The sequence below is a fragment of the Saccharothrix sp. genome (genome assembly GCF_031180885.1).
Taxonomy (GTDB): domain Bacteria; phylum Actinomycetota; class Actinomycetes; order Mycobacteriales; family Pseudonocardiaceae; genus Actinosynnema.
On sequence record NZ_JAPSLK010000026.1, the window covers coordinates 15,103 to 103,523 of the forward strand.

Here is an 88,421-nt window from a genome sequence, read left to right on the forward strand (position 1 = left end):
GCCGGTGAGCGGGTCGCCGACCTGCGTTCCGGTGGCCGGGTCCCACAACCGCACGGTCGTGTCGCTGCTGCCGGTGGCGATCAGGGTGTGGCCGTCGGGCATCGGCACCGCCGCCACCGCGTTCACCCAGTCGGTGTGGCCGGTGAGCGGGTCACCGACCTGCGTTCCGGTGGCCGGGTCCCACAACCGCACGGTGCGCAGCCCCGACCCGACACCACCTCCCGGGAACGGCGGCGACTACACAGAGATCTTGGTCAGCGTCGCCCGGTGGCACGCTCGTCCTCCTCGTCGTCCGAGGCGACGACCGTACCGGGTGTCTCGCGAGAGCCCTTGGCGTTCCTTGCGCCGGGTACTGCTGCTTGCGTTTCCGGCGCGGGTTGGCACACGGCGGGTGGAGGTTTGAGGTCTTACCGGGTCGAACACCGAGATCGGGCCATCAGGCGTTGCCTCCCCCGGGGGGTGTCGGTGAGTGACGGGATGCTCAGCTCTGCTGGTTCGCATCCGTCCTCGGCGATGGCTATCGGTGCACGCCGCCGACAGCACGGTCACCGGGCAGCCACCACCGACCTCCCACAACCGCAAGCGCGGACCCGGTGTGCGTACTGCGGCCGTCTGGTGGGAGAACCCACCAGACGGCTCGCGCAGGTGGGCAGGTCGACAGACACGGAGGCGAGATGACGTTCCACGACCCCGGACATCACGACCCGGTGGTGAACCACGAGTTGGTCCTGGTCCCCACCGCTGGCCTGAGCAGGCTGGTCGCGCAGATGGTCGACCAGCGCGGCCGGACCCGCCGCGCCCGTGACCGCGGGGACACGATGGCCGGCCTCGCCCGCACGATCGGCGCGGCGGGCGCCGGCGCGGAGATCTCGGTGGTGGACGACGACGGGGCGAAGTGGTCGATGACCCTCACCCCGCACCCCGCCGCCGGCACGGACGAGCTGCGGGACAACGCCCGGTGACCGGCGGCGCGCACGCGGACCTGGAGCACCCCGACGGCCGAGAACCCGACGGCCCGCTCGACAATGCCCCGGATGACGCTGGCGACGACGCGGAGTTCACCGCGATCCTGCACCGACTGTGGGACGAGCTGCTCGCCTACATCGGGCGCCGGGTGCGGCCCGACGAACAGCACCTGGTGCAGGACTTGGCCAACCAGGCGGCGGAAGACCTGTACGTGCAGTGGCGCAAACGCCGCGGCGCGATCGAGGACGACCTCGCCGCGGCGATGGTCCGCCAGTCGGTGAAGGGAGACCTGGCCAACCACCGTGCCAAACAGACCCGCCGGCGCACGGATCCCGTCGCGGTGGATGACCAGGCGTTGGCCGACCACGCCGACCCCGCCGCCGAGTCCGAACTCTCGGCCGTGCTCGGCCGCGTCGACCACGAACGCCTGCTCGCCGAGCTGCCTCGGCTGCTCACCCAACGTCAACGCCAGGTCGTGCTGGCCGTCGACGTCGACGGGCTCACCCAGGCCCGCGCCGCCCGGCAGCTGGGACTCAGCGTCCGGGGCTTGCAGGAGCAGCGCAAAGCCGCGTTGCGCAGGCTACATCGTCACCTGACCTCACCACCTGCCGACACCACACCCGCCGGAGCCACGCCCACGCCGACCACCAGCAGGGACACCCGATGACCCACAACCCGCCCACCCTGGCCGACCTCCGCCGCCGCCTCGCCGACCGCGACCCGCACACCGCCGCCGACCGCGAGCAGCGCATCGACTCGTGGCTGCTCGGCCGCGACGCGCAGGCCGTGGCCGAAGGGCACCTGGCCGCCGGCGACCTCGACGCCGCCCGCGACGCGTACACGATCGCCGCCCGCCACGGCGCGCCCGACGCCCAGGCCATGCTCGACGCCGTGGCCGCACTCACCGAAGCCGCCGACAGCCCCGAGATCCGCGCTGCCGCCGCCGAACACGCACTCACCGGCGGCAGCGACACCGGCGGGCGGATCGAGCCCGACCTGCTCGCCCACCGCGCGCTGACCGGTACCGCCTTGCTGCACAGCATCCGGACCGCGCAGCAGGCCGCCGAACACGACCGCACTCGCGCCGCTGACACCCTCACCGCCGCGCTACTCGCCACCTCCGCCGTCCTAGCCGACGCCCACACCCGCGCCGAAACCATCACCGCGCGGGCCCGTGCCGATGCAGCCCGCACTTCCCTCACTGCCCCCGCCACCGACGTCGTCATCGACGGCCAGAGCCGTGTGCACGCCGCCCTCGCCCTCGCCCTCGACCGGTTGCATCGACGCGACCGGCACCGGGACGCCTTCGCGAACCTCGTCCAAGGGGTTGCCGCACACCGGGCCACCACCGGCTCGGTCGAGCGGGCAGCCGAGATCGCCCGCTCCTGCGCCATCCCCGGCCACCCTGACCATCCCGTCGCGTCCGTGCTGTCCCCCTCCGGGGGGTTGATCGTGGAGGCGAAATTCGTCCACCCGTCCGCGGATGTCCTGGCTGCGCTCGACCGTTTCGAGGCCCAATTGTTCGTCTCCGGCGCACGGACCAGAGGACTGTGGCTGCCCAACTCGGACCTGCATCGGCACGACCCCACCACCCGACCACGACAAGCGCTCGATCGCGACCAACTCGTCCTCGCCCTCACCGAACTCGCCGACCACGACCCCGACCTGCTCCACGCCGCCGCACGCCACGCCCGCCACACCCACCCAGACCGCCGCGACCACGCCCACACCGACGCCCAACCCCTGCCCGCCTGACCGCTCGGCGAACCCGCCACCAACCTCGTCGCCACCCAACCCAACAGGCCGGGCCCGGCCGCAGCAGCCGCCGGGCCCGGCGGGAGCCGTGTCCGTGCCAGGTCCTGCACCGGTGACGCATCCGGGAGTTGATCGGGCGGCGGTCGAGCTGGCTCACTGACGCGGCCCGCGTCGAGTGCGGGCGAGGCGGCCGACGGTGGAGCGGCAGAACCTCGTGAGCCCGCGCAGATGTCCTCCACCATCGTGGCCAGCACGCCGGTCAAATCCCAACCTGACATATACGTCGTCCGCTGTGCAGTACACGTCGTCGCACGGGTCGGGAACGTGATCGTGGCGTTGCACCGGGATTGCTTTTAGCCCGCCCGACGGCCAGGCCGAACAGTGGGAGCGCGCCACCGTAGAGGCGATGGAACATACCGTCCGGCACTACTGCGACTAGGGATGGTGGTGCGGCGGATAGTCCATGCAAGCGACGTGGTGCGCTCTGCACCGTGGGCAGGCTTCGGGCGTAGTCCGGCCGTCCTCATTGGACCGGGCGGTCCCACCCGGCAACACGTCCGGGTGACTCCGACCGCTGGCACTGCGGCAGCCTCGCCGTGGGGCCGATGAAGGTGCATGGACGTCGGATCGACGCCCTCACTCGGGGACCGCGTGTTGTTCACCGCCTTGGTGTCGCTCGCTGCCCTAGCCGAGCGGGCCGAGGCGGTCACGGCGCGACTCGCCGCCGAAAGCGACGCTGCACGCGCCCGGCGGGAGGCGCAGCACGCCAACGACAGCGCCAGCGCCGCCCTGGCCGGCGTCGACGCCCTTACCGACCAGCTCCGGGACGCCACCAGCAGGGCGGAGACCGCCACGACCGAGCTGGCCACCCGCACCGTAGAGCTGGCCACCTCCCGGAACCGGACCGCGGAGTTGGTCACCGAACTGGTCACGATCCGCCGGGAGCACGAGCGGCAAATGGCGTCGATCGCTCACGAAGCACGCTCGCGGGAAGCCGCCCTGCGACAGAACCTCGAATGCACCCACGAGGTCAGGCTGGGCGGACAGCAGGCCGAGGCGCGCGTCGAACGTGACCGCCGTGACCAAGCCGCCGAGGACAAGGTCGACCGGCTTACCGGAGCGTTGGGCGCTGCCCGTGTCCAAGTTGGTCAGACCGCCGCGTTGCAGGCCGAACTCGACCGGCTCTGGATGCGTCTTGCCCGGTTGGCCGCCGCACCCGAGGCGTCCGGATCGCTGCTTCAGGCTGTGGTGCTGGTGCTGCTGGAAGCCTCTCCCGACGATTCCGACGGAGAGCGCGGTGCAGGCGACGTCGAGGAGGGGCGGGCGTGAGTGCACCGTGGACCTCCGCCGTCCGACTGGCTCACGGCCTGGACCGGCGATTGTCCGAATTGTGGCGCACCTGCGCGGCCGACGACTGCGGCGCCGTCCCGGCCGGCCGGCGCGATGAGGGGATCCACTGCCTGCGTCACCTCCCCGAACCGCAGGCGCGCAAGGACGCGGTCAAGGCGATGCTGCGCACGCGGACCGCGACACGGACCGGCGGCTCGATCGTCGTGGTGGACCTGCGGGGCACGACCTTCGACTCGCGCCTGCTCCAGGAGACCCTCCAGACGGTGCGCCGCGTTCAACCCGCCGAGGACGCGCCGGCGTTGAGCTGGTCGTTCCGAGGGTGCGTCTTCACCGGTCCCGCGAGGTTCACCGACATGCAGTTCGGAGGCACGAGCCACCCCGAGGAGGACTACGCCGACTTCAGCGATGCCCGCTTTCACGACGAGGCGGAGTTCACGGCCGCGCGCTTCCACGGAAGGGTGTACTTCCAGGGCACGGGATTCACCACCGTCCACTTCGACGAGGCAGTGTTCGGTCGGGACGCCTGGTTCCTGGGCACGCGCTGCGACACAGCGATCTTCAGCGACACGACGTTCTACGGGCCAGCCAACTTCCTTGACGTGACGGCCGACTCGGCGTTGGTCCTCACCAGCACGACCTTCGACGGGCCCGCGCACCTGGACCGGATCACCGCCCCGGTCGTGGACGTGGGGCAGGCGGTGTTCGCCAAGCGTGCCACGCTACACGTCGCGGGTGACTGCGTGGCCGACCACGCCCGCTTCGACGACGGTGTCGCCGTGCGGCTTCAGCCTCGACCGACCGGCGTGTCGACCCTGAGCCTGACCGGTGTCAGTCTGGGGGCCCAGTCCACCATCACCGGCGAGGTCCCACACCCCGAGCAGGACGACGCGGCGCCCGCCGAACACGGTGAACCCGTCCCTGCAACGCCGCCAACCGGCAGCTTTTTCCGACGAGGGCGCGGACTTGGAGGTGTCCGCGATCCGCCCAACTCGGTCGACCTTCATGCACACCTCAGGGTCCGGCGCGTTCTCCGGGTTGCGACGTTCAGGCGAGAGCGCTTCCTGCCACGTTGCCGTGATGGTTCGATCACGCACCGTGAGGAAGCTGGCTGCGTTAGTCGTCGTTGGACTCGCCCTCTACTACGTCTTCCTCTCCGGAGACGACAGGAAGTTCGAGTGCGTCCAAGCCGCCGCGTTCGGACTGGGCGTGGCAGGCGCCCAGGACGAGGAACGCGCCTGCACGATCGAGATCGAGCAGGCCGCGGTGGACCGGCAGTGGGCCTCGGCCACGTGGGACCAGCTCAAGGCCAGCAAGCGGATCGTGACCACGGCCTGGTACTACTACGCGGACGGTGAGCGGCGGGAGGTCCAGAGCGGCGTTTCCGGTTCGGATGCGGCGCTTGAGGCGATGCTGGACGCCGGGATCGACGAGCCGACGGCCGCGCGGCTCAAGACGCACGTCGAGATGAAGATCGCCGCCGAGATGATCGAGAAGGACGAACCCGACGTGGTGATCGTGATCAATCATCCGGGCGGCATGTGCGCCCCTGTGGACCGCGATGGGTGTTACGACGTCATGCCCAGGCTGCTGTCCGCCGAGAACCGGCTGGCAGTGTGGTGGAAGGACAGAGACGGCGTCCTGCAGCGCAGGCCGTTCGCGGGGACGAGGTGAGCGACGGGATGGGCAGCATGCGTAGCTGGGCCGAACACGGAGTGACCGAGCACGACTGGACGATCTCGGGCACCCTCCAGGTCCACGGCGCGACCTATGGACTCGGCTTCACAGCCAGAGCGGAGCTGGCGAGGTTCCTCGACTTCGCCGCCGGAGCGGACGGGCAGCCCTACGCCGCACGCCTCACACGACACCGGGCCGTCAGGCCGGTCACCGAGCAGGACCGGCTCTCGGAACTGGATTTCCACTTCGACCCGGCCCACGGCGTCGGTGCCGCGCTGCTCCGTGTCGCCGACGGCCCCGACCGGGCAAGCTCGTACTGGTTCACCGGCGGCTCACCCGATGGCGCCCGCCTGGCCGCGACCGTGCCCGCCGACATCGAACTGGTCTACGACACGTGGAACCCGGCCGAAACCAGGTTTCCCCGCTCCTCGTGGATCACCCTGCCCGAGCTGTGGTCAGCGGTGCTGGAGTGGGCCTTCGGCGAGCACTACCCGCCCGACGTCGTTTCCTGGACCGCCGTCCCGCCCCCGACAGGCCGTCTCTAGATGTTCAGATCGCGTACGTGCCGGCATCGCGCAGGGCGGTGGCCGGCGTCGTGGGACTTCGCCCTGGATCAGGGCGAAGCCGACGGTGCCAGCCGGTCTTGGCTGCCTGCGACTGCGCCGCGCACCTGACCGACGGGCCGGCTGCTGGACGACACCCTGTTGACCACGAAGACCAGCGCGGCGGACAGTCCTGAGTATCGCTCGATTAGTCGGACGCGACAGCGAAGTTTCGAAACCATGCGAATGGCCGTGTGTCGTAACACAGGAGCTGCCGGCTCTCTGCCAGCATGAGCTGCAATTGTCGTCGAGGGCAGTCGATCGTTCGACGCAGGGTGGGCCGGATGTACGCCAAGATCGATCCGAAGCAATGGCCCGGTCGGGTCGTGCCGGAGGACGAGAGCCACGTCGCCTCGGCCGTTGAGTCGTTGTGTCTGCGCGCCCAGTGGCACGACGCCGACCGCGACAAGATCACCTCGGTGGTGCAGCGATGGTTCGACCGCGGCTGGTGTGTCGACGCCATCCTGCGGGCCGTGGACCTGATGCCCGACGGCAGGTTGCAGCGCCGCAAGAGCGAGAAGCAGGACCCGCATTCCTTCCTCAAGGACCGGCTGCGGTTCTGGTTCGCCGACGAGGGCGCCGACAGCGCCACGGAGCCGAGAGACCCGCCAGTCCAGGGCATGACGTTCGCGATGTGGTGGGCGATCAACCGCCGCAACGAGCGGATCAACCGGCTCCGGCGGCGCAAGCCGACGCTCGGCGCCGAAGGTGAGCAGGCACGGCGTTTCGCGACGGGGTACGCCCGAGGTCTGCGTCGCGACTCCATCGCCAACGCTCGGGAGAAGGGCAAGCGGCGGGAACAGGCGCTGGATGATCTTCTGTCCGAGGGGGCATCACCGCCTCCGCTGGAACAGTCACGCCGCCGTGCCCGCCGCAAGGTCGTGAACAAGCTGGTGTGCGGCTGGGTTGCCCGGCAAGAGGTCATCGCCAACGATCCGGCGGTTCTACGGGCGCTGCACGTCGTGCTCGCTTCCACGAACCACCCGACTCCGGAGTCTGTCCGGTGTCTGCACAACGCCGTCCGCGCGGCGCGGTGGAAGGCGCAGATGGCGCACCTGGAAGCGCTGGTGACCTCGGCAGGAGACAAGTCTGCGCCGCATCTGAGCCGGGAGGCCCTGCGCGTCCTGCGCTACGTCGACCAGGCCGTCGAGGAAAACCTTCCGTTCAACGTGCTGGTATTCCTGCTCCGCAACGACGTTCCACTCAGCACCAACAAGGCGGCCGCCGACAGCCGTGAACATGCTTCGTGATGCACTCCTTCAGGGCTCGGCCGTCGCCTCAGGGCCCTTACGGACCGCCGGGTTCGCGGCCTGGCACTCACGCCTCCGGGTGACCCTGCGAAGCCGCTCTGCCGATGGCTTGCGGACACCTCGGCAGCTTGAGCAAGGTGGGCGGCAGCCTGCACGGCCATGAGGACTCCTGGCACTGGCGGGAAGGTGCGAGGCTGCCAGATCACCGGGTCGGCTGGCCGCCGCTCGGCAACATTGTGACCTGACCGGGGGAGCACCGGTCCGGGGAGGCGCTGTTCCCGACGGTACGGCTGCTCCCGCGGCGTAGTCGTCGCCGGCGTCAGCGCGAGTGCGCAACTCGTTCGACTCGCCCCGCCTCAACAGCAGTTCGGCCAACCGCCCGGCGGCGTTGACGCTGCCGGCGTCGGAGCAAGGGCGTAGAAGCGACAGCCGATGTCACGGCTTCCCGGCCCTCCGCCACGCCGCCGGACGCCGACACGGATAGGGCGTCCTTCGTCCTCATCACCCCGAACGACGCGCTGACCACCGCGTCGCCGACATCCGCAGCGCGCACGGGCTGTGGGCGCGCGTCGCCGGCGTCTCCCGGTCGCCGCCGCGAGCATGCGCGACCCAGCGGCGCCACTTACTTGACGACCGGCCCCACACCCACGCGTCCACCTGTCCCGCTTGGACGGTTCGGACGGGCATGCCATTCGTGATGTGATCACTCAGTCGTCAGCAGGATTTGGCCTGGCAGCTTCGGGTCACTAGTCCAGATGGTCACCACGGAGATCACCTGGGTGACTGCCACGACAGTGTCTGCGGTCGACAGGAGGAGATCGCCGAGGCCGCGCGGATGACCGCCGACGAGGTCGCACGCCCCCCAGTGGCCCGCCGCGGGCCGCGTGGGCGATACGCTCCCGGCCGTGTTCCCCGCGCCAGCGGGGGTGAAGAACTCGGCGCTGTCGCGCCGTTCTGCGCACCGACCCCACGACGCGCCCCCGCTGCCGACGACGGCAAGGCCGCCACGGACTGGAACGAACGGTTGGCAGGCGCCGAACACGCGGCGCTCCAGCTCCTCGCCTACGGCATCGACACCCAGCGTGTCCGGCTGCAATGGCGGACCCCGTTCTGGGAGTGGCTGAACCGGATCGCCGACACCGACTCCCACGACAAGGCCCCGGACAACTGGGAGCCGGGCATGGCCAACCACGGCGGCGCGGACGCCATCAGCGTCGAGAGCATCGCGGAGTGGGCCCACGAGGGCCAAAAGGCGCTCGCTGGCGCGGTCATGATGCTCGCCGAGGCGATTCGGTGGGGCCGCCAACTCGAAGCCGAGGACGACGCCAAGACCGCGGCAGAGGTCGTGGTCAACGCGGTTGCCCAGTTCCCCTACCGGGTCGCGGAGGCGTTCGCCGACACCGCGCAGATGCACCAGGGCGCCATCGTGCAACGGGTCGTCGCCGAGACGACGGCCATGCAGACCGAGTCGACGATCAGCCGGGCCGCAGGCGACCGGATCCGCAGCGTCCTGAGGGGCTGAGGTGAGCCTGAAGACGCCGATCCCGCGCGGCACGGTCTCGGGCTGACGCGCGGGCTGCCGGTGCGACGATGCCGTACCGCGCACAGCCAGGACATCGCCGCGCACCGCAGCGCACGCAATCGGCGGCGGCTCCCGGACCCGGTGCGGCGGCACATCGTGCGGGAACTGCGCGACGGCAGGCCGCTGGCCGAGGTCGCCTCCGCCTTCGGCCTGTCGCCCCGAGCGATCACCGCGCCCGCCTCGCCGCCGCCGGGGCCGCCGCAGAGGTCGACCAGGTCCGCGTCGACCCGGCCGACCGGTTCCGGTCGGCCGCCGGGCATCCGGGTGGTGCGCCCAGCACGACCTCGCCGCCGCAGACATCCGGGCCGAGCCCCACGTCGGTCGTTAAGGCCCGCATCAAGACCAAGTCGAGGTGGACTCTCGATAGAAGGTGATGTGGTCCAACCCCAGTTCGACCCTGTAGAGGATCTGTTGGCCGAAGTGCGGCGGGGATACACCCGTGGCGCTGGCGGGCATCGCCATGTCATGTCGTTCGGGCCGGACGGGCGTTCGCGGGGCCAGCGGGCCGCTAGTCGTTCGTCTGCGGGTAGTTGCCCTTGAGGACTGCCAGCAGATTGCGCAGGTACGCGTCGGGTCCGAGTTGACCGATCAGCTCGATGTTGGACGCGACCCACTCGTCCTCGCTGATCATCGGCTGATGCGGCTGGGCCAACATCGGGTCGATCTCGATGGCGTAGAACGGGTTGGCGATCATCGCCGCCACATCGCCGGGGGTCCACTCCTCGTGTGCGTGCTCGTTCATAGCGGCGAGGCTAGCTGTTCCTGCGGTGATCGATCGGGTGATACCGCCTCGTCGCAGCACACCACCTACCCAGATGCAGCGCGCGGGCCGCTGGGCAGGATGACGAGTCGCATTACCGACCGAAGGGCTGGCGGCGTGGAACAGCGTGCAGTGGCGCCTGGGGATAGGCACGCGACCATTTGAATACCGAACCTGCGCCGATGAACCACGGTTCTACCGACCGGACGGGCGCGTTCCGCGTCATTTGACGCTCCGGTCGCTCGTTCGGTCGTGCGAGTCGACCCGACCGGGCGGCACGCCGCCACCCCACGTGCGAGCTCTCAAGAGCCAAGTCAGCTCGAACAGGCGTGTCAGGAAACACCGTCAGTGACGAGCCATCTGTTCAGCCCAGGAACACAGGCCACTTGAACAACGGCTCCGACCAGTCCGGAAGGCCAACGTCGGCCGCCCGGCGGTTGTTGATCGACATGCGCAGCGTCTGCTCCACCGGATAGCTGCTGCGTCGAGTGCGGCGTCCCCCTGTTCGAGCGACACGGGGGTGTGATCACCCGCAATGACGAGAAATCCGTACGCCACCAGGTCCTCATTCGCAGCGCCGCCATCGCCTCTGGCTTCGCCACCTCTGGCACATGGCCTGGTCAGTGTCGGCGGGTCTGGCACTGCCTCCAAGTGATGGGCGGGCATGTCATCCACGATGTGATCAGTCAGTCGTCAGCAGGATCTGGCCTGGCAGGCTTGGATCACCGGTCCAGATGCTCACAACGGAGATCACCTGGGTGACTGCCACGACAGTGTCCGCTGTCGACAGATCGTCGAGCAGGTCGCCTGTGGCGGTGTTCCGGTCAGCGAGATAGCGCAGGAGTGCACTTCCAGGCTCGGGGCAACTGGGAATCTCGTCGACTGCGCCGATAGTGGTGTGGAGGTAGTGCAAGTAGTTCGTGGTGGCGTTCCACCAGTTGGTTGCCTCGTTGCGGAGGGCCGGTTCGTCGCGGGGATCGTCACTGTGGAGGGCTGGGAGGTCCGCCGCGATCGCGGCTACCAGTTCGGGCCCGACGGCTGCGGCGGCAGCGAGGATGCGGAGCGTGAGAGCGTGGTCGGCAGCTCGGCCATCAGGGAACTCGAATGCGATCCCAGCCGCTTCAGCTGGTTCGGTGATCAAGTCGCGGGCGAGGGTGAATGCGAGGTTTGGGGTCTCATGGTGCGCCCGGATCAGGGGGCCTAGCAGAGCGTTGATGTCGCGTCGTCGACTGTGGGCTGGCGCGTTCTCCTCGGGCAGCATGTCTTCGATGGTCTCGAACAAGTCGCTGAGCAGGTCGATCTCATCCTGTGTGTCCTGGGGGCGGTCACGGGCTGTCTCGATCGCGCGCAGGATGGGCGCCAAGGCTGCCGCTGTGTGGCTAGCGCGAGCGTCGCCAGTCGTGGCGGCACGCTCGATGACGTCTGCACCCAGGGCAAGAGCGCTGTAGTGGATCAGGTGGTTTAGCGGGTCGGCCGTGACATTTGGGTCGTCGATGGCGGCAGTCGCGGGTGCGGCCGCCAGCAGGTGTGGTGCCCGTAGCGCGATCTGCACAAGCATGTGAGCCTTTGCAGACGCGTCGTGGTCCAGTTCGGCGTCGTGAGCTGCTTGGGCATTGTCGTCGAGGTCGCGCGTGGCGAACCAACGCGCGGTGTCGTCGATCGAGTCGCTACCCAGGGATGCAAGCCATACCCAGGGCGTTGGTGCGCTTCCGAGTGCCGGGCCGCCCATCGTGGCGAGTGCACGGAGTCCTGCCCAGAGCACTGCCCGCACTTGCTCGTGTCGGTGGCGCAGCGCGGTTTCCGGGGAGCGGAATCGGTCGGGCGGTTCCCGTCGGAGGTCGTGGGCGTCCATGAATGTGTGGACGAGGGCGTGGCCGCGCATCTGGTCGTCGTCGAACCCGGATAGAGGGTGATCATGTTCGTGACGCGTTGCGTCGAGCAATGCTTGGGCTAGTGCGCGGTCGCCTTCTCCGCGGCCGGTGAGCGGCCTGCGGTCGCCCGTGGCTTGTTCGGCGCGGCAGGCGGCGATCAGCAGCGTGCCGAGTTCCTCGGTCAGGTCTCCGTCCCAGGGGCGTTCGACTGCCTCGGCCACAAGGTCGGCCGCGTTGACGAGGCTCTCTCGGTCCGGGGCGGCGAGATCGGCCGCGGCGCCAGCGAGGAGGTACTGGGCGATCAATCGGCGGATCGGCCACGGCAAGTGCCCAGCCAAAGACTGGCGGGCATTCAGATGCTCCTCGCGCGGCAACCATCTCCCAGACTTCAGCGGGGTGTCCAGGCTGTGGACGCTGAACGATGTCATGCGATAGCCGGACAACTCAGGGATGTCGGGTAGCGCTCGTGCCAGGCTCGGGCCCACAGTCAATGCCTGGTTGAGATCACTGTCGAGGGCCAGCCCGATCCGAACTCCGGAAGGGAGGGACTGGAGTTGCAGGTCGAGAATGGCGATTCCGCGACCGTCAACCTGCAGCACCGGTGGGGCTCCCTCAGGCCCTTCGGCGATGTGAGATTCCAGCACTGCGAGAAAAAGTTGGTACGCCACGTCGCCGGGCGACCCAATCGGCGCCGGGTCGGAACCGACCAGATCCAGCCACAGGGCGTGAGGCACGCGTCTCCTAGTCGGTGAACAGCGGGCAGGCCCGGCTGAAGATACCGCTTCGCCGTCGCGACCGTGTATCGCGATGGCATTGTCGGCCTCCGTGTCGTCTGCGGTGGGCGGTGTTCAGCACGCCGATGTCTGTAGGCACCGGTGGGAAACGCAGCCGGATGGGTCCGTTGAGCGGACGGTGCTCCACAGCGGACCGGTGTCGCTGAGGGACGTGTTCGAAGCCGGTCATCAGACCGGGGGAGAACCTCGGCTGAGCGGGCTTGGACCTGCTCGGATTACCCGTTAACTCTGACGGTCGCAAGGGGTGTGGCTCTATCAGTCCGACAGCGAGGTCGGCTGCGCGGCCCGCTCGATTGCTACTCGCGGGGCAAGTTCGCGCAACTGGCCGTAGGAGTTTGCTGCGTCGAGTGCCGTAGCCAGGGCGGTGACGACGAGGTCGGCGCGGATGGCGGCGGCTAGCAGGCTGTCTACGCTGGGGCGACCTCACCAGTAGTCTGCTGCATCGCGGCCGTGGAGGCCTCGCCGCCGGCGCGTGATCGTCAGGTCGCCGACAGGGGCACTACCGGACAGTGCCCACGAAGGCTCACGCTGGCTGATCAAATGAGATTTTTCAGACGCCGTCGAGGCCCGGATCGTGGAGGAAATCACCGCGTTGAGGCGGGCCCGGTCAGGCTAATGCGGATTGCGCAAGCAGCGGGGACTTCGCTGGAGCCAGCCACCACACGGAGGTGCTGTCCGCATGGGAGCCGCTTTCGGTCTCGGCAGTTGGGCCGGACGGTCACTTCGTCGCGGAGCCGCACCGCCTCGCGAACCAGGGCTGACCCGGATCACGGCGGCGGACGCTAGCCTTGTCGTGTTCCTCTTCGCGGAGGGCACCGCCCCCGGTTGGCCCCCGGGGGCACCCGCGAACCAAGGGGAACAACTCCGCGACGAGGGGCAGGTTTGGCGTGGAACAGGCGCACATCGGACGGCGGGTCCGGGAGATCCGCGCGTCCCGCGGCATGGAGCAGCAGGTCGTGGCCCAGTTGGCGGGCATCACCCCCGCCTACCTGAGCATGATCGAGCGCGGCTTGAGACCGGTGAACTCGCGGAAGCTTCTGGAATCCCTGGCCAGAGCCCTGCGGACCTCGCCGGAGGAGTTGACTCGCAGGCCCGAGTCGCCGATCGATCCAGCTGCGGAGGCGGCCCTGGCCCACGTCGCGGCGATCGAGGACGTGCTGAACGCGTGGCGGGTGGGCGAGACACCCGACGTCGAGGCACGTCCGTGGCGGCTGGTGCTGGCCGAGTTGGACAAACTGAACCTGACACTGCGGCCCAACGCCGACTACGACGCCGAGGGCGGACTGCTGCCCACGCTGATCCAAGACCTGCTGCTCGGCGTGAACGGGGCGGGACAGCGGCGCCAGGCGCTGATCGGGCTGATCGCGGCGTACAAGGCGGTGGCCTACTTCGCCCACGACCTGAGGGTGGCGGGTCTGCCGGCGCTGGCGGTGCAGCGGATGCAGGAGGCCGCCGAACGCCTGGAGGACCCGGTGTGGCTGTCCTACGCCAACTACCAGCGCGCGCAGTTGATCAGCGGGCGCAACCGGCAGCGCCAGTATGACCTGGCGGTGCAGGTCGCGCAGACCCCCGGAGCCCGGACCGAGGTGCTGGGCATGGCGCACCTGACCGCCGCCTTGGCCAAGGCCGCCCAGGGCGACGGCGACGCCGCCCGCACCCACCTGGACGAGGCGACCGACCTGGCCGAGCGAATCGAGCCGGACGTCAGCCCGTGGATGCAGACCAACTATGGCCGCGTCAACGTCCGCATCTGGAAGGTCTCCATCGGCGTCGAACTCGGTGCCGGGGCGAAGGTCCGCGAGGTTGCCGCTGGCCTCCGCCTCGACGGCGTGTCCGTGTCGCGGCAGGCCGCGTTCTGGACCGACCTCGGGCGCGGCCTGGTCACCGACCGCAAGCACCGCGACGCCGGGCTGTCGGCCCTGCTGCGCGCGGAACAGTTGGCGCCGGTGAAGGTGCGCCACAACCCGTTCTTCCGCGAGTCGGTCACCACGCTGCTCAACGCGGCCATGCGCGACGCCGGCGGGCCGGCTTTGCGCGGCCTGGCGCGCAGGATCGGTGTGCCCCCGACCGGGTGATTCCGCCTGTTGCTTAACAACCTGTGAAATAGCGCTCCACGGTCCCACCTAGCGTCAGATCCCGGACACGGGAGGTGACGCCAGGTGGGATCTTCGTTGTTCAGCAGGGTTCGTCGTCGCATCGTCCCGGCGCTCGCCGGCCCGGCCACCCAGTCTGCGGCGGCCCTGCCGACGCCCCGACCCGGCAGGGCCGCCGCGACCACCCCACTGCCGGAACCCGCCGGGCCGGACACCGAGCCCATCCGGCCTGGCGACGCGCCCACACCCCGACCGGACACCTCGTCGTCCCGGCCGGGAGCGCTGCGGGTCGCGCCGTATCTCCAGGGAGACGCCGATCATGTCCTCGCAACCCGACGCGCCCGTGCCCTCGCCGGATGGCAGCACGGCACCCGAGCAGCCCGCGACCGATCCGGGCTGGACCGCGGCCCGCGACCGGCTGGCCGCGGCGCTGGCGGCCACGAGCCTGCCGACCTACGGCGGATCGGCGCACCTGCACCACGCCGCCCGGCGGCACCACCGGTCGTGAGCGGCCACCACTGGCTGATCGGCCGTGACGGGCAGGGCCACGCCATCCCGAGGGGCCGGCCCGCCGAGGACGGGATGGTCGACGCGGTGTGCGGCGCGGTCATCCTCACCGACGAGGCCACCACACCCGACGGCCTCCTGCACGCCCTCTGCCTGGAGCTGGTGGGTGCCAGCACGCCGGACGCCGGTTCCTGGCGGGACTAGCCGTGGGCCTCCCGCAGCACGTCCTCCGGCAGGGCAACCAGTGGGGCGTCACCGTCGCGGAGCTGATCGAAGCCGCCGTCGCCGAGGGCCGCCCGCTGCGACTGAACTGGCCGTCGGGCGACACCGCCGACTGGCCGGGCGACGAGTACCCCACCGCCGTCCTGCCCGTGATCATTGACGACACCCCCGACCCCAGGAGGCGGACGTGACCAGCCCACGGCTGCTGCCTGGCGTGTTCACCGCCCAACAGCACCTCGTCGCGGCCGACGCAACCGCCCACGGCTCCGCCCACCTGGGCAGCCGCTACCGTGCCCTGTGCCGGGCACTGTGTCTGCCCGCACCCGCGAACCCGCGCTACACCTGGCGCCGGTGGCCGATCTGCCCCGCCTGCACTGCCCTCCGCGTAGCGGCACAACCGCACCGACCCGCCTCGACCCCGCACATCCGCCGTGAACAGGGGCTACACCGCATTGTGCGGACCCCGCTCGCGTGCTGACCACAGAACCGGGTCCGCACCGCACCGCCGACACGGCCCTGCCCGCCCGCTGGCACTCATCGAGCCTGCGTGCGGGGTCGTTCACGCTGCTGCGGTGGCGAGGTGTCCGCAGCACGGCGGGAAGTGAGGTGCGGCGTCGGCTGCCACACGTTCGGCCGAAGATCACCGGGCACCACCGTGCACCGGCGGCACTCTCCGAGTTCTGGATCCGGACCGGTCCGCAGTCGGCCGCAGGTGCGGGGGCGTATGCGACGGTAAGGTGGCCAGGCTCGCGCACGCCCTCGCACGTAGTTCCTCTGTCGTGGCGAACCCCGCGCCGATGCCGCGGGCGAAGCGGAAACCGGATCGAGTCCGCAGGGATGGCGGGCGGGTCGTGGTGCCTAGGGGAACGCTTCCGTCCGGGCCGTGTTCGGAAGGGCTGGCACGGCTGTACAGCACCGTCCACTGTGGAACGGAGCGCACGAGCGTATTCCAGGTCAGCAGACCGTCCTTCAGGTCGTCGTTGTTGGTGCAACGGAATGATCGCGTCCAGCCGTCTCCACGTGACGGTCGTACCATGCTCGACGTCAACAACGGTGCCGCGGCGGGTCACGGCCAGCACCAGCTCCCTGTACGACGTCGCGTCGCAGGAGACCGGGCGCGGCTGGCGCCAATGGTGGGCGGTCGACATCAGCCAGACGAAGCGCGCCCGACGCCCATCAGGGCGGCAGCCCAACACGGAATGCTCGCCCAGGGCAGGTGGAGCAAGAGTAGTAGCGCCAGCGGCACGGTCAAACACAGGTGCCAGGCCGTAGTGGCAGCCATCGGTGGTCAAGCGCGGTCCCCGCTAGCTGGCCACCACAAATTGATGGCAGGTGCGGTGACGTCCCAAAGCTCGGTTAGGTGCTCTCCGTAATCAATCACTACTCCATTCGAGTGAAGAAAGGGTTCGTTGCCCGCCTAATGGTGACTGTGTGTCAGATTTCTGCCTAGGGTGCAGAAGCCGAGTCCAGGGTCCACACGGGACCGCAGGGACCGCGCGTGGGTGGCCGGGAGGCTTGCCCGCGTTCGGTCCGGCGGCGGTGCGGGGCCGTGGAGGACGCGGCGGCAGAGTCGTGTCGGCGGGGCCCTGGGGAGGGATCCGCCCGCCGAGTACCGCCCTGCCGGGACGTCCAGACAGACGGCCCGCAGGGCGGGTGCACGGCGATGGGGGGCGTGCCAGTCCGTCGTCGCCGACCTGTGGTCGACCGGCTCCTGGGCCGGGACGATGTCGACATCGGGGGGTGTCAGGTGGTTGTTGGCGCGCACAGCGCCGCGGGCTCGGAAACGGAGATCCCTGACGGGACTTCCGCCGCGTCCGACGAGCAGGCAGGGCGGCTGGTCTTCCAGCCGCCACCGGGCTGGTGCGGTTGGCGGTTGGACCCCGCTCAGGTCGAGGTTCCCGAGTGGTTGGCGGACATGGTCGACGGGCACGTGTGGCCCTCGGCCTCGCCCGACGAGTTGTCACGGAACGCACGGACGCACTGCGGCCACATCGACTACGAGGTGGTCTGGCAGCGCGCGCCGGAGTTGTTCGAGCGGCGCATCCACGTCGGCGCTCCGCCGCCGGAGGAGCTGTGGGCCGCGCGGCGGACCCTGGCCAGGCATGGGTTCGAGCTGATTCTCGACGTGCAGTTCGAGGTCGTGGCGGAGGGGTTGGCGTTGGCCGTCTACGGCGCCGGTGTCGTGGGACGCTTGACCGAGGCGGCCTGGCGCGACGTCGCGCCCCTGCTGACCACGTGCACGTGCTCGGTGCGCGAGCCGCGTGAGGACGTCGACGTGTCGCGGGGCGTGATGCGGCCGGGCCGACCGCCGGTGCGCGGGGCGTTCGCGATGCCCTTGTCGGTGCGGCCGGAGCTGTGGGAGGCCTCGGACGTGTCCCACACGTGGTGGGCCTACCCCTTCTTCGGCACGCTGCGCGAGGGCTGCACGTGCGTGGCACACACCTCGACCGCGAGCGGGATCCGCTTCGGGCCACCGATTCCGGGCCTGGATTCCGTCGCAGCGGTCACGGCGCATGCCGCGCTGGAGGCAGACGTCGGGTCTCCGCCCGACAACGAGGACGCAGCGTCGCCCTGAAGGTGCGGCGGCCGTCCAGCGTGGACGCTGGACGGCGCGAGAACTTCCGTCGGCGTCGGCCGGACTGGGTCCTCACCCGGGTCCAGGCACCCATTGCCCACGATGTCATCCCCGCGCCGGGAGCGCGGAGACGACGGCGCCGGGTGGTCGGTCGTGCCAGCGGATCACTGGGGGGCGTGCACGAACAGGTCGTCGTCCCGTCGCGGGCAGTGGCACCCCAGCACTGTCGATTGCTCGGGGCGGCGGCCGTCGAGCCGGTTCCGCCGCTGCGGTCTCCCGGGTGGGCCAGGAGGCCGCAGGCGGAACCGGCGTCAAGACGTGAAGGGGGAGGACGCGATGGCGTCCGACGACAGGTCTGCCGGGCGGCCCGTTGTGATCAGGCCGGTCACGATCGTGCTGGGCCTCGCGGTCGGGGTGCTCGGCTGTTCCGCAGGCGGTCCCGCCGCGGTACGACCGTCGCCGTCCGCGACGGCGTCGACGGGGCCACCGGTGGTGGCCTCGGTGGAGCTTCCCCCACCCGAGCGGGAAGGGCCGGTGGTCGTGGTCGAGGGACGGACGTGGTGGAACTCGCCCAGGCCGGGATGCGCGGTGCTCCGGTTGGACGGCGGCCAGGTGCTGCGCCTGACCGGTTCCGCGGTCGAGCTGCGCCTGGCTGAGGCGGGGGAAGGCCGTGCGGACGTGCCGCAACGGACGCGGATAACCGGGCATGTCGCCCGCTCGGGTGCCTCCGTGTGCGGGCCGCACCCTGCGTTCGTGGTGCAGAAGGTGGACGTCACGGCCGCTGGGTAACACGCCACATGCACGTCGACACTCTGGGGAATCAAATTTCCCGGAGCGCTTTCCCCTGTTCAAATCAGTGTCCTGACTACCTTTTCAAATAGGCCGCAAAATGTGGGCGTGAATGGTTGACGCGACGCTGATCCGTGAGGCAGGGTTGTCCGCAGATCGGCGGTTACCGCAGGTCAGGCCGACAGGGGGACGTCGGTCGCAATGGAACGGCGTGTCGCCGCGCGGGGGACTCACCGCAGGTTCGTCTCATTTTCGGGGCGTTGTGCAGGTTCGTCGCGTGTCAGCCGTTCATTGTCCGCAGCACAGTGATGAGCGAAGAGGAATCGGGGGCTTTTCATGGCGCTTCGACCAGCCCGTGTCGCGGGCGTGGTAGTCGGGTGCGCGGTACTGGCGGTGGTCTCGGCCGCGCCGACGTCGGCCCAGATGGCGTTGTCGCAGCCGAGTGGCGACCGGGCGGTCGTCGAGGGTAGCGCGCCGGTGTGGGCCACACCGCAGGCCAAGGTCGGCGGGGTCGACGACCGCGAACGCCGGCGCGTCCAGGTAGCGCTGGCGCTGCGCGACCCGCGCGGCGCGCAGCAGCTCGCCCAGGCGGTGTCGGACCCTGACTCGCCGCAGTACCGCCAGTTCCTGGACAACAGGGCGTTCACCGAGCGGTTCGCCGCGAGTCCGGCCACCGTGGACAAGGTCACCTCGTGGCTGCGCTCGGCGGGCCTGACGGTGGAGGGTGTCAGCGACAACCGGGCTTTCGTGCAGGTCAGCGGCGACGTCGGGCGGCTGCGCGCCGCGTTCGGCGTCACCCTGGCCAAGTTCCGCACGACCCTGCGCGACGGACGCACCGTCACGCTGACCGCGCCCGAGCAGCAGGTCAGCCTGCCGCGTGGCCTGCGCGGCGCGGTCGAGGCGGTGCTCGGCCTGGACGACGCGTCCAAAACCATCACCACGCAGCAGATCGCGCGCACCGCGCCGGCCGACCGGAACGCCCGCGGCGCGGCGCGTCCCGGCGACGTCGCCGCCGCGGGGGAGGAGGACGAGTGGTGCGCGCTGCACTGGGCGGAGACCAACAACTCCACCGTGCCGCAGCAGCACCCCGCCGGGCGGCAGTCGAACTTCCTGTGCGGCTACGACACACCGCAGATGCGGGCGATCTACGGCCTGGGCGGCGGTAACACCGGCGCGGGCCAGACCGTGGCGATCGTAGGTGCCTACAACTTGGCCACCGTCGAGTCCGACACCAACCAGGCCGCCGCGCAGTACGGCTCGCCGGCGTTGACGCCGGGCCAGTACAGCGCCGTGCTCCCGCCGGCCTACGACAACCACGACCAGTGCAACCCCGAGGCGTGGGCCAGCGAGCAGGCGTTGGACGTGCAAGCGGTCCACACCCTCGCCCCGGCAGCCAAGATCGTCTACTACGGGGCTTCGTCCTGCTTCGACCTCTACAACGCCCTGATCCGCGCGGTGGTCGAGAACAAGGCGAGCATTATCTCCAACTCCTGGCTCTACCCCGGCGAGCGCCTGGTGCCGGCCGCCGAGCGCGAGCAGATGGGCCGCATCGCCATCCAGGCGGCGATCCAGGGCCAGTCGATCGTGTTCTGCTCCGGCGACACCGGCGACAACAGCGGCGTGCAGGGCCAGGCCGAGGCCACCTTCCCGGCCAGCCACCCGTGGGTCACCGCCGCCGGCGGCACCAGCGTCGCCCTCGGCGGCGACAACAAGATCGCGTTCACCGCGGGCTGGGCGAACTCCGGCTACACCCAGAACGGCGGCTCGTGGGTCGCGCAGTCCGACGACGACGGCCGCTTCGCGGGCGGCGCCGGGGGCGGCGTCTCGATGTACTACAAGACGCCGGCCTACCAGCAGGGAGTCGTGCCGACCCAGCTCGCGGGCGGCAAGCGCGCCATTCCCGACGTCAGCGCCCTGGCCGACTCCATGACCGGCATGGCCATCGCCTACACGAACTCCCACGGCCAGTTCGTGCAGTTGGCCAGCGGCGGCACCTCGCTGGCCGCACCGCTGATCGCCGCCCTGGTCGCCGACGCCGCCCAAGCCCAGGGCGTGAGCCGGTTCGGGTTCCTCAACGACGCGCTCTACGACCTGATCGGCTCGCCGCAGATCACCGACGTCAAGCCCGTCGCCGCCGGGATCTGGTCGCCGTTCATGCACAGCTTTGGCGGCGTGCACGTCCCGGACGGCCTGGGCAGCTACCTGCTCGACATCGACAGCCGGCCGCAGAGCCTTCAGTCCGGGCAGGGCTGGGACACCCTGACCGGCATCGGCACGCCCACCACGGGGTTCGTCACCGCGCTGGGCAAGTGACCCGGTGGGGTGGCGCGGCAACGGGTGCCCGCCGCCACCCCACCGCTTCCACCGCACCCGACGACGCGCGCTTGCCTCGCACCCTCCCACCTGAACTCGTCCCGTACTGGCTCGCTCATCGCGAACCCGTGGCGACCCACTGCACGAAGGGAACGGACATGACCGACCAGCACGACCACGACCGCGACCACCCCGGCCGGGACAGGCCCGGCGGTACGCCGCGGCACCGCCTGGTCGTCCTGGCCGCCGTGCTCGCACTGGCCACCGCGGCCACGGTCACCACGCTGATCACCACGGTCGCGAGTCCGACCGTGGTCGCGGGTCCGGTGTCGCCGGCCGACGGACGCGCCATCGACCCGGCGCTCACCGCGGTGATCGTGCCCATGCCGGTGACCGACGCCGAGCTGGCCGCGCTGCCCGAGGCAACCACCTTCACCACGCTCCCCGAGACCCCTCCCGACCCCGACCCCGCCGGGGTGCCTTCCGGTCGGGTGCTGCACCCCACCACGGCCATCCCGGTCTACATGGACCCCGGCGCACGGGCATTCGCCGCGCTGCCGCCACTGCAACTGGGCAGCGACACCTGGGTGCCCGTCGTCGAGGAGCGTCCCGGCTGGGCGCGCGTGCTGCTGCCCACCCGCCCACAGCACTCCACCGGCTGGGTGTTCACCGACGACCCGCGCGTCACCTCTGCGCGCACCCCCTACCGGATCGTGGTCGACCGCGCGACCTTCAGCCTCACCCTCCTACAGGACGAGGTACAGGTCGGACGCTGGAGCGTCGGGGTCGGCAAGCCCGAGGCGGTCACCCCGACCGGCCGCACGTTCCTCCTGGCCTCCATCCGCGAGACCCAGCCGATCTACAGCGACATCGTGCTGCCGCTGGGCACGCACAGCCAGACCCACACCAGCTACGGCGGCGGCCCCGGCACGGTGGGCATCCACACCTGGCCCACCCCCGAGGTCTACGGCACCGCCTCCAGCGACGGCTGCGTCCGCGTCCCGCGCGACGCGCTCGACGCGATCAGCACCCGCGTCCCGCTCGGCACGCCCGTGCTCATCGCATGAACAACCCATCAGGCCCACACGGGGCAACACCACACCAAGGGGGACCAGTGGTCCGCACCACCTCCAGCACCACCCGCCGAGTGCTCGCCGCCAGCGCGCTGGGCGCACTCGCCGTCGCCGGCGTCGCCTTCCTCGCCGGAGCGCCCGCCACCGCCGCGGCGCAGGAGTCCACCGCCTACGGTGTCTCGGCCACCGGCGTCGACCCGGTCGGCGCCACACCCGCGGTCGCCTCCGCCGGCGAAATCAAGACCGCCTCCGGCTCGGTCGCCAGCGAGGCCGGGACGTTCACCGCCACCGGCATGACCGTCAAGGCCGGAGCCGGCATCGCCGAGGCCACCGTCGCCTCGGTCACCGTCGGCGGCGTCACCGTCGGCCCCGTCAACGCCAAGTGCGACAACGGCACCATCACCTACGGCGGCGGCGGACCCACCAACCCCTCCCCGAACCTGAAGGTGGCCTACGGGCAGGGCGCGGGCGCGACGATCACGATCCTCGGTGCGAACGGCAAGGCATCCCAGACGATCACCGTCGCCGTCGTCAGCTGCGCGAAGTCCGACGGCCCCGGCCCCACCACCACGCCGAGCACCACCGCGCCCACGACCACCAAGCCCGGCACGACCGCGCCCACGACCACTAAGCCGAGCACCACTTCGGCGCCGACCGGCAGTTCCACGACCCGGCCCGCGCCGACATCCACTGGCAACCCGCCCACCAGGACCGAGCAGCCGGCACCCGTCCAGCCGCCGCGTGACGGCCACCACGCCGTCACCGGCTGACGACGGGGTCGGACTGCTCGAACCGTGTGGCCTGCCGACTCGGCTCCCCCCGAGCGCAGGCCACGCACCCATCCGTCGAACCCGGCGGGTGGACATCACCCCACATGGTCGTGACACGACCACCCCGAGGTGGTGCCGCCACCGCACGGTGGCGGCACCACCTCCCTTACACACCAAGGAAAGGCGACGCCGATGAACACCATCCGCACGACCTCGGCCCGCAAGACACTGACCCGGATCGCGGCCGCGGCGGTGCTCACCGCCGGACTGGGCGTGGCCCTGGGCGGCACCGCCTCCGCCCAGATCGCCCTCGGCGGCCCGTTCACCCCGCCCTACTCCGCGTCCGCGCAGGGCGGGACCGACTCGGTCCGGATCTGGTCGCAGATCCAGGGCGGCGACACGGACTCACAGATCCAGGGAGTGTTCCTGGGCATGCAGGTCCGCTGATCGTCGGCACCCGCGTGAACCGGCGGCGTCGGGGGACGCCCGGCACACGCGCACCAACCAGGGCAGTCGCCGCACCGCCCCGACACCGGTGATCTCAACCTCCCGTCACCGGCTCCGGTGCAGGCGCACTGCCCTCCCACGCGGCCCGCCTGTGGATACGCCCCCCGCAGGCGGGCCGCGCCCTCACCTCCACGGAGACAGAAATGCGGGCCGACACGCTCACCGCCGCACCCGCCGGCGGCACCACCGTTTCGACGGCACCCCCGGCGCGGCACCGGCGACCACCCACCGACCACCACTCCCGCCGGCGCGCACGGAACCGTCGCCCGCGCGGCGCGCACCGCCGCCGACCGCGCCGCCCGGTCCTGCGCACGATGCGCGTGGTCACCGGCGCCGCGCTGATGGGCGGCGGCGTCGCCCTGGTCCTCAAAGCCCGGCTGGGTCTCGTCCCGCTCGACGTGCTGCACGCCGCCGTAGCCGACCGCGCCGGACTCACCCTCGGCTGCGGCATCGTCGCTGTCCAAGCCGTGCTGCTGCTGCTCTGGTGGCCGTTGCGCATCCGCCCGGGGCTGGCCACCGTCGTCACCGCGGTCCTGCCCGGCGTGGCGTGCGACGCCGTCCTCGCTGTGCTGCCCACCGCGGGCACCCCGGCTCAGCGGGTCACCGCACTCGCCACCGGCGGCCTGCTCTTCGCCCTCGGCGTCGCGCTCTACCTCGGCGCACGACTGGGCGCCAACCCCCGCGACGGCATCATCGGCCACCTCGCGCAACGCGGACACCACCCGGCCGCCGTCCGGGTTGCCCTCGACCTGGGCTGCCTGACCGGCGGATGGCTGCTGATCGGACCGGTCCACGCGATCGAGACTGGGATCGTCGGCGCGGGCAGCGTCGTGCTCGCCCTCGCCTTCGGCCCGCTGATCAGCCGCCTGCGCCGCCTGATCGACCCAGGCCTGGCAGGCGCGCACACCCACTCTGGCGCACCACAGTCGGCTTCCGGCGGACAGGCCCGCCGATGACCTCCGTCCATGAACCCGTCGGCACGGTCTGGCAGTCGTTGGTTCCTACCGCGTCGGTCCTGGTGCCCCGCACCCGCTCCTACCTCGGACTACTCACCCTCATAACCGAACTGCGGGTGCTCCAGCGCGCCCACGTGCGCCCCGACGGCCTGTACGCCACCGCCGACGCCGCCCACCGCGTGGTGACCGCACTGCGCGAGCACACCGCCGCCGCATCCGACCGGGGCGCAGCCCTCCTGGCCGGCTGGGCACGCCAGTCCCTGTTCGCCCATCCCGCGGTGCTGCGCGACACCCACACCCGCTGGAGCCGAGGCATCCCTGAAGCCCTGCTCGACCAGTGCGTCCAGGCCACCGGCCGCGCCCTAGCCGAACTCGAAGGGCCCTGGACGCTCGACGCGTTCCTCGACGACCCGATCGGCAAGGCACCGCACCTGGTCACCGGTTCGCCGTTGACCGCTCCCGTTCGACTCGACCTCGCCCTGGGACGCCCGTCGTACCCCGTCACTCCCGACCGAATCGACCGCGCACACCGAACCGTCGCCGACCTGGTCGACCAGTCGTCATCGTCCGCCCGGTCTGGCGACGCCGCCGCGCTGCCGCCAGGCGTGCGGCGCGCCCTGGGCGAAGTCGACGAGGCGTACCCCATGTTCCTGACCGACGCGCTGGCGCTGGTCGGCCTGGCCGCCGACCGGCTCGCCCGGGTCGACGGCCGTCCCGTGGCACCCGAGCTGACCGCCCATGTGCTCAGCCTGCACCACCGCGCCGCTGCCGCCCGCCACCCCGACGCGATCCCCACCACCACTGTCACCGTCGCCGGGCTGGCCATCACCCACCTGCCCGCCGCGCCGGGACGCGAGGTCCAGGTGGAGATCGATGCCGCCGGCAGCACCGCGGTGCTCACCTCCGCCCAGCTCGTCCCAGTGCTGCGCACCCTGCTGCGGCCGCCGGACGAGCTGGTCACCGCCCTCGGCCTACTCCACGCCGCACGCCCCGCCGGGGTCCGTGACCGTGAAGTAGGTCCCGCAGGGGACGGCGTGGCCGGATCAGACGCCGAGACGGGCGATCCGGGACCCGACACGGCCTCCCTGGTCCTCGGCGAGCAGCGCGAGCACCACCATCCGACGCCCGCGACGACCCCGGAGAGCTGATGGAACACGACCTCGCCACCGTACCGATGATCGAAGTGGTCCCTGCCGCCCTCTTGGCCGACGCCAACCCGTACCAGGACGAGATCCGGCGCCGGTGGGAACTCGCCACCCGCACTCCGGACGGCAGCCTGCGCCCACAACTCGGGCCGAACAACGCCTGGTGGCCCGAGTCCGGCGCTCCCGATCCCGACCCGGTCGCCGTCGAACACGCCCGCAGCTACCTCGGCGTCCTCACACTCATCCACAACCTGTGGACACTCCAGGAAGCCGACATCGCCCCCAACCGGATCTTCGCCTCGCCCGACGGGCCGCAACGGGTCGTCGAAGTCCTGCGGCGCGAGTATGCCCGCGGAGAACGGCAGCAGGCGCTCGAAGCCAATACCGAACCCGAGCCACACGCCGAGATCCCCGGCCAGTTGGCCATGAACGTCGCCGACGACGACCCGCTGGGCGCCGCGGCGGCGTTCCTGGCCATGCGCACCGAGGAGGCGCTGCTGCACCAGCCGCGCGTGCTGGACATCAGCCTCAACCGCCTCGCCGGACGCGCGCACCCACAGTTCCTGGCCGACATCGCCGAGGTGTGCAAGGGAATCCTGCGCCGACTTCACGGACCCTGGACGCTGGAGCGGTTCCTGGTCGACCCGGTCGGCGAGGACTTCTATCTCTTCCACGACCCGGAGGAGTTCGTCCCCGCCACTGGACTGGACGTCGCTCTCGGCCGGCTGGGCGAACCGGTCTCCCACAAGGAGATCCGCAGCATCCGCGACGAACTTCGGACCGCCGTCAACGAACGCGCCGCGACGCTGACCGACCTACCGGCGCTCGACCCGGCCACAGTGGACGGACCACGGCTGCAACGTATGCACGCCACGATGCGCGAGCATCTGGACTTTTTCCTCGACGCGCTCGCCGTGGTCGACCTCGCCGCCGACCACCACGCCCGCGTCGACGGCCGGCCCATCGCGCCCGAACTGCGCGGGCACTTTCTCGCCATGCACCAAAGTGCTGCCCATCACGGCCGCGGTGCCGTACCCACCACCCACATCACCGTCGCAGGATTGATCATCAGCCACCGCCACGACCACGCGATCGGCGAGACCGTGGTCGACATCGCCGCTGCGAACTCCGAGCGGACCCTGCCCGTCGACGAACTGCCCCAGGTGCTGGCGATGTTGCTGCAACCACGGACCGACGCCATCACCTCCTTGGACAGTATCGAGGCTGCCCTGCGACGCGTGGAACTCGACTTCGGCCGCCGCTTACACCGCTTCGGCGTTCGACTCGATCGACTTCAGTTGCTGTACGGCGTCGAGTCCGATCACAACACGCCCCAGCGCCCCCACCTCGCGAGTCCGCTTGCCCCGCCCAACCTCCGCGGCCAGACGCAATGGCCCAAGCCGCACGGCACGACAACGAGGTAACCATGTCCGAACCCACCATCGGCCTCGACGCCGGAACCGACGACGACCGCCACACCGACGCCGGTGACACGGCGGCGAGCACAGCACCGGACTATCGCGCGGCCGCGGCACCGAGAACCCTGGGCCAGGTGCTCGGCGAGAACGTGCGGCGCCTGCGCTACGAACGCGGCCTGGACATGCTCCAAGCGGTGGCTTGGTTCAGGCAGCGAGGCATGAACGTCTCGATCCGGAACCTCCAGGACCTCGAACGCGGCACCCAGGGACGTCTGACGTTCGGCACCATCGTGCGCGTCGCCCTGGACTGGCAGGTCCCGGTCCGGGAACTGTTCGCCGGGGACGGTGACGTCGCCGTCGCCAGCGGGATCCGGCTCTCCCGCGAACAGCTGCGTGAGCTGCTGCGCGACACCGGTCACGACGACCCGCCGCCCGCCACCGATCCGGGCGCACCGGCCCCGCAGGGCAGAACCTCCGCTGGATCCGCCTGTGCGACGAGGTCCACCGGCACCACCCAAACCTGCGGCTGTGGCCTGGTCTGCTGGAGGGCGGCCCGGTCCAGACCTTCACCACCCCTACCGGGGACCAGCCCCAGTCCATGCGGCAGTTCCTCGCCGCCGCGGCCGACCTGGGCGTCGCGGTCGTCTACGGCAGGTTCCTCGACCTGCCCTCGCCGCACCATCACGCCCTGATCCAACCCGCTCCCGGCGACACCGTGCTGGTGCTCCAGTACCCGGCATCCGGCGGTGTCGTCCACAACTGGACCGGTCCGCCGGCCGCCCTGGGTGAACCGGTCCCGCGTACCACCCCGTCCACCTCCGGCCGCTGATCCGCCCAAGGAGACCTTGTCATGGCCGACCACCTCGCCGACACCGGGATGATCGAACTGGCCCTCGCCGCCCTGCGATCCCCCACCGCCGGACCGGGCGCCGACGCGATCGGCGAGATCCGCCGCCGCTGGGACGCCGCCACGGTCCACCAGGACCTGGCCTGGTCCGTGGCGGTCGACGGCCACGTCGACTACAGCGTCGCCCACCCCGATTTCGACCCGATGGTCATCGAGCGGGCCCGCTGCCTGCTCGGCGCGTTCACGCTGGTGTTCGAGCTGTGGGAGCTGCAACGCGCAGGCGTCGAGCCGGACGCCCTCTACCTCGACCCCGACGCCACCACCCGTCTGAGCACCCTGCTCACCCGCGACCTGCACCCCCGCGGCGGCACCGACCTTGCCCTCGTGCTGGACCGCCACGGCCGCTACACCGCGCGCACCGACCCACGCCGCACCGCGCGCCGCTACCTCGCCCACTGGGCGCAGCTGGCGCTGTTCGCCCATCCCGCCGACCTCTATGACCACCAGTACCGGCTCACCGGCCTGCTGCACCCTGATTTTCTGGAACACCAGCATGTGCTGTGCTCCCACGCCCTGGCGCGCCTGCACGGCCCGTGGTCCCCGGACGCCGTGCTGTCCGGTCCCTCCCCGGCCAAGCCCTACTGGCTGCCCCGCCCGACCACCGCACCCCGGTCCGACGAACCACTGCTCGGTCTCGACATCGCACTGGGCCGCCCCGGCGACCGGGTCACCACCGACGAAGTCCGCATCTCCCAGGCCGTGGCCGAAGCCGAGGTCGCTGCGGAAATCCACCGCCTCGGCGACGCGCCAAACCGGATGCTCTCCACCCTGGTTCCCGCGCCACATCAGGACCCGGGCGGCCTGTCGCTGCATCTGCGCCTGACCGCCGAATTCCTCGCCGCTGCCCTCGGTGTCACCCGCCTGGCCGCCGACCACGTCCTGCGGATCGATGGGCGCACCGTCGCCGCGCACGACGAGGAACGCGTCCTGATGCAGCACGCGGTCGCCGCCGCGGACGACACCGGCACCAGCCTGCCCACCACCGTGCTCACCGCCGCAGGCCTTTACTTCGCCTTCCACCTCGATCCCGAGCTGGACAGGGTGCTCGGACAGGTCGACGCCGTCGGCATCGCCCACCACGTCGAGCACGTCGAGGATGTCCGCGACATGCTGGCGCTGCTGCGCCGCCCCGACGCACCCAGCGTCATCGCCGCGATGTGGCTACTCGGCACGCCCGACCGGCAGGACCACGCCACCCGCATGTCCACCGCGTGGTGGCCACCCCGACACACTCCTCGACACCGATGACCTTCCTCGTACTGCTCGCCCTCGGCCACCTAGCCAGCCGCGCACTTGCAGGCCAGTTGCGCGCCCGCGGCACCGGCCGCCGCGCACCGGCCGTCGCCGAGTTTGGCACCACCGCCATCGGCGGCACCGCCGGACTACTGACCCTCGCCCTCGCCGGCGACCTCACCCCCAAAGCGATCACAACCCTCGACGAGGCACTGCGACTGGTGGTGGGTGACCTCGCCGAACCGCTGACCGTGCTGCTGCTGCTCGCCGCGATTCTCACCGCGCTGTACGGGTTCTGCGTTGCGACCGGCCACCTCGTGCTGCTGCTCGAACTCGGCCTGCAAGCCCTGCGCCACACCGAACCTCACGACACGGCCGAACCGGTCCGGCACCCCGATCCCGTCGACGAGTCCACTCGCCTGCGCCGCGCGGCGCTGCGCGCGTACGGCCGCGCCGTGGCACGGCTGGCCGACAACCGCGACGGCGACACACCGACACTCGACGTCGCCATCGCTGGCGACCGGCTGCGCCTGAACACCCACGCCATCGCCGCCCGGTGGACCGCGACCGAAGGCTGGAGCGCGGTCACCCACAGGGGCCGGCGCTGGTACCCGCACGTCCGGGTGCCGCCCCCGGCCGCAGTCCTCGACTGGCTGCGCATCGTCGGCACCCGGCCTCACCTCGGTGCCCTGCGCGCGCCGCTCTGGCCCGCCATGCCGCCCGACCACGCAAAACCCGACCACGCCGCCGACTCGGACACGCTGCTCGTGCTGCTGGCCGCCGCCGCCGCGACAGCGCCCGCTGGCCTCGCACAGCGGCCTGCTGACTGCGCCGAACACGACCCCGCGCCACCCCGGCGGGATCGCTTCCCGCCCCGTCGCCGCACCGGAACCGGAGTGGACCTCATCCCCGCGCAGCGGACCGGTCAGGAGGACCCGGCACCATGATCAAAGCCACACCGCAGTCATCCCGCCGACCGCCGCGACGACCGGTCCCATTCCGCCTTTGCCCCGCAGCACCGACAGCGTGGGACTCTTCGGGGCGGGGTGACGAGCGGACGGGTACCGGCGTGCCTCGCGAACCGGATTTCGTGACAACCACAGCCCGGAAAACACAACGCCGGCACCCACACGCAGAATCCCCGACCCGACTCCTCGCGCCAACCACCACCCGGAGGCTCCCTGCCACAACCCGGACAACCGTCGGCGCGAGACGACACGGGTGCGCGGGAGGTCAGCGCGGGACCGCGGTGTCTCTCGGCATGCCACTCAAAGTAGGTCACCCTGAGTGGGATCATGCGTGCGCACCTGGCAGTCGACGGTGCGAGCACCGGTCAACGAGCCAAGGTGGTGCGCGGTGTCGTCGGCCCACTCCAGGTGCGACCACAGTCGGCGAGCCGGACCGTCGAGTGCGCGGACGCCGGGCGCAGGTTGTCCACCTGGGGACCAGCGCGCGCACCGCGGCGAGCAGGGATTGCGGGAAGGCCCGGTAGCTGGTCGACGCGATCCGCGCTGCACGAGAGCACCGATGGCGGACCGCGCCCATGACCATGCAGGCGGCAGAAGGCACCAGCACCCAACCGGTTCTGAGCCCGGCACCACTGGGCACCGCGAACGGTGTTGCCGACTGGGGCGTCACCGGAACCGGCACCAGTACGGTCAGCGCCGGGCACAGCACTTACCTCGGGAAGTGCCCCGTGACTGGCTGTACGACGTCGGTCTACCACCGGGCCGATGCCCCCGACGAGACCCAGGCCTGCGAGGAGGGCCCGCGTTCATGCCACTCAGGCCCGCTGCGGCGCGGCCACGTTCGCGCGGTGTCGTGCCGCTGGTGTCAGGTCGTCGTTGTGGCGCCCGCCCTACCTCGACGACCCGAGAGGGCGGAGGACCACCGGGCCAAGTGGATCCGCAGCCGATAGCCGGCCGTCGCACCGGGCTCGTAGCGTCATTCCTGGGGATTGTCCTGGTTTGGGGCGGGTGTCGATTCGACGGCGAGGAAGCTTTCGACCACCTCCGACAAGGTCTTCTTGTGAGCGGGATCTGCGATCTCCGCGGCGCGCAAAGCCAGCTCCAGCACGCCGGCGTCCCGGAGGACGCGCAGCATCGCCAACTGCTCCTCGACCTGGCGTCCTGTCGCTGAGTCCACGCCTACCAGGTAAGTGACCGGCACGCCGAAAAACTTGGACACCTCGCGCAGGGTGTCCACTCCCAGTTCGTCGGCTCGTCCTTCTCGCAGGCGCCTGATTTCGTCGATTTCGCAGTGCACCGCGGCGGCGACGTCGCTCTCGCAGCACTCCGCTGCGGCACCGCCGGTCTGATCGGCGCGCGGGGTGGGCGTGCCGAAGCGGAGCAGCATGGCCACGCGCGTGGCCACGACCTCCCGGTGGCCGACTTCGTCCTGGGTCACCGCCACGCCGGGCGTCTCTTGCGGCAGGCCGGGGTTCTGCTCGGCGAGCAGGGCGACGCTGATGCCGAAGAAGTCCGCGATGCCCCGCAGGTAGGAGATGCCCGGGTTGTCCCTGTCGCCCTTAACGAGGTAACCGACGTACTCCGGCGTGGAGCCGATCGCCGCCGCGACCTCCTTGTAGGTGTGCCTGCGCAAGCGGCGTTCGACTGGCGCTCCGCCCGCGGCCGCGACGTCGCGGTCGTGTTCGGCATCGTCGACCGGCACCGTAACGGTCCGGAAGAGCAGGTCCAGCTTCGCGGCCAGGGTCGGCAGGCGCTCCAGGGCTGCGGCCAGATCCTTGTAAGAAGGCCCTCTTATTCCATTCGCCGAGGCACGCATGCGGCTCCCCCCGTTGCACACCGTCGCTTCCTCAAGCCTAACCGGCTATCGCACAGCCAAACACGACCGTTACCCCCAACAGGCCCAGTCGAAGGCATCGACGCTTCACTCAAGGTCACATCGCTGGTTCTTTCGGGTTATGAGTACTGCTAGGCGGATGTGAGATGTCGGACTGACCTAGCCTGCGTCGTTGGGGTGTGAGAAATCAGTTCGGCGTTGGCCGAGACTGCCCGGTGGCGAGTTCCGCGCGTTGAGGACCGCCGAGGCGATGTAGGTGCTACCCGGTCGTCACCGCCCCAGTGCTCGCCCGGTTCGTCGACCGGGTGCCACGACGCGAGCTGATGATCATCTGCTGTCTAATGCAGGGGTTGTTCGTGGGCCTCACGGCGACCCCGGGCGCGCGGCCGCGTAGTCGTCGGGGCTCAGCGCACGGCGGACGCGCGTCGGCGTCGGGTCGGGACTGGGCTAAGGGCCGGGGGCCCGCCGGGTCCGCCGCCACAGTCCGGCGCGTCTTGTCGGCCGCGCCCATGACGCGGGCTGCGGATCGGGGCCGGTCGAGTCGGGCGGGCTTTCCAGGCACCCTCTGGAGGCGCCCGACCTTGCTCACAGAGCAAACCAGCTCTGATCACTAAGGGTCACATTGCGAGTTTATGCGCTACTCCATTCGAGTGATAACCAAACTGAAGTCCCCCACTCGATGGCGCTTACGGTCAGCGACAAGGTAGACCTGTAGAGCCCCCGAAAGGGGGGTCGCGGTAACATTGAGTAGCCAAACGGTCGCTTTCGCCCCTGGGTGAACTGATCGACACACGGCGAAGCGGAGTCGACACCCGGTGCCGCCGAACTCGTTTCGGACACCGAGAGTCACCGACTGGGGGATGTCCTGCGGGCAGGCTGGGGGGCTGCGCCCGCCGATCGACACCTCGACGTCACCGCCGCCGGGCGCTCGGTGAACCCGCGGTCCGGGGGTGACCGGAGCGGCCGGACGGACTTCGTGACGTCCACACCGGACGGCGGAGCCGTCCGGCCGTCGGCCGGCGACGCCCCGCAGGAGGGTCCCACGCCGTTGACGGTGTGGTGAGCCGCACGACCCCGGTCTCCCCGGACCGGGCCGAGGACGACAACGACGACCGTCGGACTGGCCCACCCGGCCGACGGTGACGCCGCCGTATGCGGCGTCGCGACCTGTGTCGGGGGGACACGGTGACGGGTGGGCAGATTTCGGCACTTCGCGTGGCCGGGGTCGTCGGCGGAGCGGGCACCAGCACGCTGGTGCGCCTTCTGCGTTTGGCGTTTCCCCGCCACCCCGTCGTGGACCTCGGCCGCTACCAGGGCGGCGAGGTCGACGTCCTGGTCACCAACAACACCGTCGACTCCGTCCGCGTGGTCGGCGACGCGCTCGCCGCCAATCCCCGCCGTCCGGTCCTGGTGATGATGCGCACCGTGCCCGGCGTGGTCCACAACACCAAGCCGCACATGATCAACATCAGTCCGAACATCTCGGCCTTGTTCGAGGTCAACCACAGGCGTGCCTGGGTCGAGATGGCCGGCGCGCCGGGGACGAGGCTTCCCCGGGGCAAGGGGGCACGCGACCTCGCCAACCTGGTGACGAACCTCCCCGGCGCGATCGCCGCGATGTTCGCCCAACCGCCGAGGTTCGGTCCTGCATCCCGCACCGCGCCCGTTCGCGCCCTTCCGCCGCGTTCCGCATTGCCCGGGGTAGGCATGCCCGCGATGCCGGGAGCGCATGGTGTTCCCGCCGTGGGAGCCCGCGCTGGCCCTGACACCCGTAAGTGGCCAACGCCCAACGGCGCGCCACACCACGCGTTCCGCGGCAGCCAGGGGGGCTGACCGTTTCTTTCTCGCAGCGTAGTCGGGGGATTCCGTGCGATGACTTTGTATGCATATCTGACGGAACTGACGGGCGTATTGGCCCAAATCGAAATCCCGGATCCGCCACCTCAGGCACCCGAGGGCCCTTTGGCGGAAGCAACCAACACGATGTTGGGCTTCATGAAGTGGGGCGGACTCGTCGGCGGTGTCGGCGCCGGGATCGCGGCCGGGATCATGATGGTTATCGGTCGCCGCAACCGCAACAACATGGCGATCGAAGGGGCGATCTCGATTCCGTGGATCGTCGGCGGTCTGGCGCTGGTCCTCGGGGCCGCGTCCCTTGTCGGGTTCTTCGTCGAATGAGCGGCCACCTGCACCCGCCCGTGCGCCGCGGTTCGGCGCACGATGTGCCCGCGGTCCTGCGGGCGGCCGTGATGATCCTGATGCTGGGCGTACTCAGCCTGGTCACCGGCTTCGGCACGGGGAGTACGGCATCCGCTGTTCCCGCTGCAGAGACGGCGGCACCGGACCTCGCGGACCTTCCCGCCGAACTGAAGAAATACGATCCGCACTCCGCGGCGTGGAAGACCGCGCCGTGGAACGCCATCCCCGCCTGCACCGACCGTGGAGGGGACTTCTCCCTCTGGGTGATCAGTGTCATCAAGGACGCGCCCGCGTTGCTGGAGTTCTTCCAGCCGAGCGCGTTCGGGCCGGACGTCGCGGACGGTGACCGGAGGGACGCCATCCTCGCTGGTTACCGGAAACTTGGGGAATCCGCTTTCGACATCGTCCCAGCCGGACTGTGTGTTGACGACGTCAAACGGTGGGCGAAAGCCGATCCCGACATGAAGCCGTTCGGTTTCGTCTGGGGTGTCGGCGGTCAGCAAACTTCTTTCTACTGCACCGACCGCGACCCCTCTGCGCCCCGCGCAGGGGAGATCAACCGCTATCTGGGCGCCGAACGCGCGGCGTGTGACGGATTCACAATCCCCTGCGACAACGCGCGGGGCGGCGACCAGGCGCGGTGCGCCGCGTGGAACGCCTTCGCCGAGAACCACGCGCGGCAGGTCGAGGAGCTGCGCCGCGAAGCCGTGGCCCAGCACCCGGCGAACACGCGGGCCCAGGTGCGGAGCCGCGTCGGTTCGGGGCCGATCGCCGGTGCGATCGGCGTCGGGGTCACCGCCGTCGCCGTCCTGGTCGTGATGCTGCTGGTGTCGCGCCGCGGGCGGCGCCCGGCTTCCGGGCGGCGGTGACCGATGACCGGGGCAAGGCACCGCACTTCCGTGCACACGGTCCGCGGATTCCGGATGGCCGTACTCGGGCTGCTGCTGGGCGTGCTCGGGCTGGTGACCGGCTCGGCCACGGCCGCAGCGGCCCCGGTGGCCAGCCTCGACAACGTACCGAGCACGTTGCACAAGTACGTGCCGGGCAGCGATGCCTGGAACGCCTCGCCGTGGATGAGCTCGTCGACCTGCCGCGATCGCGGCGGCGACTTCGGCCTGTGGGTGACCAGCGTCGTCATGGACACTCCCGAGTTGCTGAAATTCTTCCAGGCCAGTCTTTTCGGGCCGGAGGCCAAGGCCGCGGACAAGCCGCGCAGCGACGCGATCATGGCGGGGTACCAGACGCTTCGCGGCCAGGTTGCGACCACCGTCCCGCGCGGGTACTGCGTGGACGACCTGCGGCGCTGGACCGGGTCCGTAAGCAACCTGCGCCCGTTCGACTTCAGGTGGGGCGTCACCTCCGGAGACGGGCACCAGACCTCCTACTACTGCACGGACCGTGCCACCACCGACTCGACCCGCGAGCAGGAGAACAACCGGTACTTCGGGGCCGAGAGAGTGCCGTGCGACGGTGTCTACATCGCCTGTGACGGTGCCCGGGAGAACGAGAAGGAGCGCTGCCAGTCGTGGAATGCCTGGTCGGACGACTACGTGCGGCGGATCGAGGCGTTCCGGGCCAAGGCGATCACCGACTTCCCGGCGACCGGAGCCGCCGACACCGACGTGGTGCTGAAGTCGCCGTCGGAAATCGCCGAGGACCTCGGCATGAGCTGGTTCGCCAGCCTGACCAAGTCCATCGTCGAGGGCTCCTCACGCCTGATGGCCGAGTCGATGACGTGGTGGACGCGCGACGACCGCTCGGTGATGTTGGAGAGCCCCGCGATCGGCAAGGTCCAGGACATGCTGCGCGACGTCGGGATCGCGCTGCTGGTCGCCGGCGTCATCTGGCAGGGCATCCTGATGATGTACCGGCGCAAGGCAGACCCGCTGGTTAACACGGGCATGGGCCTGCTGACTTACGTCGCCTGGTCCAGCCTCGGCGGCACCATCGCGGTGCTGTTCCACCAGGGTGGCATCGCCCTGGCCGACCAAGTGCTCGACGAGAGCATCCAAGGCTTCAGCCAGAGCATGACGGCCACGATGCTCGTGCTCACCCCGAGCATGCCCGGCGCGATCTTCTTCCTTGCGATCATCCTGCTGCTGGTCTCGGCGATCCAGTGGGTGCTCGGGTTCTTCCGCATGGCGGCGCTGGTGATCCTGCTCGCCCTGCTGCCGACCGCCGCCGCAGGTCAGATGACCGACCGTACCAAGCCGTGGCTGCCCAAGGTGTTGGGGTGGGGCCTGGCCTTGGAGATGTACGCGCCCGCGAGCGGGGTGATGTACTCCATCGCCTTCGTCTTCATGAGCGACGGCACGATCGGCGTGGTGCTGGTCGGCGTCACAGCGGCGGTCATGTCGGTGGCCTCAATGCCGGTGCTGCTGCGGTTCTTCGACTGGGGCGGCCAGAAGTTCGTCGGCTCGGGCGGTGGTGGCGGCGCGATGGCCGCCGGCGCGGCCGCGTCGATGCTCGGCGGCGGTACGGGCGCCGGCGCCTGGAGCCGGTTCATGGACCGCAGCGGCCCCGGCGGCGGCCAAGGCGGCGGCGACGTCAGCGGTGCCATGCAGGTGTCCTCGGCGCACGGCGGCGACGGCCCGGCAGGCGAGCTGCCCACCGGTGGTGAGGCGCAGGCCTCCTCGACGTCCGGCACGAACCCAGCGGCGTCCACCAGCCCGACCCCCACAGGGACCGGATCGGCCGGCAGCGCTGCGCAGGCCGGTGTGGACACCGGCGTTACCTCCGCGACCGGCGCGTCGACCGGCAGCGCGAGCACCGCAAGCGCCTCGACCGCCGCTGCGGCGGCAAGTCCGGCGGGTGCAGTCGCCGCAGGCGCAGGACAGGCAGTCGGCCACGCCTCACAGACCGCCGCCGGTGCGATGACCGAGGGCTCGGACAACGGGAGTGGGCGATGAGCATGCGCACATACGGAGGCTGGCGTCCGCGCAGGGGCTTCGGGGTCGGCCGTCTCTCCGAGGCGCAGACCGCAGTGGTGGGCGTATGCGTGTTCGCGCCGTTGGGCACCTGGATGGCGATCTCCGCCTTCGGCCTGCCGCTGCTTATCCTGCCTGTCGTGCTTGCCGTCGCGGCGGTGACGGCACTGCTGACGCTGATCCCGCACCGCACGCACGGCACGTCGCTGGGCGGCGCATTGGTGGTCTGGGCCCGTACCCGCACCGCGATCAGGAAAGGCTGGTCCGATTGGGAATCTGGGATCTTCACCACTCACCCGCGAAAGCACGAACTGCCCGGCGTCCTCGCACCGATCGTCCCTCTGTCCACAAAGGACGGGCTCGGTCAGCCGTACGGGCTGCTGTGGGACCGTCGGACCGGGCGGCTGACCGCCGGGGTCAGGGTCGCCCCGGTCGGCACGGTGCTGGCCGACCAGGAGCGCACCGACCTGTGGATCGGAAATTTCGCGGCGTGGCAGGCGAGTCTGGGCTACGAGCCGACCATCGAGCACGTCGCGATCGTGGTGGAGTCCGCGCCGTCCACGGGTACCGAGCTGGCGGACTACGTCGCCGAGCGGCTCGATCCGGCCGCGCCGGCGATCGCGCGCGAGACGATGATCGAGGTCGCCGAGGCGCACCGCGGCTCGACGGCGGACATCTCGGTGCGGGTGAACTTCACCTTCCAGCCGCAACGGGCCCGCCCGGCCCCGGCCGACGACGCCGAACGGGTGGCCGAGGTCAGCCGGGCGTTGGCCGGACTGGAGGGCGACCTGCCGCTGACTGGCGTGGCGACACTCGGCCGCGTGACGGCGGCGCAGTGGACGCATTGGCTGCGCGGGGCCTACGACCCCGACGCGCGTGGCGAGCTGGCCCGTCTCAGCGAGCAGGGACACCTGTTGGCCTGGGCCGACGCCGGACCCGTCCGTGCGCAGACTCTCAACGACCACTACTGGCACGACTCCGGCTGGAGCGTGTCGTGGGCGATGAGCGGGCTGCCGACCCAGAACGTCACCTCGAACGTTCTGGCGCCATTGGTCACACCCGGCCGCTACCACCGGCGCGTCTGCATTACCTACCAGCCGATCCCAGCCGACCAGGCCGGGGATCTGGTCACCCGGGAGGCCTCCGGTTCGGCATTCCGCCGGCAACTACGCCGCCGTCGCGGCGTCGACGACACCGCCCGTGACCGCGCCGACGAGCAACGCGCGGTCCAAGCAGCCGAAGAAGAGGCACAGGGGGCCGGTGTCGGTCTGTGGGCAATGTACGTGACCACCACCGTGTCCGACCCGCGCCAACTGCCCGACGCGATCGCGGATGTCGAGGCGCGCGCCCGGAACGCCAAGCTGCGGCTGCGGCGCGCCTGGGGCTGGCAGCACGCCGCGTTCGCCGCATCGCAAGGCGTCGGGATCAACCCGCCGGACCTGGCCCGACGGGGGCGGTGGGCCCGATGACGCCGCCGGCACGGCTCCCTCGGCGGGGCCAACGCCCGAACCGTCGCACGCCGGAAGTCCCGCTCGGGTCGACGCCGCAGCTCTTCGCCGGGCGTCGCGGTACGGGCGCACCGGGCGGACGGCCATGGCGGGGCCTAGCCGCCGCGCACTACTAGCGGAACCGGTTAGGGCCGGTCCGGTGACCAGGGGATTCCAGTCGTTGGGGGACGACATGAAGCTGACAGGCCGTCGACGTCGCCAGCGCGACACAGCACCGAACAACACCACAACCTCGCACACCGCCGCACCGGCGGATCGCCGCGCGAAGTCTGACATCAGCGATCAGGTGCCGCAGACGGTCGCCGATGCCGCCGCGCGGGTCGTGGCGACCCGGACCGATCCGCTGGCCGACCTGCGGGCGCTGCCCGTCCCACCGGCCCGGGGTTGGGCCACCGCCGGTGGCGGACGCGACCACCACGTGGGGTCCGCGACGCTGTGGCAGGGCACGAGCACCCAGCTGGCCGGCCTGTACCCGTTCGTGGGCGGTTCGGGCAGCCGGGTCCGCGGCGTGCCCATCGGGCACGACCTGCACACCCACGAGCCCGTCGGGCTGCATCCGGGCGACTGGCTGAAATCGGGCCTGATCACCAACACCGGCATGTGGATCCAGGCTCAGCCCGGCGTCGGGAAGAGCGCGTTCGCGAAGAGGTTGGGTACCGGGCTGGTGTCGATGGGGTGGATGCTGTTCGTCCCGGCCGATGTCAAGGGCGAGTACTCCCCGTTGATCTCCCGCCTCGGCGGCACCGTGATCAAAGTCGGCCGAGGCCACGACGCGATCAACCCCCTCGACCCCGGGCCGCTGGGTGCGGTGCTGGCACGCGAACCCGCCGGGCGGCGACGCGAGGCGCTGGCCGAGTCGATCCGGGCCCGGCAGACCGCGCTGCTGGAAGGGCTGCTGCTGCTGGAACTCGACCGCCAGCCCAGCCCCATCGAGCGCAACATCGTCTCGCGCGCGCTGGATGTGGCCACCGACGCCACACTGGACGGGCAGCCCACCATCCCGGAGGTCCGCGAAGTCCTCGACCAGGCACCGCGCAAGCTGCTGGACGCCGCGCGGGTGGAGGGACGCGTCGAGCGGTACTTCGACCTGATGCGCCCGGTGCTCTCGGCGCTGGACCTGTTGTGCGACGGGCCGTTGCGCGGGCTGTTCGACCAACGCTCCACCGCGACCCTGGACCCGTCCTCACCGGCGACCAGCCTGGACATCAGCGCCTTGGACGAGGAGACCGACGAGGTGGTCGCCGCCGCCATGCTGTGCAGCTGGGCCTGGGGCAGCGGCATGATCGAGGCCCGTCAGGCCGGTGCCGGCCGCAACATCCTCTGGGTCCAGGACGAGGCGTGGCGGGCGTTGCGGACCGGGCCGGGGCTGGTCGAGAAAAGCGACCGGATGACCCGGCTCAACCGCCACAAAGGTGTCGCCTCGGTCTACCTGACCCACTCGATGGACGACCTGGAGGCGCTGCCCTCGGCCGAGGACCGCGCCAAAGCACGCGGCATCGCAAGCCGGTGCGCGATCCACGTCTACGGCGGACTGCCCGCCTCCGAGCTGGACTCGCTGGCGGTGACCCTGTCCGGGCGCGAGGCGGAGATGCTCGCGTCTTGGCAGAGCGCGGGCACATGGGTGCCCGGCCAACGCCACCCCGGCCGCGGCCTCTACCTGATCAAGGCGGGGGAGAGGGCCGGATTGCCGGTCCGGATGCACCTGCACCGACGCGAACTCGACCTCTACAACACCGACGCCGCCTTCCAGACCAGGCGCGCCGCATGAACCGGCATGCCCGCCCGTGTCCGCGACGCCGGACCACAGAGGCCTGATCGCACACCGCAGATCAAGACCACGCGGCGGTCCCGACCGGATCGACACCACGGGATCACCGCACCACCACTGTTCGGGGGGACAGGGGAGATGAACGACAGCACGACCACCACGACCAGCACCATCGGATCCGACCGACTCCGACCGTGCCCGGCGGGCCGCTTCGCGTCCGACGCCGCCCGGCGGGCGTGAGCGGGGACCGACATGACGAGTCCGACCTCACGCCAGCACGCCAGTGGATCCTCACCGGTGGCACCCTGGGTAATCACCGGCCTGATCGGCGCGGTGTTCGCCGCCCTGGGCGCGGTCTGGATAGCCGCCCGCCTGGCCGCAGCCAGCGACTTCACCGTGCCCGATTACGGCGACATTCCTGGAGCGCTGAAGAAGAACGGCGTGGCCGGAGTGATCGGCCCGAACGGGTCGGTGCCGCTGTTCACCGCCGTCCTGGGCCTTCAAGGCGCCGTGGTGCTGGGGATCGCGATCACGGTGGCCGTCTCTGTATCGCGCCACGGCATCCCCCGCGACGGAATGCGGTGGATGACCTCGCCGAAGGCTTTCCGCGACCTCCAGCACAAGGCGATAGCCAAGCGCGCGCTGGGACTGCGCCCCTCCCTCGCAGGGCAGAAGCCCAAGAACCTGCTCCCACGCGACGTCGGCGTCGCCCTAGGTGACGTCAGCGGCGTCAACCTCTACAAGAGCTGGGAGGACGTCGAGCTCGTCATCTGCGGCCCGCGCAGCAACAAGACCTCGGCCAAGGTGGTGCCCGACATCATCGCCGCACCGGGCCCGGTGGTCGCCACCAGCAACAAGCCCGACGTGTGGATGCTGACCGCCGGCGTCCGGGCGAAGAGGGGCCGGATCTGGCTGTTCGACCCACAGCGGATCACCTACCAGGGTCAGGCGTTCTGGTGGGATCCGCTCTCCGCGGTGCGCGACGTGGAGAGCGCCTCCCGCATGGCGTCCTACTTCATGCGCGAGGTCGGCGGCGGCGCCGGCTCCTCCGGCCGGGCCGACCCGTTCTTCACCCCGGCCAGTACCAAGACGCTCCGACAGCTCATCCTCGCGGCCGCATGCAGCGGACGCACCCTGCGCGACGTGGTGATGTGGGTGTCCACCCGCTCGGAGGAACCCGCCACCTATCTGGAGCGGGCCGGGCACGGGGCGCAGGCCGTCAGCCTGCGCTCCACCCTGGAGCTTCCTCCCGAGACCAAGGGCGGCATCTTCGAAGGCGTGTCCACGGCGCTGGCCTGCCTGGACTCCGAAGCGTTGCTGCGCTGGGTGACCCCGCCGTCCACTTGGAAGGAACCTCCCACCGATCCGCGCACAGTGGCGCAGTTGGACCTGTGGTCGCTGATCACCAAGGTCGGCGACCAGCACCCGACTCTGTACCTGCTCTCCCGCGAGGGTGAGGGCAGCGGCCGGCCGATCGTCGCCGCGATCGTCGGCGAGCTGATCGACGTCGCAGTCCAGGCCGCCAGCGCCCGCGGCGGTCGGCTGGACCCACCGATCACGCTCCAGCTCGACGAAGCGGCCAACATCGTGCGCCTGCCCGAGTTGCCGTCGTGGATGTCGTGGTTCGGCAGCATGGGGTTGCTGGTCACCGTCGTGTTGCAGTCGCGCGAGCAGGGCCGCAGCGTGTGGGGCCGCGAGGGCTTCGATTCGCTATGGAGCGCCGCGACCATCAAGACCGTGGGCGCCGGTGTCGCCGACGCCGATTTCGCCGAGGAGGTCTCCCGCCTGGTCGGCGACCACAAGATCGAGGAGACCTCCACCTCCTACTCCTCAGGCGGCCGGTCGACCTCACGGTCGTTGCGCACCGAGCGGATCCTCAGCGCCGCCGACGTCGCGGCCATGAACCGCACCAACGCCATCCTGCTCACCTCCGGGCGGCGGCCGGCGCTGCTGAACCTGCATCCCTGGTACGCCGAGGACGACGCCGAGAAGCAGCAGATCACCGCGTTCTCCCGACAGGCCACCGACGAGGTCCAGCAGGCCGCGATCGCCTACCTCGGGCCCGACAACCCGGTCGCCGCGGCGCTGATGGCCGAACGCGAGCAGGCCGAGCAGGCACGCGCCCGAACCGCACCCGTGGGCGGAGGCCGGCGATGACCGCGCCCGACGTGGTGGAACGGCTGCAACGACTGGAACGGCGGTTGGGGGCGCTGGAGACCGAGCACTTCGCGCTCACCGAGCAGGTGCGTCGGGTAGGCGAGACCGCCGACCGCGCCGCCGGTGGCCTGGACGAACTGGAGGAGATCCTCACCGACGTCACGGTGGACAACGCCGAGCGGGCGGACGCGATGGACCGCGCGATGGCGCAACGCCAAACCCAACTAGACGCCGAAGTCGAAGTCGTGCCCGCGCCTGGCAGTGAACTCGCGCCCCTGCTAGGCGTCACCGGCGTGCCGGCGGTGTCCGCTGGCGGCGACAGCGGGCAGGCGGCAGACGGCGGGATCGACGCGCCCGACATCGCCGTGTTGCACGCCTGGGTGCAAACCCACATCGCCCCGCTGGTGCGCAAGACCACCACCTCGGGCGAGGGCGCGGGCATCCGCTGGTGCCGGCGGTGGTGGGAACACGTGGACGCGGTAGAGCGGTTCATCGCCCTCTACCTGGCCTACCACGCGCTGGCGGAGGAGGAGTCGCCGACCTGGCTCAGCGTCTACCTGCGCGACCACCTCGATCCCCACCTCGCCACCCTCACCAGCCCGTACGGACCGTTCTACCTCTGCCACCCCCGGCACCACAGCGACGCCTCCGAAGCCCTCGGTCAGGCCGAACTGCACGCCGCACAGCCGAGGGAGACCACGCCGTGACCACTGCCCGCCCGCACCAGGGCACCGAACCGGACAGCCTGTCCGACAGCGCTGCCGAGACAGTGACCGACCAGCCGGTCGCGCACCCCGGCGGCCAGGCCGGATCGCAAGTCACGACGCAGGAGACCTTGCTGGAACTGCGCGTGCGGGCACTGGAAGAGGAGACCGAGCACACCACCGAGGCCGTCGACGACGTGCGTTACGCGGTCGAAGTGCTGGCCGGAGTGGACGGACGGCTTCGCGCCGACCTCGCCCAGGGCTTGGCCGAGATCGGCCGGTGGGCGACCTGGTTGTCCCTCCGCGTCGCCCACGAAGACGCGCTGGCCGACGGCGAACGACCCGAACCCGCCCCTGACGGCGGTCCCCCCGCCGATCCCGACGGCGATCCGGACGGGGACGGGAGATGAATCGCACCACCCGGACCGGGACGTGGCCCCCGACCACGTCCACCACCGTGCCGACGCCCTTCTCCGGCCGTCGGCGCACCCCGGCGCGGCCCGACCCCACGCGGGCCGTGCCGGGACCTAAGCCACCAGCCGCTCGACGCAGCCCCCGCCAGCACAGCAACCACACCGGCATCCGCCACCGCGCGGGTACCGGTCGACCGACCGCGGGGAGCCGACATGACCTCACCAGACGACCGCCCCGACCAACTCCGGGACGAATCCGGCGCGAACAACCCCGCGCCCGCCGGGCACAATGGACCGCAGGAGGGGTTTGACGATGAGCACGATGAACACCTACGGCCACCAGGCGATGGCGCACTGGCAGAAGGCCAGGGCAGCGGAGTTCGGCCGGATCGCGGACCCGACGGCCTTCTTCAGCCAGCTCGGGAGCGAGATCGCGGTCGAAGTGGAGCGGCGCCGCACCGAGCGGGAGAGGACGACCGAGGCGGGCCAGAGCGAGGACTTCCTGGCGAACCTGGCGAGCCTGAACTCGGCGTCGAGCGTGATCGACGAGGTGATGAGGGAAATGGTCTTCAACCTGCCGGAGGAGACGGCCGACCTGAGCTAGACCGGTTCCGTCCGCGCGGCCAGGAGGACTTCGCGCCCTCCGGGCAGAGAGCGCGGATCGAGGCCAATCTCGCCGCGCTGAGGCTGCTGTCCTCACTCGGGCAGGACGGCCGCATCGGCGGCACACCCGAGCGTGAGCCGACCCCGGACGAGCGGGCGGTGCTGGCCCGCTGGTCCGGGTGGGGCGCGGCCGGCCAGCTGTTCGACAAGGACCAGTTCGCCGCGCAGCGCGCCCACCTGCGCGAGCTGCTGACAGAGGAGCAGTACGCGGCCGCCCGCCGCTCCACGATCAACGCCCACTACACCGACGGCTCCCTGGTCTCCACGATCTGGGACGCCCTCGGCCGCTTGGGGTTCGACGGCGGCGAGGTCCTGGAACCCGGCTGCGGGTCCGGGCACTTCATCGGACTGGCACCCGACACCGCCCGGATGACCGGGGTGGAACGCGAACCGGTCAGCGCCACGATCGCGGCCGCCCTCTACCCGCACGCTACCGTCATCCGCGGGTCCTTCGCCGACGTCACCGCCGCCGAAGGCAGCTTCGACGCCGCGGTGGGCAACGTGCCCTTCGCCAAGGTCAAGCTCGACGACCCGAAGCACAACCCCGGCCGCCAGCACAGCATCCACAACCACTTCATCATCAAGTCGCTGCGCCTGACCCGGCCCGGCGGCCTGGTCGCGGTGCTGACCTCGCGGTTCACCATGGACGCCCGCAACCCGGCGGCACGGCGCGAGATGGCGCAACTGGCCGACCTGGTCGGCGCGGTACGCCTGCCCACCGGCGCGCACCGCCGCGCCGCAGGCACCGACGCGGTCACCGACCTGCTGATCCTGCGCCGCCGCGCCGACGGCGCCGAGCCGCTCGTGCCCACAGACTCCTGGGACCTCGCGATGCCGGTGATGGTCGGCGACGCGGAGGCCATGGTCGAGGTCAACCGGTACTTCCTCGACCACCCCGAGCAGGTCCTCGGCGAGTTCGCCGTGGAGCACGGCATGCACAACGCCGAGACCCTGGAGGTCAAGGGCGCGCTGGACCGGCTCGGTGTGGACTTCGCGCTGGCCGTGGACCGCGTGGTCGCCCGGGCGCTGGAGCAGGGCCTGGTGATGCGCCCACGGGTGGAGGCCGCGCCGCGACCGGCCGCCACCGTCACCGTCGTCGATCCCGAGGCGGCCCGGTTCAGCGGCTCCCTCAACGCGCTGGACGATGGCACGTTCACCGTCCGCGTCGGCGCAATCGACCTCCCCTACACCCCACAGAAAAAGGAGGACGTCGGCGAGTTGCGGGCGCTGATCGGTGTGCGCAACGTCGCGTTGGCGCTGATCCGCGAGGAGCAGGAGTCTGTCGACGACACGCCGCGCATGGACGAGCTGCGTGCCGAGCTCAACCGGGTCTACGACGACTACGCCGCCACCTACGGGCCGATCAACCGGTTCACCGAGCGCCGCCAGCTGCGGCAGGTCTGGCACGTTTTCGGCGAATGGTGCGACCGCAAGGGCTACAACAAGCTGCCCGCCTCAACCGACACTGTCACCGCGTACCTCGGCGAGCTGCACTCCTACGGCCTGAGTCGCACGCAACTCGAACGCCACCTCAAAGGGCTGGTCAAGAGCCACGCCAGCGCCTTCGACAGGTCGGTCAAGGCTGCCGCCGTGTCTTTGGCCAAGGACGCCAAGAGCATCGACAGCCAGGTCGACGTCAAGGCACTGGCGGCGAAGTTGCTCGCAGAGACGCAGCCAGAGAAGCTGCTGCGCCGGGCGAACATGGCCGATCTCCGGTTGCCGGCCGACATCGTGGCGGCAGGTCAGGCCATCGTCGACCAAGGCGCCGACGAGGACTTGCCCAACGACGTCCTCGACGAGCTGAACCTGCGCATGACTGTCATCAACCGGCCGTCGCAGGGCGGGTTCCGCGACGACCCGTTCGCCAACGTCGCCCGCGCCCTGGAGAAGTTCGACCCCGTCACCCAGTCCGCACGCAAGGCCAACATTTTCACCCAGCGCGTGATCAATCCACCCCGGGTCCGGCTCGGAGCCGAAACCGCCGAAGAGGCGGTCGCGATCTGCATGGACACGCACTCGCGGATCGACCTGGACGAGATCGCCAGCCTGATGGGGCTTCCCGACCGCGACCGGGCCCGTGAGGCACTGGGAACGCTGGTCTACGACGACCCGGCCCTGATTGAGCCTGTGTGGGCACCGTTCTACCTAGCCGGGAACGTGCGTCAAAAGCTTGCCATCGCACGTCGGGCAGCTGAAATGGACCCGCGGTACGAGGTCAACGTCGCCGCGCTCGAAAAGGTCATTCCGCGCGACCTCGGTCCCGAGGAGATCGAGGTCCGGCTCGGCTCGTGGATCGGGCCGGAGTACGTGCAGGCGTTCCTGCGGGAACTGCTGGAGGACGACAACGTCCGCGTCGAGGGCGTGGCCGGGCTATGGCTGGTGTCCACCGACAAGAGCAAGCAGTCCAAGGCAACTGTGCTCAAGGCCAACGAGATCTGGGGTGGCGGCGGCAAGGACGCCTACGACCTGACCGAGAGCCTGCTGTTCGGCGCGCCTATCGAGGTCTTCAAGAAGGTCGAGGCCGTCCGATCGGACGGCACCACCTTCGAGAAAGACGTCCTAGACCCGGAAGCCACTGCGGAGGCGGTGGACAAGGCGAGTGAGATCTCCGAGCGGTTCGCCGACTGGGTGTGGGAGGACAGCGAGCGCGCCCAGCAAGTGATGCGCCAGTACAACGACAACTTCAACGCCGAGATCGAGGTCGACTACAGCACGGTCGAACTGGCGCTGCCCGGCCTGTCGCAGGCATACAGGTTGCACGACCACCAGAAGATCGCGGTCGCGCGGATCGTGCACCAGGGCGGAACCGGGCTGGTGCACGAGGTCGGCGCGGGCAAGACCTTGGAGATGATCGTCGGGGTCATGGAGCGGCGCCGCCGGGGCCTGGCAAACAAGCCAGTGATCGTCGTGCCCAACGACAGCATTGCCGAACAGTTCGAACGGGAGTGGTTGCAGGCCTACCCCGCCGCGAAGCTGCTGGCCGGAACCACCGACGCCGTGTCCGACAAGGAGACCGAGAAGTCCAAGGGCCGCAATCGACGTGCGGAGTTCGTCGCCCGGGTCGCCACCGGCGATTGGGACGCCGTGATCATGACCAAGGAGTCGTTCCAGCGCATCCCGCTCCCCCCGGACATCCAGGGGCAGTTTCTGCGCCGGGAACTCGACGACCTGCTCGCGGCCAAGACCGCTCACGCGGAGTCCATGAGCCAGTCGATGACCAAACGCATCGAGTCGGCGATGGACAACGCCGAAGCGCGGCTGAAGTCCCAGTTGGATGCCATCGACCGCGACGTCGCCGGCATGACATTCACCGAGGCCGGCTTCGACTTCGTCGTCGTCGACGAGGCGCAGAACTACAAGAACGGCCTGGTGATCTCCGCCATCCCCGACCTGGCGATCGAGGGCGCCTATCGGTCGATCGACCTGGACATGAAGCTCGGTCACCTCCAGGAGCGATTCGGCACTGCCCGGGTCGTACTGGCCACCGCGACCCCGTGGACCGGAAAGTTCTCCGAGGTCTACCTGTGGATGAGGCGCCTGGGGCACGATCTGCCACGCTTCGACACCTGGGCTCGCACCTACGTCACCCAGAAGAACTTCCTGGAGATGACCCCCGGCGGGACGCTGCGCCCCAAGAGTCGCACCCGCGGCACCATCAACGAGACCGACCTGTGGCGGTCACTTCGGCTGACCTCCGACGTGAAGATGAAGCAGGACCTCAATCTCGCCACCCCGGAACTGCGCGGCGGACGCATCGAGATCCTTGAGGTCCCCGCGTCGGTGCAGGCCCGATTGTTCACCCTCGACGCCGCCCGCCGCGAACGCGAGCTCAAAGGCCCGCCCGAGAAGGGCAAGGACAACCACCTGGTCATCGCCCACGACGGGCAGTTGGCCGCCCTGGACCTGCGCACCGTGGGTATCACCACCCCAGAGCCGCAGAAGGTCGACATAGTCGCCGCGGACATCTTCGCCGAGTGGAACGCAGCCCGTGACAACGTCTACCTGCGCGACGACGGCACCGAGCATCCGGTGCGCGGCGGGCTGATCCTGGTCTTCTGCGACGAGTCCACGCCGACCAGCAGGCACTGGAACTTCTACACCGAACTGCGCGAACAGTTGGTCAGTCGAGGCATGGACGAGAAGTCCGTCCGATTCATCCACGAGGCCAGCTCACCGCAGCGCAAGGCCGACCTGCTCGCCGCCGCCCGCGAGGGAGCGGTGTCGGTATTGGTCGGCTCGACCATGAAAATGGGCGCGGGCATCAACGTCCAGGACCGGGTGCTGGGCGGCTACGAGATCACCGGTCAGTGGCGGCCCGACATCACGGCCCAGGCCATCGGCCGCGCCGAACGCCAGGGCAACCAGAACAAGTTCTACTTCTGGAAGCGTGTCGTGCTGGCGCCCAGCATGGACGCCAAGAAGTGGGAGATCACCTCGCAGAAGGCGCAGATGTTCGCGCCGCTGTACTCCTCCACTCCGCCCGAGCGGACCCGGGAGATCGCCAGCACCGAGATCGACAGCCTCGCCGAGACGATGGTCGCGGCCACCGGCGACATGCGCCACAAGGAGAAAGCTGACCTCGACGAGGAGCTTGGCCACCTCAAGCGACGTCGCTCCAAGCACATCCGCGAACAGCAGGCCCTCAAGCTGTCCGTCATCAACAACCGCGCCGCCATCCCGAAGCTGGAACGGCGCGCCGAACAGCAGGACCAGGTCGCCGCTCGGCTGGTCACCACCGAGGGCGAGAAGTTCTCGATGGTCGTGGGCGAGACAACCTTCAGCAAGCGCACCGAGGCAGTCGAGGCGCTGCGCCAAACCCTGGCCAACGCGATGGCCACCGCACCACGCTCGGGGCGGGGCACCGTGGTGCCGATCGGCTCGCTGGGCGGGCTGGCGATCGAGGCGGCGGTCTACCCGCTCAACGAAGGCGACCAGCGCCTCGTCCTGCGTTTTCCCGAGGCCAACCTCACTGCGTCGAGTACGTCGGTTGACCCGGGGGACCTGCCCAAGGGCATCGGCCTGATCACCCGGCTGGAAAACAAGCTGAAAGTGATCGCCGCCGCTGGGGATCGGACTCGTGAGGACATCGCCGAGACGCTGGACGCAATCGAGGCCGCTGAGGCCGAGGTCGGCAAGGCGTTCCCCTACGAACACCTCATCGACGAGTACACCCAGCGGCGCGCCGTGCTGGTCTCCGAACTCAGCGAGGTCGATGACCTGTCCGCCGATCCTGACGAGGATCCCAACTCGCCGGAGGCCATCGCCCGGCGGGAGCGTCGTGAAGCCCGGCACCGCGAACTCACCGAGCTGGCCTCCACCGCCCGCGACCTCGCGCTCCAACTGGGCTTCGACGGCGCCGCCGCCCAGTCGTTCGGCGCCTGGTACAGCGAGATCACCGGCCCCGTGCTCGCCGCACAACGCCCGCCGATCGAACCCGCCCTCGACGTGTGGCTGAGCATCGGTCGCCCCGATCGGGGCGGGCGTACAAGGCTGGCACCGCTGGGCGCGCGCAGCGGGCCCACGCTGCCGAACCTTGGCATCCCCGACAGTCTCCCCACAGGCCAGGAAACGGCCGGGCCCTTGCTGGACACGGCTGCCGGCACCACCCCCGCCGAGTCTGTCGAACCTCGAACCGCCGAATCGCGGACCTCTTCACCCTCAGCGGCCACCGGCGGCGGCGTGCAACGCGACCAGCGCCGCGATCCCGACCGGCACGTAGTAGCACCCGCCGACACCACCCGGCCGGGTGTACCGCCGATCGAGCAGATCGTCAGCGAACCGGCCGGGCTGGTGGCACTGGAATCACTGACCGATGCCGCCGACACCGCACAGCAGTGGGCACGCCTCGAACAGGAACTCACCACGGCGGGCTTCGAGCACGTGCGCCGCGACGAGGCCGACCTGGGTGGCGTGGACTACACGACGGGACAAGTACTCACCGACGCGGGCTGGCTTGTCGACGAGGAGGTCCGCGTACTGGCCGCGCACGTGGAAGAAGTCCGGATCTACCGGAACAACGCCGTGGCCACCGAGGCGGTCGACGCGATCATGGCCGCCGACGTAGCGGGACAGCCCGCGCTGCGCCCGGTCCGGAACCTGCTCCGCGACGCCGGTCTGCTGGACTCGCTCACCGAGCAGGCCGCGCGCGAGGTACAGCTCGCAGTGGCGCTGCGCGGTGTGGCCCGCGCTGCTGCGGGCAACACCGACGCCGAGCTGCACGACCCCGGCGGCGATCGCCTGCGCACCGACGAAGACCTCAATGCCTGGATCGGCTACACCGGCAGCCCGCTGAACGTCGGTGACGTACAGATCTACTTGTCGGAGGACGACGACGGGCTGACTGCGCAGATCCTGCCCAACGACGGCAGGTCCCCATCGGCCTGGGTGCCCCTACGGCCGCAGGGCGAGGGTCCCGCCCGGCTGATCGGCGCGATCACCGACACCATCTCCCGCGCAGGGCAGATCGCCGAGGACGTCAGGCGCCGGGTTACGGACCGGCTCGCCCGCAGTCTCAACCTGCCGCCCGTGCCCCACCCGCTCAAGGAGACTGCGACCGACAAACTTCGGGATGTCAGCGAGGCGCTTTCCAGCCTGCCCCGCGACCACGAGCTTCGCGACACCGGCTTGGACCTGCTGCGCGACGCTCGCGCCTACGACGCCATGTCCCGCGCCGTGAACTGGAGCTATGAGGTGGGCATGCTGTGGCCGGGCCCTCCGGTGGCGCGGGTCGCGCACGGTGATGAGGCAGCGGCACTCGTGGCCCTCGGCCGAGCGGCCTTGTCCGGTAGCCGCAACAGCACCCTGCTGTGGCGCGGTGTGCGCGTCGACCTCGGCTACCTCGGCGACCGCTTCCACGCCGTCCTGTCCAACCCCCTGTCGACCGACCGGCCGCGACTGGCCGCAGAACCCGGCCACCGACCACCCGCCGACAACGGCACCCACATCGCGCTGCCCCTCGATGAACAGTGGATCATCGACGGCGACGGACAGCGGATCGCCGCCAAACTGGATGATGCCGTGCTCTGGGCGGAGGACAGGGCGCACAGGCTGCTGGGGCGCATCCGCGACTACCTGGCTGACGTCGACCAGCATAAGGCGTCGGCCGAGTCGACCGCTGGCGCCGTCGCCGCTCTGGCCGTCGATCAACGGCCTGGCGTGCCCGAGGCCGTACCGGATCCCACAGCGGTCGACGCTCAGGAGTACCAGCGCCTGCGGCGGGTTGCCGCCGCCCGTCGCCACCGTGTTCGCAACATCACCGCCGAGTTGCCGTTGTGGGAGCAACTAGTAGACGCGACCGCACGTGCCCGCGTGCTCGCCGCGAGCACGCCACGTCGCGAACTCGTAACCAACGCTGACGGATCTTCGCGTTGGAGCCTGAACACGGCCGATGGCATCACGATCCTGCACGGCCGTTCCTTCGTGCACGCCATCGGGAACCGGGCACCGCGCGTCAGCAGCGCGCAGGTGCGGGAGTTGGGACGTCGGCTGGCCGACCTGCGCGACGCGGACGGCAACCCGGTGCCATTCGCCGCCCCCGGCTACCGAACCTGGTCACAGGGCTGGCGCGACGCCGAGGGCCGCACCCTGGCCGCAGCCATCGACGGGGTGGCCGCGACCTGGGCGACCGAACAAGGCTTCCGGTATCTCGACTCGCGAGAACACTCCACACCCGCGCCGCCCGGTGGTCCAATCGACACAGACGGATTCCGGCTTGCGCGTCCGGCTTCCGAGGTCGCCCCCGGGGATGTGATCCGCCTGGACGGCGAGTCCCGTGAGGTCGCCGACGCCGGGCGGTGGACCACCCAGTACTCCACGAAGGTAGGACGGCGTACCCAACGCGTGGTCCAAGACGTCTACCGGCTGACCTTCACCGACGGTCTCTCTGTGAACCTTCCCGGCCCCGAGACCCGAGTCGATGTGAGGTTCGCTCCTCACCACCATGTTCTCGAAGCAGGACGCGATCCGGGCATGGGCCGCTGGCAGGACACGCCGGCGGTCTTGGACAGAACCTCCCACAAAGACCAGTTCTCAATTCTCGACGGTACTGACGCCGCCAACGTGCCGGCCCGGCGCGTCGAGCCGGGAACACGGCTGGTGTTCACCCCGACAGGCGATCCCGGCTACGACGGACGGTCACGTGTCGGCGAGATCACGGGCCAACTTGCTTACTTCCCCAACCTGCGCCCGACCAGCTACAAGCGCGTGGTCCGGTTCGCCGACGGCACGCTCGACCTCGTCGACATCAACGACGAACAACGCGTCGTCCTTGATCCTCCGCCCGAGCAGTACCGGCAGATCCTCCACGACTGGAACAGCCTGCCACCGCCATCACCCCGCCCGCGGGAACTGCCGACTACGGTGCCCGCTCCACAGCCATCGCAGCGCCCGACCCTGCGCGTGGTGGAGCCATTGCTGCACGAGCAGGGCTGGGCCCGAAGCGCCTACCGCGATATCCGGGAATCCGGTGGCAAACCACAAGGAATCCCCGGGGCGGGGCTGACTCCGCAGGAATTCAGCCTGCTCTGGGTGAAGGCGGGTACGGACACCTCGCCCAAGGCAGAGCTGGAAGTGCACCTGTCCCCGGCGGGCGTGGTCACCAGGATCCAGCGCAACCCAAGTCTCCTGGACGGCACAAACCCGCCAGTGAACGATCCGACGCTGCGCGACGTAGTCGAAGTCGCCGGCTTCACAGCCAGCGAGCCGGACACGCCGCCGGAACAATCGCCATCCGCCGTCGCCGCTGTAGACGATCGCGCCGATGAACCGACCGCCTCCAGTGCCGCAGCAGGCCCGGATGGCATCGCCGCCGACACGGGAGACCAGGTCGCTGGCCTTCAACTCGACGCCAACCAGCTCAGCGCCGCCAACACTGTTCTGGACACGGTCACCGGCGACTCGACCCAGGCCAGGCTGGACAAGCTCCGCACCGAGATCACCGCCGCCGGCTATGCCTGGAGCCGCCCTGTCGGCGCAGTGATCGGCACCGTCGACCACGAGACGGCCACGATCGTCACCGACTATTCCTTGTCGGGCGAGGACGAACTGCTCGTACTGGCGGCCCACGTCGGCGCACTGCGCCGCCACCTCAACCACGACGCCGCTCGGGCCACTGTCGACAACCTGCTCGACGGAACCGACTTGTCCAACCGTGAGGCGGAGATCCGCGTCGCCGACGCGCTGCGCGAGCTGGGTGTGCGCGGCCCCGCCCTGAGGTTCGTCCGCGAAAGGCTGGCCGACGCCGCCGCCTTGCGGCACATCGGGGCCGCCATCGAGTCCACTCGGGACCAACCGGTGCGCCTCCTCGACCTGGACAGCGGTGAGCTCGGCGGCGAAGTTTCGGGCGACGTGCCGTGGACCATCCTTCCGACCGGCCGCAACCAGGCGTACACCGAGCGCGGTCTGGCCTGGGGGCTGGTCCGCGTGCGGGTTCTCCATAGTGCCGCCGACAGCCGGACGCTGTGGATCTCCACTTCCGCCGCCCCGGACGCGGTGTACCGGGTGAGAGCCGACCGCAACCCGCAGCTCGTCCTGGCCGACACCGTCGCCACCGCCACAGAGCAGGCACAACGCCGGTACGACTCGGTCACCAGCGAGATCGCCCTTCGCATGCCTGCGCGGCGACCGGATACCAAGCCAGCCACCCAAGCCGGCCCCACCCAAGCCGGCTCCACCCAAGCTGATCCGGCGACGGTGCTGCCCGACTTGGAGCAGGTGCTCGGCGCGACGGCCGAACAGGCGGCCTGGATCCGCAGCCGACTGGTGACGTTGACCCAGCACCCGCTGCTGCGGAACACGGTCGAGAACACGCCCGAGAACTTGGAGCCGACGCTTCGCGCCGAGCTCACCCGCGTGATCTCTGCACCGCTGACGGACCTCGCGCGCTCAGGCGCGCGCCCCGACCAAGTCGCGCTGGAGGTGGCGACCCGCTACACCACCAGGGACCGCCGGTTCGCTGAACGCCTGTTCACCGTGGCCGCCGCACTGGTGCCCGCACGGATCCGCCGCGACCTAGCCGCAAGTCTGCCGGAACTGGTCGACAACCTGGCCAACGACCTCGGCCTCTCGGTGACCGACCGCCAACGCCGCTGGCTGCGTTCCTGGATCGGCGCGGCCGCCGCGCACGACCAGGTCCGACAGTGGGCACGGGTCAACGCCCGCGACCAGATCCAGCACGTCCTCGACGAGCACCTGATCGACGCCGCCGTGCACGCCGTCGTGGACGACGGAGCGGAAATCGGACCCGATGTGCCGGGATTCGTGCTCGACGACCCGTCGATCGCACAGTTCTGGCTGAACATGGCCCGCCACGCCATCTACGAAGAAGTCAACGAGCTGCACGATCACGGCCTGGCACACGCCGAACGCGAACCTTCACCTGCGACTGGCGCCGCGGTACAGGAGCAGACACCGCAGGCCTCGCTCTCCGCACAGGAGGACAGTCCCGAACGTCCCAGCGGGGCAACGTCCGTCCTGCCGCCTGCTGCGGAGTTGGCAGCCCTTTACCCCAGCCAGCAGATCACCGCAGAGCAAGCCGAATCGTGGCAGGTACTGCTCGGTCAACTCGCCGATCAGGGTTTCACCATAAAGACGCAGGCCCCCGATCCTCGCTTGTATCCAGATCGGCCTGAGCGGGCGCACATCTTGAGCTTGAAGAGCGAGTCACAGGTCTTGCTCATTGTGATCGACCAGGACCCCGCCCTGGCGATCGTCGACCTAGCCCGTGCCGTGGTGGCACTCCAGACCGGCGCCTCGTGGAACCTCACGGTCTCGGAGCAGGACGGCAGAGCCTTGCTCGCGACCCTCATTCGCCACAGCACACCGGGCCAGGGCACAGGCGAGGAGCACGAGATCTCGGCCGTCGAATCTTCACCGTACGACGTCGTCGACGCGGGCGTCCCCGAGACGGCAGCCGTCTCGGACGGGTCCGGCGAGCCGGTGATCGCTGGCACGGTGGGTACACGGGCTGCACAGGTCGGGCACGGCGGCCGTTTGCTTCAGCTGGTGCCGCGGCCGATGGCCGACCGGCCCGTAAGGCAGGCTCCGTGGCGGACGCGGCGGGATGTGGCGGCGCAACTTCTCAAGGTGGGCGTGCCTGTGGCGACCGTGGAGGCGCTGCAGAAGTCCCGCGCCGTCGTCGCGTCGCCATCCGGTGCGCTGTGGGCGTTCCAAGCTCGGCTGACCGGAGCGCCCAAAGCTCGGCGAGGTCGGCGTTGGTTCATCGTCCACGTCCCCTCTGGGGCGCAGTTGGGAGCGATGCTCGCCCACGCCTCACAGGATCGGCCCCAGGTCCTGTTCAGCAACACCCGGTCCGACGCGGAGCACAACCGCGAGGTCGCCGCCTTCGACCTGCCAGACCATGCCGTGCCCGGCTACTTGCACGCCCTGGAGCATCTGCTCGACGCCCGCGGCGCCCACATCGACTGGACACGCCCGGTCGACGAGGTATGGCGCGCCGGGCAGGCATGGCGTGACTTGGACCCGACCGGCAGCCTGCCGGTCGAAGGCAGCCACCCCCGCGCCGCGGGCCTGCGCGCTCTCGACACCGCAGCCCTGATGCACCTGGCCACCGAGGAACGTGAACAGATCCCGCTGACCGAGGCGTTCAGCCGCGCGCTCAAGCGGGTGAGTCCGGGTTCGTGGGAGCGCATCGACGGTCGGTGGGCTGAGCCTGCGACGACGGCGCTTCTCGATCTGGAGCACGAGCTGACGAACGTCGGCCCCCGAGTGACGCCGTACCCGGTGACGCCTCCAACGGACGAGGAGAAGCGCAACGAGAGGTTGCGCGAGCAGGACAGCGCCACGCTGGCGATCGTGCGGGTGGCGGACGCGATGGCGTTTGGCGGTCAGCCCCACGAGGCAGTGGACCTGCTCAGGGCACGCGCCGAACGGATCGCCCCCGACGACGAGTTCTACAACGGCGGCCGGTCGCACCTGCTGCATCGGGCGGCCGACAGGATCGCCGAGCTGTTCTCCCCGCAACCGATCGAGATCGAGAGGCTTGCACGAGCGCAGGTGGGCGACGTCATCGCCTGGGCAGGCGCGATGGAAGCTGGCGGTCCAGACGTCACGACCTGGGAGGTTGTCGACGCTGCAGGGCCGGAGCGGCTGCGGCCGGGGGACAAGTCCACGGTCGTGGTGACCGCCCGCCGTCTCGGGCCGGTGTCGGAACAGGTGAAGCTGCGCCTCTCCACGACGATGGAACCGGGGCAACGGTCGGTCGACGTGCTCTACCAGAACCGCAACAACCGGGACCTTCGCCAGGTTGGACGCCGTTACCTCGGTTGGTCGGCCGTGGACGAGTGGGCTGTGCTCGATGCCGGGACACCTCCGCCCACCAACCGCGCCGAACTCGTCGAATGCTCGCGGCGGGCCATCCTGGCGTTCCAGGCACAGGCCTTGACAGCCGCCCCTACGCCCGTGGTCGAGGAGCCCGCCGTCAGACGCGGTCCCGAGGACGCCGCCAACACCGCCGTGCTTGCGGCGGTCACCGCCGGGGACATCGACCCCGTCGGCCCGCCGGTCGAGGCCACGCCGGAGGCAGGCGAGGCCCTGTTCGCGGTGTCCGACCTCGACCGGGTGCCACTGCGCCCTTACGACCCCCACACCCAGCATTCGACCACGCTGATCCAATACCACGCCGACACCGACGTCCTGCTGGACGACGAGCTGGAGCAGCGTTGGCGTGTTCTGGTCGGGCAGGCCGCCCTGCTTGGCCGTCGGGTCGTCATCCAAGGAGACCCGGGATGGGAAGACCACCCCGAGGGCAGCGTGATCATCCTGCAGTTCGGCATGACCCGCCGCACCCGGATGGAAGACCTGGAGCGAGCGCTCACCGAATTGATCACCGGACCGGTCGGTGACGAAGAAGGCGAACTACTCGACGAGCGCATGGAGGCGCTACTAGCTGACGGCACCTTGCCGGGATTCGCGGAGTTCGTCACCGACCAGCCGCTGACGGTGCCCGACGGCTCCGACGCCGAACGCCTCGTCGACTGGGCGGCACGGTTCAACCGCGACGACCGCCCGCACACCATTGCGACCCGCAATCCCTGGGAGCTGAAGACTCCCCTGACACTACAAATTCTCGCGGCCGGGTTCACGCTGGTGGAGTCGACCACGGGGAGCGCGGAGGTCGACCACCGACGAGGGCTCATTTCGCTCCCGCAGGCAGCAGCCAAGTGGTACGACAACGATGCCCTGGTACCGCGAACAATCGCGACAGCGTTGGCGAGGGCGGTCCAGGACCGGCGCGCGGCGTTGCAGTCGGGCGCACGCGAAGACTCTCCGGAGCGCTGGTCACGCCGGTGGGACACTCTTCTCCAGCAGGCGCGCTTGAAAGGTCTGGTCACCGAGGTCAGCGCAGACGGCTCCGTCGTGTTCGCCGACAGTGACGAGCACGGCGCGCTCGCGGCCGGTTCGCGACACACACTCGACCCTGAGGTGCCCACACAGCTGCGGGTGCGCTGGCTGTCGCGCCGGCTCGCCGCAGCCCCAACAGTGCCGCTTATCGACGACCCGTCCCGCATCGGGCCGCACAGTCAGCCCGCTGACGTCCGGCTGCCGTTCTTCGAGCGCCTGCCTGTGGGGTGGCCTGGATTCCTCGACGAACGGCCGAGGGCACAGGAGCCAGCACCTGCCGAGCCGGTCGTCCACCAACACGCCGAGTCCAGCGTCGTCGCTACACCGGGCACTCCGATAGTGGACGGCTCCACACCTAAGGTTCCTGGCGCTTCGCCCGAGTCCGTGCCACTGGCGGCCGCAGATCAGGGTCAGGACCAGTCCGGTGGGGCGGTCGGTCCTGTCACCCAAGAAGACCTTGGCTCGCCAGCGTCAGGTGGAGGCCGCCCTGCGACGCAGCAGGAAGAGGATCAGACGACGAATCCACAGTTCGGGCTGTTCGACGTCCAACTGCCTCCAGTCGACCAGTTCGAGCAGGCGCTGGCCAGCAGGTTCCCAGAGCGCAGCAAACCCGATGCCGAGGCGGACCGACTGCTTGCCGAAGCGGTGGCCTACACGTCGGTCACGCAGGCACAGATCCAGCAGGTGATGGACCTGCGCACCCGGATCAGCCAGGGCGACAAGGAAGCCGTCCTGGCGCAATCCGAACTACTCAGAAGCGACCCCGACGACCCGACGAAGGTCTACGGGGCGAACGACCCGGAGTTCCGGTCCACCACGATGCAGTGGGTGGGTGCGCTGGTCCGCGAACTCGCCGACCACGGTTGGACAGTCCGGCACTTCTACCCGAGCAACAGGGCGAGAGCCGATCACTACCGCCAGGTCGACGACCTGCGAGCCCTGCTGCTCAACAGCAGGCTCCCGCCGTTCACCACCGCCTCCGAGCTGGCGGACATCGTGCACTCCGTGCGGCCCACCCCACAGCCTGAGCTTTCTGCGACCGAGGGCAGCCCGCCAACGGTCGAGCAGATGTCCGCCGAACCGCACGACTCCAGTCATCGGGACCGCCTGTTCGAGCTGAAGGAAGCCGGAGGCGGCAGCCCAGAGGACGCGTTGGAGAACCGGCTTCCCGAACGCACCAAGCTGGACCCTGCCGCCGACGCGGCCTTGGCCGATGCCGTGGCAGCCACCGGCGTCACCGAGCAGCGCCTGGAGCAGCTGCTGAAACTGGGGGCGGATCACGTCCCGGGCAACGCCACGACCTGGCGACGGATCAGCAAACTCGTCTCCACCGACCTGAACAACCCGCAGCAACGCCACATCGCCGGCACACCCGGGTACACCGCAGCCGTAACCGAGTGGCTGGCCGCGCTTGCCCGCGAGCTGATCGACCGCGGCTGGGCCATCCGACACTTCTACCCAAGCAACACAAGCAATCCCGTCCAGATCCGGGTGCTCCAGGACCTCGGGATCGTGCTGCTCAACAGCCGTACGGCTGTCAAGCGAGGCGTGGAAAACCTGCTCAGCCTGGTAATAAAGCTGCGCGAGGGCGATGCGCAACAAAGTGATGCCGTCGATGCTGAAGCGGCACAGCCTGAATCGGCCCCCTATGCGACCAGCGAAGTCGGCGCCGCGATCACCGCCGGGAGCGAGCCCGACACCAGCGAGCCCAACGGCTCCGGCGAAGCGCAGCCGGACGGCCAGGTCGAGCAACCACGCTCCGATCAGGACGGGGACGAGTACACGGCCAGCGAGCGGCCGACGTTGTCCCAATGGCGCGACCTCGCTGCCAACCACAGACTTGAGGTGCGGGTCACCCGCGTCGCGGACCAGGCGTGGATCGTAGTGCACGAGCGCACTCCTGGCGCGCCCGTGGGCCAGCCGGACCAGCCCGCGATGCCCGCCGTGCTGGCGATCCCGGTTGAGGCCGACTACGCGGTCAACGGTGCCGGACGCTCGTTGCCGCTCACCGAGGTTGCCGAGTACTTGGCGGCATACCGCGAGCGGCTTTCCTCGCAGTTGTTCACCGTCTCCACCGGGCTGCGCGACTGGCCTCGCCGGCTGGCGCAGCTCGCGCCGTACATGGTCGACGGCCCCGATGCCCGGCAGGCGGTCGCCGACGAGGTGGCCGACACACTGCGCCACGCCTCCGAACGCAGGCCGCGGGACGCGGAGGACGCGCTGCGCCGCGCCGAAAACGCCGCCGGGCCGTTGCGCCCGACCCCGGAGCGGGAGGCCCAGATCGTGCGGGCCGTGCACGACTATGCGGCCGCCTACGACATCGGCGGTGATGTCGGACGCACTCTCACCGAATCCAAGAACCACCTCGACGGGTCCTGGCAAGAGTGGTCCTGGATCAACGCCTACCTGGGCCAACACCCCGAGCTGAAGAAGACACAGCCGGAGCACGCGGCGATCACCGCGCGCGACCGCGCCGAACTGGCCGAACAGGAGCGCCGGGGCGCGGAGTTCAACAGCCTGGCCGCCCAAGCGTTCAAGGAAGGCGATTACGCCGAGACGCTGCGCCTGCTCGACCAGGCCGAGATCGAGCACCCAAGCAACCGCCTGCGGTGGGACGACCTGCGAGAGCGGGTGCGCACGCGCGCCGCCGAAACGCCGGGCACGTCCCAGCCGGCCGCGCCGACCGACGAGTCGCCCGCCGTCCCGGAACCGGTCGAGGACGCCGTGGCCGGGCAGGGACGCCCGACCGTGGTGCAGGCCGCCGGGGAGCCGGTGCTGTTCACCCCGGAACGGCGTCTGGACGTGCTGGTCCGGGTCAACGAGGCCGCCGCGGCGTGGTTCGAAGCGCAGTTCGAGCGGTCCTCCACGGCACGGGACTACCTAATCCGGAGGTTGGGCGGACAGGACAAGCTGGACGCCGCCCGTCGCCCGTTGTCCGAGGGCACGCCGGGACTGATGGTCGGCTACGCGCCACCCGGCTGGACAGGTCTGGTCGACCACCTGAGTTCACGGGGCTTCCGCGACGACGAGCTGGTCGAGGCCGGTGTGGCGAGGGTGTCCAGCGCGGGCAACCTGATCGACGTCTTCCGCGACCGCATCGTGTTCGGCCTGCGCACCCTGGATGGCCGGATGGCGGGTTTCACCGGCCGCCCGCCCCGCGACGACTTCGCCAAGGAGACGCCGAAGTACCTGAACACGGCCACGACCCCACTGTTCAACAAGGGGGAGATCCTCTTCGGGCTGCACGAGCAGCGTGACCGCGTCCCGCACGCCAAGCCGGTCATGATCGAGGGACCGACGGACGTCCTCGCGCACGCGGCGGCACGCGATCCCGAGCAGCGCCTGCTGGTCGTTGCCGCCTGTGGTACGGCGGTCACCCGCGAACACCTGCGCCTGCTGGACCAGGTGGTGCCGCCGGAGCGTGGCCGAGTGCTCGCCCTGGATGGCGACGGGCCCGGAGCCAAGGCCGGCCTCAGGCTCGCGCAGGAGGAGTTGCCCCGCTACCGGCAGGCGCTGGAGGTGACCATGCTGCCCGACGGCATGGATCCCGCCGAGTGGGCGCTGAACCGGCCGCTGGAGCAGATGATCCGCGCCTACCTCGCCCCGCCGTACACCAAGCCCGCGGTCGACGTCCTGGTCGAAGCCACCCTGGAGCGGTTCGCGGACAAGCTCGACTTCGTCGACGGACGTGTCGACGCGGCTCGGGCGGTGGCCAAGCTGCTCGCCATCGCGGGTCCGTCGCAGGTCGTCAGCCAGGTCACTGCGCTGGAGGCACGGCTGCAGCTGCGACCGGGCGACATGGTCGAGTTCGTCACCCGGGCGTGGCTGGACACCGTCGACTTCACCGGGGATAACACGGAGCACGTCGAGGAGATCGCCGCGCTGCTGGCATCCGTGGACCCCCGTCTGCTGTCGCGGGAGACCGACTCGCCGGCGGTCCTCGACGCGATGATCAACGCAGAACACGCGTTGCGTCTCCCGCTCGGCGACCTGGCGCGGCTGGTAGCCCAGCGCAGGCAGGCCGCGTCGGCTCCGGCCGTCGCCGCGTCGTCGCAGGCGGGCGGCGATCCGCTCACCGGTGACCCGATGGTCGACCTGGCCCGCAGCCTCGGTCTGGTGGTCAGGCTCGACACCGTCGGCGAACGGCAGTGGATCACCGTCTCCGAGCAGACTCCCTCGCCATCTGCTGTGGCGTCCTGGCCCGTGGCGGCCAGGCAGTTCATCGCCGGCACCGGGTCGGCGCACGACGTCCCAGTCCTCGAAAGCTACCTACGCAGCTACCGCGGCGAGTTCGGGATTGCCACGCTAGCGCTGGCCACCGAGGTGCCCGACTGGGCTTCGCGGGTGGCCCGCCTAGCGCCCTTCGCCGTCACCGGACCGACTTACCGACGCGACGTCGTGGACAACCTCAACCGGGCGATCCGCATGGTCCGCGACGGCGGGCGCGACGCCGAAGCCGCCTACTGGCTGGTGCGCGCCGAGAGCGCAGCCCCTCTGCTGCCTCTCCCGTCGGTGACCAGCGCGGACGTTCCGGCAGGGACCACCTCGGACGCGCCTCCCGATCGGGAACACCAAGCCGCGGCCACAAACGACACCGTCCCGGCTCCCGCTCCCGTCGACGTGGACCGAAAGGCGTGGTCGCGGCGGATCGCAATCCGCGTCACGGGCACCACCGCGTTCGTCACCGGCACCGATGCCACGGACCCGGCGCCGCTGCGCAGCGCGCTCAAGGACAACGGCTTCTGGTGGCGCAAGAACGACCAGCACTGGGAGTGGGTCCGCTCACGCAAGCAGCCCTCACGCGACGATGCCGTGCAGGCACTGCGCGATGCCCTGGACGTACTGGACGCCCAGGCTGCTACCGAGGCAGAGACGAAGGCTGCCGCCAAGGCCGCGGCCGCGAAGGGGCCGACGTTCCCGCCCACCCCTCAGCAGCAGGCGATCCAGGACGCCTTCGCCCAAGGGCTCAACATCGCGGTGCGGGCACTCGCCGGTACAGGCAAGACCACCACGCTGCGGCTACTGGCCGCGTGGCTGGCTGCGAACTCCCCTGACAAGAAGATCGTCTACATCGCGTTCAATCGCAGCATCGCCAACGAGGCACAGGAAGCGTTCGGCCCGAACGTAGAGGCCGACACGATGCACGCCATCGCCCGCCACGCGTTGAACAACCACCCCCGCCTTGGCATGAAGGTCGGTGGGAACATCGCGAAGAACGACGGCTTCGGTAAGGACATCGCCAGTGCTCTAGGGCTTAACCCCGACGGCCGGGTGCGCTATGGCACGCACGGCCAGCACGAGGTCACCGCCAACCGCCTGATGTCGATGGCCATCGCCGTGGTGAAGAAGTACCGGGAGAGCGCCGACCGGGAGATTGGCGCCGCGCACCTGCATCCCGACATCGCCGCAGACCCGTCCGGCTTGGGTCTGGCCGTGCTGGACTGGGCACGCCGCATCTGGCAGGACAAGTCCTCGCCCGAGGGAACGCTGCCGTTCACCCACGACGACTACCTCAAGATCTGGGCCCTCGGGAACCCCGTGTTTCCAGGTGACGTGATCTTCTTCGACGAGGTCCAGGACGTCAACCCGCTTCAGGCCGCGTTGGTCCAGGCGCAGTCGGCCCAGACCGTCGTGGTCGGCGACACCTACCAGAGCATTTACGGCTTCCGCGGCGCGCAGGACTTCCTCACCGGCTGGCCCGCCGACGAGACATTGGACCTGACTAAGAGTTGGCGCTTCGGCGTCGCCGTGCAGGACGTCGGCAATCTCTTCCTGGAGCTGCTGGAGTCCGACCTTCGGCTGGAGGGCAACCCTGCCCTGGACACGCGCCTGGACGTCGTGGACGAACCGGACGCGGTGATCGCCCGCACCAACGCGGGTGCGGTGGCTGCGGTCGTCGAGGGCATCGAGGCCGGCGAGCGGGTCGCCCTGGTCGGCGGCGGCAAAGACCTGGTCGACATCGCGCTCGCGGCACAGGAGTTGCAGCGAGGGCGTGAGACGAAGCATCCCGAGCTGAAGTCCTTCTCCCACTGGGACGACGTGCGCGACTACGTCGAGGAACATGAGGAAGCCAAGTCGCTGCGGGCCTTCGTCCGGCTGGTCGACAAGTACACCCCCGAGGGCCTGATCAGGCTGGCCCGCCAGCTGGTGGACGAGAACGCGATCGCCGAGGACCTCAAGCCACAACTGGTGGTGTCCACCGCGCACAAGGCCAAGGGCCGCGAATGGGACAAGGTCAAGGTCGCCGACGACTTTAGGGGGCCGACCACCGACGACGACGGCAACATCGTCCTGCCAGACCCGGAGACGCTGCGCCTATCCTACGTGACCGTGACCCGCGCGAAGCGGGTGCTGGAGCTCGGCTCACTCGGCTGGATCCTCGACTTCGCCTCCAAAACCGTCCAGACCCCCGCGGAGGCACCCGAGCAGGCCACCGCCGTTTCCCGCACGGAACAGGAGGTGGCCGGGACAGAGAACGACGCGGTCGCGGCACCGGAAGCGGCCCCATCTCCGGAGAAGCCGACCGAGGTCGCACCGGCTGAACCTCGGGAGACGGCCGTCGCGACCGACGGCCTGATCTCCGAGTTGAGGAATGTGCCCGGACGGCCCCTCGACGCCTTCGGGCACACGATGGCCGCCGAACCACCGGCGGAGCTGCTCAACTCCCGTTTCCCCGTACTGCCGCAGGCCGTGAACCTGGTCAACGGGGAAGCTTTGCGCCAGTGGCTGGAACTGCGCGTGGCGGATCTTCCCCGCCAGGTCGGCGGCCTGCCAGCCGGACCTGCCCGGCTGGCGCTGGCCACTGCCGCGAGTGTGCTGGTACTCGGGGAAGACGCCTCGGTGGCCGATGTCGCCTGGCGGGTGGCTGGCAGCGACCCGTTGCCGCTGCACACCGCCGTACGGGTGCGCCAGTTCGCCGATGGGCTGAGCGGGCTCGTCGCCCACGACCTGTCGGCCCGTGCCGCTTTGGGCCGGTACCACAGCGGGCGGGACCTGCCGGGCTTCCTGGTCGCAGTCGGCGATCGGATCGAACGAATCGCCCGCGATCCGATGGCGCTGGCCCGTGCTCGCGCCCGCCTGATCTTCGCCCGCATCGACCCGCAGGTCATCGAGAACGCCGACGTCGAGGTGCGGCAAGCCGAGGAAGGGGCAGATCCGGTCCGGGACCTGCTCGGCCATGTGCTGCCGCCGGAACTGCGGGGCCAAGTCGACCCAGCGGCTTTGAAGATCGTCAACGACTCCTTCGTGGCGTTGGCGCTCAAGGTGCCCTTCGACCCCGCGCAGCGGGCTGCGCAGGAGATAGCCGACGGACGGGGGTTCGCCACCGCCGTGACGTTGCGGGCCCTCGCGGTCGAGGGCAGGGCGCGGGTCCGGGACGGCGGCCGAGCTGGCCGCATGTTGCGCCGAGTCGGATGGCCCGTCATCGCCCAGCGCTTGGACGAGGTCGCCGGCCGAATGGAAATCCTGGGCAGACTGGACCTGCCCGACGAAGACGCACCGACACCGCTGCTGACCCGGGACGATCCGCGCGAGGACACACCCGACCCAGCCTCGATCGCTGAGTCGGCACCACCAACGGTGGCAGACATCTCAACTGCCATGACGGCGCTGCCCACCAAGTACTTCGCCCAGCTCGTGCGTGACCTGGACCGTGGCACGGTGGCCTCACCGCTGGACGGCGCGGAACCCGTCGACCAACTCGACGGCGCCGCGCACAACCCGACGTTCAGGCATATCGAGTTCCGCACCCGCGGCCTCACGGTCGAGGTCCGCGACGAAGCTGGACACCGCACAGGCCGCCTGACCTGGAAGCAGGTTCAGGATTGGGTCAGCGCGGGAGTCACTCCTGCGACGCGTCGCGTACTGCTGGAAGCCGAAAGCACGCTGCGGCGGTTCGAGGCCGACCAAATCGGCTTCGACCTCAACGGCGAAGCCGAACTCGCGGCCACGGTGACGCAGGGCGAGCTGGCTGGCTACAGCGAACAGGCCAGGCGGGCGGTCATCGAACGCGCCGCCCAGGCGCACCGCGATGGCACTGCGGTCAAGCCTCGCCGTCGCCGCCGTGCGGGTGCGTCCGACTCTGCGGCGTTGCCGCTGACCGACGGGCTGGAGGACCTGCCGGAGTCGATCACGGCCGCGCTGGACCGAGTCGCGGTGCTGGGTACCGTGCTGACCGAGGAAGCCGACCGGGTGCGCACGGCGTCCCGGCTCAAGGCCGGTGACGTCGTCGTCCGCGACGACCCGTCGGGCTTGTGGCGGCTCACGAGGCCTCCCCGGCGCGCCGAGGATCACGTCGCGCTGGTCGGGGAATGGATCGACCGGTTCGGCACGGCGCTCGACGCAGCCAGCGGGTGGCAGCTGCCGGCTGAATCCGGTACCGACCCGGAAGTTCGGGTCGTCGCCCGCCCGGGGAGCCTGGCCAGGCTGGTCTCCGCGCCACGACCAGGCGCTCTCCACTTCGCCGGCACCCGACCAGACGGACCGTCGGCGCAGACCCCGATCACCGTGCCCGGCGAGTTCGGCCTTGCCGAGTTGGGTTGGCGGCGCATCTCCTTGGAGTGGGATCAGGAAACCCGCACGTCGGTGGAGCAGTTGCGCCGCGGTGACGCCGACCTACTGCTGCGCTGGGCACCCACCGACGACGGGCTCGCCTTGCTCAGCCCGGTCGAACTCAACGGGGTCGCACGAACCGTCACGTCGCTGGGACAGGTCGAGGATCTGCTCAGGCCCGTAGAGCCAGCACGCACTGAGCTGGCACCCACCCAGCCGCAGCGACCCGGCCGACAACCCGCACAGCGGCAGACCACAGCGCAGGACACCCAGCTGGATCTTTGGGCCGCGCAGAACGCCGAGGATGCCCCGCGTCTCGCGCCCGAGCAGGCCGTGCTGGCGGAGGTCGTGCCTGCTGCGGCGCGCGAGGACCGCCCGATCGATGGCCAATCCACCCTTCCGGCGGCCCCGGACGCGGTCGTCGTGGCCCTTCCTGCGGAGTCGAACACCTCCACTACCGGCGTCGAGCCCCGGCCGGAGGCGACCGCAACCACCGGATACGACGCCGACGCCGAGCAGGACGCGGCCTGGGAAGAGGGCGATGCGCACGTCGATGCCGTGGAATACGACTTCGTGGCCGCGGAAACCGACGAGGACGAGGAGCACCCCTTCGCCGACCTCGCTGACCGCGAAACCGCGCTGGTGGACGGCCCAGACGGTCCGACCGCGGACGCGGGTGTAGTGCGCCCGGTGATCGCGGCAGCCGACCCGGTCCCGCTATCCGATGCCGAGCCCGAGGCGGCAACGTCCGCCGACGGTGTCGCCGATTCGGCCACCGAGTCCGCGGACCGGGAAGGGGATTACACGTCCGACGCCGAGATCCCCGTCCTCGCCGAGGCCACCGACCAGCTCGCCGCGCCCGACACCACCGAAGCCGAGCCGCGTGCCGCAGTCGCTTCGGTCCCGGTCGACAGCGACCCACACGCCGATACGGCGGAGCCGGAGCAGGCGACTTCTGAGCAGGTGCACCACCAGGACGACGAGCACCCCTTCGCCGACCTCGCCGACTGCGAAACCGCGCTGGTGGAGGACCCGCCAGCGGGCGCCGCAGTACCGGAAGGGCCGGTGTCGACTGCCGGTCCGTCCGCGGAAGCAGTGGTGGCGGAGGCCGGGGACATCCTGGAACGTGCGTTGGGCCAAAGGTGGTCGGACCTGGTCGCCCAGGCCGACCTGCTCGGATTCGGGGTGCGGACGGGATACGAGCGGGACTCCGGCGTGACCGAGGACCCGAAGACGATCGTCATCTCTTTCGACAAGCCCGCGTTGGACCGCCTGCTCGACCTGGCCACGCTGGTGGCCCGGGTCGCCGTCGAGCAAGCGGGCGTCAACACCGTTGCAGCGGACCAGGTCCTGCGTGAACGCGCTGCCTACACCGCATACGAGTTCCCCACGTTCGCAGGGGTTCTCGATGTCGAGGACGTCCTGGTGGGCACCGCGTCGACGAACCGCGGCGCGGAATCCCGGTGGCGCCTTACCGGCCGGCTCGACGACGTTCCGGTGACACATGCTGCGGCCTACGCCGCCGGCCGCTCGCAGGGATGGGGTCCGGTCAGCGACACCCCGCTCTACGACGAACTTCGACGTGAACTCGGCCTTCCGGAGCCGGTGTCCACGGCGCCGTTGGTCGCCGAACCGGCCAGCCACCAGACGCGCGCCGGATGGCAGGCGGGCTGGAGCGTGGGCCGCCCACCAAGGGCCACCGGCGCCCACGGCGGGACAGGCCGTGCGGGGCACCGATGACCACCACCGGCGATCGGGGCCGACCTACGAAATGGGGGAAACACCTGTGACACACGGGAAAGCACCGAGCGGGCGGACCCCGCCCGAAGGGTTGCACACGCCCTACATCACCGAGGTGGTCCGTTCACTGCTGACGCTGGGGCTGTCCGTGGCGGACGACGAAGCGACCGTCCTCGCCGGCCCGCCGAGATTCGCCTCCATCCCGATCGAGGCGGACGTGATCGGCGGACGGTGGCGCGACGCAGAGTGGATGTTGCTGGCCTGGGACGAACGCTCCGGATGGTCCTGGCAGGTCAAGCTCGTGCACGAACCGAGCCCGCGTGACGCGGTCTACTTCGGTGTCGCCCTGTTACCCGAACCGGGGCAGATCGCCACCTGGGCGTCCACGCTGCTGGTCCACCGCGGACTGCGCCTCGCCCGGCGACCGCACAAGCCGCACTTCGCTGGCCCTGACCTGGACACCGCCCTCGCCGCCTACGACGGCCTGGCAGGGGCCGCGAGGGAGGTGAGCATCGCCGTCCGCGCCTCCGACGAGATGTAACCGGCACAACCGCGTTGGCGCGGACGACAGCCGTGGCTGGGGGGCCGCGGCACCGCATTCCTGATCATCGCAATTCGTTCGGGGGGACGAACGTGGGTACTGCACGCCCTAAATACGGCTTCATTTCGCGTGTTCCAGCATTTCTCAGCGCTTTCGTCGCTATCTCCACAGTGTTGTCGCTGACGTCCTGCACCAAGGACGAACATTCATCGGCGCCGACGCACGACGGGTCGCAGCCGGCACGGGCCGAACCTCACGCCGCCGCGCTGGAGGTGTGCGGCCGGTTCGCCACCCTGGCGCTAGCCTCGGACGCCGCGGTGGATCACGGCCCCTCCGACGCGCGTCGACGAGCTGCCGACCAGCTCGGCACCGCGGACCTGGCGGGCAGCTTGGGTGGTGAGGGCCGCGACCACGACTGGCCGGAGTTGGCCCGACGGCAGGCCCGCGTGCAGGTCAGCACGGACCCGATCGGGGACGATCCGCCGCCGGTGAGCACCCGCGCGGCGGCTGGCGTGCTCGCCCATCGGGTTGCGGTGTCCCAGGACGGGTGGCGGCGGCAACTGCCCGACATCGCCGTGTACTGCTCGCTGGTCCGAGTCGATGGCGGGTGGCGCGTGGGTCGCGTCAACTTCGCGGACTCCTCATCGAGTGGGACCACACGATGAGTTCCGGCAACAAGATGACCGGGATCGTTCTCGGTTTGGTCGTGCTGCTCGTTTCGACGCTGCTGATGGTGCTGGGTGGCGGGCAGGAAGAGCAACGCCGGACGAGCCTGACCGGCCACGTGTTGGGCGCCACCCAGCTGGACGAGACCAAAGTACCGCCGTGGGCGGTGGAACCGCTGCGCAGGGCAGCCTCACGCTGCACGGAGATCACCGCACCCATCCTCGCCGCCCAGATCGAAACCGAGTCCGCCTGGAACCCCGACGCCTACAACGAGGGCTCGCAGGCCACCGGCTTGTCGCAGTTCATCCCCACAACCTGGGCGCACTACGGCATCGACGGGGACGGCGACGGGTCGGCCGATGCGCGTAACCCGGTCGACGCGATCCTCACCCAGGCCGCCTACATGTGCTCCCTGATCGAGTTCGTCAAGGGGCGGGACGGTCTCACCGGGGAGATCACCGACCTCGCCCTCGCCGCCTACAACGCAGGACCGGGGAACGTCCAGAAATACGGCGGAATCCCACCCTTCCAGGAAACCACCAACTATGTGACGAAAATCAGGGACCTCGCGGCGAACAAGTACTCCAAACGCAAACGCAACCCGGGAGTCTCGCTGGAGAACCTCACCGGACGCGCCCGGGAGGTGATCCGACACGCATCCGAACAGATCGGCCTCGACTACGCGTGGGGCGGCGGCACCCTGGACGGTCCAGGGCTCGGGTTCGGCATCGACGAGGGTGTCAGCGGCTTCGACTGCTCGTCACTGGTCCGCTTCGCCTACTACCAGGGCAGCGACCACGCGATCACCCTGCCGAGAGTGACCGACGCCCAGTACGCGGCCACGCAATCGCAGCCCGTTTCGGTAGACGCCCTTCAGCCAGGTGACCTGCTGTTCTGGGGCGTCCTGGGAAACATCCACCACGTCGCCCTCTACATCGGCGACGGAAAAATGATCGAAGCCCCCCAGTCCGGCCAGAAGATCCTTGCCGCAGAAATCCGCACCGGAGGGGACTACTTCGGTGCGACCCGTGTATTCGGCGGCCCGCTCGACAACGCCGCGACCGTCTAGCACTCCCGGCACATACGAGCACTGCCGAGCACGGAATCCGGAAAACGAAACAGGCCCGATGTCCAGAGGGGGACACGAGATGGTCAGTACCGAAAAGGGAGATGCCCGGTCGTTCACCGGGGTCGCCCAGCAACAGGTGCCGCCGCCACAACCGGACTGGTTCGAAGACACGGAGGTCGTCGACCCGGCCGAGGCGGTACGGCACTTCCAGGAGACCGGGCGGCGGCACGCGCTCGATGTCATCAGGCTGCTCGTCGCCGACGCCCGCGATCCGTCCGGGCGATCACGGGATCCTCTCCGTGTGCTCAGCGGGACCGCCGTGGCCGAGGGCGACGTCGCGCACTACCTCGACGGCGTCGTCGCTTCGCTGGTGACCACGGCAAACCGGTTCCGTGAGGTCGAACGGACCTGGGCGTCCGGCGGCGCGGCCGTGCTGGATGTGCCGTTCGACCAACTGGAACCCGAGCACCTGGGAACGGTCGCCGACGCCGCCGACGCGGTCGCCCGCGAGCTGATCGGCAGGCTCGACGCGGCCGAGTTCGCGGCGGTGGTCGACGAGTACGCGCTGCACCGCGTGGCCCCGCACCTTGCCCCATCGGAAATCCCCAGCGTGCACGCATCGACTCGCGATCTGCTGGTCGCGCGGATCTCCATGCTGGTCGCCGGCCAGCCCGCCGTCGTCGCGCGACTGGACGACCACCGGGCATCGCTGGTGCACGAACTGCTCCCCGGCGTGCAGGTACCGCAGACTGGCCGGCCGGCGGGCGGCGGGCCTGCGGACCTGGTCCAGAAGAGGTTTGCCGAGTTGGCCAACGTGGTGCTGGCCACGCTGGCACACCCGTCGCGACGGTTCACTCCAGCCGGCGCGCCCGGCGTGGTCACGCTGGCCCTAGTGTCGACGCCCGCCAAGGATCTGCTGGCGCTGCACGCGGCGCGTCCGGAGCTGGTCTCGACATTGCCGCCCGCCCACGCGGGCCTGGTCCGTCACTTGGCCCGTGCCCAGACGGCCCCAGCCCTTACCTCCGGCGCTGCGCGGCCGCGGGGGCCCGCGCCTGTCGCTGGCGGTCTGGACCGCAGAACCACCACGACCACCGGGGTCCCGGTCCCGACCAAGCCGGCGCGTTCGACGCGGGCTTGACGCGCACGCAGGGCGGTCGCGCTTGGGGATGCGACCGCACAGCACCGACAGGGGGATGACGATGGGATTGAACGAGGAGTTGCAGACCGCCGCCGAGCTGGTGGCCTCGGGCGGGGCGGCGTTGGTCGCGGATCGCGTGGCCGACGCGGGGCCGGTGGGTGACTGGCCTGGGCACGTGCTGGTCGACGGACATGACGGCGACCCGTTGCCCTACCTCGATCTGCTGGTCGAGCGGATGATCGTGCAAGGGCTTGCGCAGATCCGTCCCGGCGATGACGTGGTGGCCAGGGAGTACGGACGCGGTGAGGCGGCCCGTCCGGGGCGGGTGCGTTGGGTGGTCGAGCCGATCAGCGGCGCGGCCAACCTCGTGACGGGAATGCCAGCTTGCGCGGTGTCGGTCGCCGCGCAGCAGGACGGCGTCACCCTCGCCGCTGCGGTCGCCGATCCCGCGTCGGGATGGTTGTGGTCGGCTGCGCGTGGTGCAGGCGCTGTGCTGCGAGAGCCGGTCGGCACCGAATTCGCGCTCTGGCCCCGGCACGTCGACCGGTTGGATCAAGCCCGGATCGCGACCGGGTTCAGCGGCGACCGTGGGGTGCGGCTGCGCCAAGGGCAGGTGGCCGGACGGCTGCTCACGGAGGTGCGGGACCTGCGCACGGTAGGTTCGACGGCGTTGCACCTGTGCTGGGTGGCGTCCGGCTTCGTCGACGGCTTCTACGAACACGGCGCGGACCCGGCGAGCTGGGCCGCCGGTGCGCTGATCGCCGAGGAGGCTGGCGCGATGGTGCACGCGCCGGGAGCTCCGGGGCACGACCACGGCGTCATCGGCGATCCGGTCTTCGCGGCCAACCGCGGTGTCGCCACGGACTTGGTGCTGGCGTTGCGACGCGCGGGAGCACAGACCGTGCTCTGAACCGGAGCCCCCGCGAGGCCCGAGAGCCCTGGGCCTCGCGGGGCCGGTCAGCGCGCCCGCGGCACCATGCCAGGTGCCGGTTCACCGGCCAGCCGCCGCGAGAGGGGGTTCGCCTCGGCAGGCAGCGCCATGGGTACGCCGGTGGTACCCAGCAGCCGGGACACGTGCTGGTCCACGCGTGCGGCGGCCTCGGAGGTGACGCCGATGACCTTGCCCGCGTCCAGGCTGCGGTCCGCGGCCGCACGCTCGATCTCCTCGCGTGCCCGACTCGCGATCCTGGTCAACGACGCTCTCGCGACCACCGTCACCGCGCCGTCCACTGCTGTTGCGTGCTGCGGGGACGAGCGCATCTCGACCAGTTCCTCGGGCGAGAGGGTTCCGCCGGACGGTGCTGAAGCGGCCAGCCTGCCCGATTCCCACCACACGGTCACCGGGGTCACGGGCTCACCGCGCTTGCGCACGTTCTGCACAGCGCGCCACGCGGTCGCCAAGGCCGCAGAGGCGAAGTCCTGCGGCCGCAACTGTTCCAGCAGGCCGTGGTGCGCGGAATCGGCGATCACGGCGTGGACGAGCGCGCGTTCCTTGCGTTCGACCAGTCTGGCCGGCAACGGCGTGGTCGGAACGACCGGCGGACTCGGACGGGCCGACGGAGAAAGCGTGCCCATCACTTCGCCCGCCGACCTCCTGGTCTGGGCGACCAGGTTCATCAGCCGGTTCTCGACCTCGCGCAGACCGCTCTGCACCGACGCCGCGTCTACGGTGAAAGGGTCCGTGCTCGCGACGGCCGCCTCCAGGTTCACCCCGAGTTCCTGAACCTGACGACGCACAGACAACTCCAACACGATCTGCCCGTAGAGGCCGGTCGGCACCGCCCCGGCGGCGGCGCCCGCGATGTAGAGGCCGGTCATCAGCTCGCGGTAGTTCTCGACCCGGACATCGGTGAACTCGCCTCGTTCCATCGCCTCGGTCACGGCCACCACGTTGGCAGTGATGGTCTGTCGAACCCGCTGGTCGGGGTTGGACAGCGCGGCGGGGTCGGCGGGCACCGGTCGCAGGCGGCCCCGCTCGTGGAGAGCGGAGACGGTCGCGTACACGGCCCGATGAGCCGGGTCGACGAAATCGCCGGGCTCCAGCCAGCCGCGCAGTTCGGCCACGCGTTCGGGACGTTGCAGCAGCGCGCCCAGCAGTTCCCGTTCAGGGAATCGCGCCTGCTGTGCGTCCGCGGAGGCGGCCGGTCCGGGCAACAAGCTTCCCGGACCGGCCTGAGGCGTCGTCACCGCACGGACCCGGCGGCCGCCCGTCCCAGGGCCGAGTCCGCCAACGCGAACGCCGAACGGGCGTGGCTTAGCACCGCCGCCACCAGGTCGTCGGCCGGCTGGTAGAAGTCGGTGCCGTACAGGACGACCCACCACCGTCCGTCGAGCTGGGCGGCGGTGGGGATGCGCCCGCCCAGCGACCGCGTCCATGCCTCTGCCCGACCGGCTTCGACCAGCGTGTCCATCTCTTCGCGGGCGATCCGGTCGCCGGCACGCGTGTCGGATGTGGTCATCGTGCGCTCCTGCCCTGCGTGCCGGTGGCGGCGTGGGTGATCTGCTTGTGGCGGTCCAGTGCCGTGGTGGTGGCGGCTTTGAGGGATTTGATCTCGGCGGCGACTTGGTCCACGACGGAGCCCACCGCCAGGTCGCGGTCGGTGGAGACGGCCTTGACGGCCGCGCGAGTGGCCTTGGTGTCACGTTCGATCGCGGAGTTGACCACCAGGAGCAGGGACCGCTTGATCCGCTCGCGCTTGACCGGTGGTCCCTCGGCCATGCGGGCGAGGTCCTCGCGGGACAGGATCGGCTTGTGGGCGAAGTCCGGCTTGCGGGCTTCGAGCCGCAGCGCGGCGTAGTTGACGTACTCACCGCCGCGTTGGCGCAGGTCTTGGATGGCCCTCCACATGTTCGCGTGCCGCGAGTCGGTGAAGTGCTCCGGCGCCAGGTCGAGAACCTCCTGCGGGATCTTGTCCAGCATCCCGGCGTGCAGCGCCAGGTGCAGGATGTGCCGCTCGGCGCGGTGTTGCAGCGGCGAGGTGAATCGACGCCACCTGTCGGGCACGCCCTTGCGGCCCTGCTTAGCGTCTTCGGCCACCGCCTTCGCCGATTGCGGCGTGTCGGCGACGACCTCAAGACCCGCGCGTCGAGTTGCGTCGGCCAGCCGGGCGGAGATGCGTTCGACCCTGGTCGAGAGGACCTCCAGGTTGTCCAACCGGGCCTTGAGCACGGCCTCGGTACGGCCGGCTGTGACGGTGGGCAGCGGGACCAATGGTGTGTCGCGCTTGATGTCAACTTCCAGACGGGACAACTGGCGCAGCACCGACTCCTCGAACACCTTGAGTCCGAGTTGGGTCTGGGCGGCAGGGTTGTAGACCCCGTCGAACGGCAGAGCCGTCGCCGGGGCGGCGTCGTTCATCCGGGCGACGATCTTGGCCGGGTCGGTGACTTCGTGGTGGGTGTAGGTCTTGTCGCGAAGTGCTGCGTAGAGCTTCACGTGGTTTTCGCTCGCCGCTTCGGCCCTCCTCGCCTGCGGCACGTCGTTGAGGTCTATGAGCGATCCCGAGCCGTGCAGACCGCGCAGGGTCTGGTAGATCGCCTGGGTGTCGCGGTCCGGCAGGTCACGCCAACGCAGGAAGCGAAGGTTGTCCATCCCCTTGGGGGCGTGCATCAGGCTTCCCAACAGGGCGTACTCGGGTTGCAGGTCGGGACCGAAGTCGATCCTCTCCGCTGGCGCGGTCTGGGTTTCGGTGGCGGCCTCACCGACGCCGCGATCGGGTTGCCCGCTGGTGGGCTTGGGCTCCGATGGCGGCCGCTCCTGGGCCAGGACGGCCCTCTCGACGACCTCGACGACGGCGTTGTCGACAGGCATGATGCCGTCGCGACCGAACAGGTTCGTCGCCCGTGGCCCGGCCACCTCCGACGGTTGCCGCAGGATGGTGTCGATGTTTCGGGCTACGGTGCGCAGGTGGTCGGTCAGGGTCACCCCGTTGGCCCCGTAGGAACCGAGGGCTTGACGCGGGATGCGGTTGCGGTCGAGATCGGTGTCGAGGGTGGCGGCGAACTGGCGCAACCTGGCAGCGGTGTAGGCCGGGCGCGGATCCACCGCCGCCACGCTCGTGGCCTGTGCTCCGGCGTCGCTCGCGCGGCCGGCGCCGAGTACCTGCTCGACCGTGGCCACCGCCATCACGACACCGGTCTGCGCCATCTCCGGCTGCTGCACAAGCGTCGTCAACCGGGTCTGCAACGCGGTCCGCAATGGACGCGGCGCTCTGATCTCGCGGTCGGCGAACACCAATGGGAAGGCGTCCCTGCGGTTGAACGGCCAGTGGGACAGGGGCAGGATGTCGGTCACCGCCCGGTTCACGGCTTGCGGCGTCAACGAGTCGAACAGCCGACCGGCGTGTGCCCGCAACGCAGTGGTCTGCTCGTCGGTGCGCCTGTCCGGGTACCAGTCCGGCCGGGGTGCGAGGCGGTCGGCCAGGTCGTCGAGCCGGTCGAACAGCAGCGCCACCCGTCCTTCGCGCAAGGCGGGACCGAGGACGGGGTCTTTCGTGCGCACGTCAGCGACGTAGGTCAGCGCCCGCAACGCGGCGGCGGTCTGCTCGGCGGACCCGCGCCGCTGTTCCCTCTCGACCAGGGCGTCGAGGATCCGATCGACCAGGCCGGCACGCTGCGCGGCGAGCACGTCCTGGACGATCCTGATGACCCTGCGGTCGATGGGGTTGTCCGCGTCGGTAGTCGGCCATCCGGTGCCGGGCCGCGGGGCGGGTGCGGACGCCGCCGTGTTCCTGGGTTGGCGGCTCGTGGTCGCACGACCCGTGCTCGGCGGGCCCTGAGTCGGTACTGACGGTGCCCCGTTGGCTCCTCTGGTGCGTTGCGGAAGCGGACTCGGTGGCGTTTGTGCGGCGACGGCTGTCGGTTCCGTCATGGTGTTGTCCCCCAATGGTTACCACCGCGAAGTGACGTCGCTCCGCCCCCACGGATCGCGCGGTGTGACGCCGCGTGTGGCGCCAGCGCCGGCGTGCGAAGAGGTCTGCGGTGGGTGAGTGCTGGCGGTGAAGGTCAGGTGCGTCGCGGCCCGGACGGGGCCGCAGGTACGGGCGTGACGCGCCGCACGGTGGGCGGCTGCTCACCCGGCATGCCGTTCGCGAGGCCATGGCGGGTAGCCGCTTGGCCGTGCTCGCGGCTCGCCGCGACCGCGCCGTCGATGTCCTCGCGGCGTGGCGTCCCGGTGTTGTCGGGTGTCGCGCTGTTGACCGCTGCCCGCACGTCGTCGCCGTCCGCGAGAACACGCTGGGCCGAGGCCTCGGCGGCGGAGAACCCGTCGGGGTACTTCTCGCTCACCGCCTGCTCGATCAGCGGGTCGCCGGCAAACCGTTCCGCGATCAACCGGTCGATTTCGGGATAGCCGGTGCGGTTGAACATCATCAGTGCCGCGCGGCGGTGCATCGGCTTGGCCGGGTCCAGGCGTGTGATCTCGGCCCTGTGCTGCTCCACGTCGAGGCGTTCGGAGTCCACCACCACGGTGGTCACCCGCTCACGCTCGCGAGTGTCGTCTGCGGAACGGGTCCGGTCCGCCGTGGGCCGCCCGGACGGCGTCACGCCCTGGCCTGCCACTCCGGGGAACTTGCGGGCCAGGACCCGATCGACCTCCGATCCCCAGTGCCCGAAGACGAGCTTGGCGGATATCCGGTCGCGGGCGTCTGCGGCGTTGAGACTGCGGGCGTAGAGCAGTGCCTGCTGCGGCGAGCGGATGTCACCGGGGCGTGAGGGAACCGAGGGCGCGGCCGATCGCGTCGATGGCGACGGACGCGAGACCGTCGGGTCCGCGTCCGGAACTCCGCGGACCTCCTCGGTGGCGGATGCCACGCTGGTCGGCTGCGCGCCGGTCGACTGGGCTGTGGGGTTGACCGCGGCGACGTAGCCGGGGTTGGCAAGCGACTCGGTGATGGCCCAGTGCGCCAACGCGGGCGGATTTTTCACGTCGGACCGCCAACGGGGCACGGAGTTGACCAGCCGCGCGAGGCGGTCCGGGTCAGCGCCGACCCGCAGCACCTCCTGGTTGGCCAGGGCGTGCAGCTCGCGCCACGCAGCGTGTTGCGGGTGCAGCGGATCCCGCACGGCGATCCGGTCGGCCAACGGCGGCCACAGCACACGCCGTAGTGCCGCCTCCCAGCCGTCCTCCGTGAGCGCCAGCGGTGCTGCCGGGCGAACCGTGGTCGTCGGCCCGGCGGGTGCGGGCGGTCGAGCGGACACGAACCGGCCGGGAGTGCCCGCCGCGAGCTCGTGCAGGTAGGACAGGTGCTCGGCCGTCCCATGCTCACGCAGGTTGCGGGTCATGGCCAACGCGTCGGCGGGATCGCGCAGCACGACGAACAGCGAGGCGGTCGGTCGCCCACGGTCCCAGGTGTGGGCCTCAAGCCCCCACTCTCCCGTGGGCTCGCCTTGGGCATCGACGACCTGGGCCGTCCAGACCGTGAAGGGCTCATCATGGGGCGTCGCGGCGAGTTCCCGCGGAACCCGGCTCTGCCACTCCGCCTGTTCGGCATCGCTCATCAGGCGCAGCGGCGGATGCTTTCGTGCCTCGTGTAGACGCGCTGCGTGCTCGTCGTCGGCGGAGGCCAGCCGCCAGTCACGCTGCCGACCGGCATTGCGCCGGGCGACCCACATGCTTATCGCGTTGATGGCGTGGGCCCACTGCATCGCGTCCTGCCCGGAGGGCAGAATGCTGGGTGGATCGTCGGTCATCGGTTCCCCCCGGAACCCGCCCTCGGCCGATCCGTGCCCCCGGCACGGCCTGCATCGACCTGGGCAGTCGTGTTGTGCTATCTCACCGTCCGTCCCCAGTAGTGGTGGTTCACCGCGGAGGTTGCGCCGGTCGAGTAGACCGGTGGGCGCGCAACAGCATCGGTCGTGCCGGTCGAAGGCGACGTGACGAAGAAGGACCTCGTGGTCCGACAGGGCGGTGTGCGGGTGGCCAACAGGCCGACTACACACCACCGGATGTCACCGTGAGTGACTTCCTTGTACACGTTTCCCCCGATAGCAGCCATCCGACAGTCAGCCTAACTCAGATTGACTACTTGGCGTCACAGATGTGGGCGCCGCTTCCGTCGTTAGTTGTGCATGCTGGGGGGCGGCTGTCGGCGCGCCCAACAACGCCAGCCGTTCAGCGGCTGGCGGGGCGGGTAGGGCCTTCGGTGCTGTCGTCGGCCGCACCACGGCCCGGGGCTCGTCGTGCTCTATGTGTTGGTGACACGCCATCGGGCGTACCGCCAACCCTGCCGGCGGTGAGCTGCGTGACTACTGGCGTCCATCCGCGAGACGCAGCCGATCTACGGCGACATTGTGCTGCCGCTGGGCACGCACAGCCAGACCCACACCAGCTACGGCGGCGGCCCCGGCACGGTGGGCATCCACACCTGGCCCACCCCCGAGGTCTACGGCACCGCCTCCAGCGACGGCTGCGTCCGCGTCCCGCGCGACGCACTCGACGCGATGAGCACCCGCGTCCCGCTCGGCACGCCCGTGCTCATCGCGTGAACAACCCATCAGGCCCACACGGGGCAACACCACACCAAGGGGGACCAGTGGTCCGCACCACCTCCAGCAGCCTTTGCCGAGGCCACCGTCGCCTCGGTCACCGTCGGCGGCGTCACCGTCGGCCCGGTCGGCGCCAAGTGCGACAACGGGACGATCACCTACGGCGGTGGCGTACCCGCCCCCCCGCAGCGAACCTCAAGGTCGTCTACGGCCAAGGCTCGGGCGCGACGATCGGTCCTCGGCGAGGGACGCTGGCGTGCTGGGAGGTGTCTCTTCTGCAACGACGACTCGGTTTCGGCCGGTGTTCTTTGCGCGGAACAGCGCTTCGTCCGCGCGCTGCGCCAGATCGCTGAACTGCTCGCGACTGTCTGGCGTGACGGCGACGCCGATAGAGACAGTGCAGCACGGAACACCGTCGAGGCCGACCCGCACCGGCTTACCCCCTGCGGGAAGTGTCACCTCGGTGGTCAGAGACTGCACGGCGTGGCGTATGCGCTGTGCCGCGTCCACTGCTTCTGCGTGTCCGGACCCGTGCAGTAATACCACCATCTCCTCGCCGCCGTAGCGACAGACCAGGTCCTGGTGCCGGGTCTGCTGGCGAAGAACCCCGGCGACCGCTTTGATGACCTGGTCACCGCCGAAATGCCCGAGAATGTCGTTCCAGCGCTTGAAGTGGTCGATGTCGACGAAGAGCGTCGCCGTCGGTCGGTCGTGGCGTTCGCCGTCCAGTAACGCCAGGGCAGCGGCTGGCTCGAAGCCACGTCGGTTCAGGAGACCAGTCAGCGGATCGTGCAGCGCGTCGGCCTTCAGTTGCGCACCGTCTGCCTCTGCTTGTTGTAGGCGCTGCTCGGTACGTGCGAATCGCACCGCTACGGGAACAAGCAGTAGCGCAAGCGGAGGGCTGAGTGATTGCAACACCGCGATGCCTACGGCCAGAGCGAGGATCACGAGGATGGTGGTGTTCGTGGTGCGATCGCCGAGCAGACCTCTCAGACTCCAATCCCCGGTCGACAGGCCACGCACGATGCCGATGACCAGTGCCTGCGCGGCGAAGTAGCCGCCCAGGGCGGCCGTGACCGCCGCCAGCGCCACGGCCATCTCGCCGGGCTGGTGCGGCAATGGTGCGCCCAAGGTCAGCCAGGCCCGCAGGGGGGTAGTGGTCGCCACAAGGTCTGCGCACAGGACGCTGAGTGCGATCGCCGAACTTGTGAACAAGTATGTGTGCGGTGGGCGGCGTGCCACGAGGTAGCGCTGAGTCCGGACAACGACCAGCAACGCCAGTGACAACGGCAGCGGAAGTACGAGCGCGCTGCTGAACAACCACAGGCTCGTCTGGTCGACGTACTCCCCACCGGGACGGTGGGCGCCGCGCCGACGCTCTTCGGGTTCCCGAGTCAACGCCATGTGCACGATCGCTGCTGCGAACACGGCCGTCGCTCGAAGCAGATCGTCTGGGCTGAAGGGTGCGGTCATCACCGACCAACTGCTGAAACCGGTCGCGACGACGTGCACCAGCGCAACCCACACCACGACACGACGGGGCCGGTTCCACAGCTGCCAGGAACGCACCGTCGCTCGTAACCGCAACGGTGCGGCTGTGATCCACTCCGCACAGTGCAGAATGCGTCTGTTCAGCAAAGTCCCCCCCGACGGAGCGACAGGTGGCCCCCCTTTTGACCTGCCGCCAGCTTTTCGCGCCGTAGGACTGAAACCCTGCGGAGGTGAGATCCGTGTCCGTGCCCCCCCTGTGCGGTGACCGCGAGTGGACCTGATCCACATCAACCGGCATCCCCCTCGTTCGTCATAACCCACTGGGATGTGTCGAGGTCGCTGGGCGGGCCTGTTCGCGGGTTTGCCCAGCGTCGACCTCGCCGCCGCACGAACTGCCTCCTCAGGGTCTAAGCGGCGTGGCTGGCACGGGATCGGGTGTCACGGTCTCGGCAAGGTCGTTGACCACTGTTCGCAGGCATTCGGTGTAGGCGGTCATCGCCCGTTCGGCAGCCGCGCCCAGTTCGACCGCCCGGTGCCGCAGGCTCTCGTCGGCGAGCTGCATGGGGTGCCCTGGTGCGCGCACCCGGGTGAGCAGGGAACGCACAGATTCGACCCCGAAGATTTCGCGGACCAGGGTGTGCGTCCGAGACGGATCAACCGCCGATGACCGCGGTAGCCGGCCTTCCAGACGTTCTGCGATCGCGCCGGCGTGCGAGATGAACTCCTCGACGGCGTGGGCAGCACGCACCAACAGTTGCGCGAGTTGCTCCACCTTGAGCGTCTCCGCCGCCGACCCGTGGCGTGTGGCGCACGTTGATAGTGCGGACATCACGCCGGTCAACCTCGGTTCGATCTCAGCCAGTTCCACCAACCGCTCGCGCGTGTAGGCGATCTCTGCCGTGTCCGCACACCCCATGAAGCCCCCCGTTTCGCAGGACATGGTGGAGGGGCGATCCCCCGATCGCCCCTCCACTTCGGTGGGCACCGGTGCCCCCGTCGGTGCCCCCGTCGGCGGCCCCCGATACCCCCTCCGGGGGACTCCGACGGGCCGAAACCCTGCCATTGGTAACGCTGTTCCGCTTCCGTCAACCTACGTAAAAGGGGTCAGGAGCCCGCACTAGTGCGGAAAGCGGCCATCCTGTCACCGTCTGTGGATGGGGTTGATGCAGACTGTCACGCTCCTACGTAAGGTGACGTAGGTAGGTTGCCCCCAGAAAGTTCTCGCTGGTCAAGCACTTCCGGCATCTACTTATCCGTACTGATGCGGATTGCCGCCCGTGTCAGTCACAGTGGAGTTGCACCGTTTGGGGACGGTGCCGCCTGCCAGTCCACGGGGCTTCGACGACACAAGGGGGAGAGCTTGTCCGTCACCACCCTGAACTCCGCTACCGGCTTCGTCCCGGACCCTCGGGCTCTCGTGGGCGCAGTCCCGTTGAAGGGCTATGAACATCACCGCCATGAACGGTCTTTGGCCGACCAGGCGCCTGTGCACGTCACCAAGCTTCCCGACGGCCTTGAGGTTTACGTCACCACGATGGGTCTGGCAGACACCCGCGTGCTGCTCTCGGGCACAGGCACGTGGCCACGCATGTCGAAGGACGCTTCGGCGCTGCGCTCGGCGATGCTGTCCCAAGGAGTCCAGCCGGGCGAGATCATCGGCCGCAACCTCCTCTACAGCGACCTACCCGAGCACCAGGTGCTGCATGGTTTGGTGCGCTCGGGCTTCAGCCGGGCCCGGATCGAGGGACTTCGTCCGCGCCTTCACGACCTGATCCTCGACCTGCTGGACGCCTTGCCCGAGGAAGGCGAACCGGTTGATGTCGTCGAAAGGATCGCGGTGCCGCTGCCGCTTACCATGATCTGCGAGTTGATGGGCGTGCCGACCGAGCTTCGCCCGGATATGCGGAGGTGGTCCGCGGCGATCATGACCAACGATCCCGCGGTGTCGGCCCCTGCCGGCCAAGCGATGGCCGAAGCGTTCAGCGCCCTCATCGCTCTGCGCCGCAAACGGCCGGACGAGGCCCTGCTGTCCGCGTTGGTCCACGCCGACGTGGATGGAGCCCGACTCGGCGATGAGCAACTGGCCACGATGCTGATTCTGCTCATCGTCGCCGGTCACGAGACCACCACCGCATTGATCGGCAACTGCCTTGCCGCGCTGCTGCACTCGCCCGGGGCCTGGAAGTCCCTTGCCGGACAGCACACCGGGATCGGGTCGGCGATCGCGGAGGTCATCAGGTGGGACTCACCGGTCCGGATGACGCCGCACTATCTCGCGACCGACACGATCCACCTGAGCGCCGACCACGCAATTCCGGAGGGAGCCGTCATCATGGTCAACCTCGGGACCGCGGGAAGGTGCAGGCGGCACAACGGGTCGGCGGCGGACTTGTTCAATCCATTCCGTGAGACCAACGCGGGAGACCACGTGGGGTTCGGTCACGGGCTCCACTTCTGCCTGGGCAACCTACTGGCGACGACCGAGGTGGATCTGCTTATGCGGGTGCTGTGCGACCGCTATCCGAACAGCACGCTGGTCGGGGACATTCGGCAGACGCCACGGGCGAGGTCGTCGATCACAAACGCCTGGGCTCGGCTCGACGTCCAGCTCAGGCGCTGACGTCGTCGCCGAAGGCGCGAATCCACATCATCACCAACTCGTGGCGGGGGTTGGGCTCATTGCTCAACGAGAGGCGGCGGTACGCCGTGCTGAGATGGGTCGCCACGGTCCTCGGCGAGATGGTCAATTCCTCGGCGATTTCAGGGTTCTTGCGGCCGGCGGCGACCAAGCGAGCCACCTCCCGTTGTGCGGGAGTCAGCATCGCAAGTCTGCGGCGATCGTCATCGGACGACTTGCGCCGCGTCAGCGCCGTTTGATTCGTCGCGTCGGCGTCACTGCCGCCCGCGCCGGGGTCGTCCGTGGTGGCCGACGGCTGACCCTTGGGGTGATGTTTCGACGGCCTGCGTTGGCGGCCGGCGAACTCCTCGTCGACCTCAGCGGCAGTGGCCTGACTCAGGCGTGCGAACTCCGCATCGCCGAGGTGGGCGCGAGCCTGCGACACCGCGACCTCGCGAAGCGCGGTGAATCCTGCGAGCCCGGAGATGCGGTGCCCTGTGAGGTCTCGCATCCGCTCCGCACAGGCCAGCTGCCGAGTCGCCTCGGCCGCCCCCGCCGCTCCACGCTGTGCCTCCGCCCATCCCAGCGCCTCGGTGGCCCACAGCCGGGTCCATCTCTCGTTCGTCTGCCACATCGTGTCGGGGTCACGGAGCAACGTGGTCGCGTTGTCGGGATCACCCCATCGGATCTCCCAGACCGCTCGGCACCAGTTGACCCATGCGCGGATCCACGGGCCGCCGAGCCGCTCGGTCGACCTGTCGAAGCTCACCACGTCGGCCCATGCCTGCTCGCTGTCCTGGTGTAGGGCCGTGACCGATCCCACCGCCAAAAGTACGGTGGCCAGTTGAACTTCACCTTCGGAGGCGTCAGCGGACTCGGCAAGTTGCCGCTGTACCAGGCGCAGCTCTTCCACTCCATCCCGCTGGCCGAGTGTCAAGGCGCGGTAGGTGCCCCAGCCGAACGTCAGCGGCGGTGACGTGGCGCCCTCAGGCAACTCCGACGACGCCGCCTCCAACAGATCGCGTGTCTCGTCCGGATCTCCTCCCTGCAGCACGGATGCGTAGGCGTCCAGCGCCAGCGCCGCCGCACGAAGTGGGTCGCGCGCGGTGGAGGTCGCCTTCAGCGCACGACGCAGCCACAGCCGCGCTTCGGCCAGACCGTTGGCGTAGGTCGGCCAGCGGGTGCGCATCAGGTCGATCGCCATTTTCAAAGCCGAAAGTTCTTCGCCCGGGGCCTCGACCAGCGAGGCGAACACCAGTCGGTAGTGGACGATGTCAGCTTCGACACTGTCCAGGATCGCCAGTTCGTCCTCGCCTATGGACTGGTCCGCAAGTTCCGTGAGCCTGTGGCGGAAGTAGCCAGAGTAACGGCACCAAGTCTCTTCGGTGGCACCCGACTCCCTCAAGTGCCGCCTGCCGAAGTCACGGTAGGTCTCCAACATCTGCAGCCGTGCCCGGCTGGGTGTCTCCCAGTCCAGCACCGACTTGTCGACCAAGCCTGTGATCGCCTCCTCGACCTGAGGTGCCTGGAGGTCGTCGCCAGTGCCTACGTGAACCGCCGCGTCCCAGGACATAGAGCCTGCGAACACACTCAGACGGGCCCACAGCAACTGCTCGACTGGAGTGCACCGCTGGAAGCTCCAGTTCAGCAACGTGAACGGCGTGTCGTGGCGTGCCATCCCGGCTGGCGTGCGGCGTCCCCGGAGGGGGAATTCGCCGAATGCGGCATCCAGCCGGTCGGCCAACAACTTGGCGGGCATCGCCAACAACCTGAACGCCAGCGCCTCGATCAACAACGGAATACCCTCGGCGCGTTTCAGCACGCGCTGGAGGTGTGGCCAATCCCTCTCGGTGATCGTCCAGTCCGGCACGCTGGCAGTCGCGCGTTCGTGGAGCAGCACTGCGGCGTCGTACTCACGCCAGCGGCTTACCGGCGTATCGGGAGGCGGCACCGCCAAGGGGGGCACCTTGACCAGCACTTCACCCGGCAATTGCAGGCGCTCACGGCTGGTCGCCACGATGCGAACCGTGTCGCCTGTCCATTCCAGGATCTCAGGAACTAGGCGCTGCACCAAGTCGACAATGTGCTCACAGTTGTCCAATACGAGCAGCACTGGGTGCCTGACCAGCCAATCCAACAACGTTCGGAGACGCTCCGAAGGAGTCTGATCCGGCACATCGAGTGCACGCATCACGACTTCGAGCAACAAGTCGAAGCTGGCTTGGACCGGGACCGCGAGTAGATTGACCACGCGTACGTCCTGACCGGTCTCGGCCTCGATTCGCGCAGCCAACTCGTAGGCCAGTCTAGTCTTGCCAGCGCCGCCGACCCCGAACAGTGTGACCAGTCGATGCTCGGCCAACGTCGAGCGCAACCAATCCAGTTGCCCGACTCGACCGACGAATGCGTTCGCAGGCCGCGGCACCCGCCCGTTACCCCTCGTCAGCGCCTCGTCCACCCAGACACGGTACGTCAGAGACGATGCCGGGGCGCTTGGATTAGCCCACGTCAGCGGGTCGCGAACTACTTTCGCCTCCGCGATCTGTTCCCATGCCCACCCTGTTGTCAGCAGAGCGACACGCGCGATGCCACCGCAGGGCCGGGTACGCAACCAGCGCCAGCCCGAGCAGTCCGGACACAGCAACCACGGTCATCGCCGATCCGATCCAGTCAGCCGCCACTCCGCTGACTAGGACCACCGCACCCTGCGTACCGCGCACGGCTGCGCCCATGACACCGTTGGCGGCTGCGGCCAACTCGTCGGGTACGAGTTGGCCGAACTCGCCCGCAGCCAGCCCGAGATAGGCGGCGCCAAGACCCGACATCACCAGCAGCAGCACCATCCACTGTGGCTGCGGCGCCAGCGCGAACCCGAGCAGTGGGGCCAGACTCAGCACGGCCAAGGGAGCGATCAACCCTCGTTGACGTGTTTCCGACTGTCGCTGTACCCACCAGCTTGCGGCGATCAGTCCGACGCAGTCGGCACCCAACAACGCTCCCGTCACCCAGGCTGGTGAGCCGGACTCCGCGACCAAGGGCATGGCCACTGCGTCCGGTACCGCGGTGAGACCCACAAGGAGGGCGAACCAGACGAGCAACCGTATGCGGTCGTTGGCCAGCAGGCCCCATAGCGACCTTGGTACGTCGGCTGGCCGGACTCGGGAGCTTCCCGCTGCCGGGCGTGCCCTTAGGCCGAAGCGAAGCAGTAGACCGGCTACAGCAAAGCTTGCCGCGTCCATAAGCAGCGCGGTTGAAATCCCGACCATAGCGACTACTGCGGCTCCACCCGCAAGACCTGCTAACTGTCCTACCTCGCGGATCATGCTGAGCCTTACACGCCCAGCCTTGTTGAAGTCGTCCCCGAGGACGTTTCGTACAATTGCCGCCTGTGCGGCTTTGAATGGCGCAGCGAGGCCGGCGACAGCCGCCACCGCGCCTGCCAGCAACCACATCGGGAGGTCCGGCACAACCATTAGGGCGACCAAGCTCATTTGCATGAAGCAAACCGTTGCCATAAACCCGCGGCGCGGCCTGATGTCAGCCAATGGCGACAGCAGGGGGCCCGTCACCAGCGGCGGGATGAGGGTCAACGCGTAGGTCACCGCACTCCAAGCAGCCGACCCGGTTCGCTGGTACACCATCACACTCAAAGCAACCTTGGCGAGTTGATCGCCCACAACGGACAACCCTTCGCCGAACGCCAGCGACCGAAACTCTCGGCCTGAAAGCCCTTCTGGTGACGCCACGCTCCGCCCCTCGCCCATGCCGCGTGGATACCCGATGCGGTACCACCGGCGGACGTTAGGCCACGTTGGCTTTCACTGGGCGTAACCGGTGCATTACCACCCCAATGGCGGAACGATCCCCGATCAGCCTTACCGTCCGGACGCCGTGCTGTCCTGCACCGTCGGCCGAACCCGCCAGGCGTGGCGTGCCGGGACCACGATCGAACTGACGATCCCCGACCCCAACCGCCAGTTGGTGCCCTGCGCCCGCGCCCTGCGGGCACAGGCCGCTCGGCTTGCACGGCAACACGACGAGCCCTCGTGCTCACCGTGGCCGAAATGGTGCGCGGCGCCCTGGATCCCGACGACCGCGCCCGCCAGGTCCGCCTCGCCCAGGCCGACGCCCCGCTGGACGCGGTGCGCGCCGAACTCACCCGACTCGGCAGCGACGACGGCACCGCGTGCGCCACGGCGCTGACCCCGCACTCCGCCGGCTACCTCGGCTGGGTGCTACGCACCTTCCACGCCTGGCCCGACAACCCCGCCGACGGCGATGCCGTCGACGTCTACCCCCAACGTTCACGCTGCCCGCAGCAGCGCTTGACCCGACGCCACGCGGCGCGGTCGAGTCTTCCGCGCAGCCTGTGCGACCTGCCACGCCGACCCGGTCGAATTCGCGCCCGCGGCACGCCACAGCGCTCTACGGGACTACCTCACCGCCCACCGCACCGCCTGGATCCGCCACCTCCGCGCCGTCGACCTCCCACCCACACCGGACGCCGGCACCACCCCAACCAGGTGACACCGGCTGAGCACAGCGTGCCCGGCGGCACCCCCGCGCCACGGCCAGCCAGACTGACGAGAGATCCACCGTCCGCTGTCCGATGACCCGCACCTCGGCGTTGGCGGTCATCGCCGCTGGCAATCTGCTCCTGCTGCAGCAGGTGCCAACGGGCAATTAGCCTGCCCGATATGAGGGTGGGAGGAAAACTTCTGATGCTCGCCGCCGCGGCGTTGGTGTTGTCCGCGTGCGCACGCACCTGGGACGGAGACTTGCGGTTCAAGGTCGACTCGATCCACCCAGGATACGAGTCAACGGGGGACAGACGGCCTGCCTACGCGGTCGTCAAAATCGGCGAGCACCCGGACGGGATGGTCGAGCGGATCGGTTCGGACTCCGTCGACCTGCACGACCTTCCCAACGACATCAAGGTCGGCGACGAGATCATCTGCGAGGCCACCCAGTACGACGCGAGCGGCTTCGACGGCGACGGCGTACGCACCTTTCTGGAGTTCTGCCGCAAGGCGAGCTGAGCCGAAACCGTCCCGGCGAACCGGCCTCGCTGCGCTCGGTCGCGCTGCGAGCGATCCCTGTAGACACATCGCCGGACCAACCTGCCAGTACGCCTGCGGAGGAGGCGCGGGCGACCACCGGCGTGCCCATCCACAGGGGCGTCCTGCTCACCGCAGCCACCCACGCAGACTCCAATGGAGCCGGTGTGCCGATCCTCCGGCAACCTCACTGAACCGGAGTAGCTGCGTGGACATCGTCCACATGATCGTCCGGAATGGACACGCCGCCTGCGGTGTTGCACAGGTCACACCCGGACCGTTGGGGGGAGATGCGGGGTGGCGAGTACTCGATCGGTTGGTCTGAGCCGGCGGCAGGCGATCCCGCTGGCGATCGGGTCGGTGGCGGGGTCGGGGATCCTGTTCCTCCCGTCCGCCGTCTACGCCGAGGCGGGCGGGAACAGCCTGCTGGTGTGGCTGTTGTCGACGGTGGTGTG

The 88,421-nt window shown here is 69.8% G+C and carries 56 protein-coding genes and 1 pseudogene; 45 read left to right on the forward strand and 12 right to left on the reverse strand.

The window, feature by feature from the left end:
• A partial coding sequence (locus RIN75_RS25930; protein WP_309114626.1) for a hypothetical protein occupies window positions 1-192 on the reverse strand: 192 nt, incomplete at its 3' end.
• A gap of 482 nt (window positions 193-674) precedes the next feature.
• On the opposite strand from RIN75_RS25930, the gene RIN75_RS25935 reads away from it, so the two are divergent.
• The 9 genes and pseudogenes from RIN75_RS25935 to RIN75_RS25970 all read left to right on the forward strand — a co-directional run bounded on the left by RIN75_RS25935 (window position 675) and on the right by RIN75_RS25970 (window position 9,119).
• Window positions 675-962 (forward strand): hypothetical protein, encoded by a 288-nt coding sequence (locus RIN75_RS25935; protein WP_309114627.1) that lies wholly within the window; start codon window positions 675-677, stop codon window positions 960-962.
• Entirely contained in the window at window positions 959-1,633 is a 675-nt protein-coding gene (locus RIN75_RS25940) for a sigma-70 family RNA polymerase sigma factor (protein WP_309114628.1), read from the forward strand. The genes RIN75_RS25935 and RIN75_RS25940 overlap by 4 nt, the downstream gene beginning before the upstream one ends.
• On the forward strand, window positions 1,630-2,721 hold the full coding sequence (locus tag RIN75_RS25945) for a hypothetical protein (RefSeq protein ID WP_309114629.1): 1,092 nt from the start codon (window positions 1,630-1,632) through the stop codon (window positions 2,719-2,721). The genes RIN75_RS25940 and RIN75_RS25945 overlap by 4 nt, the downstream gene beginning before the upstream one ends.
• Before the next feature lie 615 nt (window positions 2,722-3,336).
• Window positions 3,337-4,050: a hypothetical protein gene (locus RIN75_RS25950; RefSeq protein ID WP_309114630.1), complete on the forward strand. Its 714-nt coding sequence runs from the start codon at window positions 3,337-3,339 to the stop codon at window positions 4,048-4,050.
• A gap of 374 nt (window positions 4,051-4,424) precedes the next feature.
• Window positions 4,425-4,565: pseudogene (locus RIN75_RS44225) on the forward strand (pentapeptide repeat-containing protein); the annotation flags it as partial.
• Between the two features lie 601 nt (window positions 4,566-5,166).
• Window positions 5,167-5,742, forward strand: a complete 576-nt coding sequence (locus tag RIN75_RS25955) for a DddA-like double-stranded DNA deaminase toxin (RefSeq protein ID WP_309114631.1) — start codon at window positions 5,167-5,169, stop codon at window positions 5,740-5,742.
• A gap of 8 nt (window positions 5,743-5,750) precedes the next feature.
• Window positions 5,751-6,290 (forward strand): hypothetical protein, encoded by a 540-nt coding sequence (locus tag RIN75_RS25960; RefSeq protein ID WP_309114632.1) that lies wholly within the window; start codon window positions 5,751-5,753, stop codon window positions 6,288-6,290.
• A gap of 341 nt (window positions 6,291-6,631) precedes the next feature.
• On the forward strand, window positions 6,632-7,597 hold the full coding sequence (locus RIN75_RS25965) for a hypothetical protein (RefSeq protein WP_309114633.1): 966 nt from the start codon (window positions 6,632-6,634) through the stop codon (window positions 7,595-7,597).
• A gap of 1,024 nt (window positions 7,598-8,621) precedes the next feature.
• Complete coding sequence (locus RIN75_RS25970; protein ID WP_309114634.1) at window positions 8,622-9,119, forward strand: hypothetical protein; 498 nt, start codon at window positions 8,622-8,624, stop codon at window positions 9,117-9,119.
• Between the two features lie 568 nt (window positions 9,120-9,687).
• Here RIN75_RS25970 and RIN75_RS25975 read toward each other — a convergent pair.
• Together RIN75_RS25975 and RIN75_RS25980 are read right to left on the reverse strand one after the other, a co-directional pair.
• Window positions 9,688-9,921: a hypothetical protein gene (locus RIN75_RS25975; RefSeq protein ID WP_309114635.1), complete on the reverse strand. Its 234-nt coding sequence runs from the start codon at window positions 9,919-9,921 to the stop codon at window positions 9,688-9,690.
• A gap of 700 nt (window positions 9,922-10,621) precedes the next feature.
• Window positions 10,622-12,544 carry a hypothetical protein gene (locus RIN75_RS25980; RefSeq protein ID WP_309114636.1) on the reverse strand — a complete coding sequence of 641 codons (1,923 nt, stop codon included), beginning with the start codon at window positions 12,542-12,544 and terminating at the stop codon, window positions 10,622-10,624.
• 947 nt (window positions 12,545-13,491) lie between these two features.
• Between RIN75_RS25980 and RIN75_RS25985 the strand changes: the two genes are divergently transcribed.
• The 16 genes from RIN75_RS25985 (at window position 13,492) to RIN75_RS26060 (ending at window position 30,059) form a co-directional block, all read left to right on the forward strand.
• The gene (locus RIN75_RS25985) at window positions 13,492-14,679 is read left to right on the forward strand and encodes a helix-turn-helix transcriptional regulator (protein ID WP_309114637.1); all 1,188 of its coding nucleotides are present in this window, start codon (window positions 13,492-13,494) and stop codon (window positions 14,677-14,679) included.
• A 337-nt stretch (window positions 14,680-15,016) separates the two neighbouring features.
• Window positions 15,017-15,205 (forward strand): hypothetical protein, encoded by a 189-nt coding sequence (locus RIN75_RS25990; RefSeq protein WP_309114638.1) that lies wholly within the window; start codon window positions 15,017-15,019, stop codon window positions 15,203-15,205.
• Window positions 15,202-15,408 (forward strand): hypothetical protein, encoded by a 207-nt coding sequence (locus RIN75_RS25995; protein WP_309114639.1) that lies wholly within the window; start codon window positions 15,202-15,204, stop codon window positions 15,406-15,408. The genes RIN75_RS25990 and RIN75_RS25995 overlap by 4 nt, the downstream gene beginning before the upstream one ends.
• Window positions 15,409-15,410: 2 nt before the next feature.
• Window positions 15,411-15,617: a hypothetical protein gene (locus RIN75_RS26000; protein WP_309114640.1), complete on the forward strand. Its 207-nt coding sequence runs from the start codon at window positions 15,411-15,413 to the stop codon at window positions 15,615-15,617.
• A 1,682-nt stretch (window positions 15,618-17,299) separates the two neighbouring features.
• Complete coding sequence (locus RIN75_RS26005) at window positions 17,300-18,001, forward strand: hypothetical protein (RefSeq protein ID WP_309114641.1); 702 nt, start codon at window positions 17,300-17,302, stop codon at window positions 17,999-18,001.
• A gap of 336 nt (window positions 18,002-18,337) precedes the next feature.
• Window positions 18,338-18,790 (forward strand): hypothetical protein, encoded by a 453-nt coding sequence (locus RIN75_RS26010; RefSeq protein ID WP_309114642.1) that lies wholly within the window; start codon window positions 18,338-18,340, stop codon window positions 18,788-18,790.
• Window positions 18,791-19,126: 336 nt separating this feature from the next.
• Window positions 19,127-21,103 carry a S53 family peptidase gene (locus RIN75_RS26015; protein ID WP_309114643.1) on the forward strand — a complete coding sequence of 659 codons (1,977 nt, stop codon included), beginning with the start codon at window positions 19,127-19,129 and terminating at the stop codon, window positions 21,101-21,103.
• A 158-nt stretch (window positions 21,104-21,261) separates the two neighbouring features.
• Complete coding sequence (locus RIN75_RS26020) at window positions 21,262-22,170, forward strand: L,D-transpeptidase (RefSeq protein ID WP_309114644.1); 909 nt, start codon at window positions 21,262-21,264, stop codon at window positions 22,168-22,170.
• A 47-nt stretch (window positions 22,171-22,217) separates the two neighbouring features.
• Window positions 22,218-22,946 carry a hypothetical protein gene (locus RIN75_RS26025; RefSeq protein ID WP_309114645.1) on the forward strand — a complete coding sequence of 243 codons (729 nt, stop codon included), beginning with the start codon at window positions 22,218-22,220 and terminating at the stop codon, window positions 22,944-22,946.
• Between the two features lie 192 nt (window positions 22,947-23,138).
• Window positions 23,139-23,393 (forward strand): hypothetical protein, encoded by a 255-nt coding sequence (locus RIN75_RS26030; RefSeq protein ID WP_309114646.1) that lies wholly within the window; start codon window positions 23,139-23,141, stop codon window positions 23,391-23,393.
• A gap of 374 nt (window positions 23,394-23,767) precedes the next feature.
• Window positions 23,768-24,409 carry a hypothetical protein gene (locus tag RIN75_RS26035; protein WP_309114647.1) on the forward strand — a complete coding sequence of 214 codons (642 nt, stop codon included), beginning with the start codon at window positions 23,768-23,770 and terminating at the stop codon, window positions 24,407-24,409.
• Window positions 24,406-25,557, forward strand: a complete 1,152-nt coding sequence (locus RIN75_RS26040) for a hypothetical protein (protein WP_309114648.1) — start codon at window positions 24,406-24,408, stop codon at window positions 25,555-25,557. The genes RIN75_RS26035 and RIN75_RS26040 overlap by 4 nt, the downstream gene beginning before the upstream one ends.
• On the forward strand, window positions 25,557-26,978 hold the full coding sequence (locus RIN75_RS26045; protein ID WP_309114649.1) for a hypothetical protein: 1,422 nt from the start codon (window positions 25,557-25,559) through the stop codon (window positions 26,976-26,978). Before RIN75_RS26040 ends, RIN75_RS26045 begins: the two co-directional genes overlap by 1 nt.
• 592 nt (window positions 26,979-27,570) lie before the next feature.
• The gene (locus RIN75_RS26050) at window positions 27,571-27,801 is read left to right on the forward strand and encodes a hypothetical protein (RefSeq protein WP_309114650.1); all 231 of its coding nucleotides are present in this window, start codon (window positions 27,571-27,573) and stop codon (window positions 27,799-27,801) included.
• A gap of 21 nt (window positions 27,802-27,822) precedes the next feature.
• On the forward strand, window positions 27,823-29,127 hold the full coding sequence (locus tag RIN75_RS26055; protein ID WP_309114651.1) for a hypothetical protein: 1,305 nt from the start codon (window positions 27,823-27,825) through the stop codon (window positions 29,125-29,127).
• On the forward strand, window positions 29,124-30,059 hold the full coding sequence (locus RIN75_RS26060) for a hypothetical protein (RefSeq protein ID WP_309114652.1): 936 nt from the start codon (window positions 29,124-29,126) through the stop codon (window positions 30,057-30,059). Before RIN75_RS26055 ends, RIN75_RS26060 begins: the two co-directional genes overlap by 4 nt.
• 997 nt (window positions 30,060-31,056) lie before the next feature.
• On the opposite strand, the gene RIN75_RS26065 is transcribed toward RIN75_RS26060, so the two are convergent.
• Complete coding sequence (locus tag RIN75_RS26065; protein WP_309114653.1) at window positions 31,057-31,896, reverse strand: helix-turn-helix transcriptional regulator; 840 nt, start codon at window positions 31,894-31,896, stop codon at window positions 31,057-31,059.
• A gap of 1,203 nt (window positions 31,897-33,099) precedes the next feature.
• On the opposite strand from RIN75_RS26065, the gene RIN75_RS26070 reads away from it, so the two are divergent.
• The 16 genes from RIN75_RS26070 to RIN75_RS26145 all read left to right on the forward strand — a co-directional run bounded on the left by RIN75_RS26070 (window position 33,100) and on the right by RIN75_RS26145 (window position 72,226).
• Complete coding sequence (locus RIN75_RS26070; protein ID WP_309114654.1) at window positions 33,100-33,747, forward strand: hypothetical protein; 648 nt, start codon at window positions 33,100-33,102, stop codon at window positions 33,745-33,747.
• 39 nt (window positions 33,748-33,786) lie between these two features.
• A complete protein-coding gene (locus RIN75_RS26075) occupies window positions 33,787-34,092 on the forward strand; it encodes a hypothetical protein (protein WP_309114655.1) in 306 nt (101 codons plus the stop codon).
• A complete protein-coding gene (locus tag RIN75_RS26080; RefSeq protein ID WP_309114656.1) occupies window positions 34,089-34,982 on the forward strand; it encodes a hypothetical protein in 894 nt (297 codons plus the stop codon). The genes RIN75_RS26075 and RIN75_RS26080 overlap by 4 nt, the downstream gene beginning before the upstream one ends.
• A gap of 54 nt (window positions 34,983-35,036) precedes the next feature.
• Window positions 35,037-37,022 carry a hypothetical protein gene (locus RIN75_RS26085; RefSeq protein WP_309114657.1) on the forward strand — a complete coding sequence of 662 codons (1,986 nt, stop codon included), beginning with the start codon at window positions 35,037-35,039 and terminating at the stop codon, window positions 37,020-37,022.
• Window positions 37,019-38,509 carry an SCO6880 family protein gene (locus RIN75_RS26090; RefSeq protein ID WP_309114658.1) on the forward strand — a complete coding sequence of 497 codons (1,491 nt, stop codon included), beginning with the start codon at window positions 37,019-37,021 and terminating at the stop codon, window positions 38,507-38,509. The genes RIN75_RS26085 and RIN75_RS26090 overlap by 4 nt, the downstream gene beginning before the upstream one ends.
• 178 nt (window positions 38,510-38,687) lie before the next feature.
• A complete protein-coding gene (locus RIN75_RS26095; RefSeq protein WP_309114659.1) occupies window positions 38,688-40,316 on the forward strand; it encodes a hypothetical protein in 1,629 nt (542 codons plus the stop codon).
• Between the two features lie 297 nt (window positions 40,317-40,613).
• A complete protein-coding gene (locus tag RIN75_RS26100) occupies window positions 40,614-42,473 on the forward strand; it encodes a TraM recognition domain-containing protein (RefSeq protein ID WP_309114660.1) in 1,860 nt (619 codons plus the stop codon).
• Window positions 42,470-43,180, forward strand: a complete 711-nt coding sequence (locus tag RIN75_RS26105) for a DUF4913 domain-containing protein (RefSeq protein WP_309114661.1) — start codon at window positions 42,470-42,472, stop codon at window positions 43,178-43,180. The genes RIN75_RS26100 and RIN75_RS26105 overlap by 4 nt, the downstream gene beginning before the upstream one ends.
• A complete protein-coding gene (locus tag RIN75_RS26110) occupies window positions 43,177-43,587 on the forward strand; it encodes a hypothetical protein (RefSeq protein WP_309114662.1) in 411 nt (136 codons plus the stop codon). Before RIN75_RS26105 ends, RIN75_RS26110 begins: the two co-directional genes overlap by 4 nt.
• A gap of 316 nt (window positions 43,588-43,903) precedes the next feature.
• Window positions 43,904-44,194 (forward strand): hypothetical protein, encoded by a 291-nt coding sequence (locus RIN75_RS26115; protein ID WP_309114663.1) that lies wholly within the window; start codon window positions 43,904-43,906, stop codon window positions 44,192-44,194.
• 158 nt (window positions 44,195-44,352) lie between these two features.
• A complete protein-coding gene (locus tag RIN75_RS26120) occupies window positions 44,353-67,902 on the forward strand; it encodes an AAA family ATPase (RefSeq protein ID WP_309114664.1) in 23,550 nt (7,849 codons plus the stop codon).
• Window positions 67,903-67,948: 46 nt separating this feature from the next.
• Window positions 67,949-68,443 (forward strand): DUF6292 family protein, encoded by a 495-nt coding sequence (locus tag RIN75_RS26125; protein WP_309114665.1) that lies wholly within the window; start codon window positions 67,949-67,951, stop codon window positions 68,441-68,443.
• A 170-nt stretch (window positions 68,444-68,613) separates the two neighbouring features.
• Window positions 68,614-69,108 (forward strand): hypothetical protein, encoded by a 495-nt coding sequence (locus RIN75_RS26130; protein WP_309114666.1) that lies wholly within the window; start codon window positions 68,614-68,616, stop codon window positions 69,106-69,108.
• Window positions 69,105-70,178 carry an NlpC/P60 family protein gene (locus tag RIN75_RS26135; RefSeq protein WP_309114667.1) on the forward strand — a complete coding sequence of 358 codons (1,074 nt, stop codon included), beginning with the start codon at window positions 69,105-69,107 and terminating at the stop codon, window positions 70,176-70,178. Before RIN75_RS26130 ends, RIN75_RS26135 begins: the two co-directional genes overlap by 4 nt.
• A 58-nt stretch (window positions 70,179-70,236) precedes the next feature.
• Window positions 70,237-71,316 (forward strand): hypothetical protein, encoded by a 1,080-nt coding sequence (locus RIN75_RS26140; RefSeq protein ID WP_309114668.1) that lies wholly within the window; start codon window positions 70,237-70,239, stop codon window positions 71,314-71,316.
• Window positions 71,317-71,491: 175 nt separating this feature from the next.
• Window positions 71,492-72,226 (forward strand): inositol monophosphatase family protein, encoded by a 735-nt coding sequence (locus RIN75_RS26145; protein WP_309114669.1) that lies wholly within the window; start codon window positions 71,492-71,494, stop codon window positions 72,224-72,226.
• Between the two features lie 47 nt (window positions 72,227-72,273).
• Here RIN75_RS26145 and RIN75_RS26150 read toward each other — a convergent pair whose 3' ends face one another.
• Genes RIN75_RS26150 through RIN75_RS26160 form a run of 3 tightly spaced genes read right to left on the reverse strand, consistent with a single transcriptional unit; the run spans window position 72,274 to window position 75,943 of the window.
• Entirely contained in the window at window positions 72,274-73,470 is a 1,197-nt protein-coding gene (locus RIN75_RS26150; RefSeq protein ID WP_309114670.1) for a DnaB-like helicase N-terminal domain-containing protein, read from the reverse strand.
• Window positions 73,471-73,499: 29 nt separating this feature from the next.
• Window positions 73,500-73,775, reverse strand: coding sequence for a hypothetical protein (locus tag RIN75_RS26155; RefSeq protein WP_309114671.1), 276 nt, complete (start codon window positions 73,773-73,775; stop codon window positions 73,500-73,502).
• Window positions 73,772-75,943, reverse strand: a complete 2,172-nt coding sequence (locus RIN75_RS26160) for a hypothetical protein (RefSeq protein ID WP_309114672.1) — start codon at window positions 75,941-75,943, stop codon at window positions 73,772-73,774. The genes RIN75_RS26155 and RIN75_RS26160 overlap by 4 nt, the downstream gene beginning before the upstream one ends.
• Window positions 75,944-75,959: 16 nt before the next feature.
• On the opposite strand from RIN75_RS26160, the gene RIN75_RS26165 reads away from it, so the two are divergent.
• Window positions 75,960-76,094 carry a hypothetical protein gene (locus tag RIN75_RS26165; RefSeq protein WP_309114673.1) on the forward strand — a complete coding sequence of 45 codons (135 nt, stop codon included), beginning with the start codon at window positions 75,960-75,962 and terminating at the stop codon, window positions 76,092-76,094.
• Window positions 76,095-76,320: 226 nt separating this feature from the next.
• On the opposite strand, the gene RIN75_RS26170 is transcribed toward RIN75_RS26165, so the two are convergent.
• Window positions 76,321-78,006 (reverse strand): hypothetical protein, encoded by a 1,686-nt coding sequence (locus RIN75_RS26170; protein ID WP_309114674.1) that lies wholly within the window; start codon window positions 78,004-78,006, stop codon window positions 76,321-76,323.
• Window positions 78,007-78,606: 600 nt separating this feature from the next.
• Here RIN75_RS26170 and RIN75_RS26175 point away from each other — a divergent pair.
• Window positions 78,607-78,801 (forward strand): L,D-transpeptidase, encoded by a 195-nt coding sequence (locus RIN75_RS26175; RefSeq protein ID WP_309114675.1) that lies wholly within the window; start codon window positions 78,607-78,609, stop codon window positions 78,799-78,801.
• 195 nt (window positions 78,802-78,996) lie between these two features.
• Here the strand turns inward: RIN75_RS26175 and RIN75_RS26180 are convergent, their stop codons facing one another.
• Window positions 78,997-80,370, reverse strand: coding sequence for a GGDEF domain-containing protein (locus RIN75_RS26180; protein ID WP_309114676.1), 1,374 nt, complete (start codon window positions 80,368-80,370; stop codon window positions 78,997-78,999).
• A gap of 322 nt (window positions 80,371-80,692) precedes the next feature.
• Window positions 80,693-81,277, reverse strand: coding sequence for a hypothetical protein (locus RIN75_RS26185; protein WP_309114677.1), 585 nt, complete (start codon window positions 81,275-81,277; stop codon window positions 80,693-80,695).
• A gap of 375 nt (window positions 81,278-81,652) precedes the next feature.
• Between RIN75_RS26185 and RIN75_RS26190 the strand changes: the two genes are divergently transcribed.
• On the forward strand, window positions 81,653-82,912 hold the full coding sequence (locus RIN75_RS26190) for a cytochrome P450 (RefSeq protein ID WP_309114678.1): 1,260 nt from the start codon (window positions 81,653-81,655) through the stop codon (window positions 82,910-82,912).
• Here the strand turns inward: RIN75_RS26190 and RIN75_RS26195 are convergent.
• The gene (locus tag RIN75_RS26195; protein ID WP_309114679.1) at window positions 82,902-85,367 is read right to left on the reverse strand and encodes a LuxR C-terminal-related transcriptional regulator; all 2,466 of its coding nucleotides are present in this window, start codon (window positions 85,365-85,367) and stop codon (window positions 82,902-82,904) included. The two genes, RIN75_RS26190 and RIN75_RS26195, sit on opposite strands and share 11 nt — an antisense overlap.
• A 40-nt stretch (window positions 85,368-85,407) precedes the next feature.
• Window positions 85,408-86,655 (reverse strand): MFS transporter, encoded by a 1,248-nt coding sequence (locus RIN75_RS26200; RefSeq protein WP_309114680.1) that lies wholly within the window; start codon window positions 86,653-86,655, stop codon window positions 85,408-85,410.
• A 975-nt stretch (window positions 86,656-87,630) separates the two neighbouring features.
• On the opposite strand from RIN75_RS26200, the gene RIN75_RS26205 reads away from it, so the two are divergent.
• A complete protein-coding gene (locus RIN75_RS26205) occupies window positions 87,631-87,948 on the forward strand; it encodes a hypothetical protein (RefSeq protein ID WP_309114681.1) in 318 nt (105 codons plus the stop codon).
• The last annotated feature ends 473 nt before the right edge of the window (window positions 87,949-88,421 follow it).

Bases quoted from the DNA above. Each gene is read 5' to 3' on its own strand.
- RIN75_RS25945 (WP_309114629.1), top strand. From the start codon at position 1,630: ATGACCCACAACCCGCCCACCCTGGCCGACCTCCGCCGCCGCCTCGCC.
- RIN75_RS26030 (WP_309114646.1), top strand. From the start codon at position 23,139: ATGAACACCATCCGCACGACCTCGGCCCGCAAGACACTGACCCGGATC.
- RIN75_RS26205 (WP_309114681.1), top strand. From the start codon at position 87,631: ATGCTCGCCGCCGCGGCGTTGGTGTTGTCCGCGTGCGCACGCACCTGG.
- RIN75_RS25990 (WP_309114638.1), top strand. From the start codon at position 15,017: ATGTCCTCGCAACCCGACGCGCCCGTGCCCTCGCCGGATGGCAGCACG.
- RIN75_RS25960 (WP_309114632.1), top strand. From the start codon at position 5,751: ATGGGCAGCATGCGTAGCTGGGCCGAACACGGAGTGACCGAGCACGAC.
- RIN75_RS26080 (WP_309114656.1), top strand. From the start codon at position 34,089: ATGAGCGGCCACCTGCACCCGCCCGTGCGCCGCGGTTCGGCGCACGAT.
- RIN75_RS26140 (WP_309114668.1), top strand. From the start codon at position 70,237: ATGTCCAGAGGGGGACACGAGATGGTCAGTACCGAAAAGGGAGATGCC.
- RIN75_RS25965 (WP_309114633.1), top strand. From the start codon at position 6,632: ATGTACGCCAAGATCGATCCGAAGCAATGGCCCGGTCGGGTCGTGCCG.
- RIN75_RS26010 (WP_309114642.1), top strand. From the start codon at position 18,338: ATGGCGTCCGACGACAGGTCTGCCGGGCGGCCCGTTGTGATCAGGCCG.
- RIN75_RS26135 (WP_309114667.1), top strand. From the start codon at position 69,105: ATGAGTTCCGGCAACAAGATGACCGGGATCGTTCTCGGTTTGGTCGTG.
- RIN75_RS26045 (WP_309114649.1), top strand. From the start codon at position 25,557: ATGGAACACGACCTCGCCACCGTACCGATGATCGAAGTGGTCCCTGCC.
- RIN75_RS26050 (WP_309114650.1), top strand. From the start codon at position 27,571: ATGCGGCAGTTCCTCGCCGCCGCGGCCGACCTGGGCGTCGCGGTCGTC.
- RIN75_RS25975 (WP_309114635.1), bottom strand. From the start codon at position 9,921: ATGAACGAGCACGCACACGAGGAGTGGACCCCCGGCGATGTGGCGGCG.
- RIN75_RS26060 (WP_309114652.1), top strand. From the start codon at position 29,124: ATGACCTTCCTCGTACTGCTCGCCCTCGGCCACCTAGCCAGCCGCGCA.
- RIN75_RS26085 (WP_309114657.1), top strand. From the start codon at position 35,037: ATGGCCGTACTCGGGCTGCTGCTGGGCGTGCTCGGGCTGGTGACCGGC.
- RIN75_RS25950 (WP_309114630.1), top strand. From the start codon at position 3,337: ATGGACGTCGGATCGACGCCCTCACTCGGGGACCGCGTGTTGTTCACC.
- RIN75_RS26165 (WP_309114673.1), top strand. From the start codon at position 75,960: ATGACCCTGCGGTCGATGGGGTTGTCCGCGTCGGTAGTCGGCCATCCG.
- RIN75_RS26040 (WP_309114648.1), top strand. From the start codon at position 24,406: ATGACCTCCGTCCATGAACCCGTCGGCACGGTCTGGCAGTCGTTGGTT.
- RIN75_RS26015 (WP_309114643.1), top strand. From the start codon at position 19,127: ATGGCGCTTCGACCAGCCCGTGTCGCGGGCGTGGTAGTCGGGTGCGCG.
- RIN75_RS26020 (WP_309114644.1), top strand. From the start codon at position 21,262: ATGACCGACCAGCACGACCACGACCGCGACCACCCCGGCCGGGACAGG.
- RIN75_RS26065 (WP_309114653.1), bottom strand. From the start codon at position 31,896: ATGCGTGCCTCGGCGAATGGAATAAGAGGGCCTTCTTACAAGGATCTG.
- RIN75_RS26115 (WP_309114663.1), top strand. From the start codon at position 43,904: ATGAGCACGATGAACACCTACGGCCACCAGGCGATGGCGCACTGGCAG.
- RIN75_RS26075 (WP_309114655.1), top strand. From the start codon at position 33,787: ATGACTTTGTATGCATATCTGACGGAACTGACGGGCGTATTGGCCCAA.
- RIN75_RS25935 (WP_309114627.1), top strand. From the start codon at position 675: ATGACGTTCCACGACCCCGGACATCACGACCCGGTGGTGAACCACGAG.
- RIN75_RS26155 (WP_309114671.1), bottom strand. From the start codon at position 73,775: ATGACCACATCCGACACGCGTGCCGGCGACCGGATCGCCCGCGAAGAG.
- RIN75_RS26105 (WP_309114661.1), top strand. From the start codon at position 42,470: ATGACCGCGCCCGACGTGGTGGAACGGCTGCAACGACTGGAACGGCGG.
- RIN75_RS26090 (WP_309114658.1), top strand. From the start codon at position 37,019: ATGAGCATGCGCACATACGGAGGCTGGCGTCCGCGCAGGGGCTTCGGG.
- RIN75_RS26055 (WP_309114651.1), top strand. From the start codon at position 27,823: ATGGCCGACCACCTCGCCGACACCGGGATGATCGAACTGGCCCTCGCC.
- RIN75_RS26170 (WP_309114674.1), bottom strand. From the start codon at position 78,006: ATGACCGACGATCCACCCAGCATTCTGCCCTCCGGGCAGGACGCGATG.
- RIN75_RS26035 (WP_309114647.1), top strand. From the start codon at position 23,768: ATGCGCGTGGTCACCGGCGCCGCGCTGATGGGCGGCGGCGTCGCCCTG.